Annotated in this window: 94 protein-coding genes (1 of these 94 cut by a window edge); 48 read left to right on the top strand and 46 right to left on the bottom strand. The window is 71.0% G+C overall.

Translation table 11 applies throughout. The features are described 5' to 3' along the window. Positions 1–314 precede the first annotated feature (314 nt). Positions 315–704, top strand: a complete 390-nt coding sequence (locus ACTMTI_RS16410; RefSeq protein WP_441121192.1) for a sensor histidine kinase — start codon at positions 315–317, stop codon at positions 702–704. Positions 705–723: 19 nt separating this feature from the next. Here ACTMTI_RS16410 and map read toward each other — a convergent pair whose 3' ends face one another. Next, positions 724–1,572, bottom strand: coding sequence for a type I methionyl aminopeptidase (map, locus tag ACTMTI_RS16405; RefSeq protein ID WP_441121191.1), 849 nt, complete (start codon positions 1,570–1,572; stop codon positions 724–726). Positions 1,573–1,604: 32 nt separating this feature from the next. On the opposite strand from map, the gene ACTMTI_RS16400 reads away from it, so the two are divergent. Further along, on the top strand, positions 1,605–1,781 hold the full coding sequence (locus tag ACTMTI_RS16400; RefSeq protein ID WP_441121208.1) for a hypothetical protein: 177 nt from the start codon (positions 1,605–1,607) through the stop codon (positions 1,779–1,781). Here ACTMTI_RS16400 and ACTMTI_RS16395 read toward each other — a convergent pair. Then, positions 1,778–2,425, bottom strand: coding sequence for a cyclase family protein (locus tag ACTMTI_RS16395; protein WP_441121190.1), 648 nt, complete (start codon positions 2,423–2,425; stop codon positions 1,778–1,780). The genes ACTMTI_RS16400 and ACTMTI_RS16395 overlap by 4 nt on opposite strands. After that, entirely contained in the window at positions 2,422–2,673 is a 252-nt protein-coding gene (locus ACTMTI_RS16390; protein ID WP_441121189.1) for a CBU_0592 family membrane protein, read from the bottom strand. The genes ACTMTI_RS16395 and ACTMTI_RS16390 overlap by 4 nt, the downstream gene beginning before the upstream one ends. Positions 2,674–2,745: 72 nt before the next feature. Between ACTMTI_RS16390 and ACTMTI_RS16385 the strand changes: the two genes are divergently transcribed. Next, positions 2,746–3,699 carry a LysR family transcriptional regulator gene (locus ACTMTI_RS16385; protein ID WP_441121188.1) on the top strand — a complete coding sequence of 318 codons (954 nt, stop codon included), beginning with the start codon at positions 2,746–2,748 and terminating at the stop codon, positions 3,697–3,699. A 43-nt stretch (positions 3,700–3,742) separates the two neighbouring features. On the opposite strand, the gene ACTMTI_RS16380 is transcribed toward ACTMTI_RS16385, so the two are convergent. After that, the gene (locus ACTMTI_RS16380) at positions 3,743–4,321 is read right to left on the bottom strand and encodes a hypothetical protein (protein WP_441121187.1); all 579 of its coding nucleotides are present in this window, start codon (positions 4,319–4,321) and stop codon (positions 3,743–3,745) included. Between the two features lie 173 nt (positions 4,322–4,494). Here ACTMTI_RS16380 and ACTMTI_RS16375 point away from each other — a divergent pair, with 173 nt between their 5' ends. Together ACTMTI_RS16375 and npdG are read left to right on the top strand one after the other, a co-directional pair. Continuing rightward, on the top strand, positions 4,495–5,637 hold the full coding sequence (locus ACTMTI_RS16375; protein WP_441121186.1) for a lipase family protein: 1,143 nt from the start codon (positions 4,495–4,497) through the stop codon (positions 5,635–5,637). A gap of 90 nt (positions 5,638–5,727) precedes the next feature. Continuing rightward, a complete protein-coding gene (gene npdG, locus ACTMTI_RS16370; protein WP_441121185.1) occupies positions 5,728–6,414 on the top strand; it encodes an NADPH-dependent F420 reductase in 687 nt (228 codons plus the stop codon). Here the strand turns inward: npdG and ACTMTI_RS16365 are convergent. Further along, positions 6,411–7,097, bottom strand: coding sequence for an alpha/beta hydrolase (locus ACTMTI_RS16365; RefSeq protein WP_441121184.1), 687 nt, complete (start codon positions 7,095–7,097; stop codon positions 6,411–6,413). The two genes, npdG and ACTMTI_RS16365, sit on opposite strands and share 4 nt — an antisense overlap. A gap of 12 nt (positions 7,098–7,109) precedes the next feature. Next, positions 7,110–8,540, bottom strand: a complete 1,431-nt coding sequence (yczR, locus tag ACTMTI_RS16360) for a MocR-like transcription factor YczR (protein WP_441121183.1) — start codon at positions 8,538–8,540, stop codon at positions 7,110–7,112. Between the two features lie 60 nt (positions 8,541–8,600). Here yczR and ACTMTI_RS16355 point away from each other — a divergent pair, with 60 nt between their 5' ends. Then, complete coding sequence (locus ACTMTI_RS16355) at positions 8,601–9,773, top strand: trans-sulfuration enzyme family protein (protein WP_441121182.1); 1,173 nt, start codon at positions 8,601–8,603, stop codon at positions 9,771–9,773. A gap of 42 nt (positions 9,774–9,815) precedes the next feature. Continuing rightward, complete coding sequence (locus tag ACTMTI_RS16350; RefSeq protein WP_441121181.1) at positions 9,816–10,760, top strand: serine/threonine dehydratase; 945 nt, start codon at positions 9,816–9,818, stop codon at positions 10,758–10,760. A 39-nt stretch (positions 10,761–10,799) separates the two neighbouring features. Here ACTMTI_RS16350 and panB read toward each other — a convergent pair whose 3' ends face one another. Continuing rightward, positions 10,800–11,630 carry a 3-methyl-2-oxobutanoate hydroxymethyltransferase gene (panB, locus tag ACTMTI_RS16345; protein ID WP_441121180.1) on the bottom strand — a complete coding sequence of 277 codons (831 nt, stop codon included), beginning with the start codon at positions 11,628–11,630 and terminating at the stop codon, positions 10,800–10,802. 136 nt (positions 11,631–11,766) lie between these two features. Here panB and ACTMTI_RS16340 point away from each other — a divergent pair, with 136 nt between their 5' ends. Beyond that, the gene (locus ACTMTI_RS16340) at positions 11,767–13,038 is read left to right on the top strand and encodes an MFS transporter (protein WP_441121179.1); all 1,272 of its coding nucleotides are present in this window, start codon (positions 11,767–11,769) and stop codon (positions 13,036–13,038) included. Between the two features lie 172 nt (positions 13,039–13,210). Beyond that, positions 13,211–14,761 (top strand): MFS transporter, encoded by a 1,551-nt coding sequence (locus ACTMTI_RS16335; RefSeq protein WP_441121178.1) that lies wholly within the window; start codon positions 13,211–13,213, stop codon positions 14,759–14,761. A 46-nt stretch (positions 14,762–14,807) separates the two neighbouring features. Here ACTMTI_RS16335 and ACTMTI_RS16330 read toward each other — a convergent pair whose 3' ends face one another. Beyond that, positions 14,808–16,085: an RNA-guided endonuclease InsQ/TnpB family protein gene (locus tag ACTMTI_RS16330; protein WP_441121177.1), complete on the bottom strand. Its 1,278-nt coding sequence runs from the start codon at positions 16,083–16,085 to the stop codon at positions 14,808–14,810. A 29-nt stretch (positions 16,086–16,114) separates the two neighbouring features. On the opposite strand from ACTMTI_RS16330, the gene ACTMTI_RS16325 reads away from it, so the two are divergent. Continuing rightward, complete coding sequence (locus tag ACTMTI_RS16325) at positions 16,115–16,717, top strand: TetR/AcrR family transcriptional regulator (RefSeq protein ID WP_441121176.1); 603 nt, start codon at positions 16,115–16,117, stop codon at positions 16,715–16,717. A 534-nt stretch (positions 16,718–17,251) separates the two neighbouring features. Here ACTMTI_RS16325 and ACTMTI_RS16320 read toward each other — a convergent pair. Further along, positions 17,252–18,274, bottom strand: coding sequence for a sigma-70 family RNA polymerase sigma factor (locus tag ACTMTI_RS16320; protein WP_441121175.1), 1,023 nt, complete (start codon positions 18,272–18,274; stop codon positions 17,252–17,254). A gap of 63 nt (positions 18,275–18,337) precedes the next feature. On the opposite strand from ACTMTI_RS16320, the gene ACTMTI_RS16315 reads away from it, so the two are divergent. Then, positions 18,338–18,691, top strand: coding sequence for a VOC family protein (locus ACTMTI_RS16315; protein ID WP_441121174.1), 354 nt, complete (start codon positions 18,338–18,340; stop codon positions 18,689–18,691). Between the two features lie 5 nt (positions 18,692–18,696). On the opposite strand, the gene ACTMTI_RS16310 is transcribed toward ACTMTI_RS16315, so the two are convergent. Beyond that, the gene (locus ACTMTI_RS16310) at positions 18,697–19,077 is read right to left on the bottom strand and encodes a MerR family transcriptional regulator (RefSeq protein ID WP_441121173.1); all 381 of its coding nucleotides are present in this window, start codon (positions 19,075–19,077) and stop codon (positions 18,697–18,699) included. A 69-nt stretch (positions 19,078–19,146) separates the two neighbouring features. On the opposite strand from ACTMTI_RS16310, the gene ACTMTI_RS16305 reads away from it, so the two are divergent. Then, positions 19,147–19,779 (top strand): SDR family NAD(P)-dependent oxidoreductase, encoded by a 633-nt coding sequence (locus ACTMTI_RS16305; RefSeq protein WP_441121172.1) that lies wholly within the window; start codon positions 19,147–19,149, stop codon positions 19,777–19,779. A 23-nt stretch (positions 19,780–19,802) separates the two neighbouring features. On the opposite strand, the gene ACTMTI_RS16300 is transcribed toward ACTMTI_RS16305, so the two are convergent. The 5 genes from ACTMTI_RS16300 to ACTMTI_RS16280 form a co-directional block, all read right to left on the bottom strand. After that, positions 19,803–20,513, bottom strand: coding sequence for a GNAT family N-acetyltransferase (locus ACTMTI_RS16300; RefSeq protein WP_441121171.1), 711 nt, complete (start codon positions 20,511–20,513; stop codon positions 19,803–19,805). Between the two features lie 7 nt (positions 20,514–20,520). Then, the gene (locus tag ACTMTI_RS16295) at positions 20,521–22,293 is read right to left on the bottom strand and encodes an NAD+ synthase (protein ID WP_441121170.1); all 1,773 of its coding nucleotides are present in this window, start codon (positions 22,291–22,293) and stop codon (positions 20,521–20,523) included. 32 nt (positions 22,294–22,325) lie between these two features. Beyond that, the gene (locus ACTMTI_RS16290) at positions 22,326–23,771 is read right to left on the bottom strand and encodes a BTAD domain-containing putative transcriptional regulator (protein WP_441121169.1); all 1,446 of its coding nucleotides are present in this window, start codon (positions 23,769–23,771) and stop codon (positions 22,326–22,328) included. 50 nt (positions 23,772–23,821) lie between these two features. Beyond that, entirely contained in the window at positions 23,822–25,648 is a 1,827-nt protein-coding gene (locus tag ACTMTI_RS16285; protein ID WP_441121168.1) for a sensor histidine kinase, read from the bottom strand. Positions 25,649–25,747: 99 nt separating this feature from the next. Continuing rightward, positions 25,748–26,941 (bottom strand): MDR family MFS transporter, encoded by a 1,194-nt coding sequence (locus ACTMTI_RS16280; RefSeq protein ID WP_441121167.1) that lies wholly within the window; start codon positions 26,939–26,941, stop codon positions 25,748–25,750. A 60-nt stretch (positions 26,942–27,001) separates the two neighbouring features. Here ACTMTI_RS16280 and ACTMTI_RS16275 point away from each other — a divergent pair, with 60 nt between their 5' ends. Further along, positions 27,002–27,964, top strand: a complete 963-nt coding sequence (locus tag ACTMTI_RS16275; RefSeq protein WP_441121166.1) for a DUF5937 family protein — start codon at positions 27,002–27,004, stop codon at positions 27,962–27,964. Here the strand turns inward: ACTMTI_RS16275 and ACTMTI_RS16270 are convergent. The 3 genes from ACTMTI_RS16270 to ACTMTI_RS16260 all read right to left on the bottom strand — a co-directional run bounded on the left by ACTMTI_RS16270 (position 27,955) and on the right by ACTMTI_RS16260 (position 30,670). After that, positions 27,955–28,929: a terpene synthase family protein gene (locus ACTMTI_RS16270; RefSeq protein ID WP_441121165.1), complete on the bottom strand. Its 975-nt coding sequence runs from the start codon at positions 28,927–28,929 to the stop codon at positions 27,955–27,957. The two genes, ACTMTI_RS16275 and ACTMTI_RS16270, sit on opposite strands and share 10 nt — an antisense overlap. An 8-nt stretch (positions 28,930–28,937) precedes the next feature. Next, positions 28,938–29,483, bottom strand: coding sequence for an EF-hand domain-containing protein (locus tag ACTMTI_RS16265; protein WP_441121164.1), 546 nt, complete (start codon positions 29,481–29,483; stop codon positions 28,938–28,940). A 137-nt stretch (positions 29,484–29,620) separates the two neighbouring features. Continuing rightward, entirely contained in the window at positions 29,621–30,670 is a 1,050-nt protein-coding gene (locus tag ACTMTI_RS16260; RefSeq protein WP_441121163.1) for a helix-turn-helix transcriptional regulator, read from the bottom strand. Between the two features lie 20 nt (positions 30,671–30,690). Here ACTMTI_RS16260 and ACTMTI_RS16255 point away from each other — a divergent pair, with 20 nt between their 5' ends. Then, positions 30,691–31,887, top strand: coding sequence for an FtsX-like permease family protein (locus ACTMTI_RS16255; RefSeq protein WP_441121162.1), 1,197 nt, complete (start codon positions 30,691–30,693; stop codon positions 31,885–31,887). A gap of 97 nt (positions 31,888–31,984) precedes the next feature. Next, entirely contained in the window at positions 31,985–33,346 is a 1,362-nt protein-coding gene (locus tag ACTMTI_RS16250; protein ID WP_441121161.1) for a glutamine synthetase family protein, read from the top strand. 118 nt (positions 33,347–33,464) lie between these two features. On the opposite strand, the gene ACTMTI_RS16245 is transcribed toward ACTMTI_RS16250, so the two are convergent. From ACTMTI_RS16245 to ACTMTI_RS16235, 3 genes are all read right to left on the bottom strand, one after another. Further along, positions 33,465–33,812: a YciI family protein gene (locus tag ACTMTI_RS16245; RefSeq protein WP_441121160.1), complete on the bottom strand. Its 348-nt coding sequence runs from the start codon at positions 33,810–33,812 to the stop codon at positions 33,465–33,467. A 66-nt stretch (positions 33,813–33,878) separates the two neighbouring features. After that, a complete protein-coding gene (locus tag ACTMTI_RS16240; RefSeq protein ID WP_441121159.1) occupies positions 33,879–34,478 on the bottom strand; it encodes an AAA family ATPase in 600 nt (199 codons plus the stop codon). Positions 34,479–34,556: 78 nt separating this feature from the next. Next, positions 34,557–35,333 (bottom strand): ion channel, encoded by a 777-nt coding sequence (locus tag ACTMTI_RS16235; RefSeq protein WP_441121158.1) that lies wholly within the window; start codon positions 35,331–35,333, stop codon positions 34,557–34,559. Between the two features lie 364 nt (positions 35,334–35,697). Here ACTMTI_RS16235 and ACTMTI_RS16230 point away from each other — a divergent pair, with 364 nt between their 5' ends. The 7 genes from ACTMTI_RS16230 to ACTMTI_RS16200 all read left to right on the top strand — a co-directional run bounded on the left by ACTMTI_RS16230 (position 35,698) and on the right by ACTMTI_RS16200 (position 43,678). Then, a complete protein-coding gene (locus tag ACTMTI_RS16230) occupies positions 35,698–36,411 on the top strand; it encodes a PaaI family thioesterase (RefSeq protein ID WP_441121157.1) in 714 nt (237 codons plus the stop codon). Between the two features lie 182 nt (positions 36,412–36,593). After that, a complete protein-coding gene (locus ACTMTI_RS16225; protein ID WP_441121156.1) occupies positions 36,594–37,232 on the top strand; it encodes a hypothetical protein in 639 nt (212 codons plus the stop codon). A 147-nt stretch (positions 37,233–37,379) separates the two neighbouring features. Next, entirely contained in the window at positions 37,380–38,063 is a 684-nt protein-coding gene (locus tag ACTMTI_RS16220) for a type 1 glutamine amidotransferase (RefSeq protein WP_441121154.1), read from the top strand. 256 nt (positions 38,064–38,319) lie between these two features. Continuing rightward, on the top strand, positions 38,320–41,241 hold the full coding sequence (locus tag ACTMTI_RS16215; RefSeq protein ID WP_441121153.1) for a bifunctional [glutamine synthetase] adenylyltransferase/[glutamine synthetase]-adenylyl-L-tyrosine phosphorylase: 2,922 nt from the start codon (positions 38,320–38,322) through the stop codon (positions 41,239–41,241). 32 nt (positions 41,242–41,273) lie between these two features. Next, on the top strand, positions 41,274–42,308 hold the full coding sequence (locus ACTMTI_RS16210; protein WP_441121152.1) for a hypothetical protein: 1,035 nt from the start codon (positions 41,274–41,276) through the stop codon (positions 42,306–42,308). 40 nt (positions 42,309–42,348) lie between these two features. Then, positions 42,349–42,870, top strand: a complete 522-nt coding sequence (locus tag ACTMTI_RS16205; protein WP_441121151.1) for a GNAT family N-acetyltransferase — start codon at positions 42,349–42,351, stop codon at positions 42,868–42,870. 73 nt (positions 42,871–42,943) lie between these two features. Then, positions 42,944–43,678 carry a B3/B4 domain-containing protein gene (locus tag ACTMTI_RS16200; protein WP_441121150.1) on the top strand — a complete coding sequence of 245 codons (735 nt, stop codon included), beginning with the start codon at positions 42,944–42,946 and terminating at the stop codon, positions 43,676–43,678. Here the strand turns inward: ACTMTI_RS16200 and ACTMTI_RS16195 are convergent. Beyond that, positions 43,626–43,847 carry a hypothetical protein gene (locus tag ACTMTI_RS16195; protein ID WP_441121149.1) on the bottom strand — a complete coding sequence of 74 codons (222 nt, stop codon included), beginning with the start codon at positions 43,845–43,847 and terminating at the stop codon, positions 43,626–43,628. The genes ACTMTI_RS16200 and ACTMTI_RS16195 overlap by 53 nt on opposite strands. A gap of 60 nt (positions 43,848–43,907) precedes the next feature. On the opposite strand from ACTMTI_RS16195, the gene ACTMTI_RS16190 reads away from it, so the two are divergent. Further along, on the top strand, positions 43,908–44,069 hold the full coding sequence (locus ACTMTI_RS16190) for a hypothetical protein (RefSeq protein ID WP_441121148.1): 162 nt from the start codon (positions 43,908–43,910) through the stop codon (positions 44,067–44,069). A gap of 143 nt (positions 44,070–44,212) precedes the next feature. On the opposite strand, the gene ACTMTI_RS16185 is transcribed toward ACTMTI_RS16190, so the two are convergent. Both ACTMTI_RS16185 and ACTMTI_RS16180 read right to left on the bottom strand, forming a co-directional pair. Next, positions 44,213–44,524 carry a hypothetical protein gene (locus ACTMTI_RS16185; RefSeq protein WP_441121147.1) on the bottom strand — a complete coding sequence of 104 codons (312 nt, stop codon included), beginning with the start codon at positions 44,522–44,524 and terminating at the stop codon, positions 44,213–44,215. Positions 44,525–44,623: 99 nt separating this feature from the next. Beyond that, positions 44,624–45,085 carry an Lrp/AsnC family transcriptional regulator gene (locus ACTMTI_RS16180; protein WP_441121146.1) on the bottom strand — a complete coding sequence of 154 codons (462 nt, stop codon included), beginning with the start codon at positions 45,083–45,085 and terminating at the stop codon, positions 44,624–44,626. 93 nt (positions 45,086–45,178) lie between these two features. Here ACTMTI_RS16180 and ACTMTI_RS16175 point away from each other — a divergent pair, with 93 nt between their 5' ends. The 5 genes from ACTMTI_RS16175 (at position 45,179) to ACTMTI_RS16155 (ending at position 50,253) form a co-directional block, all read left to right on the top strand. After that, positions 45,179–45,655, top strand: coding sequence for a rhodanese-like domain-containing protein (locus tag ACTMTI_RS16175; protein WP_441121145.1), 477 nt, complete (start codon positions 45,179–45,181; stop codon positions 45,653–45,655). 384 nt (positions 45,656–46,039) lie between these two features. Further along, positions 46,040–47,176, top strand: coding sequence for an NAD(P)/FAD-dependent oxidoreductase (locus ACTMTI_RS16170; protein ID WP_441121207.1), 1,137 nt, complete (start codon positions 46,040–46,042; stop codon positions 47,174–47,176). A 100-nt stretch (positions 47,177–47,276) separates the two neighbouring features. Then, the gene (locus ACTMTI_RS16165; RefSeq protein WP_441121143.1) at positions 47,277–48,599 is read left to right on the top strand and encodes an MFS transporter; all 1,323 of its coding nucleotides are present in this window, start codon (positions 47,277–47,279) and stop codon (positions 48,597–48,599) included. 2 nt (positions 48,600–48,601) lie between these two features. Beyond that, a complete protein-coding gene (locus tag ACTMTI_RS16160; RefSeq protein WP_441121142.1) occupies positions 48,602–49,291 on the top strand; it encodes an aspartate/glutamate racemase family protein in 690 nt (229 codons plus the stop codon). After that, the gene (locus ACTMTI_RS16155; protein ID WP_441121141.1) at positions 49,285–50,253 is read left to right on the top strand and encodes a LysR family transcriptional regulator; all 969 of its coding nucleotides are present in this window, start codon (positions 49,285–49,287) and stop codon (positions 50,251–50,253) included. Before ACTMTI_RS16160 ends, ACTMTI_RS16155 begins: the two co-directional genes overlap by 7 nt. 378 nt (positions 50,254–50,631) lie before the next feature. Here the strand turns inward: ACTMTI_RS16155 and ACTMTI_RS16150 are convergent, their stop codons facing one another. The 3 genes from ACTMTI_RS16150 to ACTMTI_RS16140 form a co-directional block, all read right to left on the bottom strand. Continuing rightward, complete coding sequence (locus tag ACTMTI_RS16150; protein ID WP_441121140.1) at positions 50,632–51,102, bottom strand: lamin tail domain-containing protein; 471 nt, start codon at positions 51,100–51,102, stop codon at positions 50,632–50,634. A gap of 400 nt (positions 51,103–51,502) precedes the next feature. Further along, on the bottom strand, positions 51,503–52,927 hold the full coding sequence (gene glnA, locus ACTMTI_RS16145) for a type I glutamate--ammonia ligase (RefSeq protein ID WP_441121139.1): 1,425 nt from the start codon (positions 52,925–52,927) through the stop codon (positions 51,503–51,505). Positions 52,928–53,021: 94 nt separating this feature from the next. Continuing rightward, positions 53,022–54,053 (bottom strand): hypothetical protein, encoded by a 1,032-nt coding sequence (locus ACTMTI_RS16140; RefSeq protein ID WP_441121138.1) that lies wholly within the window; start codon positions 54,051–54,053, stop codon positions 53,022–53,024. Positions 54,054–54,130: 77 nt separating this feature from the next. Between ACTMTI_RS16140 and ACTMTI_RS16135 the strand changes: the two genes are divergently transcribed. From ACTMTI_RS16135 to ACTMTI_RS16125, 3 genes are all read left to right on the top strand, one after another. Continuing rightward, a complete protein-coding gene (locus tag ACTMTI_RS16135; protein WP_441121137.1) occupies positions 54,131–54,592 on the top strand; it encodes an RDD family protein in 462 nt (153 codons plus the stop codon). A gap of 61 nt (positions 54,593–54,653) precedes the next feature. Then, positions 54,654–55,274: a TetR/AcrR family transcriptional regulator gene (locus tag ACTMTI_RS16130; RefSeq protein ID WP_441121136.1), complete on the top strand. Its 621-nt coding sequence runs from the start codon at positions 54,654–54,656 to the stop codon at positions 55,272–55,274. Beyond that, a complete protein-coding gene (locus tag ACTMTI_RS16125; protein WP_441121135.1) occupies positions 55,271–56,209 on the top strand; it encodes a hypothetical protein in 939 nt (312 codons plus the stop codon). The genes ACTMTI_RS16130 and ACTMTI_RS16125 overlap by 4 nt, the downstream gene beginning before the upstream one ends. On the opposite strand, the gene ACTMTI_RS16120 is transcribed toward ACTMTI_RS16125, so the two are convergent. From ACTMTI_RS16120 to ACTMTI_RS16070, 11 genes are all read right to left on the bottom strand, one after another. Next, a complete protein-coding gene (locus tag ACTMTI_RS16120) occupies positions 56,190–56,954 on the bottom strand; it encodes a class I SAM-dependent methyltransferase (RefSeq protein ID WP_441121134.1) in 765 nt (254 codons plus the stop codon). The two genes, ACTMTI_RS16125 and ACTMTI_RS16120, sit on opposite strands and share 20 nt — an antisense overlap. Beyond that, positions 56,954–57,634, bottom strand: coding sequence for a DUF4191 domain-containing protein (locus ACTMTI_RS16115; protein ID WP_441121133.1), 681 nt, complete (start codon positions 57,632–57,634; stop codon positions 56,954–56,956). The genes ACTMTI_RS16120 and ACTMTI_RS16115 overlap by 1 nt, the downstream gene beginning before the upstream one ends. 62 nt (positions 57,635–57,696) lie before the next feature. Then, positions 57,697–60,033: a beta-glucosidase family protein gene (locus tag ACTMTI_RS16110; RefSeq protein WP_441121132.1), complete on the bottom strand. Its 2,337-nt coding sequence runs from the start codon at positions 60,031–60,033 to the stop codon at positions 57,697–57,699. Positions 60,034–60,259: 226 nt separating this feature from the next. Next, positions 60,260–61,195, bottom strand: a complete 936-nt coding sequence (gene lipA, locus ACTMTI_RS16105; RefSeq protein ID WP_441121131.1) for a lipoyl synthase — start codon at positions 61,193–61,195, stop codon at positions 60,260–60,262. A 42-nt stretch (positions 61,196–61,237) separates the two neighbouring features. Next, positions 61,238–62,221: a hypothetical protein gene (locus ACTMTI_RS16100; protein WP_441121130.1), complete on the bottom strand. Its 984-nt coding sequence runs from the start codon at positions 62,219–62,221 to the stop codon at positions 61,238–61,240. Positions 62,222–62,278: 57 nt separating this feature from the next. Next, on the bottom strand, positions 62,279–62,974 hold the full coding sequence (gene lipB, locus ACTMTI_RS16095; protein ID WP_441121129.1) for a lipoyl(octanoyl) transferase LipB: 696 nt from the start codon (positions 62,972–62,974) through the stop codon (positions 62,279–62,281). 38 nt (positions 62,975–63,012) lie between these two features. Then, on the bottom strand, positions 63,013–63,750 hold the full coding sequence (locus tag ACTMTI_RS16090) for a Type 1 glutamine amidotransferase-like domain-containing protein (RefSeq protein ID WP_441121128.1): 738 nt from the start codon (positions 63,748–63,750) through the stop codon (positions 63,013–63,015). 38 nt (positions 63,751–63,788) lie between these two features. Next, positions 63,789–64,682 carry a TIGR01777 family oxidoreductase gene (locus ACTMTI_RS16085; RefSeq protein ID WP_441121127.1) on the bottom strand — a complete coding sequence of 298 codons (894 nt, stop codon included), beginning with the start codon at positions 64,680–64,682 and terminating at the stop codon, positions 63,789–63,791. Positions 64,683–64,905: 223 nt separating this feature from the next. Next, on the bottom strand, positions 64,906–66,357 hold the full coding sequence (gene sucB, locus ACTMTI_RS16080) for a 2-oxoglutarate dehydrogenase, E2 component, dihydrolipoamide succinyltransferase (RefSeq protein WP_441121126.1): 1,452 nt from the start codon (positions 66,355–66,357) through the stop codon (positions 64,906–64,908). Between the two features lie 37 nt (positions 66,358–66,394). Then, on the bottom strand, positions 66,395–67,759 hold the full coding sequence (lpdA, locus tag ACTMTI_RS16075) for a dihydrolipoyl dehydrogenase (protein WP_441121125.1): 1,365 nt from the start codon (positions 67,757–67,759) through the stop codon (positions 66,395–66,397). 51 nt (positions 67,760–67,810) lie between these two features. Next, positions 67,811–69,280: a leucyl aminopeptidase gene (locus ACTMTI_RS16070; protein WP_441121124.1), complete on the bottom strand. Its 1,470-nt coding sequence runs from the start codon at positions 69,278–69,280 to the stop codon at positions 67,811–67,813. Positions 69,281–69,385: 105 nt separating this feature from the next. Between ACTMTI_RS16070 and ACTMTI_RS16065 the strand changes: the two genes are divergently transcribed. Genes ACTMTI_RS16065 through ACTMTI_RS16055 form a run of 3 tightly spaced genes read left to right on the top strand, consistent with a single transcriptional unit; the run spans position 69,386 to position 70,955 of the window. Then, positions 69,386–69,733, top strand: coding sequence for a GntR family transcriptional regulator (locus tag ACTMTI_RS16065; protein WP_441121123.1), 348 nt, complete (start codon positions 69,386–69,388; stop codon positions 69,731–69,733). Next, complete coding sequence (locus ACTMTI_RS16060; RefSeq protein WP_441121122.1) at positions 69,730–70,059, top strand: hypothetical protein; 330 nt, start codon at positions 69,730–69,732, stop codon at positions 70,057–70,059. The genes ACTMTI_RS16065 and ACTMTI_RS16060 overlap by 4 nt, the downstream gene beginning before the upstream one ends. Next, entirely contained in the window at positions 70,056–70,955 is a 900-nt protein-coding gene (locus tag ACTMTI_RS16055) for a CPBP family intramembrane glutamic endopeptidase (protein ID WP_441121121.1), read from the top strand. The genes ACTMTI_RS16060 and ACTMTI_RS16055 overlap by 4 nt, the downstream gene beginning before the upstream one ends. A gap of 37 nt (positions 70,956–70,992) precedes the next feature. Here ACTMTI_RS16055 and ACTMTI_RS16050 read toward each other — a convergent pair whose 3' ends face one another. After that, complete coding sequence (locus tag ACTMTI_RS16050; protein ID WP_441121120.1) at positions 70,993–71,739, bottom strand: adenosylcobinamide-GDP ribazoletransferase; 747 nt, start codon at positions 71,737–71,739, stop codon at positions 70,993–70,995. Positions 71,740–71,773: 34 nt separating this feature from the next. On the opposite strand from ACTMTI_RS16050, the gene ACTMTI_RS16045 reads away from it, so the two are divergent. After that, a complete protein-coding gene (locus ACTMTI_RS16045) occupies positions 71,774–72,574 on the top strand; it encodes an ABC transporter ATP-binding protein (protein ID WP_441121119.1) in 801 nt (266 codons plus the stop codon). A 26-nt stretch (positions 72,575–72,600) separates the two neighbouring features. Here the strand turns inward: ACTMTI_RS16045 and ACTMTI_RS16040 are convergent, their stop codons facing one another. Then, positions 72,601–73,620 carry a bifunctional adenosylcobinamide kinase/adenosylcobinamide-phosphate guanylyltransferase gene (locus ACTMTI_RS16040; protein ID WP_441121118.1) on the bottom strand — a complete coding sequence of 340 codons (1,020 nt, stop codon included), beginning with the start codon at positions 73,618–73,620 and terminating at the stop codon, positions 72,601–72,603. A gap of 213 nt (positions 73,621–73,833) precedes the next feature. On the opposite strand from ACTMTI_RS16040, the gene ACTMTI_RS16035 reads away from it, so the two are divergent. Further along, positions 73,834–74,040 (top strand): hypothetical protein, encoded by a 207-nt coding sequence (locus ACTMTI_RS16035; RefSeq protein WP_080041212.1) that lies wholly within the window; start codon positions 73,834–73,836, stop codon positions 74,038–74,040. Positions 74,041–74,105: 65 nt separating this feature from the next. Here the strand turns inward: ACTMTI_RS16035 and ACTMTI_RS16030 are convergent, their stop codons facing one another. Continuing rightward, positions 74,106–75,107, bottom strand: coding sequence for an aldo/keto reductase family protein (locus ACTMTI_RS16030; protein WP_441121117.1), 1,002 nt, complete (start codon positions 75,105–75,107; stop codon positions 74,106–74,108). Between the two features lie 57 nt (positions 75,108–75,164). Between ACTMTI_RS16030 and ACTMTI_RS16025 the strand changes: the two genes are divergently transcribed. Then, positions 75,165–76,079 carry an SMI1/KNR4 family protein gene (locus tag ACTMTI_RS16025; protein ID WP_441121116.1) on the top strand — a complete coding sequence of 305 codons (915 nt, stop codon included), beginning with the start codon at positions 75,165–75,167 and terminating at the stop codon, positions 76,077–76,079. Positions 76,080–76,268: 189 nt separating this feature from the next. On the opposite strand, the gene ACTMTI_RS16020 is transcribed toward ACTMTI_RS16025, so the two are convergent. Continuing rightward, complete coding sequence (locus ACTMTI_RS16020) at positions 76,269–76,853, bottom strand: DUF3043 domain-containing protein (RefSeq protein ID WP_441121115.1); 585 nt, start codon at positions 76,851–76,853, stop codon at positions 76,269–76,271. A 152-nt stretch (positions 76,854–77,005) separates the two neighbouring features. Here ACTMTI_RS16020 and ACTMTI_RS16015 point away from each other — a divergent pair, with 152 nt between their 5' ends. The 7 genes from ACTMTI_RS16015 to ACTMTI_RS15985 all read left to right on the top strand — a co-directional run bounded on the left by ACTMTI_RS16015 (position 77,006) and on the right by ACTMTI_RS15985 (position 83,610). Further along, entirely contained in the window at positions 77,006–77,830 is an 825-nt protein-coding gene (locus tag ACTMTI_RS16015; protein WP_441121114.1) for a PspA/IM30 family protein, read from the top strand. Continuing rightward, a complete protein-coding gene (gene pspAA / locus ACTMTI_RS16010) occupies positions 77,827–78,105 on the top strand; it encodes a PspA-associated protein PspAA (RefSeq protein WP_441121113.1) in 279 nt (92 codons plus the stop codon). Before ACTMTI_RS16015 ends, pspAA begins: the two co-directional genes overlap by 4 nt. A gap of 3 nt (positions 78,106–78,108) precedes the next feature. After that, positions 78,109–79,008, top strand: coding sequence for a zinc metalloprotease HtpX (gene htpX / locus ACTMTI_RS16005; RefSeq protein ID WP_441121111.1), 900 nt, complete (start codon positions 78,109–78,111; stop codon positions 79,006–79,008). Between the two features lie 6 nt (positions 79,009–79,014). Further along, positions 79,015–79,572: a PspA-associated protein PspAB gene (gene pspAB, locus ACTMTI_RS16000; protein WP_441121110.1), complete on the top strand. Its 558-nt coding sequence runs from the start codon at positions 79,015–79,017 to the stop codon at positions 79,570–79,572. 25 nt (positions 79,573–79,597) lie between these two features. Continuing rightward, positions 79,598–80,959, top strand: coding sequence for an alpha/beta fold hydrolase (locus ACTMTI_RS15995; RefSeq protein ID WP_441121109.1), 1,362 nt, complete (start codon positions 79,598–79,600; stop codon positions 80,957–80,959). Between the two features lie 99 nt (positions 80,960–81,058). Further along, positions 81,059–82,948, top strand: a complete 1,890-nt coding sequence (locus ACTMTI_RS15990) for a serine/threonine-protein kinase (protein ID WP_441121108.1) — start codon at positions 81,059–81,061, stop codon at positions 82,946–82,948. Positions 82,949–83,010: 62 nt separating this feature from the next. Beyond that, entirely contained in the window at positions 83,011–83,610 is a 600-nt protein-coding gene (locus tag ACTMTI_RS15985) for an SIMPL domain-containing protein (RefSeq protein ID WP_441121107.1), read from the top strand. Between the two features lie 99 nt (positions 83,611–83,709). On the opposite strand, the gene ACTMTI_RS15980 is transcribed toward ACTMTI_RS15985, so the two are convergent. After that, complete coding sequence (locus ACTMTI_RS15980; RefSeq protein WP_441121106.1) at positions 83,710–84,099, bottom strand: winged helix-turn-helix transcriptional regulator; 390 nt, start codon at positions 84,097–84,099, stop codon at positions 83,710–83,712. 92 nt (positions 84,100–84,191) lie between these two features. On the opposite strand from ACTMTI_RS15980, the gene ACTMTI_RS15975 reads away from it, so the two are divergent. Then, positions 84,192–84,950: an alpha/beta fold hydrolase gene (locus ACTMTI_RS15975; protein WP_441121105.1), complete on the top strand. Its 759-nt coding sequence runs from the start codon at positions 84,192–84,194 to the stop codon at positions 84,948–84,950. Here the strand turns inward: ACTMTI_RS15975 and nadA are convergent. Further along, positions 84,947–86,098 (bottom strand): quinolinate synthase NadA, encoded by a 1,152-nt coding sequence (gene nadA, locus ACTMTI_RS15970; RefSeq protein ID WP_441121104.1) that lies wholly within the window; start codon positions 86,096–86,098, stop codon positions 84,947–84,949. The two genes, ACTMTI_RS15975 and nadA, sit on opposite strands and share 4 nt — an antisense overlap. Positions 86,099–86,261: 163 nt before the next feature. Here nadA and erpA point away from each other — a divergent pair, with 163 nt between their 5' ends. Next, entirely contained in the window at positions 86,262–86,615 is a 354-nt protein-coding gene (gene erpA / locus ACTMTI_RS15965; RefSeq protein WP_441121103.1) for an iron-sulfur cluster insertion protein ErpA, read from the top strand. Positions 86,616–86,713: 98 nt separating this feature from the next. Next, complete coding sequence (locus ACTMTI_RS15960; protein ID WP_441121102.1) at positions 86,714–87,700, top strand: carbohydrate kinase family protein; 987 nt, start codon at positions 86,714–86,716, stop codon at positions 87,698–87,700. 153 nt (positions 87,701–87,853) lie between these two features. Here ACTMTI_RS15960 and ACTMTI_RS15955 read toward each other — a convergent pair whose 3' ends face one another. Both ACTMTI_RS15955 and ACTMTI_RS15950 read right to left on the bottom strand, forming a co-directional pair. Next, complete coding sequence (locus ACTMTI_RS15955) at positions 87,854–88,099, bottom strand: sulfurtransferase TusA family protein (RefSeq protein WP_441121101.1); 246 nt, start codon at positions 88,097–88,099, stop codon at positions 87,854–87,856. Further along, positions 88,096–89,229 (bottom strand): cysteine desulfurase family protein, encoded by a 1,134-nt coding sequence (locus ACTMTI_RS15950; RefSeq protein WP_441121100.1) that lies wholly within the window; start codon positions 89,227–89,229, stop codon positions 88,096–88,098. The genes ACTMTI_RS15955 and ACTMTI_RS15950 overlap by 4 nt, the downstream gene beginning before the upstream one ends. 217 nt (positions 89,230–89,446) lie before the next feature. On the opposite strand from ACTMTI_RS15950, the gene ctaC reads away from it, so the two are divergent. Further along, positions 89,447–89,728: the 5' portion of an aa3-type cytochrome oxidase subunit II gene (ctaC, locus tag ACTMTI_RS15945; RefSeq protein ID WP_441121099.1), read on the top strand. The gene runs 483 nt beyond the window's last position; the window shows 282 of its 765 coding nt (coding positions 1–282); the start codon lies at positions 89,447–89,449; its stop codon lies beyond the right edge, outside the window.

Here is an 89,728-nt window from a genome sequence, read left to right as displayed (position 1 = left end):
TCTCGGTCACCACAACGATGCACGACAGATAGTCACGCTTCGACCTAATAGGTGAATTTCTCAGCAGAGTCCTGAAGGCCGGAGGGCTATGGACGGTACCGGTAGCCGTTCGGCCATGCCCTTCTATCTTCCCACTACAAGTCTCTGTACCGCCGGGTAGCCTGTCTCGCAGGGGAGACGGGCATCACCCCATCAGCTAGCGTGCGCAGGCCTTGAGGGGGGAGTGCGCACCGCGAGTGAGAGCGCCGGAGTGGGGACCGGTGCGCGGTCCGGGGTGCCTAGGAAGGCGAGAACCATTGTCGGAAGAGACACGCATGCGCGGGGGGCAAAGCCTGGCCGAGGCGCTCGGGAGCTATCTGACCGAGTGGTCGGAGCGCACGGGGATCGCCGTCGAGACGTGGGCGCTGCCCGCCACCGACGTCTCGTCCCGCGTTTCCAGCGGTGTCATGGCCGCGATGCGCGAGGCGCTGTCCAACGTCGAGCGGCACAGCAGGGCCAGGACCGTGTCCATCGCCGTGACGGCCGGCAAGAGCGGGCTCCGCATGACCGTCAGCGACAACGGTCAGGGCTTTCCCCTGACGGCGGCGGGACGTGGGATCGCCAGGATGCGGGCGGCCTTCGCGGAGATCGGCGGCAGCCTGTCGGTCAACAGCGTGCGCGGAGAGGGCACCACGGTCACCGGAGTGGTCCCGACGCAGCGCTGACCGGTCCCCGTCGTCGAGGCTACGGGAGCGTGAGGATCTCGCTGCCCGTCTCCGTCACCAGGATCGTGTGCTCGAACTGGGCCGTGCGCTTGCGATCCTTGGTCACCGCGGTCCACTTGTCCGGCCAGATGTCGTAGTCGATCGTGCCCAGCGTGAGCATCGGCTCGATCGTGAACGTCATCCCGGGCACCAGCTCCACCCGCAGCGACGGGTCGTCGTAGTGGGGGACCATCAGGCCGGAGTGGAAGCTCGTGCCGATGCCGTGCCCGGTGAAGTCGCGGACGACGCCGTAACCGAACCGCTTGGCGTACGCCTCGATGACCCGCCCCACCACGTTGAGCTGGCGTCCGGGGGCCACCGCCCTGATCGCCCGCATCGTCGCCTCGCGGGTGCGCTCGACGAGCAGCCGCGACTCCTCGTCCACCTCGCCCACCAGGAAGGTCGCGTCGGTGTCGCCGTGGACGCCGCCGATGTAGGCGGTGATGTCGACGTTGACGATGTCGCCGTCGCGCAGCACGGTGTCATCGGGGATGCCGTGGCAGATGACCTCGTTGATCGAGGTGCACAGGGACTTGGGGTAGCCCTTGTAGCCCAGCGTGCTGGGGTAGGCGTTGTGGTCGATGAGGAATTCGTGGCCGATCCTGTCGAGCTCGTCGGTCGTGACGCCCGGCTGGACGTGCTTGCCGACCTCTTCGAGCGCCTGGGCGGCGATGCGGCCGGCCACCCGCATGCGCTCGATGATCTCGGGGCTCTTCACGTCGGACTCGCCGGTCTTGGGGCGCTTCTTGCCGACGTACTCCGGCCGCTCGATGTGGGCGGGGACCTTTCGCATGGGCGAAATTCGCCCTGGCTGGAGCAGTGTCGTCATGAACCCTGAGTCTACGGGGCAGAATTGACCTCGTGAGCGAAGGCCAATGGTGGTTCTGTCTCAAGCACATGCGGGTCGAGCCCGACGCGGGCTGCCCCAACAAGGACCGCATGGGTCCTTACGCGTCAGAGCAGGAGGCCGCCGGGGCGCTGCAGCGCGCCGCCGACCGCAACAAGGCATGGGATGAGGCCGAACAGGACGACGACTAGGGCACGACGACGGCGTACGCCCTGACGGGGAACGTCCCCATGCCCGCGATCATCGGTGGCGCGGCGTGGAAGCGGAAGCCCTCCTGGGGCAGCTCCGCCAGGCCCGTCAGGTGCTCCACCAGCGGGATCCCCGCTCCCAGCAGGATCGTGTGAGCGGGGCGCCCGCCGCGCGGCGGGGTGTCGTCGATGTTGAGGGAGTCGATCCCGACCAGCGCCGCGCCCTGCTCGGCCAGCCACGCCGCCGACTCGGGCGCCAGGTAGGGGTGGCCGTCGAAGTAGGCTTCCGTGCCGAAGTGGCGGTCCCAGCCGGTGTGGATCAGCACGGCCCGCCCGCGTACGTCCAGTCCCTGGTCCAGGACCACCTCGCGGCGGTCCGCGGCGCGTACCACGAGCCCGGGGAGGTCGGCGAGCTTGGCCGCCGGCACCTGTGACAGGTCGGGGCCGTCGGCGTAGCGGTGGTGTGGCGTGTCCAGATAGGTGCCGGTGTTGGCGGCCAGCGTGATCGTGCCGATGTGGAACTCTGTGCCGGGCGCGTACACCTCGCGGGAGTCCTCCCTGCTCAGGTGCACGCCCAGGGTCGGTCCCGGGACGCCCGGATAGGTGATCATGCCGTCGGTGATCCGATGGCTGAGTTCGACGATCATTTCGCTGCCTCCGCGCGCGTGAGCTTGACCAGGGCCACCACGCCGATGGCGGCCCACACCAGGTTGAGTCCCGCCGACGGCCAGGCGGTGTTGTAGGCGCTGTTGAGCATCAGGCCGACCGATCCGGCGAGGTTGATGAGCTGGTATGCCAGGCCGTCCCCCGACAGGCGCGACGACGAGACCAGAGCGTATCCGGCCAGCAGCAGCGCCGCGCCGGCCCAGCCGACGGCGGCGATGACGAGATCCATGCGGGCCATTGTCCGGGGCCCCGTGGTGCAGCACAAATAAAGAAAGCTAAAGGACAGCGTAAGCTGAGCTGCATGGACATTGATCCTCGGCGGCTGCGGATCCTGCACGAGGTCGCCCGCCGCGGTGGCGTGATGCGGGCCGCCGAAGCCCTCCACCTGACACCCTCCGCCGTCTCCCAGCAGCTCGCCCAGCTCGAGCGCGAGGTCGGGCTGGCGCTCATCGACCGCTCCCAGCGCAGCGTCTCGCTCACCCCGGCCGGGCGCGTGCTGGCCGGATACGCCGAGCGGGTGGAGGAGGAACTGGTGGAGGCCAGGCGGGAGCTCTCCCGGTTCACCGAACGCCTGTCCGGGCCGGTGCGCATCGCCGCGTTCCCCACGGTGATCAAGCACATCCTGGTGCCCGCCATGCGCGATCTGGCCGTCCGCCATCCCAAGATCAAGCCGCTCATCCATGAGATCTACGGGCCGCCCGCGCTGAAGGAGCTGCGGATGGGCGCGGTGGACGTGCTCATCACCGAGCAGGACATGAGCGTGCCCACACTGTCGCAGCCGTCGCTGCACGCCCGGCTGCTCTACGTGGACGAATATCGCATCGTGCTGCCGCCCGGCTGGCCGGATCCGGGCACCGTCGGCGACCTGATGCAGCTGCCGTGGGTGGCGAGCGAGCCGCACCAGGCGTGCGGGCAGGCGCTGGGGCGGCTGGCGGGGCTGCACGGGTCGGAGCCGCGCAAGGTGCACGTCATCACGGAGTTCGGGCCCACGCTCGCGCTGGTCGCGGCGGGCCACGGGGTGGCGATCGTGCCCGCGCTGGCCCTGCTGGACGTCCCCGAGGGCGGGGTGCGGGTGAGCGAGTTGCGTGACGTGGGCGCGCGCCGGCTGGACGCCGTGACGCGGGTGAGCCGCACCCGCTCGGGCGAGCCCGACCCGGTGCAGGCCGTGGTGATCGGCGCGATCGAGGAGGCCACCGGGGCGCTCGGCGCGGCGCTGAGCGACCGCCTGCACACGCCCGAGCCGCTCAAGCCCTAGCTCAGTCGCTCTGCTGAGGGCCGCTGACCTTTCAAGCCCTGGCTCAGTCGCTCACCTGGGGGCCGCTGACCTTTTCCAGCAGGCGGGCCAGCCGCTCGCGTAGCCGCGGGCGCTGCTCCACCTCGCCGGCCGCCGCGCTCACCAGGTGCTGGGCGCCGTCGAAGGTCACCAGCCCGTCGCGCGGCACCGCGATCGCGTCGTGCGCCAGGCCGGTCAGCTCGCGGTCGCCGCCCTCGATCGCCAGGATGGTCGCGCCCGTGCGGCGGGCGTCGTCGACCCGCTCCAGCAGCGGCACCGGCGCCTGCCGCTCGGACAGCACGAACAGCGTCTCGCCGCGGGCCGCGCGCTCCAGCCGGTCGAGCCCGACGCGCAGGTGGGCGGGCGCGTCGGCGGGCGGCGACCAGCGCACGAGGGTGGGCGCGAGCTGCGGCAGGCCGGAGAACCTGGCCTCGTCGCTGAGATGCGCGGTCAGGTGCCAGGGCTCGTCGTCGGGTGTGCCGACCAGCAGCAGGCCGCCGGGCGAGCGGGTCGCGCGCAGGGCGTGGCCCAGGTCGCGGGCGCGGTCGAGCCAGCCGGTCTCGGCCAGGAGTTCGCGCAGGAGTGCCACTGATCCCGAGTCCATGAGTCCATGGTGCCTGACGGGCCCGCGCGGGGGAGCTGTTTCACAAGTGGCGCATTGACACGAGCTGTGTTTTCCCGTCATTTCGGGCCTTGACATGGAGTTACTCCCGGGTAACGATCGGCTCGCGGCGCCGCCGTCCCAAGTCGGTGATCCTCCAGGGAGAAGGGCGGCACATGACCTTACGTGTCCGCGTCAGCATGTCCATGATCCTGTTACTGATCATGTCCCTCACCGCGACTCCGGCCCGCGCCGCGACGCCGGGAGACGTGGTCTCCGCACAGCCCACCACCGTCTACCTCCTGCCGGGCAAGCTGCTCGAAGTGCCCGTCAACGCCTGGCACCTCCGCTACAACTCGACCTCCGCGACCGGCGCCCTCAACGCCGTGTCCGGCACGCTGCTGGTGCCCAAGAGCGGCTACCCGCTCGGCACCCGCCCGATCATCGGGTACGCCGTCGGCTCCCACGGCCTCGGCGACCAGTGCGCGCCCTCCGTCAGCATGAGCCAGGGCAGGGAGGCCGAGCTCGCGCTGGTCAGCCTGTTCCTGCTCAAGGGGTTCGCGGTGGTCATGACCGACTACGAGGGCCTCGGCACGCCGGGGCAGCACACGTACATGGCGGGGATCTCCCAGGGCCACGCCGTGCTCGACTCGATCAAGGCCGCGATGCGGGTGCCCGGCGCCGGGCTGTCGGCCCGGGCGCCCGTGGCCGTCATGGGCTACTCCCAGGGCGGCGCGTCGGCCGGCTGGGCCGCCCAGCTGCACCCCGCGTACGCGCCCGAGCTCAGGCTCAAGGGCGTGGCCGCGGGCGGCGTGCCCGCGGACCTGCGCGTCGTCGCGAACCATCTCGACGGCGGCGAGAACTTCGGCCTGGCCGCCGCGGCTGGGGTCGGGCTCGACGCCGCCTACCCCGAGCTCGACCTCGAGGCCGACCTCAACGACCGGGGCCGGGCCCTGCTCGGCGCGGCCGCCGACTACTGCGTGGGCGACCTCGACAGGCTCGCCGGGCTCCGCTTCTCCGACCTGAGCCCGATCGACCTGCTCAACCAGCCGAAGTGGCTGGCGCGGCTGGCCGAGAACCGGCTCGGGGCGGTGGCGCCCCGGGTGCCGATGTTCCTCTACCACGGCAAGGGCGACCAGATCATCCCGCTCGCGGTGGGGTCCACCTTGCGCTCGGAGTACTGCCGGGCCGGGGCGAACGTGCGGTGGACCGCGCTGCCCGCCCCCGACCACGTCACCGGCGCCATCGAGGGCGGGCCGCTGGCCATCGAATGGCTGGCCCTGCGGGTGTACGGGCTGCCCGCGTCCGGCAACTGCTAGCTCCCGATTCCGCAGCCGGGCTCGGTACGGCCGGGTCCGGCTCGCGGCTTCGAAAGACCGCGAGGGGAGCGAAGCGGGAGACGCGGCCGGATGATCGTCGCGGCGAGCTGGCATGATCTGGATATGACTGACGTGAGCGGAATTTCCATAGGCATCCTCGGCGGCACCGGCGACCAGGGGAAGGGGCTGGCGCGGCGGTTCGCGCTGGCGGGGCATCCGGTGCTGATCGGGTCGCGCAGCGCCCAGCGCGCCCAGGAGGCGGCCGACTCCATCGGGGCGGGCGCGACGGGAGCCGAGAACGCCGCCGTCGCCGCCCAGGCGGACATCGTGATCGTGGCGGTGCCGTACGAGGGGCACAAGGCGCTGCTGGAGTCGCTGCGGGCCGAGCTGACCGGGAAGATCGTCGTGGACTGCGTGAACCCGCTCGGCTTCGACAAGCAGGGCGCCTACGCGCTGCCCGTCGAGGAGGGCAGCGCCGCCCAGCAGGCCGCCGCGGTGCTGCCGGACAGCCGGGTGGTGGCGGCCTTCCACCACGTGTCGGCCGTCGTGCTGATGGACCCGGCGGTGGACAAGGTGGACCTGGACGTCCTGGTGCTGGGCGACGACCGCGAGGCGACGGACACGGTGCAGGCCCTGGCGGAGGTCATCCCCGGCGTCCGCGGCGTCTACGGCGGCCGGCTGCGCAACGCCCACCAGATCGAGGCACTGACCGCCAACATCATCTCCGTGAACCGCCGCTACAAGGCGCACGCCGGGCTGCGCATCACCGACATCTAGGCTCTGCGGGAGAGCGTCAGCAGCGCGTCCGTGACGCCCTCCGGGTCGACGAGCTGGTGCAGGTGCATGCCTGACACGCGGGTGACCGGCCAGCCCCGGCGGTGCGCGTCCTCGGCGACCTTGTCGTACGGGGGCCCGTACCACAGGCACGAGCACCTGACCTCGTCCCACCCGGCGGGCACGGGGATGGGCTGGGTGTAGTAGTCGAGCGGCAGCCGCGGCTGCTCGGCCGCCACCCGCACGCGCACGGCGGGATCGGGCAGCATGGCCACCACGTCCTCCTCGTCCCACCAGTCCGTCCAGCGCGGCAGCACCCCGTCGGGGCCCGCCAGGTCGTGCAGGAACGGCAGGAACGCCTCCTCAGCGGCTTTGATCAGCCCGTGGCGCGGCGGGATGTGAGCGTCGGCGAACACGCACGCCACCACGCTCTCGCCCAGCCCCTCCTTGATCAGCGGGAGGAAGAGCCCGGCGTTGCTGTGCGCCACCAGGACCACGGAGGTGGCGGGGGTGGCCGCGCGCACCGCCTCGACCACCCGCGGCCAGTAGGGCGGGCCGCCCGCCGCCACGCCCGTCAGGTCGGGCACCACGGCGGCGTGCCCCCGGCGCTCCAGCGACTCCGCCACGGGAGCCCACGTCGACGGCCCTACGGAGGGGCTGTGCACGAGTACGAAGGTCGTCTCCACGTTCCCACACTGTCAGACGATGAGGGTGTGCCGGGACGCCGTACGCCCGGTTCCGTCGAAGTCCGCCCAGGCCACGGCCAGGTCGTTCACCGCTCGCGAAAGTTCCTCCTCGGGGAACAGGAAGTGCAGCCGCACATGGTCGGCGTGCCCGCCCAGCGGGTCGAACGATCTGCCGGGCGGCACCGCGACCCCGTGCCGGAGGGCCACCTGGGTGAAGGAGTCCACCTCCGCGAGCGGCAGGCGTACCCAGATGGTCTGGCCGCCGTGTGCCGGCTCGAAGGACCACGACGGCAGGTGCGCGCGCAGCTCGGCGCACAGGTGGTCGTGGCGCTCGCGCAGCGTGCGCACGCGCGCCCGGCGTACCTCGTCCAGGCGGCGCAGCAGCGCCGCGGCGGCGAGCTGGCTGAAGACCTCGCCGCCGAGATCGTGTACGGCGCGCAGCCTGGCCAGCCGCGAGACCAGCGGCGCCGCCGCGCGGATCCAGCCGACCCGCAGCCCGCCCCAGACGAGCTTGCTCAGCGAGCCGATCGTGACGATCTGCTCGCCCCGTCCGGAACCGGGCCCGAACGCGGCCAGCGGCGGCGGCGTCTCGCCCGAGAAGCACAGCTCGGCGCAGACCTCGTCGTCGATCAGCGGCACGTCGTGCTCGGCGGCGTGCGTGGCCAGCCGCCTGCGCTCGCCGTTGGGCATGACGGCGCCGTCCGGGTTGCGCGCGGTGGGGACGACGTAGGCCAGGGCGTGCCGCTCGCGCATGGCCTCCGGTGTCACCGGCTTGACGACCGCGCCCGCGTGCCTGAAGACCTCCAGCGCGCCCGGGTACGTCGGCGACTCGACCAGCACGGTGTCCCCCGGAGCCACGAGCAGCCCGGTGAGCAGCGTGAGCGCCTGCTGCGCGCCCGTCGTCACCATGATCTCCCCGGCCGTCGTGGGCACGCCGCGCGCCGTGTAGTAGTCCGCCAGCGCGGCACGCAGAGCGGGGTTGCCCGCCGGCTGGTAGCCCAGGTCGAGTACGCCGGCCAGCCGCGCCCCGGCCTCCTCGTACGCCTCGAACATGGCCTGCGGGGGATCCTGCGGCGCCGCGCACGTCAGCAGCCGCACCCCGTCCGGCGGGTGCAGGATGTGCAGCAGCAGCGGGTTGGCGACCACGCCGTCGGCGGTCCTGGTCGCGGGCAGGTCCAGCGCGGCCACCCGGGTGCCGCTGCCCTGGCGGCGCACCACGCGGCCCTCCTGCTGCAGGAGGTCGTACGCGGCCACCACCGTCCCCCGGCCCACCGCGAGCCGCTTGGCCAGCACCCGGTCGGGGGGCAGCGGCTCGTCCGGCGGCAGCACGCCGTCGTCGATCAGCGCCCGCAGCCTGACCGCCAGCAGCAGGTAGAGCGGCCCGCGGCCGGACGCCCACCGCCCCAGCAGGTCGACGAGGTCATCAAGACTGGCCCCATTCATGGACCAATTCTGCCGGATTGGCTCTCACCCCGGATCGCTGGACAGGACACCCTTGCTCGTATGACCGATTTCCGTCCCGAGACCCGGACCGTGCATCCGCCCCAGCCGCCGGTCCAGGACAGCCGTCCGATCACCATGCCGATCTACCAGACCTCCGGGTTCACCTTCGACGACCCCGCCGTGATGGCGGAGGCGATGGGACGGCCCGACGGCGCGTTCGTGTACGGGCGCTACACCAATCCCACCGTCCGCTCGCTGGAGCTGGCCGTCGCCGGGCTGGAGGGCGGCGCGGGCGCGATCGCCACCGGCTCCGGCATGGGCGCGATCAACACCGTCCTGCTCGGCCTGCTCGAGCCGGGCGACCACCTGATCGCCCAGCGGTCGCTGTACGGCGGGACGGCCGCGATGATCAACGAGCTGGTGGGCAGGTTCGGCATCGCGGTGACGTACGTGCCCGAGAACGACCCCGACGCCCTGCGCGCCGCCGTACGGCCGGAGACCCGGCTCGTCTACCTGGAGACGATCAGCAACCCGATGACGCTGGTGGCAGATCTGCCTGGAATGTGTGCGGTGGCCCGCGAGCTGGGGATCACGTCCGTGGTGGACAACACGTTCGCCACGCCCATGCTGTGCCGGCCCATCGAGCACGGGGCGGACATCGTCCTGCACTCCACCACCAAATACCTGTCCGGGCACACCGACGTGGTCGGCGGGATCGCGATCTTCGCCGACGCCGCGCGCTACGAGAAGATGTGGCACTTCGCGATCGAGCTGGGGGCTTCGGCTGATCCGTTCGCGACCTGGCTGACGCTGCGCGGGCTGCAGACCCTCGCGTTGCGCATGGAACGCCACTGCTCCAACGCCGCGTTCCTGGCCACCCGGCTCGCCGGGCATCCCGCCGTCGCGGCCGTGCACTGGCCCGGGCTGCCGTCGCATCCCTCCTACGAGGCGGCCGGCAAGCTGCTGTCCGGGTTCGGCGGGGTGTTCTCGTTCGACCTGGCCGGCGGGCGGGCGGCGGGCGAGAAGTTCATGAGCTCGGTACGCCTCGCGCTGCTCGCCCCCTCGCTGGGCGGCGTCGAGACCCTCGTCCTGCACCCGGCCACCACGTCGCACCGCTCGCTCAGCGCGGAGGAACTGGCCAGGAACGGCATCGGCGAGGGCACGGTGCGCATCTCGGTGGGCATCGAGCACCCGGAGGACCTCTGGGCCGACGTGTCCCAGGCGCTGGCATAGCCTCGGGCGTATGCTCGATCTCTTTGCGAAGAGGGGGAACGCGTGACCACTGTCGTCTACGAGGATGTGCCGGCCGCGGCTCGGAGGATCGCCGGATACGCGCTGCGGACGCCGGTGCTGGAAGTCTCACCCGGGCTGTTCCTCAAGCTGGAGCTGCTGCAGCACTCGGGGTCGTTCAAGGTACGCGGGGCGTTCAACCGGATGCTGTCGGCGGGGCCGCTGACCGGCAGCGGGGTGATCGCGGCCAGCGGGGGGAACCATGGGCTGGCGGTGGCGTACGCGGCGAAGGTGCTGGGGGTGCGGGCCGAGATCTTCGTGCCCGAGGTGACCAGCCCGGTGAAGGTGGCCGGACTGGAGAGGCTGGGGGCGCAGATCACCCAGACGGGGGCCATCTACTCGGAGGCCGCGGAGGCCGCGGCCAAACGCGCCGCCGAGACGGGCGCGCTGGCCGTGCACGCCTATGACCAGGCGGAAGTGATAGCCGGGCAGGGGACGACCGGCCTGGAGATCATGGAGCAGACCGGCGGCGTGGACACGGTGGTGGTCGCCGTGGGGGGTGGCGGCTTCGCCGGCGGCATCACCCTGGGGACCGCTTCCTCCGGGAGCGGCACCGACGCGGCGGGGCCGCGGATCGTCGCCGTCGAGCCCGAGCGGATCCCGACCCTGCACGAGGCGCTGCGGGCCGGCGAGCCGGTGCCGGTCGAGGTGGGCGGGGTGGCGGCCGACGCCCTGGGCGCCACCCAGCTCGGCGGTCTGGCCTTCGAGATCCTCTCGGGGCCGCGGGTGCAGAGCGTGCTGGTGAGCGATGAGGCGATCGTGGCGGCCCGGCGCACGCTCTGGGAGCGGCACCGGGTGGCGGCCGAGCACGCGGGCTCGGCCGCGTACGCCGCGCTGCTGTCGGGGGCCTACACGCCGGCGCCGGGGGAGCGGGTGGCGGTGGTGGTGTGTGGTTCCAACACCGACCCCGCCACCCTGACCGGCCCGTGACCGCACCGCCCTGACCCCGCCCGTCGCCGGGCGGGCGGGTCAGCTGTAGGTGTGCTCGGGAGCCGGGAAGGCGCCGGAGGCCACGTCGCCGGCGAAGGCGCGGACGGCGCGGTCCATCTCGGCCGCCAGGTCCGCGTACCGCTTGACGAACTTGGCCGGTCGCGGCGTCAGCCCCATCAGGTCCTGCCACACCAGGACCTGCGCGTCCGTCGCCGCTCCCGCCCCGATGCCGATCGTCGGGATCGCCAGCGACGTCGTCACCCGCTGCGCCAGGTCGGCCGGCACGCACTCCAGGACCACCGAGAACGCCCCGGCCCGTTCCAGATCCTTGGCGTCCGACATGAGCTCGTCGCCCGACTGCCCTCGCCCCTGCACGCGGTAGCCGCCCAGGACGTTGACCGACTGCGGGGTCAGCCCGAGGTGCGCCATGACCGGTACGCCCGCCGATACCAGCGCCTCGACCTGCGGCAGCACCCGGCGGCCGCCTTCCAGCTTGACCGCGTGCGCGCCCGCCTCCTTCATGAAGCGCGCCGCCGACTCCAGCGCCTGCTGGGGCGAGGACTGGTACGACCCGAACGGCAGATCCGCGACCACGAGCGCGCGTGACGACCCGCGTACGACCGCCGCCGTGAGAGGCAGCAGATCGTCGACCGTGACGGGCAGCGTGGAGTCGTAGCCGTAGACGACCATGGCCGCCGAATCGCCGACCAGCAGCACTGGAATGCCCGCCGCGTCGAACACCCGCGCCGTCATCGCGTCGTAGGCGGTGACCATGGGCCACCGCTCTCCGCGCTCCTTGGCGGCGGTGAGATCGCGGACGGTGACCCTTCGTCCCGAGACACCGCCGTACAGCGTGGTTGAAGAGGACATGACCAAACCCTCCAGAAACGTCTCGAGGCGCCCCAGTGGCGTCCCCGGACTCCCTCCGATGATGGCACGCGCGAAAAACCTGTGGCGAAACTGTCGGTACCTGTTGCCAGAATCAGTGCGGAGGTAACACGACACGATGGCTCGCCACCCTGACCGGCGCACTGACCGGCGCCCTTACCGACGACTGCTCGCGATCCCGGGCGTCCCCACGTTGCTGCTGGTGGGACTGCTGGCGCGGGTGCCGGCCACGGCCACGGGCATGGCGCTGACGCTGCACGTGGCCGAGGTGCTCAAGCTCGGCTGGGTCGAGGCGGGGGTGGTCACCATGGCGAGCACGATCGGCATGGCGATCGGCTCCCCGTTGTCGGGAAGGCTCGTGGACAAGCACGGCCTGCGTCCCGTGCTCGCCGTCACGACCGTGGCGCAGGCGGCGTTCTGGGCGTGCGCGTGGGCGCTGCCGTTCCCCGCCCTGGCCGGGGCGGCGGCGCTGGCGGGGCTGCTGTCGCTCCCGGTGTTCAACGTGATCAGGCAGTGCCTGGCCGCCATGGTGCCGGTGGAGCAGCGGCACACCGGCTTCGCGCTCGACTCGATGCTGGTCGAGCTGTCTTATATGGTCGGGCCCGCGCTGGCGGTGGCCGGCATCACGACCCTGGGCAGCGGCCCGACGATGGCGATCATCGGGGCCGGCATGACGGTCGCGGGGCTGGGCCTCATCCTGCTCAACCCGCCCACCCGCTCGCCCGCCGAACTGGTAGCGCAGGAGCGGCAGGCGGTCAAGGTGCTCCGGCGCCAGTGGTTCACGCCGGCGTTCGCGGCGCTGCTCGGCACGGTCGCGGCGACCACGTTCGTGCTCGCCGCGACCGAGCTGTCCCTGATCGCCACCATGACCGACGCCGGCCAGACCGGGTGGATCGGCCTCGCCGTGGGCATCTGGTGCGTTTACTCGCTGATCGGCGGCCTGGTGTACGGCGGCCTGCGACACGGCGTGCAGCCCCTGACGCTCATCGGGGGCATGGGCCTGCTGACCGTCCCGGTGGGTCTGGCGAGCGGCGACTGGCGCTGGCTGATCCTCGCCCTGCTGCCGGCGGGCCTGCTCTGCGCCCCGTCCCTGGCGTCCACCGTCAACGCCGTCAGCTCCTGGGTGCCTGCGGGGGCCAGGGGAGAGGCGATGGGCTTCCACAGCACCGCCCTGCTGATCGGCATCGCAGCCGCCTCACCCGTCGCCGGAGCCGTCATCGACGGTGCCGGTCCCGCGTGGGCGTTCACGGTGGCGGGTCTGGTGGGACTGGCCATGGTGGCGGCCGCCCTGCCGTTCTGGCGCCGCCGTCCCCGCGCTACCCCGGTGCCGGTGGAGGAGCCGCCGGTCACGGTGGACTCACCGACGCCGGCTTCTTCCGGGACGACCTGAGCCAGGTCGTGGTCCCCGGGGCGATGTGAGGCCGCCCACAGGCCGTCGCACGAAACCTGTCTGACCTGGGGATTTTGCACGCAGTTTACGAAACGGGACCGTTGCGTATCGGAATAGCTTGCGATACGCTCTCGTTGCGAAACTTAGTCGTATCGAAATTAGGGATGTTTCCATGGACCCGAACGCAGGGCACCCACGCCGATGGCCGATCCTCGGAGTGCTGGTGTTCAGCCTGCTGGCGGTCGTGCTCGACAACACGATCCTCAACGTGGCGATGAAGACGATCGCCGACAAGACCGTCGGTTTGGGCGCGACGCAGAGCGAGCTCGAATGGGCGATCAACTCCTACACGCTGGTCTTCGCCGGATTGCTGTTCACGTTCGGAGTGATCGGTGACCGGACGGGCCGCAAGCGGATGTTGTTCATCGGCATGGCGCTGTTCGGACTGGCCTCGCTCGCCAGCGCCTTCTCTCAGGACCCGATGCAGCTGATCCTGGCCAGGGCGGCGATGGGCATCGGCGGCGCGGCGATCATGCCGGCCACCCTGGCCATCATTTCCAACGTCTTCCCGCCCTCCGAACGCGGCAAGGCGATCGGGGTGTGGGCCGGCGGCGTGGGTCTCGCGGTGGCGATCGGCCCGATCACGGGCGGCGTGCTGATCGAGAACTTCTGGTGGGGCTCGGTCTTCCTGATCAACGTGCCGATCGTGGTGGTCAGCATGATCCTCATCGCCGCCATCGTGCCCGAGTCGAAGGACCCGAAGCCCTCCAAGCTGGACCCGTTCGGCGTGGTGTTGTCGATCATCGGCCTGGTGGCCATCGTGTTCGGCATCATCCGCGGCGGCTACCTGGGCACCGTGGCGAGCGCCGAGGTGCTCCTCCCGACGCTCTTCGGGGTGGCGGTGCTCGGCGTGTTCGTGTGGTGGGAGCGGCGCATCGACCACCCGGTGTTCGACGTCCGCAGCTTCACCAACGTGCGCTTCAGCTCGGCCATCGGCATGATGGGCATCGTCTTCTTCGCGATGATGGGCGGGATGTTCTTCCTGACCTTCTACCTGCAGATCGTGAAGGGCTTCTCGCCGGTGCAGGCAGGGGCGCTGATGATCCCGTTCGCCGCCGCGCAGCTCATCTTCGCGCCGCTCAGCCAGCGGGTGAACGAGCGGTTCGGCGGCAAGCTGTCGGCCACGGTCAGCATGATCGTGGTGACGGCGGCGCTGGCCAGCTACGCGTTCCTGGACCAGAACACCCCGGTCGTGCTCATCGAGGTCATCTTCTTCGTGCAGGGCGCCGCGATGGCCAACATCATGCCGCCCGCCACCACCGCCATCATGGAGTCGCTGCCCAGGGAGAAGGCCGGTGTCGGCTCGGCGATGAGCAACACCGTCCGCCAGGTGGCCGGCGCGCTCGGCGTGGCCGTGCTCGGCTCGGTGCTGTCGTCCAGCTACCGCGGCGAGATCGCCCCCGCGCTGACCGGGCTGCCCGCCGGCACGCAGCACGCCGCCGGTGAGTCGATCATGGCGACGATGACGGTCGTGCAGGAGCTGGGCGAGCAGGGGCAGACGCTGGTCAAGCCCGCCTTCGCCGCGTTCATCGACGGCATGCACGTCACGGCGCTGGTCGCGGCGGTGATCGCGCTGCTCGGCGTCGCGGTGGTGGCCAGGTGGATGCCCGGCAAGCCACGCCCGGTCGAGCAGGCGGAACAGAATGAGCCAGCGGTAGTTTGACATCCTCCCCCGCCTGGAGTTGAAGGCGGGGGATTCCAACCCATTCTCACGCGGAGAGGAGGACAGGTTGAGGTTCGCGGTGCACCGGCCCGGCAACCCGTGGCCCTTCCCGCGCAGACACGGCATGTCCTGCCGCCAGCTTGATATTCCTGGCCGCATTCACGTCCGCGTTGGCGGTATATCTGCAGGATCGGCAGCGGAAGACGGCTTGGCTCTCACGCGCCTTCGCATCCACGATCCCGCATGCCGAGCACCGCTGGCTCGTGTACGCGGGATTGACTCTCACTACTCGGCCGGGGGCTTTGTGTTCCAGCCGTTCGACGAGCTGCCCCCAGCCCGCTGCGAGGATCGACCGGTTGAGACTGGCCTTGGCCTGGACGTTGCGGCCCGGTTTGGCAATTGTCCCCCGCGCCGACCGGGTCATGTTCCGGATCTTGAGATCCTCGACGGCGATTACCTCGAAACGTCGCGCCAGGTCGGTGCTCGTCTTTTCCGCCCAGTCCCTGCGCCGATCCGTCTCGCGGGCCTTCAGCTTGGCGATGGCCTGCCTGACCGTGGCGCGCCGGTGCGAGCCGCGCTTGGCCCGAGCGAGCTTGCGCATCAGCCGCCGCAACCGAACTTTCTCTGCCTCCCGCAGTCCAGGCACAGACAGCATGTCCCCCGTGGACAGGGCCGCCGACACGGCCACGCCACGATCCACCCCGACAACCTCACCGGTGCAGGGCGCGGGGATCGGCTTTGGAATTGCAGCGAAGGCGATATGCCAGCGACCGGCCCTGTCCCGGGTAACGCGGTAGGATTTCACACCGTCGGGCACGCGCCGCGACCATCGGAAGCGCACCCAGCCCGCCTTCGGGATTCTCACCTCGCCTACCCTGCGGGACAGACGGCGTACATCGCCCGCCCGCATGGCGACGACCCGGAATCCCTCGCTCCGCCCGCGCCGCCGCCATGTCGGCTTGCCATGCGTGCCGGCGAAGAAGGACGTAATGGCCTTGGCGAAGTCCTTCAGCGCCTGTTGCTGCACGATGACCGAACCCGCACGCAACCACGCGAACTCCGCCCGAGCCTGGGTCAACTGGCGGCAGTGCTCGGCGAAACCGGGTGCGCTCTTGCGACCCGGCCGCCAATGCTCATGCTGCTCAACCGCGAGATTCCAGACGAATCGGGCGTGACCACAATGCTCGGCCAGCACTGCCTTCTGGGCAGGAGTGGGTTGGAGCCGGTAGCGGGACACGCCCATCAATCTACCGATCACCACCGACAAAATCGGGAGGCCGACATGCCCGAGCGTCCCGCCTTTCTTCCCCGCTCTGTAGGGCATCCAGGCTGTAGATGTACGGTGAGGCCGCGATGACGATCCAGGATTCAGGGACTGCCCGCCCGGCGGGCCGTCCGCGTAGCGAGAAGGCCGAGAAGGCGATCATCGAGGCGACCCTCGATCTGATCGGCGAGGGCATGGGCGTCTCCGAGCTGTCCATCGAGGCGATCGCCTCGAGGGCGGGCGTCGGCAAGACCACGATCTACCGGCGCTGGTCCAACAAGGAGGACCTGGTCGTCGACGCCCTCTCCACGCTCAAGGCGCCGTTGCCGCCGCTCACCGGCACCTCGGTGCGCGACGACCTGATCAGCCTGCTCGACGCGATGCGCACGGAGGCCGGTCATTCCCGCAACCGCTGCGTGATGAACATCGCGATGAGCGAGGCCGACCGCTATCCGCGGCTGATGGAGCGCTTCGTCAAGCGGGCCATAGAGCCTCGCAAGCAGGCGATGCGCCACGTGCTCGAGCGTGGCGTCGCCTCCGGCGAGCTCAGGGCCGACCTGGACGTCGACATGGGCATGGCCATCCTCACCGGCACCATGTTGTGGCACACCAAGTGGGGCCCGGCCGGGGATCTGCCGGCCGACCTGGCCGAGCGCGTCGTCGACGCGGTCCTGGCCGGAATGGCGCCCTGAGTCCGGCAACGGGACGCATCACGCGGACGGCGCCGCCTGCCTCTGGGCGACCGGCGGCGCCGTCTGCCCTAGAGGGCGACGTCGGTGGGGCATCGATCGGGTCCAGCGTGTGGGCCGCCTGCCATGCCCGCAGGCGCTCGGCCGGCGACCCGGGCCCCTTGGGCAGGGCGGCGTCCAGCTCGGCGTGCGCCTCCTCGAACACCGGCTCCGGCAGCCGCCGCGGCTCCAGGCCCAGGCATTGCCGCGCGTACTCGGCCAGCGGCACCTACGTGAACGGGTACGTCGCCGCCGAGAACATCTGGTGGGCCACGATCCGCACTCCCGCCGCGGACGCTGAGATCCGCGAGCGCGTCGGCCGGTTCCTGGACGAGCATTCCGCGGTGCTGTCCCAGCACGCCCACGTGGCCGACGGCGACTTCGACCGGCAGTTCCTGCTCGGAGCTGGAGATCATCCTCGACGGCATCGAAGCACGGCTCGAACCGGCCGGCGAATGAGCCCGATCACCTGGTCGCGCGGGACGCGGGTGCCTTCTATCAGGGCAGCGACAGGGGCAGCCCGAACGGCGGGAAAAGCTCGGGGCCGATGAATGTGGTGATTTCGGCGATCCGCTCGCCGCGCAGCGACAGCACGTTGATCGACCAGGCCAGATGCGCGCCTGCGGCGTCGTCCCAGAGGTAGGACGCGGCGGCGGGCTGGCCGTTCGCGTGCGTGAGGAGGTGCCGCCACGAGCCGCACCCCGTCAGCGGCACCCGCAGGGCGAAGTCGGTGACCGCCGCCAGGCCGCGGTACCAGTGCGGCATCGGCGGCATCGACCAGGTCACGTCCTCGGTGAGCAGCGCGACCAGGGCGTCGGCGTCGCCGCGTGCCAGCGCGGCGGCGTACCCTTCGACGATCTCCCGCACGCGCGCGTCGCCGACCGCCCGCAGCGTCTGCTGCTGGGTGGCGGAGGGGACCCGCTCCGCCACGACTCTGCGGGCCCGCGCCAGCGCGGAGTTCACCGACGTGATGGAGGTGCTCATCATGGTGGCGATCTCGGCGGCGGAGAAACCGAGGACCTCGAACAGCAGCAGCGCCGCCCGCTGGTTGCCCGGCAGGTGCTGCAGGGCCGCGACGAAGGCGAGCTCGACCGCCTCGCGCTGCTCGTAGCGCCCGGCCGTGCCGTCGGTCAGGTCCGCGTCGGGGTACGGCCCCAGCCAGGCCACGTCGGTACGCGGGGCGTCGCCGACCACGGTGTGATCGCTGGCCGGGCCGAGGTCGACGGGCATGGCCCGCCTGCCGCGCGTCTCGATGAGGTCCAGGCTGGTGCGGGTCGCCACGGTGTAGAGCCAGGAGCGCAGCGAGCTGCGGCCCTCGAAGCGCGCCAGTCCCCGCCAGGCCCGCAGCAGCGCGTCCTGCAGGGCGTCGTCGGCGTCGTGGGCGGAGCCGAGCATGCGGTAGCAGTGGGCGTGCAGCTCCCGGCGCAGCGGCGCCACCAGGCGGGAGAACGCGGCGTCGTCCCCCTCACGGGCACGGGCCAGATCGGGATCCTCGGCAGTTAGTTGCGAAATCTCGCTCACAGGCGACGATTCTGCCCCACGCCGGGGGTCGTCCTTTGCGACCGACCCTGAGAAGGAGGACCTATGAGTTCGAACGCAGTGCCCACGTGGTTCGACATCTCCACGCCCGACGCCGCCCGAGCGCGCCGCTTCTACGCGGAGATGTTCGGCTGGCCGATGGACGCCGTACAGGAGGACTACACGCTGGTGGGCGGCGTGGAAGGGGCACCGGTGGCGGGCATCGGCCAGGCCGGGCCGCACAGCCCGTATACGGGGATCGTCGTCTACTTCCAGGTCGACGACCTGGACGCCGCGCTCGCGCAGGCCGAGCAGCTGGGCGGCGGCCGCAGACTGGACCCGCAGAGCGTGCCCGGGATGGGACGGATGGCGGTGTTCACCGACCCCGACGGCAACCCCGTGGGGCTGCTGGGCCCCTGACCTCCTCACGCCTGTTCGTGGCCGGCGGTTTCGTGGACGGCGGCGAGCATGGTGTCCAGATTCCGCTGGGACGTCTGGAGCCGCTTGATCGTGTCGGCGATGCGCCGCCGCTCCCGCCGCAGGTGAGTGATCATTCCCGGGCAGGCCGCCGGCACCGCCCGCCCGCCGTCGTCGTCGTGGAAGCAGTTCAGCAGCCGGGCGATGACCGCGGTGGGCAGGCCGGCGGCGAGCAGGGCCCGGATGTGGCGTACGGCGGCCACGTCCGCGTCGCCGTACTCGCGGTAGCCGTTGGCCAGCCGCCGCGGCCGCAGCAGCCCCTGCTCCTCGTAGTAACGCAGCAGTCGCCTGCTCACCCCGGTCTGCACAGCGAGGTCCCCGATCCGCATGAGCTCCCTTGACCTTCACATCGATGTGACGCCTTACCGTCGTCCCGTCGTAACAACGGAAAGGAGACGATGATGCCGGGAGCAGTGATCATCGGAGCGGGGCCGGGAATCGGCCGGTCTGTAGCCCGCCGGTTCGCACGGGAGGGCCTGCCGGTCGCCCTCATCTCGCGTACCGGCCGGACGCTCGGCATCGAGGGGGCGCTCGGGTACGCCGCCGACAGCGCGGACGAGACGGCCCTGCGCGCCGCGCTCGACAAGGCGACGGCCGAGCTCGGCACGCCCGACGTGCTGGTCTACAACGCCGCGATCATCCGGGCCGACGCGCTGGGTGAGGTGAGCGTACGCGCCCACCTGGATGCGTGGGCGGTCAACGTGGTGGGGGCGCTGGTCGCGGCCGCGCACGTCGCGCCCGCGATGGCCCGCCGCGGCAGCGGCACGTTCATCGTCACCGGCGGGATGCCCGAGCCCAAGAGCGCGTACGTCAGCCTCTCCCTCGGCAAGAGCGGCGTACGGACGCTGGTGGCGCTGCTCGACCAGGAGTACGGGCCGTCCGGCGTCCACGCGGCCTCCGTCACCGTGGCCGGGCCGGTCGCGCCGGGCACGGACTTCGACCCCGACGACATCGCCGAGCACTACTGGCGCCTCCACACCCAGCCCCGGGAGCGGTGGGAGCGGGAGATCCTGCACGCCGGCCGCGGCTGAGCACCTGCGTTCCCGGGGCGGCGTCATCGCCGGGTGAACTTCCAGAGCCAGCCGACGTTGCGGAGCCCGAGCCGGGCGGCCACGTTCCGGGACGAATGGTTGTCCGCGCTCGTGCTGTAGAACAGGTGCGGGCACGATCCGGCCAGCAGGCCCGCCCAGGCGGCGGTGGTCGCCGCCGCGTACCCGCGGCCGCGGTAGGCGGGCGAGGTCCAGGTGCCGGCCTCGGCGCCGGCGGGAGTCCGGCGCGCGGTGTGGCAGACGGCCACGACCTGCCCGTCTTCGACGATCATCGCCCATGGCGCTCCGTCCCGGCCCGCGAGGAGGTCGTCCCACTCCTCCGGGTCCCAGGTCTCCGGCAGCATGGGGCGTACGCGCATGGCGTGCGCCGGATCGGCGGACTGGAGCACCGCGACGGGAACGTCGAACCGGACGGGCGGGCGCACCAGGTAGCTCGGCCCTCCAGAGACGGTCGTGCCGTCGCCCAGGAGCTCCTGGCACTCACCCAGAACGGCCGGCGGCCGGCCTGGTGGCGACGGGGTGCCGCGGGCCACGAGGCCGAGCAGGCGGGTGGCGAGTTCACCGGGCACGCCGCCGCCCACGGCCGCTGTCATGCCGTCGGCCGCCACACCGATCACCAGGTCCTCCGGTCCGGGGAGGCGGCCGTGGTCGTCGATGCGCCAGATGACGCCTATCTCGATGCGGAGCAGGCCGGCGTCGCGGGGAGTCGCCGTCATAGGCGCGTCAGGTGGTCTCGCGCCAGCGGTTGGTGATCGGGAGGCGGCGGTCGCGGCCGAAGTTCTTCGGGGTGATCTTGGGGCCTGGAGGATATTGCCGCCGCTTGTACTCGGCCAGGTCCACCAGCCTGATCATCCGCGTCACCAGCTCCGGATCATGGCCGGCCGCGATGAGCTCCTGCGAGCCCATGTCCTTTTCCACGTAATCGTCCAGCAGCCGGTCCAGCACCTCATAAGGGGGCAGCGAGTCCGTGTCGCGCTGGTCCGGGCGCAGCTCGGCGCTCGGCTCCTTGGTGATCGAGTTTTCCGGGATCGGGCAGGCGGCGTCCATCAGGAAGTGCGGTGACGCGTTGGCGTTGCGCCACCGGGACAGCTCCCACACCATCGTCTTCGGCACGTCCTTGATCGGGGCGAAGCCGCCCGCCGAGTCGCCGTAGAGGGTGGAGTAGCCGGTCGCCAGCTCGCTCTTGTTGCCCGTGGTCAGCACCAGGTGGCCGTGCTGGTTGGACAGGCCCATGAGGATCATGCCGCGTACCCTGGCCTGGAGGTTCTCGGCGGCCAGGCCGGACAGTTCGATCTCCTTCTCGAAGGCGTCGACGACGTCCGCGATGGGGACCATCTGCGCGTTGACCCCCTGCCTGCGCACCAGCTCCTCGGCGTCGGTCACCGAGTGCTCGGAGGAGTAGCGCGAGGGCATGAGCACCACGTTCACCCGCGAAGGGCCGATCGCGTCGGAGGCGATGGTCGCGGTCAGCGCCGAGTCGATCCCGCCCGAGAGCGCCAGGATCACCGACTGGAACCCGTTCTTGGCCACGTAGTCGCGCACCGCGAGCACCAGCGCGGAGTAGACCTCCGCGTGCAGGTCCAGGCGCTCGGCGACGCGCGCGGGCACGGCCGGGTAGGGCGGCAGGGGCTCCGGCGACAGCACCAGGCGCTCCACCGTGATCGTGGAGCCGTCGCCCGCGTCGTACGCGAACGTGCCCGGTGTGGCGCGCGAGACCGGCAGGTCGTCCAGGTCCACGATCAGCAGCTCCTCGCGGAACTGGCCGGCCCGCGCCACCAGCTCGCCCGAGCCGTCCACCACGATGGAGTCGCCGTCGAAGACCAGCTCGTCCTGCCCGCCGACCTGGTTGACGTAGACGAGACCGCACCCGGCCTCGCGCGCCCTGCGCTCGCACAGCTCCAGGCGGACGTCGTCCTTCTCCTTCTCGTACGGCGAGGCGTTCGGCACGACCAGCAGCCCGGCCCCCGCCTGCCCCACGACGGACACGGGACCGCCCTCCTGCCACAGGTCCTCGCACACCGCGATCGCCACGTCCACCCCGTGCAGCCGGAAGATCGGCAGCCGGTCGCCGCGTACGAAATAGCGGTATTCATCGAATACCCCGTAGTTCGGCAGGTGGTGCTTGGCCGTGCGGGTGACCACCTCGCCCTTGTAGAGCAGCGCGGCCGCGTCCAGCGGGGCGCCCTTCGGCTGGCCCACCCGGGGCGCGAGGCCGGCCCGGTCCACGTAGCCGGCCACCACCGGGAGATCGCCCAGGCCCTCACGCTCCAGCCTGCGCGCCACCTCCTCCAGGGTCCGGATGCTGGCGTCCACGAAGGACGTGCGCAGCACCAGGTCCTCCACGGGGTAGCCGGTGAGGAACATCTCGGTGAAGACGACGAGGTGAGCGCCGCGTTCGGCGGCGTCGCGGGTCCACGCGACCAGCCGGTCGGCGTTGGCGGCCAGGTCGCCGACGGTCGGGTTCGTCTGGGCCAGGGCAATGCGCAGTTGTGCCACGCGCCCAGCCTAGTACGCCATGATTTTTATCGTCAAAGCGACGAAAAGTGTTCCTTGTCGCCAGGTGTCACCAGTCCCGACTCGTACGCGGCCACCACCAGCTGTGCCCGCTCGAAGAGCCCGAGGTGCTCCAGCAGCGCCGTCACCATGCGCGCCACCTCCTCCTCCGGCAGGCAGAGTGTCTGGCCGATCTGCCGGTTCGTCAGGCCCCTGGCGACGAGTTTCAGCACGTCGATGCGGTCGTCGGAGAGCCCGGCCAGCGCCGGGGGAGAGGCCGGGTCGCTGCGCCCGGCGAACACGGAGATCAGCCGCGTGGTGACCGCCGGGTCGATGAGCGCGTCCCCGGCGGCGGCGGCCCTGATCGCGGCGAAGAACTGCTCGGGAGCCGACGTCTTCAGCACGAATCCGCTCACTCCCGCACGCAGTGCCGCGTACAGGTTCTCGTCGCTGCCGAACGTGGTCATCATGACCACCTTGGGCGGCTGGTCCTCGGCCAGGATGCGGCGCGCGGCGGCCAGGCCGTCCAGGCGCGGCATCTGGATGTCGAGCAGCACGACGTCGGGTCGCGTCGTGCGCACGGCGGCGATCGCCTCCTCGCCGTTGGTGGCCTCGCCGGCCAGCGTCACCGCGGGGTCGCTGTCGAACATGGCCCGCAGCCCCGCCCGTACGAGGGCCTGGTCGTCGGCCACCAGAACCCGCAGCGCGGCGGACGCCTCTGCCGGCGCGGGCGGGGGCTCCTCCAGACGCTGGGCGAGCATGTCGGCCTCCAGGCGCCTCAGCCCGGCCGTCAGGTCCAGGCCGAGCTCGTCGCGCCATACGGCGCGCGCCCTGCGCAGCGCCGCCAGCGCGTCGCCCTGGCGCCCGATCCGGTAGAGGCCCACGGCCAGCAGCCGCCAGGCCTCCTCACGCAGCGGGTACGCCGACGCGTGCGCCTCCAGGTCGGCCACCAGCGACGTCGCCCTGCCCAGCGCCAGCCCGGCGTCGGCGCGCCGCTCGACGGCCATCAGCCGCAGCTCCTCCAGCCGGCCCGCCTCGGTCGCCGCCCAGCTCAGCTCGCCGAACTCGGCCAGCGCGGGCCCTCGCCACAGCCCCAGCGCCGTGTCCATGGCCGCCCACACCTGCGCCGGCGTCCCGTCCGACTTCACCAGGCTCTCGAAGTGCCAGGCGTCGACCTGGTCGGTCTTGGCCCGCAGGGCGTAGCCGGGCGGCGCGGTCACCAGCACGCCGGCCTCCTCGCGCGGCGCGCGGCCGGGTTCGAGGGCGCGGCGCAGGCGGGAGACGTATCCCTGGATCGTGGACAGCGCCTGGGCGGGCGGTTCGCCCGGCCACAGTTCGTCGATGAGGGTGTTCACGGGCACGGCACGGCCGCCGGCGACGAGCAGGCGCGCGAGCACTGCCTGCTGCCGCTGGCCGCCGAGGTCGAGAGAGGCGCCGTCGGCCCAGGCCTGGAACGGTCCTAGCGCGGTGAAAGTCAGCATGTCAGGCGTAACTGTAGAGGGAGAAGTGTGTCTGGGTATATGGCGAAATGTCACAGTGGGAGCTCGGCGTGGACAACGGTGCCCCCTCCTTCTGCTTCGCGTACGACACACGTGCCGCCCAACTCGGCGGCCCGCTCGCGCATGGAGGCCAGCCCCACACCGGGCCGCGCGTCCGGCGTCAGCCCCACGCCGTCGTCGGCGACGGTCACCCGCAGGACCTCGTCGCGGTGCAGGCCGATCGCGATCCGGGTGGCACCGGCGTGCTTGTGCGCGTTGTTGAGCGCCTCTTGCACGATACGGTACGCGGCCACCTCGACCGCCGCCGGCAGCCCGACGAGGTCGCCCGAGGTCTCGATCGGCGTCTGCGCCAGCTCCTCCAGCGCGCCCGCCAGGCCCAGCTCGTCGAGCGCGGGCGGGCGCAGGCCGTACACGAGCTGCCTGATGTCGCCGCTCACCGCGTCCATGCCGGTCCGCAGCTCGGAGAGCAGCCGGTCGGCCTGCTCCGGCGAGGACCGCATGGTCATGCGCGCGGCGTTGATCGACATCGCCATGCCGGTGAGCGACTGCCCGAGCCCGTCGTGCAGGTCGCGGCGCAGCCGCCGGCGCTCCTCCTCGCGGGCGGTCAGGATGCGCTCTCGCGAGCGCTGCAGCGCCGCGGTCAGGCGCACGGCGTGCGCGGCATCGGCGATGTACGGCGTCAGCGTGGCGATCACCCGCTCGTCGTGCGCCGCCGGGAACCTGCGCCGGTCCGTCGGCCCGATCAGCAGCAGCCCAACCGGCTCCCCATGCCACACCAGGGGCACGGTCCTGCCGGCCGCCCCGATCACCCCGGACGTGGTCGTCGTGCCGTCCACCTCGACCGCCACGCCGGTGACCGCCAGCCCCTCGCGCAGCACGTCCAGCGTGGCCAGCAGCCCGTGCACCGGGTCCACGTGCTGCAGCCGGTGCCGCAGCTTCCTGGCCAGCGCGCTGGGCACACCCGTGCTGCCGTACAGCAGCCAGTCCACGCCCCGCTGCAGCCCGCGCCGCATCGGCTGGAAGAACGCCCCGGCGAACACCGCCGCCGCGATCCCCGCCACCCGGTCCACCTCCGACAGGAACACGCTGCCTGCCGCGCTCACCGCCACGTACACGCCCGTGGTCACGATCGCCAGGCCGGTGCCCACCAGCGCCCTGCTGATCAGCGTGTCGATGCCGAACAGCCGGTAGCGCAGCACCGCCACCGCGATCGCCGCCGGGATCAGCGGGATGGCCAGCGTCGCGACCCACCACACCGGACCGCCCAGCATCCACGGGACGAGCAGGCCGGGCAGCGTCAGGAGCAGCCACAACAGTTGCCGCCGCTCGATCGCGTCGCCGCGCCTGAACCGCACGACGAGTGCGGCGAACGCCAGCCCCATGGCGGCCGACACCATCCAGTGCGCCACCTCCCGCGGCGCCTTCTGGCCGGTCAGCACCCCGGCCCAGTCGAGCGCCATTCCCGCGACGGCCAGCGCGACGACCGCGTTCCACCGCTTGGACAGCAGGGATCCGACCGGGTAGAGGAGCGGGAGCAGCACACCCAGGGTGAGCTGCAGGACCTGCCACGTCAGGTTGACGATCGGCCGGCCGTGGGCCGCGCTGCCGTACATGAGCTGGAAGACGTTGGCCGACAGGATGTTGGCCGCGGCGCTCAGGCCGCCGACGCACAGCAGCCAGCCGATGACCAGGCGCGGCCTGCTGTGGACCAGGATCGCGCCGAAGACGGGGAAGGCGGTGCCCGCCATGTCCTCGGGCGCGAACGGCAGCGGCGAGTACGCCGATTGCGGCAGCTGCGCCGTCACCCAGATGTCGATGAGCTCCAGTACGACGGCGAGCGTGGCGATGCCGATCGCCACGCTTCGCGCAAGACCCGCGCGGCGCATCCCACCCGTCCTTCCCACCCCATCACTGAGTGGAACTTATCGGGCGATTGCCAACAGCCGATCAATATTTTCTCAACGGCGCCGGATCGCAGGTCCGAGCGCCAGCATCCCGATCGCGGACGCCACGCCGACGCCCCCGGCCGTGAACCACAGCGCCTCGGGACCGATCTCCAGCAGCGGCCCGCCCAGCAGCGGCGCCAGCACCGCGGCCAGCGACCACGCGAACCCGAACAGCCCCGCGTACCGCCCCCGCAGGCGGCCGGGCGCGAGCGCGGCCACGATCGCGCCGGCGATGCCCGCCGTGACGATCTCGCCCGCCGTCCAGACGGCGACCGTCACCACCAGCCCGAACGTGCTGGTGACGAACGCGGTCGCGGCGAACCCGGCCCCCATCACGGCCAGCCCCAGCGCGAACGTGCGGGAGGCGTCCCTGCGGCCCAGCCAGCCGGACACCAGAGGCTGCACGACGACGATCAGCACCCCGTTCAGCGCCATGGCGAGCCCGAACTGTCCCGGCGTCAGCTTCACCACCTCGGTCATCGCCACCGGCAGCATGGTGAACGTCTGCGCGTAGACGAGTGCGTGGCCCAGCGTGATCAGCGTGAAGGCGACCATCACCCGGTCGCGCAGCACCACGCCGAAACCGCCGGTGGACTCCCTGGCGTCCGGCCTGGTCTCGGGAACCGCCCGCCAGACCAGCATGGCGAAGAGCACGCTCGACACCGCGTCGATCCAGAACAGCCAGATGAACCCGATCCCGGCCAGCCATCCGCCGGCCGTCATGCCGACCGAGTAGCCGAGGTTGATCGCCCAGAACAGCAGCCCGTACGCCCGGGGCCGCTCCGCGGGCGAGACCAGGTCGGCCACCAGGGCGTTCGACGCGGGCCTGTAGACGTCGATCACCAGGCCCAGCACGAACATCGAGGCCAGGATCGCCGGCAGCGACGTGCTGTAGCCGAGCGCCAGCATGGTCACGGCCGTGGCCAGCATGCCGCCCGACAGCGTGGCCCGCCGCCCGATCCGGTCCGTCAGCACGCCGGCGAGCAGCTGCGACAGCAGCGAGCCCGCGCCGAACAGGCCCATCACCAGGCCCGCGGCGGTCAACGACAGGCCGCGGCTCTGGGTCAGGTAGACGCCGGTGAAGGGCATGACCATGGTGCCCAGGCGGTTCACCAGCGTGCCGCCCCATAACGCCCAGAACGGGCGGGGCAGCCCGCCGACCTTGGATTGGAGGAAAGAAGGCTTCTCGATCGTTGCGCTCGACACGCGATGAAGCGTGATGTTTCCGGGGTTGGCGGCGCGAACGATTTAGCTCACACTAAAAGGATGGCCATCACCTGGGTCCTCAAGCCGGAGGACGTGGCTCGCATCCGGTTCGCATTTTCTCCGATGTGGGAGCTCGTGGCGAGCCTGCGCACCCTCCAGGGGCCCGCCAGGCAGTCGATCCACCTGCCGTGGCTCAAGGCCGTCCGGCCCCGCCTGGCCGGACTGGACCTGGCGGAGCTGTTCGCGCTCGTGCCGCCTGCCGGATACCTGGCCGACTTCATCACCCCGCCGCCCGACACGCCGATGCCGGACTTCGCCGCAGAGCTCGACCGGGTCAGGCTCACGTCTCCCGCGCTGGCCCGCGAGGAGGCCGGCAAGATCGAAGGGTCGGACCGGGCCGTGCTGGAGCGGTTCATGGCCGATCCCGAGGCGGGTGTGGCCAGGGTGGCGGACGCGCTGGAGGCGTACTGGGAGGCGTGCTTCGCCGAGTTCTGGCCCCGCGTGTACGCCCTGCTCGAACGCGACGTCCTGCGCAGGTCGCGGCAGCTGGCCCAGGGCGGGGCGCACGAGCTGTTCGCCGCGCTGGACCCGGCCGTGGTGTGGACGGGGGAGCGGCTGCTGATCGACCGGCCCTGGTGCGAGCTGGGCGGCCTGCACGGCGACGGGCTCGTGCTCGTGCCGAGCGCGTTCTACTGGCCTTCCGTGGCCGTCATGTCGGCGCCCTACCAGTCGATGCTCGTGTATCCGGTGCACGGCGTCGGCACGCTCTGGGAGCAGGGGCCGCCGCCCGCGCCCGGCGCCCTCGCGGCGCTGATCGGCAGGAGCCGGGCGCAGATCCTGCTCGCGCTCGGCGAGCCCAGCACCACCTCCGCCCTGGCCACCCGAATGTCGCTCACGCCCGGGGCGGTCAGCCAGCACCTCGGCGTGCTCAGCGACGGCGGGCTCGCGGTGGGGATGCGGGTCGGCAAGCAGGTCGTCTACCGCCGCACCTCCACCGGCGACATACTCGCGGGTCAGGCGTAGCGCGTCGACTCCAGGAGCCAGTCCAGATGCGCGCGCGGCGCCGCCAGATACGCGCAGGCGACCTTGCTGACGTCCCTGGCCGCCTTGGGCGCCAGATCGTCGAGCGGCAGCCGCCTGGCGGCCTGGCGCATGTCCTCGCAGCGTTGCGCGATCCGATCCAGCACCCAGGCCGTCGCCTCCCGCTCGCCCAGCCCGAGCTGGCGCATCGCGAGCACCACGAAGTTGTGCGCGTCGCCGCGCTCCTTCGGCCGCGAGGCCACGTCGTTGCACCAGGCCGTGACGTCGCTGCAGGAGTCCACCAGCCGCTGCCAGGGCTCCGACTCGTGCACCCAGGCCGGCACCTCGACCCGCAGGCACGGCTCCACCAGGTCGTACAGATACGGCCCCACCGTGCCCCTGCGCAGCTCCGGGTACTCCTCCAGCGTCGGCATCCGGCCCGCCGCGCGGTTGTCGGCCTCGGTACGGCAGGCGTCGTGCTGGCGCTGCAACCCCACCGCGAACCTGGCCCGCCACCGGTCGCTCATCCGCGCGCTCGTCACCCGCCACAGATCGGCGAAGGCGGCCTCCAGCGGATGGCCCGCCGAGCCCCTGAGCATGCCCTGGAAGACCTCCAGCCGGCACGACCCCTCGTCCAGCTCGTCGTCCAGGTGGAACAGCCACGTCAGCCACTGCGCGAACAGCGCGGCCGCGGCCGCGTCGAACTCGGCGAACGCCCGGCCCGCCATCCGGTGGAAGGCGACGCCGGGGTCGGCCCGCAGGCCTGTCCTCCTGGCCCAGTCGATGACCGCGGCCTCGATCGCGTACACGGCCGGGTGCATCCGGCACGGCTGCGCCATCGCGGGCACCCGCTCGGTGAGCGGCAGCAGCGCCAGGGCGGCCGAGCCGCCCCTGCGCGGCAGGGGCATCATCGAGGACAGGACGGAACGCAACGCGGTGCGCATCGTGGCCAGCACGGTGGTACTCATGGCGGCGTTCACAGAGGACCGAAAAGCCAGTTGCCCGCGGCGTTCGGGTCCTCGCCCCGGTAGTAGTCGGAGGCGGCCGTGACGAGCTCGCCCAGGGTCAGCGTGCCCCTGCCCGCCTGGTCCAGCCGGTCGAACGCCTCGTCCACGTCGTCGTAGGCGACGCCGAACGCGCTCAGCATGGTGCGGAACTCGCCGAGCCGGATCATGCCGTCCCGGTCGCCGTCGCACAGCTCCGCCACCGCCACCGCGGCCGGCCGGAACACCGGCTCGTACTGGTCGCCGGTGACGAACGCGGCCGTCATGGCGGTGCGGAAGTCCGGGCGCGCGATGCCGGAGTCGCCGTCGCGTTCGAGCGCCTTCGCCAGGGCGGACCAGATGCCGTCGAAGCTGTCGACGAGGCTCGCCCCGGTGACCGAGGTGGGGGACTCCCCGAAGCCCACCAGGATGCGGGCGCCCAGCCCCAGCAGGTCCTCACGCTCGACGACGCCGTTGCCGCTCGCGTCGATGTGGTCGAACGCCCGATCTAGCTTGTGATTGAGCAGGTCGATAGCCACCAATGCCTCCCCCGAGACTGACTGCGTGATCACAGTAAGTGGGGCGGGGGGCTTTGTCAGCGAGGCTCGCACCGGCACCGTTCCTAAAGAGTGAGCGGCGGGACCGCGGGGCCGTGATCAGAGCACTCCCGGGAGCATCAGGTCAGGCCGAGGGCGAGGAGCTGGGCTCGGCTGGTCACATTCAGTTTGGGGAAGGCCCGGTACAGGTGGTAGCTGACGGTCTTGGGGCTGAGGAAGAGCTGGGCGCCGATCTGCCTGTTGGTCAGTCCTGCGGCGGCCAGCCGGACGATCTGGAGCTCCTGCGGCGACAGCGTGGTCAGGTGGCCGGCGGAGGCGGAAGGGGAGGAGCCCACCTCGCCGGCCGCGCGCAGCTCGGTCCTGGCCCGCTCCGCCCACGGCCGGGCGCCCAGGCGTTCGAACGTTTCCAGGGCGGCGCGCAGGTGGGTGCGCGCCTCGCTCCTGTGCCGCTCCCTGCGCAGTCGCTCGCCGAAGACCAGCCGGGTACGTGCCGCCTCCCACGGCCCGCCGCTGTGCGCGTGCAGCCGTACGGCGGCGCGGAAGTGGTCATGTGCACGGTCCCAGCCGGGTTCGAGCAGGGCACTGCAGCGGTGCAGGACGGCGTCGGCCCAGTCGTGCCCGGAGGCCTCGGCCCAGCTCTGGAAGCGGCGCAGTGGCTCGTCGGCGGGCAGGTCGAGCCGGGCCGCGGCCTCGACCTGGTCGGGCGCGAAGAAGATGGACTGGGTCTGGTAGCGCACCGGGCCCGTCATGGCGGCGTCGAAACGGTCGAGGGCTTCGGTGAAGCGGCCCTGGACGAGGTCGAGCAGGGCAAGCGCCCATTGCGTCCAGGCCAGGCCGTTGGCGATGTGGTTGTCCTCGAAGTGGCCGAGGGAGGCGGCGGCCAGTTCGGCGCATCGCTCGGCGTCGCCTTGGACCGCGGCGATCCAGGCCAGCATGCCCTCCATGCAACCGGCCCGGTTCGGTTTGTCGGTCTTTCCGATCAGGTGCAGTCCCTCGGTCGCGGTGGCCGCGGCGTCGCTGAACCTGCCGAGATGGATCTCGGCCTCAGCGAGCCCGAGGTGGACTCTGACGAGTCTGCGGAGCTCGCCGGCGGCACGGCATTCGGCGGCGGCGGCGAGCGACAGGTCGCGTGCGGCCTGGAAATCGCCGGCCCGGTTGGCGAAGTGCACGGCGCAACAACAAGACGTTCATGCCGGTCGTCATGCTGCTCATCGCCGCCGTCGGCCTGCTCGCGCCGGTCTTCGTCCGGCCGGTCACGCGCCTGCTCGCAGGCCCGCTGGAACGGCTGCGCAGCGCGGGCGGCGTCGTGGTCTCGGCCGGGGCACTCGCCTCGCCCAGGCGTACCGCCGCCACGGCCGCGCCGGTCCTGGTCACCGTGGGGCTGGCCGCGACCCTGCTCGGCGGGGCCGCGATGACCGACGCCACCGAATCCGCGATGCAGACCGGCCCAGTACGCGCCGACTACCTGGTGCTCCCCACCGGCACCGCCGGCCTGGACCGGCAGCTCGTCCAGCGCCTGGGCGCCGTTCCCGGCGTGGACGTCACCACCGCCACCTCGACCAGCCTCTACACCCTGGAAGGCGGCGGCACCCAGCTCATCCGGCGCCCCGCGGAAGCCGTGAACCCCGCCACGCTCTCGACCGCGCTGTCCGTGCCCGTGACCGCCGGATCCCTCAAGGGTCTGCGGGACGACACCATCGCGGTCTCCGAGACGTGGGAGCTCAGCCTGGGCCGGCGGGTCAAGCTGTGGCGGGCCGACGGCAGCGAGGCGACCTTCACGGTGGTCGCGCTGCTCGGCGACGGGTCCGCCGCCGACTCTTACGTCACCCCGGCGCACGCCCTCTCCGCCCTGCCCTCCGCCGCCTACGTCAAGCTGCGCCCCGGCACCTCCGCCGCCGAGGCCGCGACCGCACTGGAACGGGCCGCCGCGGGCCACAACGCCCGCGTGGTGACCAAGGCCGCCTGGGCCGGAGACGCCGGCGACCGCCGCGCCTCCGCCAGCCGTCTCGGCCTGCTGGTCGTGCTCGGCATCATGCTCGGCTACACCATGATCGCGCTGGTCAACACCCTGCTGATGGCGGCCTCCGACCGGGCGGGGGAACGCGGCGCGCTACGGCTGCTCGGCGCTACCCGGGTACAGCTGCTGCGTTACGTCATGGCCGAGGCGTTGCTGGTGGTGGCCGTCGGCGTGGTCCTGGCCGCCCTCGCCACCGCGCTCGGCCTGCTCGGCCTGTGGTCGGCCCTGGTCCAGCTCGCCGGGCCGGTAGCGGTCAGTGTGCCGTGGGAACCCATGGCCGCGGTGATCGCCGTCTGCTTCGTCCTCGCGGTGGTGGCCGCCGTGCTCCCGGCAAGCCGTACCAAGGGGACGGCCATCCCGCGGGCCTGAGCCTCGGCCGCGGCCGGGCGAGCACCCCCGTAACGTGTGCGAAACACGGACACGGCATCCTGGTAGGAGACCAGTACTGTCTTCCTGAGGGGATGCCTTGGACCGCCAGCAGGAGTTCGTGCTCCGCACGCTCGAGGAACGCGACATCCGGTTCATCCGGCTCTGGTTCACCGACGTTCTCGGCTTCCTCAAGTCCGTCGCCATCGCCCCGGCCGAGCTGGAGGGGGCCTTCGCCGAGGGCATCGGCTTCGACGGCTCGGCGATCGAGGGCTTCGCCCGCGTCTACGAGTCCGACATGCTCGCCAAGCCCGACCCGGCGACGTTCCAGATCCTGCCCTGGCGCAGCGAGACGCCCGGCGCGGCGCGCATCTTCTGCGACATCCTCATGCCGGACGGCTCGCCGTCGCACGCCGACCCGCGCTGGGTGCTCAAGCGCACCCTCGCCAAGTGCGCCGACATGGGCTTCACGTTCTACACCCACCCGGAGATCGAGTTCTTCCTGCTGAAGAACCGCCCCGAGCCCGGCCAGCGGCCGGAGCCGATCGACTCCGGCGGCTACTTCGACCACACGCCGCACAGCGCCGGGCACGACTTCAGGCGCCAGGCGATCATGATGCTGGAGTCGATGGGCATCTCGGTCGAGTTCAGCCACCACGAGGGCGCGCCCGGGCAGCAGGAGATCGACCTGCGCTACGCCGACGCGCTCACCACGGCCGACAACATCATGACCTTCCGCCTGGTCATGAAGGAGGTCGCGCTGGAGCAGGGCATCTGGGCCTCATTCATGCCCAAGCCGTTCACCGAATACCCCGGCTCCGGCATGCACACGCACATGTCGCTGTTCGAGGGCGACCGCAACGCCTTCTACGAGGCCGGCTCCGACTACCGGCTGTCCAAGATCGGCCGCTCGTTCATCGCCGGGCTGCTCAGGCACGCCGCCGAGATCACCGCCGTCACCAACCAGTGGGTCAACTCCTACAAGCGGCTGTGGGGCGGCGCCGAGGCCATCGCGGGGTTGGGCGGCGAGGCGCCCTCCTACGTGTGCTGGGGCCACAACAACCGCTCGGCCCTGGTCCGGGTGCCGATGTACAAGCCGCACAAGGGCGGCTCGACGCGCATCGAGTTCCGCTCGCTCGACTCGGCGTGCAACCCCTACCTGGCCTTCGCGCTGATCCTGGCGGCGGGCCTGAAGGGCATCGAGGAAGGCTACGAGCTGCCGGCCGCGGCCGAGGACAACGTCTGGACGCTGACCAGCGCCGAGCGCCGGGCCCTCGGCATCCAGCCGCTGCCGGGCTCGCTCAACGACGCCATCGAGGTCATGGAGCGCAGTGAGCTGGTGGCCGAGACGCTGGGCGAGCACGTCTTCGACTTCTTCCTGCGCAACAAGCGGACGGAGTGGCGCGAATACCGCCGCCACGTCACCGAGTTCGAGCTCGGCCGCTACCTGCCCGTCCTCTGACGGACCGGTGTGAGGTCCTGCGCCGCCACCGCGCTGGTGACGGCGCAGCCCTCCGGCTCCTAGAGCGCCCGCCGGTCGCCCGCTTCGACGTCCCCCCGGACGCGGGCGACTGGCGAGATCATTCGCCGTGGAACTCGCGCACCTCCACCGGGAGGTGCCGCACGGCCCTGGCCATCTTGCGGCCCCATTCGAGCGCGGTCTCCATGTCGGGCGCCCTGATGATGGTGAACCCGCCGAGGTGCTCCTTGCCCTCGGTGTAGGGGCCGTCGGTGGTGAGCACCTCGCCCTCCCGCAGCCGCGCCACGGCGGCCTGGGCAGGCGGCCGCAGCCCGCCGGAGAACACCCACACGCCGGCGTCCGCCATCTCCTTCTCCAGGGCGGCGAGGTCCCGCATGACCGGGTCGAGGATCTCGGGCCCGGGTGGGTCCCCGTCGGGCTGGTACATGCCGAGCAGATACTGCTTCATGAGTCGTTCCCTTCTGTCAGGTCTCACTCCTTACACGAACGGCCTGCGCCCGGATCGACATGACGTTCAGAATTCGCGCGGCGAATCGAAGAGGATCTCCTCCAGCAGGGTCGCCTCGGCCCGGTCCATGATGCGCGCGCCGGTCGCGGGCGCCGGGTCGCCGTTCTTGACCCGGACCACCAGGCTTTCCCATTGGCGTTGGTGGCGGGCGAACGTACGCGGCGCGACCACCCGGCCCCTGGCCCGCTGGCCCTCCAGCGCCGCCTCGGGCGGGGCGTCCAGCAGCAGGAGATGGAAGCTCGACCGGTTCCTGCGGGCCAGCCAGGCGAAGGCCCGCAGCACGTACGGCCCGCAGCCGCGGTTGTGCGCGACGACCGCCTGGCCGCGGGCCAGGGCCTGGCGGATGCGGCTCACGTGGGTGACGAACACCACGGCGCGGCGAAGCGGATAGGGCGCCCAGGGGAGCCTGCCGTACCAGTGCCGCCTGGACTGCGACGAATCGATCACCACGGCCGGGCCGCGCGTGACGGGCAGGCTCTCCGCGCCGCCCAGCCCGTACAGGCGTTGCAGCAGGGTGGTCTTGCCCGCGCCGGGCAGCCCGGTCAGGATGACCAGCGACCCGGGGGGATATCGCAACAACGCGCCCTGCACTGGCTCACTCCGCACGATCCATCATCTCCTCCGGCCGCGCCGGCACAGGCGCGTGCCTCCCAGCTTCGCCGAGACCTCCGTAAGACGCGCGTTTCATTTCGGCTGCGGAGTCAGCCGGGCGGTCAGCGCGGCGAGCTCGTCGTGCAGTTGCCGGTGGCTGCTGGTGAGGTCGGCCAGCGCCTTGCGGGTCTCGGTGAGCTCGGTGACGACCTGGGCCAGCTCGGCCGACGCCTGGCGGTCCAGCGCCGCCGCGCGCTCGAACCGCTCGACGAACCAGGAGGCGATGGCCGCGGTGACGACGCCCAGCAGGGCGATGCCGGTGATCATCAGGACAGCCGCCACCAGCCGTCCCTCCGGGGTCACCGGGAAGCGGTCGCCGTACCCGACGGTCGTCATCGTGGTGAGCGACCACCACAGGGCGTCGCTGATCGTCTTGATGTTGCCGTCGGCGTTGTCGCGCTCCATGTCCAGGACGGCGATGCTGCCGACCGCGGCCATGAAGACGGCCGTGCCGCTGACGTACACCACCGCGCGCAGGCGCAGCGGGAGGCGTATCCGCTCGGCGATGACCTGCAGGAGGAGCAGGGCCCGGATCAGCCACAGCGGGCGCAGCAGGGGGAGGACGACGACCAGGAGGGAGGGGATGTTCCGCAGGACGAATCTCAGGCGCTGGGGAGCGAGCGCCAGGCGGATCAGATAATCGGCGGTGAACAGCGCCCACGTGACGACCTGGAGATACCACAGTGCGGTGTGCGCCGCGGGTGGGAGGCCGGGGACCAGGACGGGGATCGCCCAGCCGAGCAAGAATCCAGTGCCGATGATGAGGAGCGCCGTGCTGGTGCGGCGCTCCCAGGAGGTCAGCCGGTTCATCCCGCCAGTGTGGGGCATGGGCTTGCTCCGCGGCTGCCCCCGTATCGGGGGAAAGGTCGCGGGACATCGCGGGTCCCGGCTAAAGTAGCGCCAGCGCCTTGATCGGCCTCACTCCGGGAGCGATCCCGAAGTGAGGCCGATTTTCGTTGCTTCTGACTACCGGGTCACATCCGCGCCATGGAGGGCGCATAACGTCGTGCCCGGGGTGGGAAGTTTCGGACCCCTTTGAGGCGTTGTGGTGAGGTATGGGAGCAGCGACAGGACCCCCGAGCCCTCTAGGAATCCGGGAGTCCAGTAAAATCGCCCTGCTTCTAATGATATTTCCGGACTTCTCGCCTTGTGTGGCGATATGGGAGGGTGTGGCATGACGACGGCTGCCCTGCAGACCGTATTGACCGTTCCCCAGCGTTTCCGAGGCCCCGCGGGCGTCGCCAACGGCGGCTGGATAGCGGGCACCATGGCGGAGGCTCTGAACGGTGGTCGATCAGCGGTCGAGGTCACGCTGCACGCGCCCACGCCCCTGGAGACCGAGCTGCGCCTGGAGCACGTGGCCAACTCGGTGTCCCTCTCGCACGGCGACCAGCTTCTGGTCGAGGCCATCCCGGTGGCCAAGGACCTGGAGGGGCCCGGGTTCGTGCCGTTCACCGACGCCGCGCGCGCCGAGGCCGGTTTCGTGGGGCTGAAGGCGCACCCGTTCGCCGAGTGCTTCGCGTGCGGGCTGCGCGAGCCGGGCGACGGCCTGCGCATCTTCCCCGGCCCGATCGAGGGCACGGACCTGGTGGCCGCCGGGTGGCGGGTGCCGTTCACGGTGACGGGCGAGGAGGGCGTGCCCGCCTCGATCATCGGTGCCGTGCTGGACTGCATCACCGGCTGGGCGCACTTCGGCCCCGGCGAGACCGCCCTGCTCGGGCGGCTGGCCGTGCAGATCCACCGCCCGGTCTCCCCGGGTGGCCGCTACTCCGTCGTGGCCCGGCCGACCGGCCGCGAGGGGCGCAAGATGTACGGCCAGAGCGCCATCTACGAGATGGACGGCACGCTGGTGGCGGCCGCCCACGCCACGTGGATCGCTCCACGCTGACCTGACGACGAAACGGCCCCCGAAGTGCTCGGGGGCCGTTTTGCATGGTCTGGATGGTGGCTGGGAGGAATGTGGCCGATCATGGGGCGATGGCGAAGAATCCCCTGCTTCGGCTGGTTCCGCTCTTCGGGGTAGCCGCCGTGTCCGTCTACCTGGCCGGATTCGCGTAGGTTCGGTTCGTCGTGCTCGGGTTCGAGTCCGTCCCGGCGGAAGAGCAGAACCGGTTCCTGGACGTCTTCGCGGACATGGTGCTGGGACGGATCACGTTCGGCTCCGTGTTCTTCACCGTGGCCGCGCTCACCTGGAGCCCTCCCGCGCTCGCCGTGGTCCTGTGGGCGGCGGCGATCGCGCACGTCTGGGGATTGTGGCGGCTGGTTCGTGGTGTGGCGGTCACGCCCTCGCCGCCGGCCGCCCGGCTGCTGTTCCTGCAACCGGCCATCTGTGTCGCCTACCTCGCGGTGTGCTCCTTCGACGTCTGGTTCACCTCGGTCACGGCGCGTCCTGCGACGGCGGAGGAAGTGGCCTGGGGCGGCATGCCGGAGGGCCTGGTGCGGGATGGGTGGGCCATGATCGCCGACATCGGGATCGCCATGGTGGTCGTGAGCGTGGCGACGGTCGCCATGGGGGTGGCGGCCCGGCGCGGCCACGCGGGGCTGTGGGTGCTGGCGGGCATGGTGACCCCGCTCTACCTGCTGGGCATGACGTTGCTCGCGGCGATAGGCCCGCTGGGGCCGATCGCGGAGGAGATGCGACTGGCCGCGGAACTCCGGTGCCCGCCTGGCACGTGCCGCTGGTGGCCGTGCTCGCCGGCGGCGCGGTGATCTCCTACGCGAGCGCTCTGCCTCAGGTGCGAGGGCGGCTCGGCGGCGTTCCGGTCGGCGCTCGGACCTCATGAGCGGATCCCGGCACTGCGGGCCGCCGGGGTTCTGTGGTGCTGGTTGGGTGGAATTTCCGGATAATTACCAAATATGCGTATCACCGTGATCGAGCATGAGGCCGAGGCCGGGCTTGGGTATCTCGGCGGCTGGCTGGGGTTGGCCTGCGACGTCGTGCGGCCGTACCTGGGGGAGGAGATCCCGGAGCGGGCCGCGGACGGCCTGATCGTGCTCGGCGGGGAGGCGGCGGCCTGGGAGGACGAGCGCAGCCCCTGGCAGCCCGCCACCCGCGACCTGCTGCGCCGAGCCGTGGACGAGGCCACGCCCACGCTCGCCATCTGCCTGGGGGCGCAGCTGCTGACCATGGCCTGCGGGGGCATGGTGGAGCGGGGGAGTCATGGGTTCGAAGTGGGGGCTCGGGAGGTGGTCGCGCTGCCCTCGGCCGGGTCCGACCGGCTGCTGTCGGGTGTCGGGACGGCCGTGGCCGTCCAATACCACCGGGACGTCATGACCCGGCTGCCCGACGGCGCGGTGCCCTTGATGACCGGCTCCCAGTACCCCAACCAGGCCTACCGGCTCGGCGAGGCCGCCTGGGCGGTCCAGTTCCACCCGGAGGCCACGCCGGAGATCTTCGCCTCGTGGACCGCAGAGTCGGACCTGGAGGCGGCCGGAGAACTCAACGCCGAGGTCAAGGCCGCCGAGCCCGCGCTCGTCGCGACCTGGCGCCCGGTGGCGGCGGCCTTCGCCGACGTGGTCAGAACCACCGGCTGCGCCTGAACCGCGCCCGCGAAGCCACCCCGAGCCCGCCATCCGCTCGTCCCTTGGCGCGCTGACCGTCGCCCTCGCCGACGGTGTCGCGAGGCGTAGGGCGTGGGGCTGGGTGTCGTGAGGGCGTGGGCCAGCGTGTGCACTCCGCCCAGCAGCAGCGGGAACGCCGCCAGCCAGCGCCACCCGCCCCACACGCCAAGAAATGCAACGCAACGTTGCGTTCTCGTGCTACGGCGGAACGCGTGATTGCTGTCAAGATGGAGGGGTGCCCAGGATCGAATCCACCGCCGCACGGCTCGCCAAGCTCGGGTTCGCCGACGGCGCCAGGGCCGCCCAGCTCCTCCTCCAGGCAGGGACCGACTGGGACGATCTCCTGGAGTCGTTGGTCGCCGTCCCCGACCCCGACCAGGCCCTGGTCTCGCTGACCCGCCTGGCCGAACGCGAGCCCGCCGTCCTCGACACCCTCCGCCGGGACGAGCACCTCAGGGCCAGGCTGCTGGCCGTGCTCGGTGTCAGCGCCGCACTGGGCGAGCACCTGGTACGCCATCCCGGACAGGTGGCGCTGCTGGGGGAGCCGCACCTGGGCGAGGCCAGGACGGAGCTGCTGTGCGCGGTCGGCGCGGACCCGGATGCCGCCGAACCGGTCGCCACCGGCGAGAACGCGCTGGTGGCGCTGCGGGTGGCCTACCGGGGCCTGCTGATGCACCTGGCCGCCCGTGACCTGACCGGCCAGGCCACGCTGGCGGAGGTCATGGCCGAACTCGCCGACCTGGCGGGCGCCGCGCTGGAGGCCGGGCTGGCCATCGCGCGGGCCGAGATCGACGCGAGCGACGTACGCCTCGCGGTCATCGGCATGGGCAAGTGCGGCGCCAGAGAGCTCAACTACATCAGCGACGTGGACGTGATCTTCGTGGCCGAGCCGCGCGAGGGCGCCGATGAGACCAAGGCGCTGCGCACCGCGACCCGGCTGGCCCAGGCCATGATGCGGGCCTGCACCGCGACCACGCCCGAGGGCTCGCTGTGGGAGGTCGACGCGGGGCTGCGCCCCGAAGGCCGCTCGGGACCGCTGGTGCGCACGCTCGGCAGCCACCTGGCCTACTACCGGCGCTGGGCCAAGACGTGGGAGTTCCAGGCACTGCTCAAGGCCCGCCCGGTGGCCGGCGACCTGGACCTGGGCGCGGCCTACGTCGAGGCGGTCAACGACATGGTGTGGTCGGCGGCCACCCGCGAGCGCTTCGTCGAGGACGTGCAGGCCATGCGCCGCCGCGTCGAGGCGCACGTGCGCGCCGAGGGGGAACGGCAGCTCAAGCTGGGCCCCGGCGGGCTGCGGGACATCGAGTTCGCGGTGCAGCTGCTGCAGCTCGTGCACGGGAGGCTGGACCCGCTGCTGCGCCGCCGGGCCACGCTGCCCGCGCTGGCCGCGCTCTCCCGCGGCGGGTACGTCGGCCGTGACGACTCGCGCGGGCTGGCGGAGGCGTACTCGTTCCTGCGCCAGGTCGAGCATCTGCTCCAGCTGCACCGGCTGCGGCGCACCCACATCGTGCCGTCCGGCGAGGCGGATCTACGCAGGCTGGGCCGGGCGCTCGGCATGCAGGCCGACCCCGTGGGGGAGTTCACGGCCAGGTGGCGGCGGCACGCGATGGAGGCGCGGCGGCTGCACGAGAAGCTGTTCTACCGGCCGCTGCTGCAGGCCGTGTCGCGGCTTCAGGAGTCGGAGGCGCGGCTGTCGGCCACGGCGGCGGAGGCCCGGCTGGAGGCCCTCGGCTATGTCGATCCCGCCGGGGCGCTGCGCCACATCGCCGCCCTGACCGCGGGGGTGTCCAGGCGGGCCGCGATCCAGCGCACGCTGCTGCCGGTCATGCTCGGTTGGTTCGCCGACACACCCGATCCCGACGCGGCGCTGCTGGGCTTCCGGCAGGTCAGCGACAAGCTGGGCAGCACGCCGTGGTACCTGCGGCTGCTGCGTGACGAGACGGCCGTGGCGGCCAGGATGGCGCGGGTGCTGGGCAGCAGCCGCTACGCGACCGGCCTGCTCCTGCACGCGCCGGACGCGATCACGATGCTCGGCTCGGATGCGGAGCTCGCGGCGCGGCCCCTGGAGTCGCAGCTCGGCGAGGCGGCCGCCGCGGTGTCCAGGCACGCCGGCGACCCCGAGACCGCCGTCGCGGCCGTGCGGGCGCTGCGGCGCAAGGAGCTGTTCCGCACGGCCGTGGCCGACATCTCCGGCCTCATGGACATCGAGACGGTCGGCACCGCGCTGTCGGCCCTGACCGACGTCACCCTCCAGGCGGCCCTGGACGCCGCCCTGGGCAAGGCCGCGAACGTCACCTCCTTCGCCGTCATCTCCATGGGCCGGCTCGGCGGCATGGAGTGCTCCTACGCCAGCGACGCCGACGTCATGTTCGTCCACTCGCCCCTGCCGGGGGTCGGGGAGAAGGAGGCCACGGACGCCGCCTTCGCCGTGGCCAACGAGCTGCGCAGGCTGCTCTCGCTGCCCGCCCCCGACCCGCCCCTGACCATCGACCCCGACCTGCGGCCCGAGGGGCGGCAGGGCCCGCTGGTGCGCACGCTGGCCTCCTACCGTGCCTACTACTCGCGCTGGTCGTCGCCGTGGGAGTCGCAGGCGCTGCTGCGGGCCAGGTTCTCGGCCGGCGACCCCGAGCTGGGCGCGGCGTTCGTGGCGATGATCGATGAGCTGCGCTACCCGCCGGACGGGCTGCACGACGACGCGGTCAGGGAGATCAGGCGGCTCAAGGCCCGCATGGAGGCCGAGCGGCTGCCGCGCGGCGCCGACCCCGGGCTGCACACCAAGCTCGGCCCCGGTGGGCTGTCCGACGTGGAGTGGGTGGCCCAGCTCCTGCAGCTGCGCTACGCCGGCACGCAGCCGTCGCTGCGCACCACCCGTACGCTCGACGCCTTGCGCGCGGCCGTGGCCGAGGGCCTGCTCGCCCCCGCCGACGAGGCCGTGCTGGCCGAGGCGTGGCGCTTCGCCTCCCGCATCAGGGACGTGCTCATGCTGGCCAAGGGGCGTCCGGGCGACAGCGTGCCGCGCGACGCGGGCGAGCGCAGGAGGATCGCCCAGACGCTCGGCTATCCGCCCGACGGCTCGGAGGACTTCCTCGACGACTACCGCCGCGTGACGCGTCGTGCGCGCCTGGTCGTGGAACGTGTCTTCTACGGGGGTTGATCCAGCGCGCCGCGCGGGTGTATTAAGGCGCGATGTTATCCGTTTACGTGGATCTGGCCCTTGGCCTGGTGGTGGCGTTCCTGCTGCTGTCGCTCCTGGTGAGCGGGCTCAACGAGGGATTCGTCCGGGTGCTGGCCATCCGCAGCAAGTTTCTGTGGGCCTACCTCAGGGACACCATGGACGGCGCCGACGACAAGGCCGGATCGTGGCTGCCCGCCAAGGTGCGCGACGTGTTCACCGCGCTGCCGTTCCTGCGTGATCCACGTCCCCGGCACAGCGACCTGCCCGCGCCCGCCGAGGTCGGCGGGCCGCCCGGCCCCGAGGCGCGGTCCGGCGACTCCATGATCAAGCTGCTGTACGAGCGGGTCAGGGAGATCGACCACGCCAAGCGCGGCAGGACGAGCATCGCCAACATCCCGCCCAGCCGGTTCGCGGTCGCCGTGATGGAGCTGGCGGCGGGGGAGGACGGCGATGTCGAGCGGTTCCTGGCCAAGCTGAAGGCCATCGACAGCCCGCTGTACGGCCCGCTCAAGGGCATCTGGGAGACCGCGCAGCGCGACCTCGACCGGTTCAGGCAGGGTGTCGAGACCTGGTTCGACGGCGAGATGCAGCGGCTGTCGATGCTCTACAAGCGTTACGTCAAATGGGTGGTCGCCGTGCTCGCCCTGGCGGTGACACTGCTGTTCTCGATGGACGGCCTGGAGTACGCCAAGACGCTGCTGCGCGACAACGCCTTCCGTGCCTCGGTGACGGCCGTGGCGGAGGCCGGGCCGGACGCGTACAACGAGCTCAAGGCGCGCTGCACGGGACAGGACCCGATGCGCTGCGTCACCGAGACGCTCAGCCAGCCGGCGCTGGTCAGGATGCTAGACCAGGCGCTGGTCAGCGTGTCGATCCCGGAGCAGGGCGACCCGGACGTCAACTGGAACGGCGGCCTGTGGTGGGACCGGATCAGCACGCCGAGTCACTGGCCCGGCTTCCTGCTGACGTACGTGGCGCTGCTGTTCGGGGCGCCGTTCTGGTGGGACGTGTTCCGCCGCATCACGGGCCTCAAAGCGCGGCGCTGACCCGCGTACCAAGGCATTCCCCGGCCGTATCCTTGATCGAATGGAGACCGAACGGCTGATCATGCGCAGATGGCGCGAGGAGGACCGGGAGCCCTTCGCGGCCATGAACGCCGACCTCGAGGTGACGGAGCACCTACCCGGCACGCTCACCCGGGAGCAGAGCGACGCCATGGTGGACAGGATGGAGCGGGACTTCGACCGGCACGGCCACGGGCTGTGGGCGCTGGAGGTGCGCGACAGCGGGCAATTCATCGGTTTCACCGGCCTGGCCCTGCAGACCTTCGACGCGCCCTTCCTGCCCGCCTGGGAGATCGGCTGGGGGCTGGCGCGCCCGGCCTGGGGCCACGGGTACGCCACCGAGGCGGCCAGGAAGGCCATCGAATACGCCTTCACCGAAGCGGGCCTCGACGAGATCATCTCCATGACGGCCGAGGGGAACCTGCGCTCGCGGGCCGTGATGGAGCGGCTCGGGATGACGTACGAGGCGGACTTCGACCATCCGCGGCTCCCGCCGGACAGCCCGGTCCTGCGTCACGTCCTCTACCGGCTCAAGAGCTCGTAGTCTTCGGGCCCATGAGCGCCTCGCGCGGGCCGGCCGCCTGCATGCCGGGCGGAGCGGCGAGGAGGCGAGTATCGTGATCGGGTCCCTGCTCCGTGGCCGCGATGACGAGGTGACAGTGCACTTCCAGCATTCTGCCGACATCTGGCGGGACTTCCCCGAGCTCGCTGCCGGAGTGATCTTCGCGCCCGGCATCACGGGGAACGTCCCGGTCGACGACCGGCTCGCGCGCTTCGGTGAGATCGCCGCGAAGCGGCTCGCGACCGCCTCGGAGGGCGAGCTGCCGGAGATCCAGGCGTGGCGCCGGGCGTTCTCGAAGATGGGCCTCAAACCGACCCAATACCGGTGCGCGTCGGAGTCGCTGCTGCGCCGCTTCAGGAAGGAAGGCGCGCTGCCGCGCCTGCACCCCCTGATCGACCTCTGCAACGCGGTCTCCATCGCCTACGCGATCCCGGTGGCGGTGTTCGACCTTTCCCGGATCTCCGGATACGTCGAGGTGAGGTACGCCGCCGGCGACGAAACGTACCTGACCTTCGCCGGCGACACGGAACACCCGCCGGCCGGAGAGGTGATCTTCGCGGACGCGGCGGGCAGGGCGCACGCCCGCCGCTGGACCAACCGTCAGAGCGGCCACTCGGCCGTCCGCGACACCACCACGGACGTCCTGATCGTCGCGGAGGCCCTGCACGGTTCGGCCCAGGACGACATCGAGTCCCTGACGGCCACGCTCGTCGACGAGCTGATCGCCCTCTGGCCCGTCACCCCGAAATCGGCCCTTCTGCGCCCGTCCGCGCCACGGTTCGCGACGTGATGCCGTACAGGATGGCGTCGGCGAGCGCGGCGGCCTGATCGGCGGGTGAGAACAGCTCGGGGCAGGCCGGCCACGTGGCGGCGGTGCCGTTCACCGAGGTGATGATCGCCAGAGCGGCGGCCTCCGCCGAGATCCCCTCGCGCAGCGCCTTACCTTGACTTGCCAGCACCGAGGGACAAAATGGTACATTCATTGCTAAAAGCCGACAAACCACTCTTCTGGAGGCTCTGTGAGCAGGATAGTGAGCCTGGCCGCGTCGGTCGACGGCAGGCCTACGCTCGAGCAGGTTGACGAGTTGTTGATCGAGCTGCGGCTGATGCCCCGCGATCAGGACGTCGCCGGGCTGATCGACGACCTCCTGGATTACCGGTTGCTGGTGGCTGCCGCCTGACCTCGTGTGGTGGTCCCGATATCCGGCGAAGATCGCCTCGCCCTGCGAGGGGCGGCCGTCCGGTGCGCCGGCCAGGCGCATGCCTCCGACGTGAATCGGATCGACCTCGCCTGACCAGCGCATTCTCTTACGAGCTCACGGCGTTATTGCGTGCTCCCGAACGGGCGGCCTTGCTGGCCGCCCTGCTGCCCAGTCTGTCCCATTCCCATCGAGACGCCGAAGGGCTGTCCCTGCTGGCCGCTGCCGCCGCCGACGAGTTCGAGCAGGCGCGTCTCGACGTAGCGCTCGGTGTGGTGGGACTTGTCCGCGATCCGCTCGACGAGATCGTTGACGTTGCGGGCGAAGTCGAGATCCGAGGGGCTGACCTCGGCGAACTGGTCCAGAATCCGATATCTGATCTGCTGCCAGTTCTGCCGCAACTGCTGCTCCACCTGCTGGGCCTGCTGCTGCTCCATGAGCCGTCCTTTCTAGTCGGAATCGCCGTGAACCTACCCTTCGTATCCGGTCAATTACGTCTCGTGCTGCTAAGGACCCTTTAGATCATTTGAGGGTGCTCATGACCCGCTGGGGGCCGTGGTGATGGCGCGGTTCCGGAGCGGGCTGGAGTAGACGACGCTGGTGGTGACGGAGCCCAGCCCGGCGATCCGGCCGGTGGTCCGTTCCAGGTGGCGCATGGACCCGGCGAGCACCTTCAGCACGAAGCAGTCCTCGCCGGTTACGTGGTGGGCCTCGATGATCTCGGGCGTGGTGGCGATCAGGTCGTGGAACGGCCGGTAGTTGCCGGTCGGATAGCGCAGCCGGACGAAGGCCAGGATGCCGAGCCCGAGGCGTTCGGGGTCCACGACGGCGGAGTAGCCGCTGATCACGCCGCTCTCCTCCAGCCGCCGGACCCGTTCGGTGACGGCGCTGGCGGACATGGAGACCGTCCGCGCCAACTCGGCGTAGCTGGCGCGCCCGTCGCGTTGCAGGGCCTCCAGGATGCGCATATCGGTCTCGTCAAGGGAAACATCGGCCATGTCCGGTGTTTACCATGAAATTCACGGCGACAGGGGGATAGCGCCGTTGGACCTCCATTCCGCCGCGAGGTTACCGCCCGTAGCGTCTTGGCCATGACCGACACCACCATGACAAGCCCGGCCTTGCGGGTACCGCCGGCGGCTCCCGCCGAGGCCGCCGCCTTCTTCACCGCGCGCCTCACCTTCCAGGCCGACGTCTCCGACGTGCATGCCTCGCTCGAGTCCGGCAACCCCGGCTTCGTCCTGGTCGACTCGCGCGCCGCCGCCGGGTGGGAGCAAGGCCGAGTGCCGGGCGCGGTACACCTGCCCACCGCCGACATCCCGGCCCGCGCCGCCGGTCTGCTGGATCCGGCGGTCCCCGTCATCACCTACTGCTGGGGGCCGGGCTGCGACGGCGCCACTCGCGCGGCACTCGCCCTGGCTCGGCTCGGCTACCGGGTGAAGGAGATGATCGGCGGCATCGAGTACTGGATCCGCGAGGGCTTCCCGGTCGAAACCGCGACCGGCGCCGAGCGGCACGTCCCCGACCCGCTGACCGCGCCGATCGGATCCGTCACCTGCGCGTGCTGAACAACGCCGGACGGCCGGGCCGCCTGCCCGGCCGTCCATGATTTCTTTCGCGGACAGCCGCCTGCGCGCGGCACCGGCCGTCCCGGCTGAATCCAGGAAATCTTTTCCGCAACCGCATGGCCCGCCGCGCGTCCGCGAATGCGAGTAAAACCGGAGCCCCCGTACAGTGCCGATTCAACTGAAGAGCGGGCGAAACAAAGGCGTAACACCGCGCGAATTCGAGTTGCACCACAGCTTCACGCCTCGTGTAGCAGATCTGCTGCTCGGGCTCTTGTTCGCCGCCCTGACCAGGGTTAGAACTGACTGACCGGCGCGTGCGGCCGGGATTCCATTTCCCATCGGAGGTTTTTCGAATTGTCTCGGGAAACTCTGCGCGGCGGCCGCGTGGTCATTGTCGGAGGCGGCGTGATCGGCACCTCAATCGCTTTTCATCTGAGCGAGCGCGGATATCGCGACGTCACGGTGATCGAGCGCGGCCTCGCCGGGGAGGGCGCCACCGCCTACGCGACCGGGGGCATCAGGCACCAGTTCTCCTCGCGGGTGAACATCGAGCTCGTACGGCGGTCACTGCCGTTCTGGCTCGACTTCGCCGGGCGCACCGGGTCTCCGCTGGACTTCCGGCAGCACGGCTACCTGTTCCTGATCTCCGATCCCGCCATGCTCGCCACCTTCGAAGCCAGCGCGCGGCTGCAGCGCTCGCTCGGCGTCGACGTCGAGGCGCTCGACCCATACCAGGCCGCGGAGCTGTTCCCCGGCATCCGGACCGACGACCTGGCCGGCGCGACGTACACGGCCGGCGACGGCTCGGCCTCACCGAGCGACGCCGTGGCCGGTTACCTGCGCGGTTCCCGGCAACGCGGGGTGGAGCTGCGGCAGCGTACCGAGTTCCTGGGGCTGCTCACCGATGCCGGCGGCGCGGTGCGCGGAGCCCGTACCAGTGCGGGAGACATCGAAGCCGAGCTCGTGGTGCTGGCCGCGGGTCCGCAGGCGCGGGCGGTCGGCCGGTTGTGCGGGGTGGACGTCCCCGTCTCTCCGCATCCCCGGCAGGCGTTCGCCACCAGACCTCTGGACGGCCTGCACGGAGACCTTCCTCTGGTGGTCGACCTCGCCACCGGCGCCTACGTGCATCCGGAGCCGGCCGGCACGGCCATCGTGGGCGGAAACGACCGGGACGCGCCCAGCAACGACCTCGCCACAGTGGACTGGTCGCGCGTCGACTCACTCGCCGCCGCGCTGTCACACCGCTTCCCGGCCCTCGACGGGCTGGAAATCGTGCGCGGCTGGGCCGGTCTGCGTGAGATGACCGCCGACGACCACGCCATCGTCGGCCCCGTCGACGAGGTCCCCGGCCTGTGGGTCGCGGCCGGATTCTCCGGGCACGGCTTCATGCAGTCACCGGCCGTCGGCGCTGCCCTGGCGCAGTGGTGGCTGGAGGGTGCGCCCCCGCTGGATCTCACGCCGCTGCGCCCGTCGCGGTTCACCGACCAGCTGACGCCTGAGCTGGAGACGGCCGTCTTCTAGTGCCGGCCGCGGCGGCCACCGGCCCCGCCGAACGACCGGCCGGTCTCCTGACCCGACCCCGTCCCCCCCGCCGCGAGGTAACTCCTGGAAGGATCCCACCATGGCAGCAGAAGCACCACCGGCGACCTCGCCCGCCGCCCCCGTGCTGTCCCACTCGACCGCGATGCGCGCCGCGCGCGCGAGCTTCACCGGCACCGCGATCGAGTGGTACGACTACTTCCTCTACGGCAGCGCGGCCGCCGTGGTCTTCCCCCATGTCTTCTTCGCCGAGCTGGGCGACACCGCCAGCGTCCTGGCATCGCTGGCCAGCTTCGGCGTCGCGTTCTTCTTCCGGCCCCTGGGCGGCATCCTGTTCGGCCATCTGGGCGACCGGCTCAGTCGCAAGCAGGCCCTGGTGACCACCCTGCTGCTGATGGGACTGGGGACCTTCGCGATCGGCTGTCTGCCGACCGTCGGCCAGGTCGGCCTGCTCGCCCCGATCCTGCTGATCGTGCTGCGCATGATCCAGGGCGTCGGCCTCGGCGGCGAGTGGGGCGGCGCGGCACTGCTCGTCGTCGAGACCGCGCCGGCGCGACGCCGGGGGCTCTACGCCTCGGCCTGCCAGCTCGGCGTGCCCGCCGGTCAGCTGGCGTCCTCCGGAATGCTGGCCGTGTTCTCCCTGCTGCCAGAAGAGGACTTCCTGGGCTGGGGCTGGCGGGTGCCGTTCCTGTTCAGCGGGGTTCTCGTGATCGTGGGCCTGTACATCCGCGCGAGGCTTCCCGAGCCACCCGAGTTCCAGGCGATCAAGGAAGCCAACGAGCAGCCGAAGCTGCCGATCGCCGAGGTGCTCCGCCACGCGAAGAAGCCGACCCTCCTGCTGATCTTCGTCCAGGCCGCGGCCACGATCGGCTACTACCTGTTCACCGTTTACTCGCTGTCCTACGTCAAGAACACCCTGCACCTGCCTCAATCGTGGGCGTTGACCGGGGTCCTGATCGGGGCGGCGATCCTGCTGTTCGCCATGCCGGCGTGGGCGGCTCTGTCGGACCGCGTGGGACGCCGCCCCGTGTACTTCGCCGGAACGCTGTTCCTCGCGCTGTTCGCGGTGCCGTTCTTCTGGCTCCTGGACACCCGTGACCCCGTCCTGATCGCGCTGGCGATCGTGCTGGCGCTGGTCTTCGGGTATGGCCCGACCGGCGCACTCAACAGCGCCCTCTACGCTGAGCAATACCCGACGCGCTACCGGTACACCGGCGCCTCGGTCGCCTACCAGTTCTCCAGCGTCGTCGCGGGCGCACCGGCCGCGCTGGTGGCGACCGCGCTCGTGACGGCCACCGGAACCGGCCTCTCGGTGGCCTGGTACGTGATCGGCGCGGCGGTCATCTCGCTGGCGTGCATCGCGGCGTTGACGGAGACCAGCCGGATACCTCTGACCAAGGAGTGAGCATGGCCGACATCGGGATCGTCATGCTGGACAACCGCATCCCCCGCCCGCCGGGGGACGTGGGCAACGCGGCCAGCTTCCCGTTCCCGGTCGCCATGGCGGTGAGCACCGGCGCGGACACGCGCCAGGTGGTCGAAAACCACGCCGCCGGGCTGCTGCCCGCCATCACCGCCACCGCCAAGGAGCTGGCCGATGGCGGCGTGTCGGCGGTGACGACCTGCTGCGGCTTCCTCGCGGTGTTCCAGCAAGAGCTCGCCGACTCGCTGGAGGTTCCCGTCGCCACCTCCAGCCTGCTGCAGGTCCCGCTGGTGCTGCGGACCCTCCGCCAGGACCAGGTGGTCTGCGTGCTCACCGCCAACGCGGCCACACTGACCGATGCCCACCTGCGGGCAGTGGGCGTCGGCGCGGACCTGCGGCCACGCGTCCACCTCGCCGGCCTGGAGCGCACCGAGCACCTGTACCCGGTGCTCACCGGGGAGATCGAGAACCTCGACGTCGCCCGCGCGGAGGGCGAGGTGGTGGCGGCGGCGCGAGCCGCGATCGCGCAGCGGCCGGAGATCGGCGCCTTCGTGTTCGAGTGCACCAACCTCCCGCCCTACGCCGCGGCGGTGCGGGCGGACACCGGGCGGCCTGTCTGGGACGCACTGAGCCTCATCGGCTGGCTGCATGCGGGGACCGTTCAGCCATGCTGAACATGGTCCACCTGCAGACGTTGCAGGCCGTCCTGGCGACGGGCTCCCTGAGCGGAGCGGCGAAAGAGCTCGGTTACACCACGTCCGCCGTCTCCCAGCAGATCGCGACCCTGGAGCGGACACTCGGGGTGCGGCTGTTCGAACGTGGAGCGCGCAGCCTGTGGCCGACCCCCGCCGCCGTCCAGATGGGACGGCATGCCGCCGCGATCCTGTCCCGGCTCGGCGAGGCCGAGGAGGACATTCGCGGATACGCGGGTGGTCAGCGGGGACGACTCCGCGTCGCCGCGTTCGCGACGGTCGGCGCGCAGGTGCTGCCCAAGGCGCTGGCCCGGCTCGTCACCCGTTTTCCGGAGGCGGAGCTGACCTTGCAGTACGACGGCGGACCGCCCCAGGTGGCACAGGCGGTGTGCGAGGGGCGGGCGGATCTCGGCCTGGTCTTCGAATACGAGCTCGTGCCCGAAAGCTGGCCCGGCGAGCTGCGCACCTGCCCCATCCTCGACGAGGAACTCGTGGTGATCTGCGGACGCCGGCAGCACACCCGCGACGAGCTCCACATCGATCTCGCGGAATTGTCGGACGCGATCTGGGTGGCCAACAGGGAAGATTCTCCCGGTTACGAGAATTTGCTGCGGCTGTGCGCGCAGTCCGGGTTCAAACCGGAGATCAGATTCACCAGCAACGACTTCGACGTCATCCGCGGAATCGTCCGGGAAGACCTCGGCGTCGCGATCGTGCCGGCCCTCGCGCTCGGCATCGACCGCGCCATCACCATGCGCCGGATGCGCTCGGACGGTCCCCGCCGCAAGGTGCTGGCCGCCTACCGGGCTACCGACCCGAACCCGTTGGTGCCCGCGGCCGTCGATGCGATCCGGGAGGCCGCGGCGGAGTTCGTGGACTGGACCACGCAGGCATTCGGCGTCCGTGTGGACTCCCCACTCGCCGCCACCCTCAGATCCGCTTGACTCTCATCCGCATTCTGTACTGAGTTCGCCGGCCACGTAGGCGTCGATCTCACGCCGCGCCTGCGCCCGCTCCTCCGGCGTGAACCGGGCCGCGACCGCTTCCCGATCCCACACTCCTTCAGGTTGGCTACCTGAGCTCCCTTCAGGGTGTCTATCAGGGGTTGCCCCCGAGTTGGGCCGGCCTCGGCAAGCAGGTCGATGGCCTCGATGATCCGGAGCTGACTGGCCCGGTCGAGACCCTGGAACCACTCCCAGAGTTCGTCGGTCTTGTGGATCTCCCATGCCACCCTTTTTTCTATACGTCTACGTATTCCGAGGGCGGCAGAAAACGGTCTCCGGTGGCACCTGGCGGGAGCTGGTTTTCCTACCTGGCCAGGGTCAGCAGATCTTGTAGTCGTACCGCGCCGAGTTGTACGGGCAGGAGTCGATCAGCTTGCCAGACGCGTTCCGCAGGTAGGCGGTGTCTTTGGCCTGGTTCCAGATGTAGGCGAAAGTTCCCCCGCTCCTGTTCCAGTAGCGGGTGGTGGTGGTGTTCTTGCCCTTACCGGTCCGCAGGGTGACCGTCTTCCCGGCTCCGAGAGTGAACGTGCCGAATGTGTAGACGTGATCCGACCGGTTCGTCTTGTCGCGCAGGGTCCAACCCTTGAGGCTGATGGCCTTCTTGGTGGTGTTCTTGATCTGCGCGTATTCGCCGTTCAGGCTGCTGTTCGCGCCGAAGTCCGGCGAGCCCGGGGAGTCGTAGTAGATCTTGGTGAACTGGATGGCCGGGCCTGCCGCGTAGGCGGGCTGGGAGACGACGACCACGCCGGCGGCTAACGCGGTGGCCGTCAGCAGAGAGCGGATACGCACAGGGATGCTCCTGGTATGGGGGAAATTGTCTGAATCGATAATATTTGTGGCAGTAGATGCGGATGGACCGTTCCCTTATCGGTTTGGCATCTGATGTGCCAGACGATTTACGGCGCTGCGGCGCGAATACTCGGCGGCGCGATGGTCAGTCCGGCGCTGAGAGCGAGCGCACCCGCCCTGCCGTGATCTCCCCGTCTGCCTGCGATCCACTGATCCCAGCGGAGGATCAGTCCCACCAGCGCAGAACGGCCCGGCACCGATTACGGTGCCGGGCCGTTCTGTTACCTCTCTGTTCCTTCTGACGTTGCTCAGCAACTACAAACAACGACAACTAACGACAAAGTTTTCCCAGCTCAGCACCGATTTTCCAGAAGATCGCCGAGGCCGGGAAACCCCGCCGTCACACGTCGTAGTAGAGCTCGAACTCGTGCGGGTGCGGACGCAGCCGGATCGGGTCGACTTCGTTCTCCCGCTTGTACGAGATCCACGTCTCGATCAGGTCAGGCGTGAACACGCCGCCCTCGAGCAGGTAGTCGTGGTCCTCCTCCAGCGCGTTGAGCACGTCGGTGAGGGAGCCCGGCACCTGCGGGATGTTGCGGGCCTCCTCCGGCGGCAGCTCGTAGAGGTCCTTGTCGACCGGCTCCGGCGGCTCGATCTTGTTGCGGATGCCGTCGATGCCCGCCATCAGCATGGCCGCGAACGCGAAGTACGGGTTGCAGGACGGGTCCGGCACGCGGAACTCGATGCGCTTGGCCTTCGGGTTGGAACCCGTGATCGGGATGCGGACGCAGGCCGACCGGTTGCGCTGGGAGTAGACCAGGTTGACCGGTGCCTCGTAGCCCGGGACCAGGCGGTGGTAGGAGTTGACCGTCGGGTTGGTGAAGGCCAGCAGCGACGGGGCGTGCTTGAGCAGGCCGCCGATGTAGTAGCGGGCCGTGTCCGACAGACCGGCGTAGCCGACCTCGTCGTAGAACAGCGGCGAGCCGTCCTTCCACAGCGACTGGTGGCAGTGCATGCCGGAGCCGTTGTCACCGAAGATCGGCTTGGGCATGAACGTGACCGTGTGGCCGTATTCGAGCGCCGTGCTCTTGATGACGTACTTGTAGAGCATCAGGTTGTCGGCGGTCTTGAGCAGCGTGCCGAACTTGAAGTCGATCTCCGCCTGACCGGCGGTGCCGACCTCGTGGTGCTGCATCTCGACGTCGATGCCGCACTCGATGAGGTTGCGCACCATCTCCGAGCGCAGGTCGGTGAAGTGGTCCATCGGCGGGACCGGGAAGTAGCCGCCCTTGTAGCGCGGCTTGTAGCCCAGGTTGCCGCCCTCGGTCGCCTTGCCGGTGTTCCAGGCGCCCTCGATCGAGTCGATGTAGTAGTAGCCGGCGTTCTGCTTCGTCTCGAAGCGGACGTCGTCGAAGATGTAGAACTCGGCCTCGGGACCGAAGTAGACGGTGTCGGCGATGCCGGTGCCCCTGAGAAATTCCTCCGCCTTGCGCGCCACGTTTCGCGGGTCCCGGCTGTAGGCCTCGCCGGTCAGCGGGTCGTGCACGAAGAAGTTGATGTTGAGCGTCTTGTGCTGGCGGAACGGGTCCAGTACGGCGCTGGTCGGATCAGGCAGCAGGAGCATGTCGGACTCGTGGATCTGCTGGAAGCCGCGGATCGACGAGCCGTCGAACATGAGCCCGTCAGTGAAGACGCTCGCGCTGAAGTTCTCTACCGGGAAGGTGAAGTGATGCGTCGTCCCCGGCAGGTCGGTGAACCTGACATCGACGAACTGCACCCCTTCGTCACTGATGAACTTCAGGACGTCGTCGGCGGAGTTGAACACTCTCGAACCTCCCTGGGGACTGGCCATCATTCCGACGCTAGGACTTGGCCGTTTCCGTATGGTGTCTCGATTGTTTCGCACGTGTTACGCAGGATCAGGTGCCCTGCGACACCTGACAGCCGTCGTCGCTGCTCGGCTCGTCCTCCAACATATAAGGGTCAACGGGCGATCCGGTGGCTGCCACCTTGTCCGGCGGCGAGTCGTCGTAGTACGGGTGAATGTAGCCGTCCACGACGTCACAGCGGGCGGGTGCCGGGCTCGCGCCCCAACCTTCCACCCAGACTATGAGCCGACCGGACTCGCGGTACAGCCGCACCGCGCCGGTGGCATGCGTGACCACCCTGATGGTGGTGCGCGGCTGTCCCGGGCGGTGCACCGCGTAGACGATCAGGTGGTTCAGCTTCACCTTGACTCCGCGCCTGCCGTCCTCCTCGAACGTGTCCAGCGTCGCCCGCCCGCGCACTTTGATCACGTCGGTGGTGAGCTCGGCCGTTCTCGGCGCGAAGCTGTTCACGATGAAGCGGGTGGGGCTCTCTGGGTCGTCCAGCCCTTCGCGGAACCAGTCGCGCTGCTCGCGGTCCAGCAACCTGATGAAGGCGTCCGGCCGGCCGCCCAGAAGCGTCTTCTTGTCGAGATAGGCGGCGGCCAGCAACTCGCGCGTCCGCTCCAGCCCCATGACCACGTCCTTCTTCGGCAGCCCGCCCAGCGCCTTCGCCTCCGGCATCACGAATCCGGCGATTCCGTCGGCGTACTCCTCCGCCGGAGAGTCGGCGAACGGAGCCGCCATCTGCATGGGCGCCACCACCGGCATGGTCTCCTCGCGTATTGAGCCCGAGGGTGCGATCAGGTCGGGGCGGAAGGTCACCACCACGCCGGCGGCCGCGATCAGCGCCGTGATCGTGGCCATCGCGAGCCAGGCCCGCCCGATCCGGCGCGGCGGCCTGCCTAAGTGATCACTCCAGCCGTCCGGCGAGCGGTCGCCCCGGCCGGGCGGGCGTACTGAACGGCTCCTGAGCCCCGTTCTGGCCTCTCTCTTGGCAGCGGCCCGCATCTTGCGCTGTTCGTCGGCGTCGATCTGCCCGACCAGCTCGTTGAACCGCTTTTCAAGGTCATCCCCGTGTGGCATGGCGTACATCGTGGCCGCCCCAGAGCGCGGTTGGGTCACAATGCGGACCGCCGCACCGGGCGGCTACCGTGGAGGGCATGAGCAGCAAGGAGCCTCGGTGGACGCAGACGTGGCTGGGCGGGGTCAGGTCCGCGGGGGTTGATCTCGGATACCCGGGCGAGCGCCTTGGCCTGCCCGAGGAAGGCAGCGGGTCGATCGCCGGTTGGGGCCGCAGGATCGCCGCACTGGTCATCGACTGGATGATCTGCACGTGGGTGATCGTGCAGCTGCTGCTCGGGATGAACCCGGCCGAGTCGCCCTGGGCGCCGGTCGCCGTCTTCGCCGTCCAGTACCTGATCCTGGTCGGGTTCATGGGGCAGACGTTCGGGCACCGGCTCGCGGGGATCAGGGTCGCCGCGATGGACGGTGGCAACCCGCGACTGTTCCCCGTGCTGGTGCGCACCGTGCTGCTCTGCCTGGCGTTGCCCGCCTTGATCTGGGACCGCGACCACCGCGGCGTACACGACCGCGCGTCCAACACGATGGCCGTTCGCATGTGACATCCAAGTTAAAAACCGTACCGGGTTCAAAAACGAACCCGGTACGGTTTATGCTGTCCGCATGATGATGGCGGGGCTCAGGGAGCGGAAGAAGGAGCAGACGCGGCGGCGGATCGCCGAGGTGGCGCTGCGGCTGTTCGACGAGCGCGGCTACGAGGCGGTGACCGTCAATGAGATCGCCGAGGCGGCCGGGGTTGCCAAGGTCACGCTGTTCACCTACTTCCCGGCCAAGGACTGCCTCGTCACCGACGGGGTGAAGGACGACTTGGCGGCGATCGTGGCCGGGCGCGGCGAGGGGTGCTCGCCGATCGGCGCCCTGCGCCGGCACTACCGCTCGATGGCCGCCCAGGGCATGGGTGCGGTGGACGTCGAGGCGCTGCTGGCCAGGGTCCGGGTGATCGCGTCGAGTCCGGCCCTGATGGGCGCGCTGCACGGCGTGCGCATGAGCGAGCGCTACGAACTGGCCGCCGTGCTCGCAGAAGGGCGTGAGAACGATCTGACGGCGCAGCTCATGGCCGCGCAGATCGCCGCCGCCGTCACCACGCTCCAGGAGGTGTTCTTCCAGCGCATCGCCGCGGGGGAGCCGCCGGAGGAGGCGGGCAGGCGGCTGGCGGACGACGTCGAGCTGGCCTTCGACCTCCTCGAACACGGCTTCTCATCAATAAAGGAGGAAAAATCGTGAAAAAAGGCATCAACTACGACACGGGGTTCCTGCCGGGCGACGACCTGTCCAGAAAGACGTTAGACGCCGACACAGTCGCCCGCGAGATGCGCGTGATCGCCGAAGACCTGCACTGCGAGGTCGTCCGGATCTCAGGGGGCGATCCGGAGCGGCTGAGCGTGGCGGCCGAGCGGGCCGCCGCCGCGGGCCTGGAGATCTGGTTCGCGCCCTTCCCGGTGGATCTCACGCGGGAGGAGATGCTCGAGCTCTTCGCCGACGCGGCCGCGCGCGCCGAGTCGGTACGCCGCTCCGGCGCCGAGGTCGTCCTGGTCACCGGCTGTGAGATCACCGCCTTCGGCAAGGGCTTCATCGACGGCGACGGCTACGGCGAGCGGCTCAACACCCTGATGAACGCCGACATGGCATGGTGGACGTCCCTGATGCGGGTGATGCCGGGCTTCAACGCCTACCTGGCGGAGGTGGCCGAGACCGTGCGGCCGCTGTTCGGCGGCCGGATCAGCTACGCCTCGGCACCGTGGGAGCAGGTCGACTGGGCGCCGTTCGACGTGGCCGGCGTGGACGCCTACCGCGCCGCCTACAACGCCCACGACTTCGTGGACGAGCTGCGTGCCCACTTCAAGCACGGCAAGCCGGTCGTGGTGACCGAGTTCGGCACCTGTCCGTACGAGGGTGCGGGGGAGCGCGGGGGCGGGGCCTGGGTGGTGCCGGACGGCGCGGTGCGTGACGAGGGCGAGCAGGTCCGCTACTTCAACGAGCTGATGGACATCTTCGAGAAGGAGGGCGTGGAGGCCGCCCTGTGGTTCACCTTCGCCGCCTACGGCCGGAGCGGCGAGGCCGACCTCGGCTCATACGGCGTGATCACGATGCTCGACGACACCCGGTGGGAGCCCAGGGAGATCTTCCACGCCATGGCCGCTAGATATTCGCGCCGCTGAAAATGGCCGTGCCCGGGATGTGGCGGCCGCGGAGCGGGCTCCAGCCACCCCACACCCGATCGTGCCCCTCGGGCCACTCCGGCTCCAGCAGGCCGGTGATGGTCAGCCCGGAAGCGGCCAGCAGGTTGACCCAGTCGCCCAGCGTCCGGTGGTGTTCGACGTACGTGACCGTGCCGCGTTCGTCCCGCTCCTCATAGGGGGAGCGGTCGAAGTAGGACCGGTCGGACGTCAGCCCGCGCGGCCCCGGGTCGTCGGGGAAGGCCCATCGGATCGGATGGCTCACCGAGAACACGAACCGGCCGCCCGGCCTGAGCACCCTGCGCACCTCGCGGAAGACCGCGAGCGGATCGGCCACGAACGGCAGCGCCCCGAAAGCCGAGCAGGCCAGGTCGAAGGCGTCCGCGGTGAACGGCAGCGACTCGGCGTCGGCCTGCACCACCGGGACGTGCGTCCCGGTGTCGAGGTCGATGCGCTGGGAGTGGCGCAACTGGCGGTGCGAGATGTCGAACGCCGCCACCTCGGCACCCTGCGTCACCAGCCACCGCGCGCACTGCGCCGCGCCGCAGCCGATCTCCAGCACGCGCCGGCCGCGCACCTCGCCGAGGAGGTGCGCGTCGGCCTCGTCCACGCCTTCGGGGCACCACACGAACCCGCTGTCACGCAGGAACGAGCCGTGCTCGAGCTGGTAGTCGTCGGCGTTGCCGTCCCACCAGCCGCGGTTGGCCCGCGACGAGAGCGAGATCACTAGCGCATCTTGGGGCCGCGCGGCATGCGGGCGCCCTTGGGCATCGGGCCCTTGGGCAGCGGCATGTTGCGCGGCAGGGAGCGCAGCCGGTCCTTGACCTCGTTGACCGCGGGCTTCTTCAGGTTGCGCGGCAGCTTCATGATGTGGCGCTGCAGCTTGCCGAGCGGCACCTGCCCCTCGCCGTCGCCGCACTGGATGTCGTAGATCTCGATGCCCAGCACCACCCGCGCGACCCGCTTCTTCTCGGCCGCCAGCATCTTCCCCACCCGGTTGCCCGGCCCTTCGGACACCAGCACGACGCCCGGATGGCCGACCACGAGATGGACGAGGTCCTGGTCACGGTTGACCGCGATGGCCGGGGTGACCTGCCAGTTGCCCCGCATGCCCTGCAGCACCGCGGCCGCGGCACCGGTCTGGCCGTGCAGGATGGAGTATTGCGCCCGCTGCGCGAGCTGGCCGAACACCACCAGACCGACTGTGAGCGCGGCCAGGATGCCGATGAACACCGAATACCACAAATAGTCCGTGACCAGGCCGATCACGACGACCACTGCCAGCGTGCCCACCGCCGAAAGGAAGACGAGTGGCATCCCCTTGGGATTGGCCTGCTTGATGATCTGCGCGATCATGCGGAGCTGCTTGATGCGCCCCGGCTTCTCTTGGTCCTCGGACTTTGCCATGCTCAGAAGAATACAAACCAACTGGTGCAGTATGGAAAACGCGACCCCGTCATTTTGCGCCTCTAGATCTTCACGGTGGCTGAAAGGCGGGGGTCGGCCACGTGGCGGCCGGCCTCGACGGCGTACTCACCCTCCACTGTACGCCAGCCGTCCTGCCACACCTGGAAGGCCCGCTCGGGCAGGAAGACGGTGGTGAGCACGGTCTGCCCCGGCTCGGCCGCGACCACGTCGAACCCGGCCAGCCGCCGCTCGGCCCCGTTGGAGACGTAGATCTGCACGACCTCGCGCCCCGGCCGGTGACCGGTGTTGGTCACGGCCACCGTCACCGCCGTCCCGTCGGCGGAGATCGAGTCGTACGACCAGGTCGTGTATCCGAGGCCGTGCCCGAACCAGAACGCCGGCGCCCGCCCTGACCGCTGCCAGGCCCGGTACCCGATGAACACCCCTTCGTCGTACGCCACCGCCCCGTCCACGGGCGTCACGCCGGCCACGGGAGCGTCTTCCAGGCGGCGCGGCCAGGTCGTGGGCAGCCGGCCGCCCGGCTCGGCGTCGCCGAACAGCACGCCGGCCAGCGCCGTCCCCGCCTCCTGCCCCGGGAACCAGGTGAGCAGCACCGCCGCCACCTCATCGGCCCACGGCATCTCGACCGGCGAGCCGGCGTTGACCACGACGACCGTGCGCGGGTTGGCGCCGGCCACCGCGCGGATCAGCTCGTCCTGGCGTCCGGGCAGCTTGAGGTCCGTACGGTCGAAGCCCTCGCTCTCCACCTCCGGCGTGGTCCCGGCCACGACCACCGCCACGTCGCACTCCGCCGCCACGCGTACCGCCTCGGCGATGAGCGCCTCCTCGCCCGGGCTCGGGTCGGCGTGGCCGAGCGTGAAGGAGATGAACACCATGCCCTTGAGCGCGCCTGCCGCATGCGTCACGGTCAGCTCATACGCCTCGCCGGCCCGCATCGGCACGCTCATGCGCCGCTCGGGCGGCGCCATGAACGCCGCGGCGGGGTCGCCGCCCGGCAGGTCGACGGTCCCGTCGAAGAGGGTCTCGCCGTTGACGGTGACGGTGAACGCGCCCACTCCGGCGACGGACAGCTCGTGGGCGCCGGACATTCCAGGCGTGTACGTGGTCAGCAGCCGCACCGCCTTCAGCCGGTCGCCGTCCACGCCGGGCGGGAGCTGCCCGAGCCAGCGGGCCTCGCCGGTGGCCAGCGGATGCTCGGCCAGCACGCCGCCGTCCGCGTCCAGGAACTGGGCCCTGGTGGGAGAGGGGATCGGGGACAGACGGACCCGGGGATCGGTGCCGAGGGCGTACCGGACCTCGGCGCGCTCACCCAGGCCCTCCAGGGGCGAGACGATCCGGTCGGGGAAGACCTGGGCGCTGCCGCCGCCCATGACGCGGGCCTCACCGGCGGCCGCGCCGATCAGGGCGATCGTGCGCACGCCCTGGAACGGCAGGATGCCGTCGTTGGTGAGCAGCGTGAACCCGCGGGCCGCCACCTCGCGCGTCAGCGCGACCCCGTCGACCGGCGTGGGGGAGGGGGCGGCGCCGCCCCGCAGCGCGCCGGTCCGGTGGGCCAGGCGCAGGATGCGGCGGACGTGGTCGTCGACGACGGACTCCGGCACCCGCCCCTCGCGCACCGCCGCCTCCAGCCGCTCGCCCCACGGCCCGGACGGTCCCGGCATGGCGACGTCGGTCCCGCCCATGGCGGCGGGCTCGGTCGAGCGCACCGCCGTCCAGTCCGACACCACCAGCCCGTCGAACCCCCACTCGCTCTTCAGCACCCCGTTGACCAGCTCCGAGTGCTCGGTCATGGTGGTGCCGTTGACGGAGTTGTAGGCGGTCATGACGGCCCACACGCCGGCCGCCACCACCCGCTCGAACGGCCTGAGGTACACCTCCCGCAGCACCGCGTCCCCGACCCGGACGTCCACGGTGAAGCGGTCGGTCTCGAAGTCGTTGGCCACGAAGTGCTTGGCCGTGGCCGCCACGCCGCCCTCCTGCACGCCCTCGACGTACGCGGCCCCGACCTCGCCCGTCAGGTACGCGTCCTCGGAGAAGCACTCGAAGTGCCGGCCGCCGAGCGGGGAGCGGTGCAGGTTGATCGTGGGGGCGAGCAGGACGTGCACGCCCTTGCGCCGGGCCTCCTGGGCCAGCAGCCGCCCGGCCCGTCTGGCCAGGTCCAGATCCCACGTCGCGGCGAGCGCGGTCGGGCTCGGCAGCGCGATCGAGGGGTCGGCGGAGCTCCACTGCTCGCCGCGTACGCCGACGGGGCCGTCGCTCATCACGAGCCGGTCGAGGCCGATCTCGGGGACGGGTGGCAGGGACCACATGTCCATGCCGGTGAGCAGCCGGATCTTGGTGCCGAGGTCGAGCTGGGCGATCAGTTCGTCGAAGTCCACTCGCCCAGTCTCACCAGAAAACCGAGTGCTCAATAGGTTTGTTATCTGAGCGTTATAAAGAGAAGGGCTCCAGCAGCTCGGGCACCAACGCCTCGGGAGCCACGTCAGGCGCTCCACGGCCTCCGCCCGGTAGCGACCGGCAGGCGGCAGACATGAAGGAGCCCCGGGCGGCGCGCGCCCGGGGCCCTCTCGCATCGCCTCGACACGGGGCGTTGGCCGGCCGTGACTAGATGATCACCCGAGAGCGCAGGTCATTCGCCTGCTTGTAGAGCTTGCCGGCCCGATAGGACGAGCGGACCAGCGGTCCCGACAGCACGCCGGCGAACCCGATAGCCTCGGCCTCGGCCTGCAGCTCGACGAACTCCTCCGGCTTGACCCAGCGCTCCACCGGGTGGTGGCGGGGCGTCGGCCGCAGGTATTGGGTGATCGTCAGCAGGTCGGTGCCGGCCGCGTGCAGGTCGCGCATGGCCTCGACGATCTCCTCGCGGGTCTCGCCCATGCCCAGGATCAGGTTGGACTTGGTGACCAGCCCGGCCTCGCGGGCCATCGTGATGACCGCGAGCGAGCGGTCGTAGCGGAACGCCGGGCGGATGCGCTTGAAGATCCGCGGCACCGTCTCGACGTTGTGCGCGAACACCTCGGGCTTGCTGGAGAAGACCTCCTCCAGCTGGTCGCGGTTGCCGTTGAAGTCGGGCACCAGCAGCTCGACGCCGCAGCCGGGCAGCAGCGCGTGGATCTGCCGCGCGGTCTCGGCATAGAGCCAGGCGCCGCCGTCGGGCAGGTCGTCGCGGGCCACGCCGGTCACGGTGGCGTATTTCAGGCCCATCTGCTTGACCGACTCGGCGACCCTGCGCGGCTCGTCGCGGTCGTATTCCTTCGGCTTGCCCGTGTCGATCTGGCAGAAGTCGCAGCGGCGGGTGCACTGGTCGCCGCCGATGAGGAAGGTCGCCTCGCGGTCTTCCCAGCACTCGTAGATATTGGGACAGCCCGCCTCTTCGCAGACCGTGTGCAGGCCCTCCCGGCGCACGAGCGATTTGAGCTCGGTGTATTCGGGGCCCGTCCTGAGTTTGGTCTTGATCCACGGGGGCTTGCGCTCGATAGGGGTTTCGGCGTTACGCACCTCCAGGCGGAGGAGCTTTCGGCCTTCAGGAGCAACGGTCACCGCTCCAGCTTACGTCTCCCGGTGAACCGGCCCGTTCAAGGGTCAGGTGATGAGACCGAAGCCGCGGATCGCGCGGGTGTAGTGGGCGAGCAGTTCCTCGTCGATCCGCGCCGACTCGCGCGTACCGAGCAGCTCCGAGTGCGGGGCGGAGGTGAGCACCCCGTCGTCGGTGAGCCGGAACCTGGCCAGCGCGCTCTGCCTGATCGCCGCCACGCTCTCGCCGCGCAGCGCCGCCGCCTGCATCGGCGCGAGGTACCCGCCGCCGGCCGCCAGCTCGGCCAGCTCCGCCAGCTCGGCCTCCGACGCGACCCGCCGGGCGAGCGCCCGATGCCGGGCCAGGGTACGGCTCTCGCCGGCGCGGGCGAGCCTGGTCAGCGCGTACCTCAGCAGCAGCACCGGCCCGCCGAGCACCCGCCCCACCAGGCGGCCGAGGAACCCCGCCACCTCGTACGTGGTCCCGGGCTGGTCCGCGACGCCCAGCGAGGCAGCCGTGATCTTGGTCTGCGCTTCTTCCCTGACCCGCAGCGGCCCGGCCTCCAGCAGCGCGTCGCGCCAGGCCTCGAGCGTGTCCAGGGCGCCGCTCACGATCAGCTCCTCACCGGTCGGGATCCGCGCGTACGCCGTCGCCAGCAGGGTCACCCGGTGCTTCGGGGGCAGCGCCAGCCATAGCGGCAGCCCGATGACCAGCATCGGCCTGCGCAGCGGGCCCACGCGGTGGTAGCGCGTGTCGGTCGCCAGGTCCCTGATCGCGACCTTGTCCGGCCGCCGCACACCGATCTTGGCGGCCACGCGGCCGGCGACGGCGTACAGCTCACCGGCGGAGGAGCGGCCGAGGACCTCGGCGTCGGCGGGCAGGCGGTCCAGGCGGGGCCGCAGTATCCAGCCGATGGCCAGGCTCAGGCCGCCGAGCAGCCACGCGAGCGGGGAGCCGGCGTGGGCCAGGATGGCCCACGCGCCCAGCGCGACGAAGCCCAGCGTCATCAGATGCACCACGAGCGCGAGGACGAGAGCGAAGAGGCGCGTCACACGGGCGATCGTAAGCCGGAGTCATCCGATTTCCACCGCCACCAGATGCCGATTCGGTTACCGCCGCAGAAGGTCCTCTTCGTGCAGTTCGACGGCCTCCATGCCGAGGGCTTCGGCCAGCCGTTTCTCCGCGATCGGCATGACCTCCTCGACCACGATGCGGCGCCCCGTCTCCGCCGACAGCGAGGAGACGCCCACGTCGGTCAGCCCACATGGCGCGATGCGGTTGAACCAGCGGGGATCGTTGGCGCAGTTGAGCGCGAAGCCGTGCATGGTGACGCCGCGCGAGACGCGGATGCCGACAGCGCCGAGCTGCCGGTCGGGCAGGCCCAGGCTGGGGTCGCCGATCGCCCAGACGCCGCCGCGGCCGCGCACCCGCCGGGCGGTGACGCCGAAGTCGGCGCACACCTGGATCATCGTCTCCTCCAGGCGGCAGGCGTAGGTGATCACGTCGGTGACGCCGCCGACGATCGGGTATGCCACGAGTTGCCCGGGACCGTGCCAGGTGAGGCGGCCGCCCCGGTCGACGTCGATGACCGGGGTGCCGTCGGACGGGCGCTCGTGCGGGGCGGTGCGCTTGCCCGCCGTGTAGACGGGCGCGTGCTCGAGGATCAGGACGGTGTCGGTCAGCTCGCCGGCGACTCGCTTGCCGTGCACCCAGCGCTGCAGCGACCAGGCCTGCTCGTAGGGAACGTCGACGCCGAGGCGGACGATGGCCAGTGCGTGGGGATCGTCCCCGTGGATGGGGCGCATGAGCCTATTGTGCCGTTCCCTCACCCTTGAAGGGAAATTCAGGGTGTCAGCAGCCGGGGCTCGATCCGGAACTCCTTGACCTCGCCCGCCCCGTCGAGCTCGATCCGGTAGGCGTAGCCCGCCGGATCGACGGTCACCGCCTGGATGAACTCCGTGCCCACGTAGTGCAGCGCGACGCCCTCGTCGGCGGCGTAGCCCCCGGGCAGCTCGCCGTCGGCCACCGACCGCTGCAGCAGCCGGCGGCGCTGCGGCTCGGAGTTGTAGTGCACGCCGCACGAGTAGGGCAGCAGCGCCAGCCCTTCGGACCACACCCGCAGCTCGGGGCCGAAGGAGTCGGTGTTGCCGCCGACGTGCCAGCACAGCGCGCCCGCGCTCTGCCCCGACAGCACCACCCCGGCCCGCCACGCCTCTTCGAAGGCCTCGTCCAGGCCGTGCAGCCGCCACAACGCCATCAAGTTGGCCACGCTGCCACCACTGACATAGATCATGTCCTGGTCCAGGATCCACGCCCGGGCATCGTCCACATTGGGCATCGGGAACACCGTCAGGTGACTCAGCTCGACGTCCCAGCCCGCGAACGCCCCGTACATCTTCAGCAGCCAGTCCGCGGAGTCACCCGTCGCGGTGGCGAGCAGGCCGAGCTTCGGCCGGTCCTGACCGGTCAGATCAAGGCCGTAACGCAGCAGCGGGCTCGCCTCGTAGAAGCTGTAGCGCTTGCTCGGGCGGAAGGAGCCGCCCCCGATCGCGAGAATGTGCGACTGCCCTGACCGAGTCATGTCAAGAATCTCCCCACCTGCCAAAGAACCGACGGCCACTAGAGTACGGCGCGCAGCGCCTCGTCGAGGTCGGTATGGGCGAAGCGGTAGCCGCTGTCGACGAGTTTCGCCGGCAGGATGCGATGCCCGGGCAGCAGCGCCTCCCGGGCGAACTCGCCCATGCCGAGAGAGAGCGCGAACGCCGGCACGGGCATCGGCATCATGCTCTTACGCAGGGCTTTCGCCAGTGCGCGAGTGAACTCGGCGTTGGTGACGGGGGAGGGCGAGGTGAAGTTGACCGGCCCCACCACATCCCGATTTTTCATGACATGTAGCGCCGCTCCCACCCAGTCGTCCACGGTGATCCACGACCAGTACTGCTTCCCCGATCCGAGCGGCGCCCCCAGCCCCATCTTGAAGATCGGCAGCATCCGCGCCAGCGCCCCGCCGCGCCCGCTCAGCGCCAGCCCCGTACGCAGCTGCACGGTCCTGATCCCCGACTCCCCGGCCCGCCCGGCCTCGGCCTCCCACCGCTCGCACAGGTCCGCCAGGAACCCCGTGCCCTTGCCCTGGCGCTCGTCTATCACCCGGTCGCCGGTATCGCCGTAGAAGTCCACTCCGGACGCGGACACGAGCACCTCGGGCGGCCTGCCCAGCTCGCGCAGGGCGTTGACGAGGACCCGCGTGCCGGTGACGCGGCTGTCGAGGAGCTCCCGCTTGTACGCCGCGCTCCACCGCTTGTCCGCAATCGGCGCCCCGGCCAGGTGCACCACGGCCTGTGCGCCTTCGAGCGCGGCCAGGTCGACGACGTCCTCGGCCGGCTGCCAGTACGCCTCGCCGGGGTCGCGGGGCTTCCTGCGTACCAGCCGCACGACCTCTTGCCCATCGGCCCGCAACGCCTCGACCAGCGCCGTCCCCAGCAGCCCCGAGGCTCCCGTCACGATGATCGCCATGCACCCAGACTACGCCCGCTCGTCTTACGAGCCGTCGCACCTCGTCGCACGGACTCCCACCCACCACACAAGTGCGCCACTGCGGGAGGCGCGCGGCCCGCCACGGCGCGCCGCTGTCCCGGGAAGCGAGCGCCGCACCGAGCCCGCCACGCCGCTGTCCTGGGAAGCGAAAGGCCGGGCGGCCCGAAAGAGCCGCCCGGCCTGGAGATCGCCAGGATGCGACCTAGGCGAGGCCGAGCTGCGCCTCGAAGCGGCCTTCCTCCAGACGGCGCTTCACCGTCGTCAGGAAGCGCGCCGCGTCCGCGCCGTCCACCAGCCGGTGGTCGTACGTCAGCGCCAGGTAGACCATCGACCGCACCGCGATGACCTCGCCCTCAGGCGTGTCGAGCACCACGGGCCGCTTCACGACGGCGCCGGTGCCGAGCATGCCGACCTGCGGCTGGTTGAGGATCGGCGTGTCGAACAGGGCGCCGCGGCTGCCGGTGTTGGTCAGCGTGAACGTGCCGCCGGTGAGCTCGTCGGGCGTCACCTGGTTGTTGCGGGTGCGCTCGGCGACGTCGGTGACCTTGCGGGCGAGACCGGCGAGGTTGAGGTCGCCGGCGTTCTTGACGACGGCCGCGAGCAGGCCGCGCTCGGTGTCCACCGCGATGCCGAGGTTCTCGACGTCGAAGTAGGTGACCTCGTTGGTCTCGTTGTTGATCGTGGCGTTGAGCTTCGGGTGCTGCTTGAGCGCCTCGACCGCGGCCATCGCGAAGAACGGGGTGAAGGTCAGCTTCACGCCCTCGCGGCGGAAGAAGTCGTCCTTCGCCTTCGCCCGCAGCCGCGCGATCTTGGTGACGTCCACCTCGACGACCGTCGTGAGCTGCGCGGCGGTCTGCAGCGACTCGACCATGCGCTTGGCGATGGTCTGACGCAGCCGCGTCATCTTCTCCGTACGGCCGCGCAGCGTCGTGTCGACCTCCACCGGCTCGGGCGCCGCGGCGATCGGCGCGGCCTGGGCCGCCGGAGCCGGAGCGGCGGCGGGAGCGGGCTGGGCGGCGGCGGGAGCCGGGGCGGCCGGCGCCGCGGCCTTCTCGCGCTGCGCCTTGGCCGCCTCCAGCACGTCCTGCTTGCGGATGCGGCCGCCCACGCCGGTGCCGTTGATGGCGTCGAGATCGACACCGTGCTCGTTGGCGAGCTTGCGGACCAGCGGCGTCACGTACGGGCTCTCACCCGACGGCAGCGGGGTGGGCTCGGCCGCGACCGGCGCCGGAGCAGCCTGCGGAGCAGGAGCAGGAGCAGGAGCGGGCGCAGGGGCCGGGGCGGGCTGCGCCGGAGCCGGCTGCGGGATCGAGGAGACCGGCGGGGCGGGCGCGGGCTCAGGCTCGGGTTCGGGCTGCGGAGCGGGCGCCGGGGCGGGGGCCGCCTCCGGAGCCGGGGCGGCCGCACCGGGCTGGGCGTTCTCGTCGATGATGGCGAGCTCCGCGCCGACCTCGACCGTCTCGTCCTCGGCCACGACTATCTTGGTGAGCACACCCGCGGACGGCGACGGAATCTCGGTGTCGACCTTGTCGGTCGACACCTCGAGGAGCGGCTCGTCGGCCTCGACGCGCTCGCCCTCCTTCTTCAGCCAACGGGTTACGGTGCCCTCGGTCACGCTCTCGCCGAGCTGGGGCATCTGTACGGAGACCGGCATCGTATTCTTCTCTCGCGTTCTGATCTCGAGGGCTGGACTAGTTGTGTACGTGCAACGGCTTGCCGGCCAGAGCCAGCATCGCCTCACCCATGGCCTCGGACTGGGTCGGGTGTGCGTGGATGAGCTGGGCGACCTCTGCGGGCAGAGCCTCCCAGTTGTAGATCAGCTGGCCTTCGGTGACGAGCTCTCCGATGCGCCGGCCCACCATGTGGACACCGACGACCGGCCCGTCCTTCTGCGCGATGACTTTCACCGCGCCCGCGGTGCCGAGGATCTGGCTCTTGGGGTTTCCGGCGAGGTCGTAGACCTGCTCGACGATCTCGATCCCGCGCTCGGCCGCCTGCGCCGAGGTGATCCCGACCGAGGCGACCTCAGGGTCGGAGTAGGTGATGCGCGGCACTCCGGCGTAGTCGATGGGCGGCGGGTTGAGCCCGGCGATGTGCTCGGCCACCATGATCCCCTCGGCGAACCCGGCGTGGGCGAGCTGCAGCGTCGGGATCAGGTCGCCGATGGCGTAGATCCCCGGCACGGACGTCTGGCAGTGCTCGTCGACCACGACCGCGCCGCGCTCGATGGCGATGCCCTGCTCCTCGAAGCCCATGCCCGCCGACACCGCGCCCCGGCCGACCGCCACCAGCAGCAGCTCGGCGTCGAGGGTCTTGCCGTTGGCCAGGGTGACGACCACCCCGGTCTCGGTGGTCTTGGCGCTGTCGAAGAAGACGCCCAGCTCGTATTTGATGCCCCGGCGGCGGAAGGCCCGCTCGAGCAGCTTGGAGCTGGACTCCTCCTCGGTCGGCAGCAGATGCGGCAGCGCCTCGACGATCGTGACCTCGGCGCCGAACGAGCGGTAGACGCTGGCCAGCTCGACGCCGATCACCCCGCCGCCCAGCACGATCACCGAGGTGGGCACGCGGTCCATCTTCAGCGTGTGCTCGCTGGTGATGACGCGCTCGCCGTCGATCTCCAGGCCGGGCAGCGTCTTGGGCGCCGAACCGGTGGCCAGGACGAGGTTGCGGCCCTCGTAGACCTCCGAGCCCACCTGGATCCGGTTGGCGCCGACCAGCCGGCCCTCGCCCTCGACGATCGTCACGCCCGCGCCCTTCAGCAGGCCCTGCACGCCCTTCCAGGCCCGCGTGACGATCTTGTCCTTGAACGTGTGGACGCCCTGGACGTCGATGCCCTCGAAGCGGGCCTTGACGCCGTACGCCTCGCTCTCGCGGGTCTCGTCGGCGACCTCGGCCGAGTGCAGCAGAGCCTTCGTGGGGATGCATCCCCTGTGGAGGCAGGTGCCGCCGATCTTGTCCTTTTCGATCAGGGCGACCGACTTGCCCAGCTCAGCCGCCCGAAGCGCGCAGGCGTATCCGCCGCTGCCGCCACCTAGGACGACGATGTCGTAGGCCACAGGAAGGCTCCTTGTCGGGGTGTTCGTGATGCCGTCATCTTTTCATTTGTTTCAGATGCTCGCGTGCCGCTCGGCGAGTCCGATGAGGGTGCGGGTGATGGCGCCCGTGCCGCCCTTCGGGGTGTAACCGTACGGCTCGCCCTTGTTGAACGCGGGTCCGGCCATGTCGATGTGGGCCCAGCGCACCCCGTCGGGCACGAATTCCTTCAGGAAGATGCCCGCGGCCAGCATGCTGCCCCATCGCTCCGGCTGGAGGTTGGCGATGTCGGCGATCGGCGAGTCCAGGCCCTTGCGCAGTTCCTCGGGCAGGGGCATGCCCCACGCGCCCTCGCCCGCGGCGCCGGCGGCCTCGACCACGAGCTCCCGGATGGCGTCGTCGTTGGCCATGACGCCGGCGGTGCGCCAGCCGAGCGCGACGATCTGGGCGCCGGTGAGGGTGGCCACGTCGACGATCACGTCCGGGTCGTCCTCGGCGGCCCTGGCGATGCCGTCCATGAGCACCAGGCGGCCCTCGGCGTCGGTGTCGAGCACCTCGACGGTCTTGCCGCTGTAGCTGTGGATGACGTCGGAGGGGCGCTGCGCGGTGCCGCTCGGCAGGTTTTCCGCCAGGCAGAGGTAGCCGACGGCGTTGACCGGCAGGCCGAGCCTGGCGATGCCGATCAGGGCGCCGAGCACGGCGCCCGCGCCGCCCATGTCGGACTTCATCCAGTCCATGGAGGCCGACGGCTTGAGCGACAGGCCGCCCGAGTCGAACGTGATGCCCTTGCCCACGAAGGCGAGGGTCTTGCCGGCCTCCGGGTGCTTGTAGGAGAGGCGGACCAGCCGCGGCGGGTTGCTCGAACCCTGGCCGACGCCGATGAGGCCGCCGTAGCCGCCGTCCTTGAGCTGCTCGTCGTCCAGCACCTCGACGCTCAGCCCCACCTTGCCGCCCGCCTCCTCGGCGATCTCGGCGAACTTGGCCGGCCACAGGTCGGAAGGAGGCGTGTTGACCAGGTCGCGCACCAGCGTCACGGAATCGGCCAGCACGGCCGCGCGCTCGGCGACGGCGTCCGGCTGCCCGGAGACGACGGTGAGCTCGGCCACCGGCGGCTTCTGCCCGCCGTTGGTGCGGTAGCGGGCGAAGGCGTAGGCGCCCAGCAGCCCGCCGAGCGCGACGGCCTCGGCCTCCTCTGGGGAGTCGGCCGGCAGGACGAGCGCGGCACGGGAGGTGCCCGCCAGGGAACGTACGGCGGCGCCGGCGGCGCGGCGCAGACCCTCGGCGTCGCAGGAGTCGCCCAGCCCCACCGCGACCAGCAGCGGAGCGGCGATGGCGCCGAACGTCGGCAGCTTGGCCAGCTCACCGGCCTTCCCGGAGAAGGCGACGGCGTCGAGCGAGGCGGCGAGCCTGCCGCCGAAGGCCGCGTCGAGGGATTCGGCACCCGTGGCGGGGCGAGGGCCTTCCTCGCCGGACCTGAAGCCGACGATCAACGCGTCGGTGTCAAGCGAGACGGGATCTGCTGAGTTCAGCCGCACAGTGGTCACGTAAACCGATGCTATCCAGGGTTTCTGCGTACTCACAAACAGGGGTTCATCCTACAAATCCTCAGTCAGTGTTTTCTGAGACATGGTGCTACTGTCATTGGCACCATGCTGCTGACGCTCGACCTCAATGACGCGCGGCCCCTGCACGAGCAGGTGGCCGGCGCCATCCGGCGCGCGATAGGCGAGGGCTCCTACGCGCCCGGAGACCGCCTGCCGCCCGCCCGCGACCTGGCCCAGGCCCTCGGCATCAACCCCAACACCGTGCTGCGCGCGCTGCGCGACCTGCGAGACGAGGGACTGCTGGAGTTCCGGCGCGGGCGCGGGGTCAGTGTCGCAGGCCGCGCGGACGGGCGCGCCGTGCTCGTGCAGCGGGCACGAGAGCTGCTGGAGGACGCCAGAAGGCACGGCTACGGCCGTGACGACCTCATCGCCATCCTCAGGGAGCTGCCGTGAACACGCGAGTGGCGACCGCCGCGTGGGGCGTGATCGTACGGGCCGGAGACGACCGGGTCGTCGTCCGGTTCGGGCGGCCGGGCCGGCCGGGGCGCGGGATCCCGCTGTCCGAGATCGCGTCCGCCTGGCCGGAGACCCGCCACCCGAGCCAGATCGGGGGCCGGGGCTTTCGCGGGCTGCCCGGAACCGCCACCATCATGCTGCGCGGCGGCGACTGCCTGGTGATCGGCTACCGATCCGGCGGACGGCTCGCGATCAGCATCGACGCCGCCGCGCACGGCGCGTCCCTCATCAACGCCCTCATCGCGGAGCGAGTGGAGCCATGAAAAGACCTCTTCTCATCTTCATCGTCCTGGCCTTCGGGCTGTCCTGGGCGGCGGTGCTGCCCATCTGGTTCGACGGCGGGCTGAGCTCGCCGATGATGTCCGGGCTGGCCACGCTGATGATGTTCACGCCCGCCGTGGGTGTGCTGGGCGTGTGGGCACTCTCGCGCACCCCGTTCAAGGAATGGGCCCGGCGGACGGGGTTGACGCTCGGCGAGCGCAAGGGTCGCACGGGTGCGATGGTGCTCGCCGCCTGGTTCGGCACCCCGTTCCTGGTCTTCCTGGCGATGGGCGTCAGCGCCGCGGTCGGGCTGGTGTCCCTGGACCTCGGGCGGCTCAGCCTGCTCAGGTCGGCGCTGCAGGGGCGGGGCATGGACGTGCCCGCGGATCTCGGCTCGGTGGCCGTGCTGCAGATCGCGGTGGGCATCCTCGTCGGTCCTGTGCTGAACGCGATCCCGGCGCTGGGCGAGGAGTGGGGGTGGCGCGGCTGGCTGGTGCCCCGGCTCGTGTCCACCAACGGGGTCCTGACCGGGCTGCTGCTGTCCGGTGCCGTCTGGGGTCTGTGGCACGCGCCGCTGACGCTGCTCGGCTACAACTACCCCCGGCTGGGGTCGTGGGCGGCGCTGTTCTTCATCGGCTTCTGCGTGCTGGCGGGGGTGGTGCTCGGCTGGCTGCGGCTGCGTACGGGGAGCGTGTGGCCCGCCGTCGTCGCGCACGGCTCCCTCAACGCCGTCGCCCCTGCCGCCATGCTGCTGGGCGACGCGGCCGCGCCGCCGAACGAGGTGCTGGTGGGGGTGACCGGCCTGGTGGGCTGGGTGCTGCTGGCGCTGGTCTGCGCGGCTCTGCTCCGCCTCTTTCCGATACGCCCGCTGCAACCGGCCTCCGAGCCCGCCGCATAGAGGCCCGAGGCCGCCGCCCGCAGCCGAGCCCACCTGGTCAGGTGAGCACCGCGCACGCCACCAGCGCGGCGGCCGTGGCGGTCTCCACCAGCGCGCCCAGGACGTCGCCGGTGACGCCGCCGAGCCGTCGCCCGGCGTGCCGGAGCAGCAGCAGCGCGGCTCCGAGCCCGGCGAGCAGGCCGAGCGGCAACGCCAGCCCCGCCGCACCCGCGCCGGTGGCCAGGCCGAGGGCGGCGGTGGCGACCAAGGCGGCCAGGGTGACCAGCCACGGCGCGGAGGGGCGTACGGTGCCCGCGACCATCGCGCCCAGCCCGTCCGGCCGGGCGGCGGGGACACTCGCCCGGCAGGCCCATGTCAGCGCCAGCCGCCCCGCCACGCAGGCGGTCACCAGAGCCGCGAACCCGGCCTCGGCCAGCGCGGCCGCCTGGATGAGCAGGGTGAACACCAGCGCCATCACACCGAACGGCCCGATGTCCGACTTTTTCATGATGTCGAGCGCCTGGCCGGCGGGCTTGCCGCTGCCGAGCCCGTCCGCCAGATCCGCCAGCCCGTCCAGATGCAGCCCCCGGGTCAGCACGGCCAGCAGCCCGAGCGCCAGCGCCGCCGCCAGTAACGCGGGCGCGGGCAGCAGCAGCGGGAGTCCGGCGACCGGGCCGAGCACCAGCCCGACGACCGGCGCCAGCGTCATCGCCTGTCGCGCGACCTCCCGGTCCACCCGCTCGACCCGTACGGGGACGACGGTGAGCGTGCCTACGGCGAATCGCAGCCCGTGTACCAAGGACATAACCGCGCATCCTAGGTCCCACTAGTGTGGCGGGATGCACGTGGTTGAACTCGAAGGCGTAGGTGTCCGGGCCGTCGGCAAATCGCTGCTGGACGCGGTGGACTGGCAGGTGGACTACGGCGACCATTGGGCGATCCTCGGGCCCAACGGCGCGGGCAAGACGACCCTGCTGTCGCTGGCCGGCGCCGTACGGCATCCCAGCGAGGGCACGGTCAAGGTGCTCGGCCACCGTCTCGGACGGGTCGACGTGCGGGAGTTGCGCCGCCACATCGGCCTGGTCACCTCCAGCCAGCGGCTGATCGACGAGGAGCTCATGGAGGAGGAGGGGGCGACGGCGCACACCGTGGTGCTCACCGGGCACACGGCGACAAGCGTTCCGCTGTGGGACAAGTACGGCGAGGCCGAGCGGGACCGGGCGCTGCGCCTGCTGGCCGACTTAGGGTGCAAAGATCTGGCGGACCGGCCGTTCCGGGTGTGCTCGCAAGGGGAGCGGGCCAGGATCAGGGTGGCCAGGGCGCTGATGGCGGACCCGGCGGTGCTGCTGCTCGACGAGCCCTTCGCGGGGCTCGACCTGCCGGCGCGCGAAGACCTCATCAGCGCCGTCGAGGACCTGGCCACGACCAGGCCCGTGCTCACCACCGTGACCGTGACCCACCACCTGGAGGAGGTGCCGGCGACGACGACGCACGCCATGCTGATGCGCGACGCCAGGGTGCTGGCCGCCGGTCCTGTGGCGGACGTGCTCACCCCGGCCAACCTCTCCGACTGCTTCGGCCGCCCCCTGCACGTGGACCGCCTCGACGGCCGGTGGTACGCGCGGGCCGTGCGCCCGTAGCTCACACCCGGGCAGGCGCCACCGGCTCACAGTTCGAGCAGGCGTCCCGCCACGACCAGCGCCACGTACTCCGACTCGGCGGCGAGGCGCTCGTTGAGCCGGCCGAGCTCGTCACGGAAGGCACGCCCGCTGGCCGTCGCGGGAACCACGCCCATTCCCACCTCGTCGGACACGGCCACGACCGGCTGCGGCGCCTGCCGCCAGGCCGCCACGAGCTCGTCGCAGCGCCGGGCGACCGGGGCGCGGTCGCCCTCCCAGGCCCCGTGCTCGTCGAACACCGCCGCCAGCCAGGTCCCGAGCCCGTCGATCAGCAGCGGCGCGATGGCCTTCCCGATCGTCGCGGCCAGATCAGTGGTCTCGACCGTGGCCCAGTGCGCGGGCCGCCGCGCCTGGTGCGCCCGCACCCGCGCGGCCCACTCGCCGTCGCCCGCGCCGCCGGGTCCGGTCGCGACATAGATGACGTACGGCTCCGCCGCCAGCCGCAGCTCGGCCTCCGCCGACTTCCCCGACCGGGACCCGCCCAACAGCAGCGCCCGCCGCACGGGTGGCCGTGCTCGGCCGGGCAGGCCGCCCGTGGCCTGCCCGGCGGTGATCTCCAATTCCGTCCCATCCGGTACGGCGACCGCGCCCCACAGCCGCAGCCGCCTGGCGAGCTCCTCCTCGGACCGCGCCCGGTGATCGAGCCAGCCGGCCACCACCAAGGTCGCCGCGTCCACCAGTCCCGCCCGCCGCGCCTGCCCGAGCCGCTCCGGCCGGTCGAGCAGGTCGATCAGCACCAGGTCGTACCGCGCGGGCCCCTCCGCGGGCAGGTCCCGCCCCGGCGGCACGCACAGCAGCGCGGCGCCGTCCGGGCACGTCAGCCCGAGGCCGCCGGCCCAGGGCCGGTAACCGCGGGGCACGTCGAGGAAGGGAAAGGGGACGGCGCCGTCCGCGATCAGCTCGAACCGGCGGCGGTGGGCGGACGGCGGCCCGGCGCAGGCGGCGCACCCGCAGCCGGGCTCGGGCAGGCCGGCGCCGCCGGCCGTGCCGGAGAGAAGGACCTTCACCGGGCCGAGCGTACAAAGAGCGCCGGACGCGTGCCCCCTGCCGGCCCGCCGACCAGGCCGTGCCGTCGCTCTGCCGGCTGCTCCACGGGCGCGCCGCATGGGGATCGGCCGTGCCGGGAACGCGTTGGCATCGATTGAACTCCAAGGTCAGGAGTAGTGTTCCAGTGCCGTCGGAAGGTGCGCCGGCGAACCCGCGGAAAAGGAGCGTATGGCATGACATGGCGGTGGCGTTATGAAAATGCAAATGGTGGTGAGGTGACGGACCGCCCTTTGCCGCGAGAGGTTTTTCCGAGCCAGGCGGACGCGGAGTCCTGGCTCGGCGAAAATTGGCGTGACCTGCTCGAATCCGGTGTCGAGCAGGTGGCGCTGCTCGATGAGGATCGCGTCGAATACACAGGATTGTCATTGCGTCAGGAGTGAGTCCGGAATAACAGAAAAACCCCTTGAGCGCTGTTGTGCTCAAGGGGTTTTGGGGTCACCCGGGGTTATGGGCGCTGGCGGGGGCTCGCCGTCTTGGCCGGGTCGCGCTCGACGACCGAGCCGAGCGCGTCGTCGATCCGCCGCAGCACGTCGGCCTCCAGCTTGACGCCCGACGCCTTGACGTTGTCACGCACCTGCTCGGGACGGCTGGCGCCGACGATGGCGCTGGAGACGTTCGGGTTCTGCAGCACCCAGGCGATCGCGAGCTGGGCCATGCTCAGCCCCAGGTCGGCGGCGATCGGCTTGAGGTCCTGCACGCGGCCCAGCACGTCGTCGTTCATGAACCGCGCGATCATGGCGCTGCCGCCGCTCGCGTCGGTCGCCCGGGAGCCCTCCGGCGGCTGCTGCCCCGGCAGGTACTTGCCGCTGAGCACGCCCTGCGCGATCGGCGACCAGACGATCTGGCCGACCCCCTCCTTCTCGCTCAGCGGCACGATCTCGGACTCGATGACGCGCCACAGCATCGAGTATTGGGGCTGGTTCGAGATGATCCGGTCGAAGCCCATCTCGTCGGCGATCTTCAACGCCTGGGCGATCTGGTCGGCGGTCCACTCGCTGACGCCGATGTACAGGACCTTGCCCTGGCGTACGAGGTCGTCGAACGTCTTGAGCGTCTCCTCAAGCGGCGTCTCGTAGTCGAAGCGGTGCGCCTGGTACAGGTCGACGTAGTCGGTCTGCAGGCGGCGCAGCGAGGAGTTGATCGACTCGGTGATGTGCTTGCGCGACAAACCGCGGTCGTTCTGGCCGGGTCCGGTCGGCCAGTAGACCTTGGTGAAGATCTCCAGTGATTCCCTGCGCACGCCCTTCAGTGCCCGGCCCAGCACCTCCTCCGCCTTCGTCGCCGCGTAGACGTCGGCGGTGTCGAAGGTCGTGATGCCCTCGTCGAGCGCCGCCTGCACGCATTCCTTCGCGGCGTCCTCCTCGACCTGGGAGCCGTGGGTGAGCCAGTTTCCATAGCTGATCTCGCTGATCTTGAGACCGCTGCGACCAAGGTATCGGAATTCCATGCACAGGACTTTAGTCCCGGCGCATCGGGTGATCCGTTTCGGGATAGGGTGCGCGACGTGCTGAAGCTCGTACGGCTGGCGCTGACGACGGCCATCCTGACCGCGATAGCGGTACGGCTGCGCCGCCGCGCCCGCATGCCCGGCAAGCAGCCCGCGCCCGTGCCGCCGAGACCGTCACCCGGCCCGCGGATGGGCCTGGCGTGGGCCGCCATCGCGGCGATCGTGGCGGTGACGGTGGCGGCCGCGCTGATCCCCGCGGAGGCGGAGAGTACGGCCGCGGCGGCCTGGCGGGCGTACCAGGCCGAGCAGGCGGCTCTCACGGTGGGTCAGCGCGTGGTCATTCTCACCAACCCGTCCGTCACGGCCACGCCGCCGCCGGTTAGCACTGTCCCCACCCAACCGCCGGTCCAGACCCCCGGCCCCGACTGCTTCGCCGCCCGGCGCCCGGTCACGGTGCGGCCGATCGACCCGAAGATCAAGCGGGCGGTGGACCGGCAGTGGCGGCGGATCGAGCGGTGGCTGACGGCGAACGCGCCCCGGACGTACCGGACCCTTGGCAAGCCCGGCAGGGCGCGCACGATCGCGATCGCCGAGTCCCAGATGGGCGTGGACTTCCCCGACGACCTGAGGGCCTCGCTGCTGCGCCACAACGGCATGTCAGGCGCGGTGGAGACGCAGTTCGCCGTCGGCGTTCACGAGCTGTGGGGCGTGCGCGTGATCCGCGACCTCTGGCGGGAGCAGTGCGCGCGGGACCGGCTTCCCGGGCGGCTCATTCCGTTCGGCGGCAGCGGGCTGGAGCTCGATCCGGACAGCGGGCGCGTGGTGAGGCCGGTCGCCGGCCCCGACCCGATCTGGCCCTCTTACCACGCGATGCTCCGCGACGTCGCCGACGCCGTGGACAGGGGCGGTGACGTCAGGGGGTGGCGGCCGGTCGTGCGGCGCGGGTGGCTGGAGTGGGCGGAAGCGCCCTGACGGGCCGCCGTGGCTACCGTCCCCGAGCCCACGACGGCCACGACGGCTACGACGGCCACGCCGAACAGCGCGCGCGCCGTCCACGACGGACGCGCCGCGCCGCGCCGCCGCGCACCTGGACCGGCGCCACGATGACCGCGCCGCACGGCGGCGCCAGATGGCAGAGAGCGGGCGTCCGCGGCGGTGCGGTTACTTCTTGGGCGGCACCGGCTTGCCGCCAGGCAGCACCGTGGGCGGCGGGAAGCGCAGGCGGCGGATCTGTAGCGCCCGCATCGACGCGTAGAACCCCACTCCTCTGAGGCTCTCGTCCGGCAGCTTCAGCGCCACCTCCTTCTTGACCTTCCAGGCCACGTAGACGGAGGTGAACAGCACGCCGATCATCATGATGGGCCAGCCGATCGTCACCACGTAGCCCAGCACCTGGGCGCGGATCGCCATCGGCCAGGGGACCCACGTGGCCAGCAGGATGAGGAGGGAGAATGGCAGGAAATACTGACTGGGAAGCCGCCGCGCGTCGACCCAATCACGCGCGAATTTGCGCGCGGGGCCCTTGTCGCGAACGGGGAGATACCGCTCGTCGCCGGCGAGCATGCCCTTACGGGCCCTGTCGCGCTCGGCGGCCTGCTTGGCCCGCATCTGCCGATAGGCCTCTTTACGGTCCTTCGGCGCGTGCACGGGCTGGCGCCGTTTGCTCTCCTGCTCCCGGCGCTTGGGTGTGGGACGACCTTTACCTTGGGGCTTAGGATCGTCAACGGGGACGGGGGTGTCGTCCACTGAGGTCTGGGAACGGCGTCGCAACACGACGTCAACCCTACCTGGACTGCAACTTAGTGACGCCCCCGTGCGTTATGCGTAGGGTAATCCCAAGGCGGCTGCGCTGCATTGGGTGACCACCAGCACGACCTAGAAGGGGACGGCCGACGCGCATGAGCGTGATGAAGAGACTTTCGATGATCTTCAAGTCCAAGGCCAACAAGGCTTTGGACAAGATGGAGGATCCGCGCGAGACCCTGGACTACTCCTATCAGCGGCAGCTCGAGTTGCTGCAGAAGGTGCGCCGGGGAGTGGCGGACGTCGCCACGTCGCGCAAGCGGGTGGAGCTGCAGATCAACGGCCTTGAGCAGTCCGCCAGGCGACTGGAGGAGCAGGGCCGCAAGGCGCTGTCCGTCGGCCGCGAGGACCTCGCCCGGGAGGCGCTGCAGCGGCGGTCCAATCTGCAGACGCAGATGGCGGACCTCAAGGTCCAGCACGACAACCTGCAGGCCGAGGAGGAGAAGCTGACCACGGCTTCCCAGCGGCTGCAGGCCAAGGTCGACTCCTTCCGCACGAAGAAGGAGACGATCAAGGCGACCTACACCGCCGCCGAGGCGCAGACGCGCATCAACGAGGCGTTCTCCGGCATCTCCGAGGAGATGGGCGACGTCGGCCTGGCGATCCAGCGTGCCGAGGACAAGACCGCTCAGATGCAGGCCCGCGCAGGCGCGATCGACGAGCTGCTGGCCAGCGGCGCGCTCGACGACTACACCGGCACCCGCGGCGACGACATCCAGGCCGAGCTCGACCGCATGGGCGGCGGCATGGACGTGGAGCTGGAGCTGGCCAAGATGAAGGCCGAGCTGGGCCAGGGCCCCGCGCCGCAGGGCGCCATCGAGCCGGGCCAGCCGCAGCAGCAGGCCCAGCCCCAGCAGCAGGCTCACCCGCAGCAGCAGGGCCAGACCCAGCAGCTGCGCCAGCCCGGGGAGAACGCATGATCGTAAGAATCATGGGCGAGGGCCAGGTGGAGATCTCCACCGACGACATCGCGGTGCTCAACGAGCTCGACAGCGAGCTCGAGGCGGCCATCGACACCGGCGACGAGCAGGCCTTCCGCACCAAGCTGCACGCGCTGCTCGACAAGGTGCGCCACGTGGGCAAGGCGCTCCCCGACGACAGCCTTGAGCCGTCAGAGCTGATCCTTCCCCCCGCGGACGCCTCGATCGAGGAGGTCCGGGAGATGCTGGGCGACCAGGGCCTCATCCCGGGCTGAGCCGTGAAAGCGCGGTTCGCGTCCGACCGCGGCCTGACCAGCCGCATGGTCGTGACGATGTTCCTGCTCGGCCTGCTCTACGTCGTGTTCGCCGGCGTCCTGATCGCCCTCGGCGTACAGGCGCTGACCGTGCTGGTGCTCGCCGGGGGCCTGCTGCTCGCGCAGTATTTCCTGTCCGACCGCATCGCGCTGTTCGCGATGCACGGCAGAGAGGTCTCGCCGCAGGAGGCCCCGGAGCTGCACGGCCTGATCGACCGGCTGTGCGCGCTCGCCGACATGCCCAAGCCGCGGGTGGCGATCGCGGATTCCGACGTCCCCAACGCGTTCGCCACCGGCCGCAACCAGAAGAAGTCCGTCGTCTGCGTGACGACCGGCATCCTGCGCCGACTGGAGCCCCAGGAGCTCGAAGGAGTGCTCGCGCACGAGCTCTCGCACGTCGCGCACCGCGACGTCGCCGTCATGACGATCGCCTCGTTCCTCGGCATCGTGGCCGGGCTCATGACCAGGTTCGCCCTCTACACGGGGCTCGGCGGCCGCCGCAACGGCGGCCAGGGCGGCGTGCCCGTGGGAGCGATCATCCTGCTCGTCTCGGTCGTCGTGTACGCCGTCAGCTTCCTGCTCACCCGCGCCCTGTCGCGCTACCGCGAGCTGGCCGCGGACCGGGCCGGCGCGCTGCTCACGCAACGACCCTCCGCCCTGGCCGGCGCGCTCACCAAGGTGACCGGCGACATGGCCCGGATCCCGACCCGCGACCTGCGCGAGGCGGAGCCGTTCAACGCCTTCTACTTCGCCCCGGCGCTGGCCAAGGGGGAGTCCCTGGCAGGCCTGTTCTCCACCCACCCGCCGCTGGAGCGGCGGCTGGCGCAGCTCGCGGACATCTCCAAGCAGCTCGGAAGGGGCTGAACCCATATGGGCTGGCTCGACGCGTTGCTCGGCCGGTCGAAGCCGGCCAAGCCCGACCTCGACGCGCTGTTCGCGCTGCCGTCCGCGGCCGTGACGCTGCAGGCCGCGACCGGCCTCGAACCCACCGGCCAGGGCTCGGTGTCCTTCAGGGCCGCCGAGGGCGGCGCGTTCGCCACGCTCGAACGCGACGTCAAGGCGCTGCTCGGCGAGCGCGTCGAGGAGTCCGACGACGGCTACGGCTACACCTGGCTGCTGGTGCGCCGCCCGCCCGACCAGCTCAGCGACCTGGTCACCGAGCTGCACGCGGTCAACTCCTCGCTGGAGTCGGCCGGGTTCGGACCCTCGCTGCTGTGCTCGCTGGCGTCGTTCGCCGACCCGGACGGCCACCGGCTGGCGATCGTCTACCTGTACAAGCGGGGCACGTTCTACCCCTTCGCCCCGCTCGATGGGCAGAAGCGGGACACCGCGCTCGAACTCCAGGTCAGAGGCGCGCTGGAGGGCGAGCTGCCGCTGGAGGCGGAGCTCAACCGCTGGTTCCCCGTATGGGGCGCTCCCGGACTGTGATCGCGCCGGGTGATCTAATGATCACGTGGAGCGAAGGTTGTACGTCCTCGCGGCTTCCGCGTTCATCGTGGCGGCCGTGCTGGCCAGCGCCTGGATCACCGGCCAGTTCACCACGCCGGCGGTCGACATGACCAACGGGTACGTCAGCGAGCTGGCCGCCATCGACCAGCCCTGGACGCGCCTGTTCCGGGTCAGCGACGCGCTGGCGGGTCTGGCGTGCGCGGTCGGTGTGGCGCTCGTGCCGAGGGCGGCGCGAGAGTGGCCGGGCTGGCTGGCGCTGGCCGCGTTCGCGCTCCTCACCATCGTGGCCGGGCTGTTCCCGCTGGACTGCGCCGCGCTCAGCGACCCGGGCTGCGGGCAGCGGGGCATGTCCTGGGGGCACCGCGCGCATCTCCTGGCCGGAACGCTGGCCACGGCCGCCGTGCTGGCCGCCATGGCGCTGCTCAGCGCGCGGTGGCGGTCGTGGGTGTCATGGCTGTTCACCTGGCTGAGCCTGGCCGCCACGGCGCTCACCGGAGCCGCTCTGGCCGACGGGCACAGCGTGGGCGTCGCGCACCGCGCGCAGCTGGCCCTCATCGCGACCTGGCTCGTGTACGTGGCGCTCCGCCTGCTCGTCGGGGACCCGTGCCCCGCGGAGCACGGCATGCCGCACGTGGTCGAGGAGGGCGAGGGGCCCGCGGTGCTCATCACGGCGGGCCCGGCGGGAGCCTGGTTCCACTGGGACGCGGTGGCGCGGGAACTGGCCAGGAGCCGCCGCGTCATCCGCTTCGACCGCCCCGGGCTCGGCCTGAGCCCGTGCTCGCCCGCCCCGCCGACGCTGTACGACGAGGTCGCCCGCCTGGCCGCGCTGGCACCCGCCCACCCGGAGCGGGTCACCGTCGTCGCGCACGGCGTGGCCTGCTGGCACGCCGAGGCGTTCGCCAGGATGCATCCGCTGCGCGTGGCCAAGCTCGTGCTCGTGGATCCGGCCTGCGCGGGGGAGCGGGGGCCGCTGGCCTTCGCCAGGGCCGCCGGCGGCTGGCTGCCCGCGCTGGGCGGCACGTGGGCCGCCACCGCCGTGGCCCGCCTCGCGGGGCCCGCCGCGCACCGGCTGCTGACCGGCGTGCCCGACCCGATCGGCGTCTACCGCATGGGCAAGGTGCCCGCGGCGGTGGCCGGGGAATGGCTCGCGCGCCGCGACATGGCCGCCGAGCTGCGCCGGATCAGGGCGGACAAGCCGTTTCCCGACGTGCCCGTCACGGTGCTCGGCGCCGGCGGGTGCGCCGAGCGGCTGGCCGCGGACCTCGGAGGCAAGCTCGTACACCGGCCGGAAGGCGGGCGGCAGGTCCAGATCGACAACCCCGGAGCGGTGGTCGAGGTGGTGTCAGACGATTTCCCTGACGGGTGACGGGAACGGGGCCACCCACCAGAATGGCGGCAAAGACGCCATATGTGGGGGTTGTCGATGCCGGACCTCGCGGACCGGAGGCCAGAGGATCCCGCGTCGGTGGGCGAGTACACCGTGGCCGGGCGGCTCGGCGCGGGCGGGCAGGGCATCGTCTACCTCGCCACGGCCCCGGACGGCACCAAGGTCGCGCTCAAGCTCCTGCGCGCCGAGCTGGCCGGCGACGCCGAGGCGTCGGAGCGGTTCGTCCGCGAGGTGGCGCTGGCCAGGCGGGTGGCGTCGTTCTGCACGGCGCAGGTCATCGAGACGGGGTTGTTCGGCGGGCGGCCGTACATCGTCAGCGAGTACATCGACGGCCCCACCCTCGCCGACGTCGTACGCACGCAGGGACCCCGCTCGGGCGCCTCCCTGCACCGGCTCGCGATCGGCACCGTCACCGCCCTGGTCGCGATCCACCAGGCGGGCATCGTGCACCGCGACTTCAAACCGTCGAACGTGGTGCTGGCCCCCGACGGCCCCCGGGTGATCGACTTCGGCATCGCCAGGGCGCTCGACTTCGCCTCGACGCTCACCGGGGCCGCCATCGGCACGCCCTCGTACATGGCGCCCGAGCAACTCGCCGAGGCGGCCCCCGGGCCGGAGTCGGACATGTTCGCCTGGGCGTGCACGCTGCTGTTCGCCGCGTCGGGGGAGCCGCCGTTCGGGCAGGACAGCCTGCCCGCGGTGGTCAACCGGATCCTGCACACCGAGCCCGACGCCGGCGCCATCGAGGATCCGCGGCTGCGCGCGCTGGTACGGGATTGCCTGGCCAAAGAGCCCGCCGGGCGGCCGTCGGCGAGCGAGGCCCTGCTGCGCCTGCTCGGCCGCACGCCCGCCGCCCAGCCCTCCGGCCTCCTCCACCAGGGCAGCGCCGCCGCGGCCCCGGGCGGCTCGGCGCCGGGCGATCCCGCAACGATCACGGCGCGCCGGGCCACCGGCTGGATCGTCGCGGGCGTGCTGGCGCTCGTGGCGGTCACGACGTTCGCCGCCATCCGCCTCGACGCCCAGCGCGCGGGCATCACCTCCACCGCCGCTCTGACCACGGCGGCGGTGACGACCTCCGCCGTGCCGGCGCGCCGTTCCATCGCGCTGCCCGGCACGTCGGTGCGGATCGAGGAGAGCGAGGGCGACCCCGTCAAGCTCGCCTCCTACACCGTGAACCGCGGCAAGCGCCTCTATGTCAGGGCACACGCGACCGGCGCCTTCACCTCCGACACCCGTTACTTCGAGTACGCCCTGGACTCCAGAACCAACCTGGCCCTCGGCACCGACGTGGACTACAGCAGCGACTACTACGCCACCGTGTCGATCGTCGACCACGTCACCGGCGAGAAGCGCATCGTCAAAGTGAGCCCCAAGCCGGTCTTCCCCACCACGCCGCGCTGGTCGCCCGACGGCAAGTACGGCCTGGTCACGCTCCACAGGGGCACCGACGGCGAGACCGCCGAGTACGGGTTCGGCATCATCGACGTCGCCTCCGGCAAGGGACGTGCGTTCCAGATCAAGGAGAAGGGCGCGGGGGAGTGGCGCTTCTTCTGGGACGCCGGCGGCCGGTCGGTCGGCACGTGGGCAGGCGGCGCGATGACGTTCTACGACCTCAACGGCAAGCTCCTGCGTACCCTGCCGGACGTGGGGTCGCCGGTGTGGGTGGAGGGCGACGACATCGCGCCGGGGGGCACCCGCTTCCTGGCCCACTGCACCACGGCCGGCACCGCGCTCTGCGCCCGCTCCAGCGCGGGCGACGACACCGGGCCGATCATCATCCCGTTCGCCGCCCACAGGGTCATCGGATGGTGGGACGACGACCACCTGGCGGTCTGGCGGACCGGGGGCGCCGGGTACGAGGCCGTCGTGATCGACATGTCCGGCCAGGTCAGCCGGGTGCTGGCGACCGCGCCCGACAAGGCCGAGTTCGACAAGATGGCCTTCCGCTTCACCCGCAGCGCCGCATAGGTCCTTCTGGGTCCTTGCGGCGCCGCAGAAGCGATCTAGGATCGAGGCGGAAGGGAGCAGGCGTGGACATCACCGTTGTCGGCGAGGGCGCCGTCCTGGCCGCGCCCGACATCCTGCGGCTGCACGCGGGCGTCGAGGTGCGCAGGGCGTCCGCCGCGGAGTCCTTCGCCGCCGCCAGAGCCGCCGCCGCCCGTCTCGCCGAGGCGCTGCGCCAGGCGGGGATCGCGGCGGAGGACGTACGGACGACCGAGCTGTCGCTGGGACCGGAGTACGAGGCCTACCCGAAGGTGGCCGCGTACCGCGCGGCGCAGAGCGTCGAGGTCGTCATCCGCGACCTGGCCCAGGCCGACCGCATCATCGACACGGTGGCCGGGGTCGGGGAGGAGGCCAGGCTCAACGGGGTGGCGTTCGAGCTGTCGGATCCGGCCGGCGTGCTGAGGGAGGCCAGGATCAGGGCGTTCCGCGACGCCGCCGCCAAGGCTGGGCAATACGCGGAGCTGGCCGGGCGGCCGCTGGGGCGGGTGGTCTCGGTGAGCGAGGACGTCAAGAGCGGTCCGCAGCCGCTGACCATGGCCGCGGCGGCAGCGGAGACCAGCGCCTCCATCAGCCCCGGCCGCCAGACCCTCACGGTCACCGTCCAGGTCGGCTACGAGTTCGCATAGGGGGGCCGACCCGGACGCCACCTGGCACGAGGACGACGCCCGCAACCCGCGCAGCGGACTGGGTGATCAGCCGGGGCGCCGGTGAAGCGCACGCCCCGGTCAGCGGTGGCTGTCGTAGGTCCGGCGGGCCGCGGTGATCACGGGAGCGGCGCGGCGGGCCCAGGCCGTGAGCGCTTCCAAAGGCTCGCGGATGTCCTCGATCAAGGGCGTGGTGGCGTACTCCACTCGCGGTGGGGAGTCCGGATGGACGGTGCGGGTGACGAGCCCGTTGCGTTCCAGGTCGCGCAGGCTGACGGTGAGCATGCGGCGGCTGATGCCCTCGATCGCCCGCTCCAGCTGGGTGAACCTGCGCGGTCCCGCGCCCAGCTCCACAAGCACCTGGGCACTCCACTTACCGCCGATCAAGGCCAGCACCTCGGGCAGCGGGCAATCCTCCGGGCCGGCCCCGGCCCCGGGCTGGTCTGTTACCGCGATGTTCCGTTGCGACAAGAAAGTGCCTCCTTCCGGACCGTCTGATCATGCTTCACGATGGGTCCCGTTACAAGTTGTAACGTTCCTGCGTACAAGCCCATGGAGGACGTGTGCCCATCGCCCGCAGCAACGGTTTCAAGATTTCCTACGAGGTCGCCGGCGACGGCCCCCCGGTGGTGCTCCACCCGGGCATGTTCCAGGACGCGGCGCATTGGGCGCACAGCGGATACACCGCGGCCCTGACGGCGGCCTACACGGTGATCGCCATCGACCCTCTGGGGCTGGGCGGCAGCGACGCCCCGCACGAGATCGCGGCATACGCGCTGGAACGGCGCGTCGCGGTCGTCACGGCCGTCCTCGATGAAGTGGGCGCCGATCGCGCCGCGTTCTGGGGATACTCGCTGGGGGCCATGACCGGTTACGCGGTCGCCGCGCACGCGCCGGAGCGGCTGACGCGCCTGGTCGCCGGCGGCTTCGATCCCATCGGCGGCTTCCGCTCGGCGATCGAGCCCACGCTGCGGCGATTCGGCCTGCCCGCCGACAGCGACGCCTACTCCTTGGTGAAGCAGGGCGCCGCCGCCGATCCCTATCAGGCCGCGCTGATCGGCTCCGGCGACCTGGGTGCCTTCCTCGCCAATTATGAGGCGTTCTCGCGCGAGCCCGGCCTCCATGCCGAGCTCGCGGCCTCAGGGGTGCCCATGCTGCTGTACGCGGGCACCGAGGATCCCTGGCATGAGCCGATGCGCGCATTCGCCGCGCGGACCGGCGCCGGCTTCTTCTCCTTGCCCGACGCCGATCACAAGGGTTGCTGGGACAGGTCCGCGGAGGTGCTCCCCCAGGTGCTGGCGTTCCTGACCGGCGGCGCTTAGGGGAGGGCGAGCATGCGGTCCAACGCGACCTTGGCCCAGTGCGTGGTGTCCTCGTCCACCGTGATCTGGTTGACGACGTCGCCCAGCACCAGGGACTCCAGTGCCCACACCAGGTGGGGCAGGTCGATCCGGTTCATCGTCGAGCAGTAGCAGACCGTCCGGTCCAGGAACGAGACGTTCTTGTCGGGGAACATCTGCGCCAGCCGCTTGACCAGGTTCAGCTCCGTGCCGATCGCCCAGCTCGAACCGGCCGGTGCCGCCTCGAGGGCCTTGATGATGTACTCGGTCGAGCCCACGTAGTCAGCCTTCAGGACGACCTCGTGGCGGCACTCCGGGTGCACGAGGACATTCACGCCGGGGATGCGGGAACGTACGTCGTCCACGGACTCGGCCGTGAAGCGGCCGTGCACGGAGCAGTGGCCGCGCCACAGGATCATCTTGGCGCGCTCCAGTTGCTCCTGGGTCAGGCCGCCGTTCGGGCGGTGCGGGTTCCAGACCACGCAGTCGTCCAGGGACATGCCCATCTCCAGCACGGCCGTGTTGCGGCCCAGGTGCTGGTCGGGCAGGAACAGGACCTTCTCGCCCTGCTGGAACGCCCAGTCCAGGGCCCGGCGGGCGTTGGAGGAGGTGCAGACCGCGCCGCCGTTCCTGCCGCAGAAGGCCTTGATGTCGGCGCTGGAGTTCATGTACGTGACCGGAATCACCTGATCGGCCAGTCCGGCGTCCTCCAGGGCCTCCCAGCACTCCTCGACCTGGTCGAACGTGGCCATGTCGGCCATCGAGCACCCGGCTGCCAAGTCCGGCAGGATCACCCTCTGGGCGCCGGAGGTCAGGATGTCGGCGGACTCGGCCATGAAGTGCACGCCGCAGAAGACGATGTACTCCGCCTCCGGCCGCGCCGCCGCCTGCTGGGCGAGCTTGAAGGAGTCGCCCGTCACGTCGGCGAACTGGATGACCTCGTCGCGCTGGTAGTGGTGGCCGAGCACGAACAGGCGATCGCCGAGCGCCTCTTTGGCCTTGCGGGCCCGTTCCACCAGGTCGGGGTCGGACGCGGGCGGCAGCTCGCCCGGGCACTCGACACCCTTCTCGCTGTGCGGATCGGCGCCACTGCCGAGGACGAAGAGCGGCAGCCCAGTCTGGGTGGCCATGACCACACCCCCTTATCGTCGGTTTGACGATACTCATCATGACACATGGCCGAACCCGTTTATTCCGAGGGAGGGGCCATGGGGAATGTGTGGCATGCCGCAGGTGTTGGTAGCGTCATTAGTAGGACGTCGGAAACAGACAGCCGGGTTAGGGAGTCAGCAGATGACGGTTGAGAGCAGCGAGACCACGACGCAGGGCCTGGTCCTGACCGACGCGGCCGCCGCCAAGGTCAAGAGCCTGCTTGAGCAGCAGGGCGAGGAAGGTCTGCAGCTGCGGGTCGCCGTGCAGCCGGGTGGATGCTCCGGCCTGCGCTACCAGCTCTTCTTCGATGATCGCTCGATGGACGGCGACGTGGTGACGGACTTCGGCGGCGTCAGCGTGGTCACCGACCGGATGAGCGCTCCTTACCTGATGGGCGCCACGATCGACTTCGTCGACACGATCGAGAAGCAGGGTTTCACCATCGACAACCCCAACGCCACCGGCTCTTGCGCCTGTGGCGACTCGTTCAACTAAGTCGCCGGCACGAGGTCCCGCTCGCCTTTGTGCGCGCGGGACCTTCGCGTATTCTCGTGGGGCTCATTGGCTTGCTGACAACGAGGAAGAAGAATCCCGTGCGCATCGCCGTTACCGGCTCCATCGCGACAGACCACCTGATGACCTTCCCAGGAAGCTTCGGCGATCAGCTCATCGCCGAGCAGCTCGACCGGGTGTCACTCTCGTTCTTGGTCGATGACCTGCAGATCCGGCGCGGTGGCTGCGCCGGGAACATCGCGTTCGGCATGGGCTGCCTCGGCCTCCGGCCCATCCTCGTGGGCGCCGTCGGCAACGACTTCGCGGACTACCGGTCGTGGCTGGAGCGCCACGGCGTCGACTGCGACTCCGTGCACATCTCGGAGACCCGGCACACCGCCCGCTTCCTGTGCACCACCGACGAGCACCACAACCAGATCGCCTCCTTCTACACCGGGGCCATGGCCGAGGCCCGGCTGATCGAGTTGCAGCCCGTCGCCGACCGCATCGGCGGCCTCGACCTGGTGATCATCAGCCCCAACGACCCCGAGGCGATGCTGCGGCACACCGACGAGTGCCGCCAGCGCGGCATCCCGTTCGCCGCCGACATCTCCCAGCAGCTCGCCCGCATGGCGGACGAGGAGATCCGCCAGCTCGTCAGCGGTGCCGCCTACTTGTTCTCCAACGACTACGAGAAGGGCCTCATCGAGCAGAAGACCGGCTGGTCCGACGAGGAGATCCTCGACCGGGTCGGCGTCCGCGTCACCACGCTCGGCCCCAAGGGCGCCGTCATCGACCGCAAGGGCGAGCCGTCCATCCAGGTCGCCCCCGCCCCCGAGCAGGGCAAGGCCGACCCGACCGGCGTCGGCGACGCCTTCCGCGCCGGGTTCCTGTCCGGCCTGGCCTGGGGGCTGCCGCTGGAGCGGTGCGGCCAGATCGGCAACCTGACCGCCACGCACGTGCTCGAGCGGGTGGGCGGACAGGAGTACGAGCTCGGCCAGAAGGGCTTCCTCGAGCGCTTCGCGGCCGCCTACGGCGCCGCCGCGGCCGAGGAGATCGCTCAGCACGTGCGCTGCTACCACCCCTGAGGACCCCTGCCGAGTCGTAGATCGCCCCGCCGCGCGTCGATGCGCGTGGCGGGGCGTCTTTGCGTGGCGGGGCGTCGAGTGGCGGGGCGTCGATACGCGTGCCGGGGCGTCAATGGTGGGTGACGCGTACGGGGAGGCCCGTTTCCAGAAAAATCAGTAGTTGCGCCTGACGTGGATCGCCCACCCGCCATCGGGCAGCTCGTACGAGCCCACGTGCTTGTGTGACTTCAGCCTGCACCACGCCGGCACGTCCGTGAACGCCGCGGGGTCGTCGGCCAGCACGGCCACGACGCCGTTGAGCGGGACGTAGTTGATCTGCTCAGCGAGCATGATGATGGGGATCGGGCACTTCTTCCCGAGCGCGTCGATCGTCAAAGCCGGCTGGGTAACCTCGGTCATGCGACTCCTGCGTCCTGGCGGATGCGGCGCACCAGATCGGGCAGCACGTCGAGGAACCTGTCGACCTCGGCCGCGGACGTGCCCCTGGGCAGCGACACCCGGACATTTCCATGCGTCAGCACGCCCATCGCTTCTAGAACGTGCGATGGACGAAGCGTACTAGCGGTGCACGAACTTCCGGACGATACGGCGAATCCCGCCTTGTCCAATTCGCCCAGCAGGGCCTCTCCGTCGACGTACAGACACGAAAAGGTCACGATGTGCGGCGCCCGGTCGACCGGGTCGCCGATCACCTCCACGTCGGGGACGATCTTGGGAACCGTCTCCCTGATCTTGCTGACGAGCTCGGAGAGCCTCGCCTGCTCCTGCGCGGCCTCGGCGGCCATCGCGCGCAGGGCCGCCGCCGCGGCCACGATGCCCGGCACGTTCTCGAACCCCGGCACCCGCCGCCGCTCCCGCTCGTCCTCCGGCAGGAACGAACGGAACCGCGTGCCCTTGCGCACCGCCAGCACGCCCACTCCGGCCGGCCCGCCCCACTTGTGCGCGCTGGCGGTGAGCACCGACCAGCCGGGCGGTATCGGCATCCGGCCGGCCGTCTGCGCCGCGTCGACCAGCAGCGGAACACCGTGCGCGCGGCACGCCGCGGCCGCCTCCGCCACCGGCTGAAGGGTGCCGACCTCGTGGTTGGCCGTCTGCAGGCAGGCCAGCGCGGTGCCGGGCCGCGACACGGCCGCGGCGAACCGGTCCAGGTCGACGCGCCCGCTCAGGCTCACGCCCACCGTCTCCACCGTGCCGCCGTCGCGTTCGTGCACCCCGCCGGCGTGCAGCACGCTGGAGTGCTCGACTGCGCTCGTCACCAGGTGGCGTCCGGCCCTGCGCCTGCCGTGTAGGGTGCCGAGGACGCCGAGATGCACGGCCTGCGTGCCGGATGAGGTGAACGACACCTCGTCGGGCCGCGCGCCGAGCGCCTCGGCCACCTCCGTGCGGGCCTGCTCCAGCAGCAGGTGCGCGCGGCGGGCCTGGCCGTAAAGTCTCGCGGGGTCGGCCCAGCCGACGTCGATCGCCGCCAGCAGCGCCTCGCGCGCCTGGGGGTGGAGCGGCTCGCTCGAAGCCGCGTCGAAATACGCCACGAGACCTATCGTCCCACTTCCAGCCCCATCGAGGGGTCGGGAGGTGAGGCGAGACACCTGCACGCTAATGTGTCTGCAATCAGCTGTCCATCTGGAAATACGAGCGCTCAAGGGAAAGACTCTTGGGCTTCATCTGTGGGGTAGGCGATCCGTGAGTCCGACTCGCCGTACGACGCGGCGTTCGTTGGCCCGGCGCAGAGGTCCACGCGCCGCCACGTTGGCGTTGCTGCTGGCCACTGCTACGGCGTGTGCTAATGACGTCCCCGAGGCCGACTGGTCTCGCGGCCTTCTTCCCGACCACATCACCGAGCAGGGTGGTCTGGTCCAGAGTCTGTGGAACGGGGCCTGGATCGCCGCACTCGCCACGGGTGCCGTCGTCATCGTCCTGATCATGTGGGCGGCCATCTTCCACCGCAAGCGCAAGGCGAAGGCCGAGCTCCCGCCGCAGGTGCGTTACAACCTGCCGATCGAGATCCTCTACACCTTGATCCCGCTGGTC

The sequence above is a fragment of the Nonomuraea sp. H19 genome, assembly GCF_052068215.1.
Lineage (GTDB): Bacteria > Actinomycetota > Actinomycetes > Streptosporangiales > Streptosporangiaceae > Nonomuraea.
This window is presented reverse-complemented; position numbering and strand designations above follow the sequence as displayed.

What these genes read in the sequence shown, in the direction of transcription:
- ACTMTI_RS16410 (WP_441121192.1), top strand. Translation starts at nt 315, where the DNA reads ATGCGCGGGGGGCAAAGCCTGGCCGAGGCGCTCGGGAGCTATCTGACC.
- map (WP_441121191.1), bottom strand. Translation starts at nt 1,572, where the DNA reads ATGACGACACTGCTCCAGCCAGGGCGAATTTCGCCCATGCGAAAGGTC.
- ACTMTI_RS16395 (WP_441121190.1), bottom strand. Translation starts at nt 2,425, where the DNA reads ATGATCGTCGAACTCAGCCATCGGATCACCGACGGCATGATCACCTAT.
- ACTMTI_RS16390 (WP_441121189.1), bottom strand. Translation starts at nt 2,673, where the DNA reads ATGGATCTCGTCATCGCCGCCGTCGGCTGGGCCGGCGCGGCGCTGCTG.
- ACTMTI_RS16385 (WP_441121188.1), top strand. Translation starts at nt 2,746, where the DNA reads ATGGACATTGATCCTCGGCGGCTGCGGATCCTGCACGAGGTCGCCCGC.
- ACTMTI_RS16380 (WP_441121187.1), bottom strand. Translation starts at nt 4,321, where the DNA reads ATGGACTCGGGATCAGTGGCACTCCTGCGCGAACTCCTGGCCGAGACC.
- ACTMTI_RS16375 (WP_441121186.1), top strand. Translation starts at nt 4,495, where the DNA reads ATGACCTTACGTGTCCGCGTCAGCATGTCCATGATCCTGTTACTGATC.
- npdG (WP_441121185.1), top strand. Translation starts at nt 5,728, where the DNA reads ATGATCGTCGCGGCGAGCTGGCATGATCTGGATATGACTGACGTGAGC.
- yczR (WP_441121183.1), bottom strand. Translation starts at nt 8,540, where the DNA reads ATGAATGGGGCCAGTCTTGATGACCTCGTCGACCTGCTGGGGCGGTGG.
- ACTMTI_RS16355 (WP_441121182.1), top strand. Translation starts at nt 8,601, where the DNA reads ATGACCGATTTCCGTCCCGAGACCCGGACCGTGCATCCGCCCCAGCCG.
- panB (WP_441121180.1), bottom strand. Translation starts at nt 11,630, where the DNA reads ATGTCCTCTTCAACCACGCTGTACGGCGGTGTCTCGGGACGAAGGGTC.
- ACTMTI_RS16340 (WP_441121179.1), top strand. Translation starts at nt 11,767, where the DNA reads ATGGCTCGCCACCCTGACCGGCGCACTGACCGGCGCCCTTACCGACGA.
- ACTMTI_RS16335 (WP_441121178.1), top strand. Translation starts at nt 13,211, where the DNA reads ATGGACCCGAACGCAGGGCACCCACGCCGATGGCCGATCCTCGGAGTG.
- ACTMTI_RS16330 (WP_441121177.1), bottom strand. Translation starts at nt 16,085, where the DNA reads ATGCCCTACAGAGCGGGGAAGAAAGGCGGGACGCTCGGGCATGTCGGC.
- ACTMTI_RS16325 (WP_441121176.1), top strand. Translation starts at nt 16,115, where the DNA reads ATGACGATCCAGGATTCAGGGACTGCCCGCCCGGCGGGCCGTCCGCGT.
- ACTMTI_RS16315 (WP_441121174.1), top strand. Translation starts at nt 18,338, where the DNA reads ATGAGTTCGAACGCAGTGCCCACGTGGTTCGACATCTCCACGCCCGAC.
- ACTMTI_RS16310 (WP_441121173.1), bottom strand. Translation starts at nt 19,077, where the DNA reads ATGCGGATCGGGGACCTCGCTGTGCAGACCGGGGTGAGCAGGCGACTG.
- ACTMTI_RS16305 (WP_441121172.1), top strand. Translation starts at nt 19,147, where the DNA reads ATGATGCCGGGAGCAGTGATCATCGGAGCGGGGCCGGGAATCGGCCGG.
- ACTMTI_RS16300 (WP_441121171.1), bottom strand. Translation starts at nt 20,513, where the DNA reads ATGACGGCGACTCCCCGCGACGCCGGCCTGCTCCGCATCGAGATAGGC.
- ACTMTI_RS16290 (WP_441121169.1), bottom strand. Translation starts at nt 23,771, where the DNA reads ATGCTGACTTTCACCGCGCTAGGACCGTTCCAGGCCTGGGCCGACGGC.
- ACTMTI_RS16275 (WP_441121166.1), top strand. Translation starts at nt 27,002, where the DNA reads ATGGCCATCACCTGGGTCCTCAAGCCGGAGGACGTGGCTCGCATCCGG.
- ACTMTI_RS16270 (WP_441121165.1), bottom strand. Translation starts at nt 28,929, where the DNA reads ATGAGTACCACCGTGCTGGCCACGATGCGCACCGCGTTGCGTTCCGTC.
- ACTMTI_RS16255 (WP_441121162.1), top strand. Translation starts at nt 30,691, where the DNA reads ATGCCGGTCGTCATGCTGCTCATCGCCGCCGTCGGCCTGCTCGCGCCG.
- ACTMTI_RS16245 (WP_441121160.1), bottom strand. Translation starts at nt 33,812, where the DNA reads ATGAAGCAGTATCTGCTCGGCATGTACCAGCCCGACGGGGACCCACCC.
- ACTMTI_RS16235 (WP_441121158.1), bottom strand. Translation starts at nt 35,333, where the DNA reads ATGAACCGGCTGACCTCCTGGGAGCGCCGCACCAGCACGGCGCTCCTC.
- ACTMTI_RS16230 (WP_441121157.1), top strand. Translation starts at nt 35,698, where the DNA reads ATGACGACGGCTGCCCTGCAGACCGTATTGACCGTTCCCCAGCGTTTC.
- ACTMTI_RS16220 (WP_441121154.1), top strand. Translation starts at nt 37,380, where the DNA reads ATGCGTATCACCGTGATCGAGCATGAGGCCGAGGCCGGGCTTGGGTAT.
- ACTMTI_RS16210 (WP_441121152.1), top strand. Translation starts at nt 41,274, where the DNA reads ATGTTATCCGTTTACGTGGATCTGGCCCTTGGCCTGGTGGTGGCGTTC.
- ACTMTI_RS16205 (WP_441121151.1), top strand. Translation starts at nt 42,349, where the DNA reads ATGGAGACCGAACGGCTGATCATGCGCAGATGGCGCGAGGAGGACCGG.
- ACTMTI_RS16185 (WP_441121147.1), bottom strand. Translation starts at nt 44,524, where the DNA reads ATGGAGCAGCAGCAGGCCCAGCAGGTGGAGCAGCAGTTGCGGCAGAAC.
- ACTMTI_RS16180 (WP_441121146.1), bottom strand. Translation starts at nt 45,085, where the DNA reads ATGGCCGATGTTTCCCTTGACGAGACCGATATGCGCATCCTGGAGGCC.
- ACTMTI_RS16175 (WP_441121145.1), top strand. Translation starts at nt 45,179, where the DNA reads ATGACCGACACCACCATGACAAGCCCGGCCTTGCGGGTACCGCCGGCG.
- ACTMTI_RS16165 (WP_441121143.1), top strand. Translation starts at nt 47,277, where the DNA reads ATGGCAGCAGAAGCACCACCGGCGACCTCGCCCGCCGCCCCCGTGCTG.
- ACTMTI_RS16160 (WP_441121142.1), top strand. Translation starts at nt 48,602, where the DNA reads ATGGCCGACATCGGGATCGTCATGCTGGACAACCGCATCCCCCGCCCG.
- ACTMTI_RS16155 (WP_441121141.1), top strand. Translation starts at nt 49,285, where the DNA reads ATGCTGAACATGGTCCACCTGCAGACGTTGCAGGCCGTCCTGGCGACG.
- ACTMTI_RS16140 (WP_441121138.1), bottom strand. Translation starts at nt 54,053, where the DNA reads ATGCCACACGGGGATGACCTTGAAAAGCGGTTCAACGAGCTGGTCGGG.
- ACTMTI_RS16135 (WP_441121137.1), top strand. Translation starts at nt 54,131, where the DNA reads ATGAGCAGCAAGGAGCCTCGGTGGACGCAGACGTGGCTGGGCGGGGTC.
- ACTMTI_RS16130 (WP_441121136.1), top strand. Translation starts at nt 54,654, where the DNA reads ATGATGATGGCGGGGCTCAGGGAGCGGAAGAAGGAGCAGACGCGGCGG.
- ACTMTI_RS16115 (WP_441121133.1), bottom strand. Translation starts at nt 57,634, where the DNA reads ATGGCAAAGTCCGAGGACCAAGAGAAGCCGGGGCGCATCAAGCAGCTC.
- lipB (WP_441121129.1), bottom strand. Translation starts at nt 62,974, where the DNA reads ATGCGCCCCATCCACGGGGACGATCCCCACGCACTGGCCATCGTCCGC.
- ACTMTI_RS16090 (WP_441121128.1), bottom strand. Translation starts at nt 63,750, where the DNA reads ATGACTCGGTCAGGGCAGTCGCACATTCTCGCGATCGGGGGCGGCTCC.
- ACTMTI_RS16085 (WP_441121127.1), bottom strand. Translation starts at nt 64,682, where the DNA reads ATGGCGATCATCGTGACGGGAGCCTCGGGGCTGCTGGGGACGGCGCTG.
- sucB (WP_441121126.1), bottom strand. Translation starts at nt 66,357, where the DNA reads ATGCCGGTCTCCGTACAGATGCCCCAGCTCGGCGAGAGCGTGACCGAG.
- ACTMTI_RS16065 (WP_441121123.1), top strand. Translation starts at nt 69,386, where the DNA reads ATGCTGCTGACGCTCGACCTCAATGACGCGCGGCCCCTGCACGAGCAG.
- ACTMTI_RS16055 (WP_441121121.1), top strand. Translation starts at nt 70,056, where the DNA reads ATGAAAAGACCTCTTCTCATCTTCATCGTCCTGGCCTTCGGGCTGTCC.
- ACTMTI_RS16050 (WP_441121120.1), bottom strand. Translation starts at nt 71,739, where the DNA reads ATGTCCTTGGTACACGGGCTGCGATTCGCCGTAGGCACGCTCACCGTC.
- ACTMTI_RS16045 (WP_441121119.1), top strand. Translation starts at nt 71,774, where the DNA reads ATGCACGTGGTTGAACTCGAAGGCGTAGGTGTCCGGGCCGTCGGCAAA.
- ACTMTI_RS16035 (WP_080041212.1), top strand. Translation starts at nt 73,834, where the DNA reads ATGACATGGCGGTGGCGTTATGAAAATGCAAATGGTGGTGAGGTGACG.
- ACTMTI_RS16030 (WP_441121117.1), bottom strand. Translation starts at nt 75,107, where the DNA reads ATGGAATTCCGATACCTTGGTCGCAGCGGTCTCAAGATCAGCGAGATC.
- ACTMTI_RS16015 (WP_441121114.1), top strand. Translation starts at nt 77,006, where the DNA reads ATGAGCGTGATGAAGAGACTTTCGATGATCTTCAAGTCCAAGGCCAAC.
- pspAA (WP_441121113.1), top strand. Translation starts at nt 77,827, where the DNA reads ATGATCGTAAGAATCATGGGCGAGGGCCAGGTGGAGATCTCCACCGAC.
- pspAB (WP_441121110.1), top strand. Translation starts at nt 79,015, where the DNA reads ATGGGCTGGCTCGACGCGTTGCTCGGCCGGTCGAAGCCGGCCAAGCCC.
- nadA (WP_441121104.1), bottom strand. Translation starts at nt 86,098, where the DNA reads ATGGCCACCCAGACTGGGCTGCCGCTCTTCGTCCTCGGCAGTGGCGCC.
- erpA (WP_441121103.1), top strand. Translation starts at nt 86,262, where the DNA reads ATGACGGTTGAGAGCAGCGAGACCACGACGCAGGGCCTGGTCCTGACC.
- ACTMTI_RS15955 (WP_441121101.1), bottom strand. Translation starts at nt 88,099, where the DNA reads ATGACCGAGGTTACCCAGCCGGCTTTGACGATCGACGCGCTCGGGAAG.